A 115,343-nucleotide genomic window follows, 5' to 3' on the forward strand; every position below is an offset into this window, starting at 1 on the left:
TTTTCACAGACACGGCTTTGTCATTCCCCATGGAACTGAACACAAGCATCATGATGAAAAAGACGAAAAATACGGCACATAATAGGACAATTGCCACTATATTTGCCAATACATTTTTAAAGAAACTTCTCATAAATCAATCAATTTTCCAATATGTCGCAGCATAGGGTGGTTTTGTTACTAGGAAGTAACCTCGGAGACCAAAAAAAAAATTTAGAGCTTGCCTTAGAAAAGATCAGGGAGGGCGGAAATGAAATATCACAAACCAGCGAATTTTTGATAACAGAACCGGTAGAATTTGTCAGTTCTAATATTTTTTGTAATATTGCATCAATAATATTCACGCATCTTTCGCCTATTCAACTGCTTGATTTTGTTAAAACTATTGAAGTTGAAATGGGAAGAATTAATGATTCAAAATCTTCTGGAGGCTACAGCGATAGAATAATAGATATTGACATCATTAAATATAACAATCTGAATTTCAGATCAGAAAGACTAGAAATACCTCATCAAAAACATTTGTTTGAAAGAGATTTTTCTAAAATATTATTGAAAGATTTTATCTAAATAAAACATAAAACATATATGAAATTAGGTTTATTATTATTGGCCACACTGCCTATCGCGGCTTATGCCCAAGACAGTACTGCAGTAAACTCTTCTGGTGAGTATCCTAATACCTTCTCTTCAGGTTCCGCTAATGTACAACGCTTTGATAACAAAGCCAGACGTTTCAACGACTGGTCTATCTCCGTGGGTGGGGGTGCTGCTTTTATGGCACATTCTGACCTTAGCTCTTTTTATGACAAAAAAGTTAACTGGGGATATAATGCTTATGTAAGTATTGACAAGCAGATTACACACGTATTCGGATTAAGCCTTATCTATCAGAGAGGAGAAACGAAACAGAAAGCAATGCTGGATGGAGCTGCAGGTGCAGCAGCAGGTGTTGGAACAGCAACTACCAAATATAACCAGCTTGCCTTAATGGGAGATGTAAACTTTTCAAATTTATTGAGAAGAGTTGACAATCACTCTCCTTACAGATGGGCGTTCCACGGTTATGCAGGTATTGGATTCCAGGGTTATGATACATCTCTTCATGATGGTAATGAATTCAGATGGAGCGACAGCCCTAAAAGAGTTCCTCTATTTATCAAACAGGATTTTGATATCAACTCCCTATTCTATCAGTTCGGTGTAGGATTGAAATACAACGTTTCAAAACTTATTGATATCGAAGCTAGAACGATGTATATCGTAAGCGGTGACGATGAATTTGACGGAGGCGGATGGGCTGAGGCCAACGACTACGATCCTGCAACTGCCGGTTCAAAGTATAATATGATCTCCGATTCAAGATCTGATAATGCATGGACAGTGAACTTAGGAATTACGTTCAAACTAGGAAAAAAATTATCCCATTTAGCATGGCATGATCCACTACAGGAAGCATATTACAGAACAAGTGTACTGGAAAATGCATCTCAGGATCTAGTGGTATGCGAAAAAGGTGATGCAGATAACGATGGTGTATGCGATGACTGGGACAGACAGCTTGACACTCCTGCAGGCGCAAGAGTAGACGGTGCCGGTGTAGCTTTAGATATGGATCTTGACGGTGTTATAGATTTATACGATAAGTGTGTAACCGTTCCTGGACCAGTTGAAAACAACGGATGCCCTACCAAATAATACAATGAAAAGCAGTTGAAAGACTGCTTTCTTCAATTGAAGAAAAAAAATTTTAATACATAAATACATGATGAAATTAAATTTAGCTGTTGCAGCATTAGCACTGGCGATTCCCTTCGTTAGCTATGCACAAGACTCAACGGCAGTTTCAACAGGAGAATACCCAAATACATTCTCTTCCGGTTCTGCTAACGTTTCCCCATTTACCAATCAGTCAAAAAGATTTAATGACTGGTCTGTTTCAGCTGGTGCAGGTGTACCACTGATTCAGTCGGCTGACCTCACTTCTATCAAAAATGGTAACGGTAAAAATCTTTTCGGATACTCTGCTTATGTAAGTATTGACAAAGCGATTACCCATGCTTTTGGCCTGAAGCTACAGTACGACAGAGGTGAAACCAGACAGGGATGGTTCAATACTAAAGATGCTGCACCCGATGCAACTGCTGTAGCGGCAAGAACTCAGTATGATGCGATCTCTTTATTGGGAGACATCAACTTCTCTAATCTTTTAAGAAGAGTAGACAATCACTCTCCCTACAGATGGGCGCTTCATGGATATGCAGGTATTGGTACTATTGCATATAGATCATACCAGAAAGACATTAAGGGACAAAGAGTGGCTACAGAAGTAAAGCCATTCAAACTTGGATCAATGTTTATGCAGGCGGGAGCTGGTCTAAAGTATAAAATCAACAGAAGACTTGATCTAGAAGGCCGATTAATGTATGTCGTTACCGGTGATGATGAATTCGATGGAGGTGGCGACAAATACAGCATAATCAATAAACGTGAAGAGCAGGTATCTGACAACTTCTTCAACGCTACTCTAGGTATTTCACTGAAATTAGGAAAGCACGAATCTCACTTAATGTGGCATGACCCGCTTCAGGAAATCTATTACAAACTTGATGTTTTGGCTAATAAAAACCAGAATGTAGAAGTATGTAAAAAAGGTGATGGTGATAACGACGGAGTTTGTGACGATTGGGACAGACAGCTTGATACGCCTGCTGGGGCAAGAGTGGATGGTGCCGGTGTAGCTCTGGATATTGACCTTGACGGTGTCATCGATCTTAATGATAAGTGTGTAACTGTTCCAGGACCTGTAGAAAACAACGGATGCCCGGTTGTAAAAAAAATAGATAATAATCAGACCGCCATAGAAATAGAACAAAATCTTAAAGATATATACTTCAATTTCAACAAGGCAACCATCAGACCTGAATCTAATGACAAATTAGATCTTGCTGCTAAAATCATTAAAGATAAAGGAGGTAATTATCTGTTAACAGGACATACAGACATCAAAGGAAATGCTGTATACAACCTTAAATTATCAAGAGAAAGAGCCGCTGCCGTGGTAGCCGCTTTGGAAAACAGAGGGGTGAGTCAGAATGTCCTGAAATCTAAAGGAGTAGGTTCAGCTGATGCTACATTTCCTGCAACAGCATCTGATGCCGAAAGATTGGCAGATAGAAAAGTTACGGTTCGTTTTATAGAAAGCACTGATTGGGATTCTATTAAGAAGAAAGATTATGAAGATGCTCCCGTAAAAAAAACTATCAGAAAAAAGAAAAAATAATCCTTACAAATTAACCGAAAAGAACAATTCTTTTCGGTTAATTTTTTTACTACGAAATTTTTTACCTACCTTTATATTATTTTTCAGACATTTCGGTATGTAGTGAATTATGCATATCAGAACTATTGAGAAGAGATCATAAGAATAAATTACTTAAGAAATAAAATCATTTAAATTAACTTAAAAAAATAACACTATGAAATTAAGTTTAGCAATTGTTGCATTAGCCATGGCAATTCCTGCCACCAGTTATGCGCAAGACTCAACGGCAGTTTCAAATGGAGAATATCCGAATACTTTTTCTTCCGGTTCTGCCAATGTTTCCCCGTTTACCAATCAGTCAAAAAGATTTAACGACTGGTCTATTTCAGCCGGTGCAGGTGTACCACTTATGCAGTCTGCTGATATGACATCTATCAAGAATGGTAATGGTAAAAACCTTTTCGGTTACTCTGCTTATGTAAGTATTGACAAAGCGATCACTCACGCTTTTGGTTTAAAACTTCAGTATGACAGAGGTGAAACAAGACAGGGATTTTTCAATACTAAAGATGCTGCTCCCGATGCAACTTCTATAGCTGGAAGAACTCAGTATGACGCGATCTCTTTATTAGGAGACATCAACTTTTCCAATCTTTTAAGAAGAGTTGACAATCATTCTCCTTACAGATGGGCACTTCACGGTTACGCAGGTATTGGTACAATTGCTTACAAAGCATATCAGAAAGATATCAACGGACAGAGACTTGCTACTGAAGTTAAGCCATTCAAGTTTGGATCTCTGTTTATGCAGGCCGGTGCCGGTTTAAAGTATAAAATAAACAGAAGACTTGATCTTGAAGGAAGATTAATGTATGTAGTTACCGGTGATGATGAATTCGATGGAGGTGGTGACAAATACAGTACCATCAACAGACGTGAGGAGCAGGTATCTGACAACTTCTTCAACGCTACGCTAGGTCTTTCATTGAAATTAGGAAAGCACGAATCTCACTTAATGTGGCATGACCCGCTTCAGGAAATCTATTACAAACTTGATGTTTTGGCTAACAAAAACCAGGATATTGAAGTGTGTAAAAAAGGAGATGCTGATAACGACGGAGTTTGCGACGATTGGGACAGACAACTTGATACTCCTGCTGGGGCAAGAGTGGATGGTGCCGGTGTAGCTCTTGATACTGACCTTGACGGTGTAATTGATCTTTACGACAAGTGTGTAACTGTTCCGGGACCTGTGGAAAACAACGGATGTCCTACAACTCCTACAGGACCTGTAGTAGAAACAGAAACGAAACTTGAAGGAATTGAGTTTGATTTAAATTCTGACAGGATTTTACCTTCAAACACGCCGATCTTAAATAACGCAGTTAACTATATTAACTCTTCAACAGGTTCTTACAGTGTAATCGGTGCTACTGATACAAGAGGTACTGATGCTTACAACCAGAAACTTTCTGAAAGAAGAGCCAATAACGTTAAGAATTATTTGATTAAAAACGGAGTTCAGACTGGAAAAATCAACGCAGTAGGAAAAGGTGAAAAAGACCTTAAATATCCTGAGTGTGAACCAGCTACTAAATGCCCTGAATGGAAAAACAGAGCCAACAGAAGAGTATACTTCGAAGCTAAATAATACACTTATCAGCTAATATATCAAAGCCGTGCCTTGCACGGCTTTTTTTGTTGTAATACTTTTATTACTTTTACCCTATGATTTCTCAACAGGATTTCCAAAAATTAAAATTTGATACCCTAAAATATTTTTGGGGCTATGATAGTTTCAGGGATTCCCAGGAAGAAATCATTGACGCAGTTATTAATGAAAAAGACAGTCTTGTCCTGTTGCCTACCGGCGCCGGAAAATCACTCTGCTACCAACTTCCGGCCTTACTAAAAGAAGGAACCTGTTTAGTGATCTCGCCCCTTCTTGCTTTGATGAAAGATCAGGTGAGCCAGCTGAAGCACCGCGGTATCGAAGCAGACTATTTATCTTCCGAACTGGATGAGTATGATGCGGAAGCAGTTTATGACCGTTGTAAGGACGGCCTGACCAAGCTTCTATACGTATCTCCGGAAAGATTGACCAACAGCCAGTTTCTACAGAATATTGAAGAAATTCAGCTGTCATTTATTGCTGTAGATGAAGCCCACTGTATTTCAGAATGGGGCCAGGATTTCAGACCGAGTTACCAGAATATTAAAGAATTCAGAAAAAATAATCCCAAGATTCCATGTCTGGCTTTAACAGCCACGGCAACTCCCAAAGTTTTGGAAGAAATCAAAAATAAGCTGGAACTAAAAAAGCCGTTTGTTTTTCAGAAAAGTTTCAGGAGAGAAAATATCAGGATCTTTTTAGATGAAGTTTCTGATAAATTTCAACGTGTTTTTGATATTTTAAAACACAATAATGATTCCGGGATCGTTTATGTAAGAACCAGAAAGGATGCAGAAATGCTGGCCGAATTTCTCAAAAAAAATCAGGTCAAAAATGTTGATTATTTTCATGCCGGATTGACGACGAAAGAAAAAAACGCCAGACAGTCTCAGTGGAATAATAGCGACAACCATGTTCTGATATCCACCAATGCCTTCGGGATGGGAATAGACAAGGATAATGTCCGCTTTGTCATCCACTACTCTCCGGCACCGTCACTTGAAAATTTTTATCAGGAAATAGGAAGAGCGGGAAGAGATGGTAAAGACAGTTTTGCATTTCTTTTGTGGAACAAACACGAACTGCTCAATTTTGACGAGATCTTAAAAAATCAGATTCCCAATAAAGCTGAATTTTTAAAAATCATCACTTACCTCTACTCTATTTTCCAGGTGGCAGAATATGAGCTGCCGGAAAAAGTTTTCCAGCTGAATATCCAGGGAATACAAAACTTTACAAAGCTCTCAAGAGCTAAGATCAGCAATGTTCTCAATTTCCTGCACAACCAGGAGATCATTTATCACAATGACAACAAAAGCCTGTCTTCTCTGGAACTTCTGTTCAATGCTGAAGAAATAGACCAGCTGCCACAGAAAGACGCTTATTTCATAGAGCTTTTGCTCCGCACCGTGTCAGGAATCACTACTCATAAAGTAATGTTCAGCGAGCAGCAGGTGAGCAATAAGATCGGGGTAAGTATTCCTCTGATCAAAGAACGCTTGAAAGAACTTCAGCAGAAAAATTATCTGGAATATGTGGACGGTGCTTTATCGAGCATCAAATTCCTAAAACCCCGCGATGAAAGAGCCATCAATGCAGCTTACTGGAAACTTTTTGAGCATATCCAAAAGAATAAAATCCAGAAATGGGAAGAAATCAAGTTCTTCATAGAAAATAATGATTATTGTAAAATGAAACTTATTCTCGCCTATTTTGGAGAAAAAAACACGAAGAACTGCGGCCAATGTTCAGTCTGTGAGAAGAACAAACAATCCATTTTCGGAAAAAACATTTCCCAGCAAATCATTAATTTATTAACTAAAAAACCTTCAACTATCGAAGATTTATCCGTCCAGCTCAATTATCATTCTAAAAACAACATCCTTGAAAACCTGATCTTTCTCTTAGATTCAGGAAAAGTAAAGATGTTGAATTTCAGGACCTATGCGCTGAATCATGAGTAATGGATAATAAGTGATAAGTAATGTTGAATCTGAGACAGCAGATGTCAGACATCAGATTTCAGACCAATCGTTGGAAACTAGGAATTTAGATTCATTTTAATAGTTAAAAAAAGGTTCGGGATGCCAGGTCCGGGTTTCGAGGTTAGAACCAGAAACTGTCAACCAGCAACTCAACGTCCAACTCCAAAACTCTCCCAAAAACCCTTATCTTTGTACCATGAAATCATTGAAAGTCGTTTTTTTAGGAACTCCGGAGTTTGCAAAGACTTCTTTGGAGGCTATCCATCAGTCCAATCATGAAGTGGTAGGTGTTGTAACAGTTGCTGATAAAGCCAGTGGCCGCGGTCAGAAGATCAATCAGTCTCCCGTAAAAGTATACGCCACCGAAAATAATATCCCTGTTTTCCAGCCTGAAAAATTGAGAAACCCTGAATTTTTAGAAGAACTGAGAAAGCTGGATGCTGATGTTTTCATAGTAGTTGCTTTCAGAATGATGCCAAAAGTTCTTTTTGAAATGCCGAAAATGGGAACGTTCAATCTTCATGCTTCCCTGCTTCCGGACTACAGAGGAGCCGCTCCTATTAATTACGCAGTGATTAACGGTGAAGAAAAAACCGGGGCTACCACATTCTTTATCAATGAAAAAATAGACGAAGGAAATATTCTTCTTCAACAGGAACTTGACGTTTTACAGGATGAAAATGCAGGAAGTCTTCACGACCGGTTAATGGAAATGGGTTCAAAACTTGTGGTAAAAACTCTTGATGGCTTAGCGGAAAATTCCATTATCGAAAAACCTCAGCCTCATGTTGAGCATCCTAAAAATGCTTATAAAATATTTAAAGAAGATACCAGAATCAATTGGAAAGCTCCTTCAAAAACAGTTCACCAGTTCATCCTTGGAATGTCACCATATCCGGCCGCCTTCACCACTATAAAAATCGGAGAAGAGGAAAAAGGATTGAAAATCTTCGCAGGAAAATTTGAAATCACAGATCATGGAAAGCCTTCCGGAACCTTGGATATTTCCAAAAATGAATTCAAAATTTATACGGAAGACGGCTTTTATTTCCCACAGGAACTTCAGCTTGAGGGCAAAAAAAGAATGACTGTGAAGGACTTCCTGAATGGATTTAGAAACTTTGAGGAGATAAGTTTGTAGGGAGTTTTGGAGTTGGAAAGTATTAGGGTTGGAGTGTATTAGAGTATATGAGCGGGAAGTTGAGTTGATGGTTGACAGTTGCTAGTTCCTAAACTCAATATAAAAAATCTCAAACCTATTATCCGATGTCTGACATCTGAAATCTAAAATCCACTTATCTGCAAAGCAAAAAATAAAAAAGGGTCAGAAAAATTCTAACCCTTTTTATTGATTTTATTTCTATAATGATCTGTAGCATTCATTACTACTGACCATTCAAAAGTCATTTTTAAAGCTGAACCAGCTCCGTCACCTCTACATCATATCCTCCAACCTGTGGCTTAATATTCGGGTTCTGAGTGATCACTTTAAATTTATTGATACCCAGATTTTTCAGGATCTGTGTCCCGATACCGTAATCTCTGTAGTTGTAAGCTAACGTAGGATGCTGCTCCTGGCCGTCCTGATAATTCAGGAACTGCTGAAGTTTTCTCAGTGTATTTTCAGAATTTGAAACGTTATTGATGAATATAACGGCTCCTTTTCCAGCTTCATTCACCATATTGGTTACTTTTTCCAATAAAGGTTTTTCACCATTGTTCAATCTTGTCAATACATCAAAATATGAATCTGAAGACTGAACTCTTACCAAAACAGGCTCATCAACCGTCCATGCACCTTTTGTCAATGCAAAATGGATCTGGTCATTCGAAGTTTCTCTGAAAGCAAAAAAATCAAACTCACCATAAGCTGTATTTACTTTTCTTTCTTCCAGTCTTTCGATAAGATTTCCTTTTTTAAGCTGATAATGAATCAGGTCTTCGATGGAAACGATCTTCATATCATGTTTCTGAGCAAAAGTGTGAAGCTCCGGCAAGCGGGACATCGTACCGTCATCATTCATGATTTCACAGATCACACCCCCTTCTTTTAAACCTGCCAACTGAGTCAGGTCAATGGCGGCTTCAGTATGTCCTGCTCTTTTTAAAACACCCCCTTTTCTTGCACGAAGCGGAAAAATGTGCCCCGGTCTCATGAAATCTGTCGGCTTGGATTTTTCATCCATCAAAGCTAAAATGGTTTTGGCTCTGTCTCCCGCAGAAATACCTGTAGAAGTTCCGTTTCCAAGAAGGTCAACAGATACGGTAAAAGCAGTTTCCTTAGGATCACTGCTTCTGCTTACCATCACTTCAAGACCAAGCTCGTCACATCTCTTTTCAGGAAGCGGCATGCATATAAGTCCTCTTCCGTGAAGTGCCATAAAATTGATAATTTCCGGCGTTGTCAATTCTGCAGCGCAAAGAAAATCTCCTTCGTTTTCTCTGTCTTCATCATCTACTACTATGATTATTTTACCATTTTTAAGGTCTTCAATAGCCTCTGGAATAGTATTTAATTTAATATCAGACATGTTTACTTTTTATTTGTGCAAAGATACTTATAAAAATGAGCATCTGCCAATTAATATGGAGGGTTTGTTAGGCTTTGGATAAAGAGTTTGCCGCCTCTCTGAAAATTTCATAAGATCTCAGTCTTTTCTGATGATCATAGATATGGGAATTGATAATTAATTCATCTACATTGAATTTTTCCTGAAAATCTTTCAGTTGTTCTTCAATTTCTGCCTGATCTCCGATCAACGTGTATTTCAGTTTCTGAAGCACCATTGATTTTTCCATCGGCGACCAAAGATCATCCATATCATCTACAGGCGGAGCAAACGGTTTACGGTCATTCCTGATGATATTGATAAATGCCTGGAACAATGTTGTAGACATTTTGTGTGCCTCTTCTGAAATTTCTGCCGCTACCCCATTGATACACGCCATCAGGTAAGGTTGGGCCAGTTGTTCGGAAGGCTGGAAATGTTCTCTGTAAATTTTAAAAGCCATTTCCATCTGCTCCGGAGCAAAATGTCCTGCAAAAGCATATGGAAGACCAAGCTCCGCGGCAAGCCATGCACTGTCTGTACTGGAACCCAGAATATAAAGTGGAATATCCAGACCTTCCCCTGGAATCGCACGTACCAAAGCATCGGCATTATCCTTCGAAAAATAAGTCTGCAATTCTAAGATCTGTCTTGGAAACTGTTTGTTGATGATCGCAGGATTTCGTCCCAAAGCCTGAGCAGTAAGTCCGTCTGTTCCAGGTGCTCTTCCTAGACCAAGATCTATTCTTCCCGGGAAAAGAGATTCCAGGGTTCCAAACTGTTCAGCGATGATCAGGGAACTGTGGTTCGGAAGCATAATCCCTCCGGACCCGACTCTTATTGTTTTTGTTCCATTGGCGATAAAACCGATCAGAACTGTGGTGGCTGAGCTGGCAATACTTTCCATATTATGGTGCTCAGCAAGCCAGAATCTTTTATAATGTAAATGTTCAGTATGGTTTGCTAAAGATAAACTGTCCTGAAACGTATCGTGAATACTTTTCCCCTGCTTTACGGGAGCAAGATCAAGCACCGATATTTCAAAATTTTTCATATCAGATATTTATTTTTTTTAAAAGCGCTATGGAATCACCCTCGGTGATTTCATATTCTAAATTTTAGGTTTAAAACCAAACAAATTTAAACCAATAAAATCGCATTAGTTACTTTTTGTAATTGATAGGATTGATGGTGCAGTTCAGGAAAAAACTATTGAATACTATTTAATCTTCTTTATTTTTTTTGTACTTGGATTATTGCATTATATTTGAACTCCAAAATTTAAAGTAGTGGAAGAAGCTGTAAAATTTAGCCGAAGAATACTCAAGGTAGACAATCAACCTTTTGAGTTATGGGTGAATAAAAGTATAATGCAGGATAGCGACAAGGGCCAGTTCAGCTGGTGTTGGTATGTTGAATTGCAAAAATTTGATGATACGGAAAATGATGAGGCCAATTTGCAATTATTGATGGTACAAATCCTTCAAAGAATAATGAAAGTTGCCGATATTAAAATTGCCGGGACAACGCTTTACAAAAATCTGTACGAAATCATTTTCTACGCCAAGCAGGAGGATACACAGAAAATCACAGGTGAATGTGTAGACATGGCCAATGAATTGGAAGACAGAGAAGACAGGTTTATCAAATACCATTCAAAGAGTGATAGCAACTGGGATAATTTGAAGCTTTATTTTGATGTGATCAATAACAGTTAACAGGCTTAATCAAGATCTTTTAAACAAATAAAAAAGACTGTCTTGCTTCGAGACAGTCTTATTTGTTACATTGAATCATTCTTTTCCTTTTTAAAAGTATAATGATTGATCAAAATCCTGATCTCATTGAATTCAAAATCATTAGGCAATGCATTCTTCCATTCCGTAAGGGTTTCATGTGGATTTTTGTAGAATTCTGTTTCAAATGCTTTGATCTTATCTGAAGTAATAACCCTTGAAATATCCAATAATCCCTGCTCTGCAAATTTTGCTAAATGGCCGATCACCGTTTCTTTCACGAGACCTCTTTCCATAGCTATTTCACCGATGGTTTTTCCCTGCTCAAATAATTGAAAGGTCAGAACCTGTGAAGGAACTTTTGCGATTTTTAAATTAATTTCTTTATCATTTTTTTCATCTAAAAGCTTAGTTTCCAACAGATGAACCTCTTTCAGGCTGTTCAGGTATTCTTCCGTATCTTCCAGCCATTCCCGGAATTCTTCATTGTACTGTTTTAAGCCTTTTGTTCCTTTGATTTCAGCGTAAAATTCCTTCAGCGGGTTGAATACTTTATCCCTGATTTCTGTAAAGAAAAAATTAACGGCACCTTTCGTTTTACCTTCAATTTCAGACCATTCTTCTTTATTTTCGATAAAATTATTCACCTTCTGTGAAATGACTCTTTCCAGTTTTTCAAAGATCTTTCCGAGGTTAACAATTTCATGTTTCAGCTGAAGATAAAGCTGATTGGTTTTTACATGATCAATGCTTTTCGTAGTGATGGAAAGTTTATTCCACTCTTCCACTTCGTTCAGGAACCACAGACAATTGACGGTACGGAGTACTTTTTTGATGCTGTAGTCATATTTTTCACGGTTCAGGATCGCTTCTACATTGTCATTCGCAAAGGTATTTCCCTGGAACTGCAGGATTCTGTTGTCCTTAAAAATAACCTCGGGAGTGATTTTGGATTTTAAAACGATTCCTTCCAACGTACGGCATCTTGAAAGCGCTACATACACCTGTCCGGCGGTAAAACTTTTCCCGGCATCAATGATCACATTATCAAACGTCAGTCCCTGGCTTTTGTGAATGGTAACCGCCCACGCCAGCTTGATCGGGAACTGTTCAAAGCTTCCCAAAACTTCTTCTTTGATATTTTTTTCAGTATCGAGGAAATATTTTTTCTGTTCCCAAACTTCTCTTTTCACTACAATTTCTCTTTCACTTCCATCGAGAACCACTTTGATTTCGTTGTCATCAAGTGACATGATTTCACCCAACTTTCCGTTGAAATATTTTTTTTCTCCGGTAATATCATTTCTGATGAACATGATCTGTGCTCCAACCTTTAATTCTAAAAATTGTTCATTCGGAAACTGGTTTTCCTTGAAATCTCCAAAAAGTTTGGCTTCATACGTTTTGACCGTCAGATTAATCTCCTCCAGTTTTTCCTGGTTGATTTCATCTGCCATTTTATTGTGTGAACAGAGATACACATAGGAATCGGTCCCGGCTTTAAAATCATGATCGTATCTTTCGTTAAGAATTTCAAAATTGATATTGGCAATATCACCGTCACGGATGGCGTTCAGAATATCCAGGAATTTTTCATCCGACTGTCTGTACACCTTCGTCAGTTCAATGGTCAGCAAAGGAATATCTTTCACGGCATGACTGTCGAAAAAGAATGGTGACTGATAACATATCTTTAAAATATGTTCGTCTCTTACCACTGGCGGAAGCTGGTAAAGGTCACCAATGAACAACATCTGAACTCCACCAAAACGTTGGTTATTTCTTCTGATAAATCTCAGGGAAAAATCCATCATATCGAGAACGTCAGCTCTCAACATGGAAACCTCATCAATGATAAGGACTTCCACTTCTCTTAAAAGCTTAAGTTTGTCTTTTCTGTATTTGAAATGAGGCATCAGGTCGGCAATATTATTCGCCAAGCTTCCGTCGATACGATCCGTAGTGGGTAAAAATGTTCTTAAAGGCAGCCCAAACATGGAATGGATCGTTACCCCTCCTGCATTGATCGCGGCAATGCCCGTAGGGGCTACCACAATATACTTTTTCCTCGTCTTCTTTACAAAATCATTAAGGAAGGTTGTCTTTCCGGTTCCGGCTTTTCCCGTAAGAAAAACGCTTCTGTTCGTATGCTCTATTAAGTCAAAAAAATGATTGTTCATCGCTCCAAAATTACGCAAAATGAATTTGAATTTGGTACCTTGGCATAACTTTTGAAAATTCTTTAACAGAAAAGAAATTTATAATGAAAAAATTCTTGATCAACATTCCATTACTGGCATTATGTACTACACTTACCCTTGTTTCATGTAATACAACAAAAAATACCACTACCAATCTTCCTAAAGATATTTCAGAAAGGCCAGCTGATGAAGACAGCCAGAAATATGAACAGGCTCAGCTGGATAAGTTAAAAGCATTCATTGAATCTGATGCATCTAAAGAAAAATGTACTGATGCATCAGCATGGACTTTTGCTCCAATGGGAGCCAAAGCCTGCGGAGGACCTCAGCAATACATCGCCTATCCTAAAAAAATAGAATCTACACTATCACCAAGAATCGAAGAATATACTCAGAAAATAAAGACCTTCAATGAAAAATATAATATTACGTCGGACTGTATGATGGTCATGCCACCAACATCTATCAAATGTATCGCCGGAAAAGCCCTGCTCATAACACCGGAGCAGTAGAAAAAGAAAAAAATCAAAGCAAAGGTTATATATCCGTTGAATTATCAACAAAGCTCACTCAGGAGTTTATACTAAGGATTAAAAAAAGCTCTATCGCTATGATGGAGCTTTTACTATTGGTGGTTGGCTAGATTTCAGATAACAGACATCAGATGTCAGATGTCAGATGTCAGACTATTAACGGCAATGGTTTACTATTATTGGAACTGTCAATAGTGAATTTTATACTTCGGATTCAGATGTCTGATATGAGACCTTTTCTTAAAGAATTTTAGCAAGTGATAAGTTTCGGGATTCGAGGTTCGAACCAGCAACTGTTAACCAGCAACTGACTCTCCACTCATAATTCTAAAACCCTATACTCTCCACCTCAAAACTAGCTCCCTACCTCGAGATTCTCCTTATACCAGGAAGAATATTTCACATAATTATCTGCAATTCTGTTCACTTCTCCTTCCAGCAACTGGGCAGAAATATCTTTAATCTTTTTGGCAGGAACTCCGCCCCAGACTTCTCCGGATTTGATATGCGTTCCCTGTGTCACTACGGAACCCGCCCCTACAATAGAATTTTCCTCTACCAGGCAGTCATCCATTACGATAGCTCCCATACCAATCAGTACGTTGTCATGGATGGTACATCCGTGAACGATCGCATTGTGTCCGATGGAAACGTTATTTCCGATATTTAAAGGGTATTTCTGATAGGTGCAGTGCAGCATGGCATTGTCCTGAACATTTACTTTATTGCCCATCTTGATGTAATGTACATCGCCTCTTATCACTGCGTTATACCAGATACTGCAGTTCTCTCCCATGGTAACGTCCCCGATAATGGTTGCCGTTTCTGCCAAAAATGTGCCCTCTCCTATCTGAGGCTTTTTTCCTAAAAGTTCTTTTACAATTGCCATAATTTTGATTTGAAAATTTGAAAATGAGTTAATTGAAACTGTAAATTGTGCCGGTCTTCTATAACTTCTGATTTTTTAGTTGAATAAAATAAGCTTATTTGAAAATAGTAACTGTTAAAGTGTGATATGTGGCGTCTGATATCTCATATCTCACCTCTAAATTCCAGCTTCTCATCTCTAACCTCTAATTTTAAATGAGTGTGATAGCAAAAATCTAATTTCTAATCTCCAACTTCTAATTTCTAATTGCGTATTTTTGTAACTCAAATTTAACGAAAAAATGCGTACGATCCTTATAGAACCAACTGAAAACCCGAAAGTGATGAAATTTGTCGCGGATTATAACCTGATCCCGGGCTCTTTAGAGTTGGACAGAAGTTCAGATATTTCAGAAATTCCTTTAGCTCAGGAACTTTTCAACTATCCTTTTGTGGAAAGAATTTTCATTACTGCCAATTTTGTAGCGATAGCAAAACAGGACACCATTGAATGGGAACATGTAGCCGAGAGTCTTAAAAATGTCATCGAAGATGAGTTATTAGCCAATCCGAGAATTTACCTTCAGAAAAAGAAGGAAATGTATCAGATCTATGCAGAAATGACCCCTAACCCGAATGCCATGAAATTTGTTTCTAGCAAAATGCTTATTGACGGTTTTGTAGAAGTGAAATCAAGAGAGGCTGCAGAAGGAGTTCCTTTAGCACAAGCGATTTTTAAGGAATTTGATTTCGCTAAAGAAATTTTTATTTCTGATAATTTTGTGGCTGTAACAAGAGATGATTCTGTAGAATGGCATCAGGTGATGATGGCCGTAAGAGGTCTTATCGCTGAATATCTTCAGAATGGAGGAGAAATATCCAATCTTGAACCTCAGACTCATGAAAATCCTGTTGAAAAAATCATCAACAGAGATTATACGGACGACGAACAGAAAATTTCAGATATCCTGAATGAATACGTGGCTCCTGCCGTAGAAAACGATGGTGGAAAAATCTCCCTGATGGAATACGATCAGGAAAATAAAACTGCAAAAATGCTTCTACAGGGCGCATGCTCAGGATGTCCAAGCTCTACTGCTACTTTGAAAAACGGAATTGAAAACATTTTAAAACAATTCGTTCCGGATTTAGTTGAAAGAGTGGAAGCGGTGAATGGGTAACGGTTTTCGAGATTCGGGTTTTAGAGTTTCGAGTTGGAGAGTATGAGGGTCTGAAAGTTTATGAGTATAGAGTAGTTGCTGGTTCGAACCTCGTAACCCGCACCGAAACACTTGTTAATGCAATAAAGTCCAAGATAAAAAGTCTCATGTCTGATGTCTGGCATCTGATATCTAAATCCCCCTTATCAATTGAAATTATAATTAAAAAAAGAAGTTTTGCAGAAAGAATCCCTAAAGTCAAAAAAAGGAATTTTATTAGTAAATCTGGGATCGCCAAGATCCACGGCGGTGAATGATGTAAAGGAATATCTTGACGAGTTTTTAATGGATGAAAGGGTAATTGATTACCGATGGATTTTCCGCGCACTGCTTGTTCAGGGAGTTATTCTTAAAACAAGGCCCGCAAAATCTGCAGAAGCCTATAAAACAGTGTGGACAGATGAAGGTTCCCCTTTAGTTGTCATCACTGAAAAGATTCAGAAAAAACTGCAAAAAATAGTGGATGTTCCTGTAGAAATCGGGATGAGATATGCTCAGCCCAGTATTGAAGCGGGAATTCAAAAGTTAGTTGATCAGGGTGTTTCTGAAATCGTTTTGTTCCCACTGTATCCACAGTACGCCATGAGTACTACAGAAACAGTGATTGAAAAAGCAGAGGAAGTCCGTAAAAAGAAATTTCCGAAAGTAAAGATCAATTATATACAGCCTTTCTACAACAGGGACATTTACATCAACTGTCTTGCAGAAAGTATTAAAGAAAAACTTCCTCAGAATTTTGATGCTTTACAGTTCTCGTATCACGGGGTTCCGGAAAGACATCTTTACAAAACAGATCCGTCAAAGACCTGTAAAATTGACGATGCCAACTGTATCAACAGCCAGGTGGATACTCACAATGCCTATTGCTACAGGCATCAGTGCTACAAAACTACAGAAGCTGTAATCGCTAAAATGGGTCTTCCAAAAGAAAAAACCATCGTTTCTTTCCAGTCAAGATTGGGAAAAGACAAATGGATAGAACCTTATACCGATGAAACATTAGAAACGATTCCTAAAAAAGGAATAAAAAATCTGGCTGTTGTATGTCCGGCTTTCGTTTCAGACTGTCTGGAAACTCTGGAAGAAATTTCAGTTGAAGGCAAAGAACAGTTTGAGCATGGAGGCGGAGAAAACTTCCATTACATTCCTTGTCTGAATGATGAAGACCGCTGGATCGAAGTAGTAAAGATCCTCTGCGAGGAGAAACTGAATGACTTTTATCTGGTTTAAAAATATAAGGAGCTGTTTTATACAGTTCCTTTTTTTATTGACTTTGATTTTTAATTAAATACAAATGCCACAAATGATTTTCACCAATATTCACAGTCATCTCTACATCTGCGAAATCTGTGGTTAAAAAAGAAAACAAACAATATCCAAAAATTATCCGCACAATAAAAAGAGGCACTCATAATGAATGCCTTCTAATATTTTAAAAATTTAATGTAAAATTATTTCCCGATAGGTGTCCTGAATTCACCATATCCCATCAGCCCATCGTAATTACGTCCAAAAGGTGCATAATATAAAAATGCCTGATACAGGTTTTCCGTCTGCCAGAAATTACCGTTCACCTCTCCGAAGTTTAGTGAACCGTCGCTTTCTTTGGTAGCGAGAATGTAGTTGTAAAATCCTTGTTTCAAAAATATTTTGGCTACATATTTTTTATTGGCAGCATCGTACTGCATCTGGTTTTCTTTGCTGGGCTTAAAATTATTAAAACCTCCCAGTACATAGATTTCCTTATCCACAGGATCGGAATCAAGAGAAAAATAAACCCAAGAATAATCTCCTTCTCTTTCTGCATTTCTTTCCAGCCCTAAATCATTTCTTCTGTAGAACCAAGCTCCGTTAACATCTGGCTGATATTGGTAATTGAGTGGGAAAGCCCATACCGGATGCAGATAAGTTTGGTTTACGCCGTCTTTCAATTCTGTAGCTCTTACCATATCTGCGGCCATATTCATATTCTTGTTATCGAAATAATAGAATTCGTTATTCCCCGGGAATGTCAAGTTCATCTGTTGAAAAAGCAGCTGATTTCCTAATGTAGCACTGGGTTTCAAACCATTAACAACCACATTTGTGTTGTTGTTCTGCATTACATTCAACGTCATTGAATTGACATTAGAAGAAAGGTCTCCTGTTTTCGAAGTAGCTTTTACTTCAACCCTTTGATTCACATTGGGATTTTTGGCATCTGCAATTCTGGAGATATTCAAAGCAACTGTTGCGGCATCTTCCACCAGATAAAAACGTCTTTTGAAAAGAGGCCTGTCTGCTGAATCTTTATAAACAATCAGCTCAAAATTTCCTGAAATCTTGGGCTGTATTTTATCATTCGGAAATGTAAGCTTATAATGGGTATAAGCCTGCAGCGTATTAAAAGAATACTGGAACTGATCCAAAAGTCCGTTTAAACTTCCGGTTGCCATTTCTGTAAAAAACAGGTTGTCATCATTCCAGTTTCTGTCGTAATGCTTGATCGTGTATCTGTAAATCTCGCTGGAATTGGTAAGATCGTCAAAGCTTAAAACCAGCTGTTCACCGAACCTGATAACAGGTGTTTCATCGTTCGTCTGCGGATTAAAAAGCTGGATGCTCTGGATATTCTGACCAAAAACCAGTCCGCCCAAAGAAAGTAAAAGTATTCGCAAAGTTTTCATTATGACGAAGATAACGAAAAATCGGGATTTTCTTAATAATATCGTATTTTTGAAATAAAAAAAATCAGTTATGCTTCAGATCCAGGGCTTCGTAGTCAATTTTGCCAGTGAAAACACATACATCGTTTACAACGAAAATAAAAATGCCTGGCTGATAGATCCGGGAAATATGAATGAGCAGGAAACCAAAGCGATAGAAAGCTTTATTTCTGAAAACGGACTGAAGATCGAAAAGATTCTTCTGACGCATGCTCATATCGACCACGTTTTAGGACTTCAATGGGCTTTTGACACCTTCAAAGTTCCAGTTCACATGCACCAGGAAGATCAGGATGTACTGGACATGCTTCAGGCCAGCGGAATGAGATTCGGATTCACTGTTGATCCCGTAAAAGCAGATATTACCTACATCAATGAAGGCGACGTGCTTGAACTGGATGGAGAACAATTTAAAATCTACCACGTTCCGGGACATTCTCCGGGCAGCGTTGTATACCATAATGACCACCAGAAATTCATGATCTCCGGCGATGTCCTTTTCGAAGGCAGCATCGGAAGAACCGACCTTTACAAAGGAAACTACGAACAATTAATCGACGGTATCACTAATAAATTATTTATTCTGGACGACGAAACTAAGGTGTTCTCAGGCCACGGAAATCCTACGACGATAGGGTTTGAGAAGCAGTATAATCCGTTTTTTAAATAGTTTCGAGATACGGGATACGAGGTGCGGGTTTTTCGAGTTGGAGAGTTTTAGAGTTATGGGTGCGGAGTTTGGTTGCTGGTTGACAGTTGCTAGTTCGAATAGCGAAACCTGCATCCCGCATCCCGAAACTTTATGAGTTGCTAAAATTCACCATTTACTTGCGAAGCAAAATTCACCATTGATATTTTCTAATCTCACTCTCATGTTTGACATCTTCGCCACAAAAAATCAAAACCGCCAGAAAATATTCTGACGGTTTTTTTATGAAGAAAATAAATATAAGTTTAAAAATCTAATGTGATGGATGCTCTTGCAGCAGCGCCCATAATAGGTCTTGCCATTCTGATATTCGTTCCCGGTGTAATCTGGGATCTTGGATCTCCTTCTGTAATGCCAATCGTGTTAAATATATTCGTTCCGTCTACTGCAAAACGTATTTTCCCTAACTGATAAGACATTCCTGCACCCACTTCAGTGAAAGACGGCAGAACATTATCATCTGTATTTCCTTCGTTCTGGAAACGTTTTCCATAGTAGTTCATGCTTACATAAGCTCTCCATTCTTTTGTGATATTCACTGCTGGAGAGATATTGAAATAGAACTTAGGCATTCTTCTCACGGTGTTTCCATCGTAGTCAAAGGTAGTTCCGTCTGCATTTTTCCCTACGAAATCTTTGTATTTAGGATTTTGGATGGTTCCGTTGAAAGTCACTTCAAGAATATTATTGAAAAGTCTGGTGTATCCTTCGATTTCTACCCCGAAGTTCGTTGTGTTGGCGAATTTATTTTCTGAAGTTCCGTCTGAGAATACATCAGTAAATGAAAGGTTTTTAAGCGTAGAATAGAAAGGAATGATTCCAATATCAAAAGTACGTGAATAATATTTGTATCCCACTTCCAGCTGATTGGTATCAACCGCTTTGATGGCGCTCAGATCTGACATATTATTATAGTAAGCTTCTTCATTCGGAGATCTGAAACCGTGAGAGAAACGGGCGTATACCGCATTTCCTTTATTAAGCTTATAATTCGCGGCCAATGTATAAGATACTTTATTGATATCATAGTTCCAGTAAGTGTACTTATTGCCCAGTACCGCCATATTATCATCTGCTGTAGTCGTTGTAAAACTGTGGGTTCCGTCAGTCGTTAAACCGGAATTATTCAGATTTGCTGTGGTTGTATTGACTCCATATCCTTTATAATAATCACGGCTGTAACGCATTCCTGCATTAAGGCTTAAGTCCTCTGTAACATTATAATCAAAATTCAGATAAGCATCATTAAGACTTCCCTGGATCTGTGAATCTCTGATCAGGAAAGACATATCTTTCACCCCATTGTAGGTCTGAGAATATCCTGTAGCTGAAGGACTCATAGACGGATTCACCAGGTTTAAAAGCTCCGGTTTGTCTGAAGCAGTCGCTAAAACATTGCTCCAGTTCCAGTACTGATGAGATTTCCAATTTGATTTATAGAAACCTGCCGTTACACTTCCTTTGTCAAATTTATAATTGAACTGTAAATCATTTACGAAATTATTCATCTGCTTATCAATCGCCCAGAATCCTAATTTCTGTATATACTGAGGGTTCACAATAGCTCCATTGCTCACCAGAGAATACTGATAATTGCTCATTCCCAAACCACCTTCACTGGCAGGTTTAGTGGCATAATCAGAAGCCAGTTTAGGAGCTCCTGCAGGGAACATTCCCGTATACTCCATATTGATATTGGTATATCTCGTCTTGTTCAGAACGCTGAAATTATTTCCAAGATCATATTTAAATTCTGCACCCAGCACATCTACTTTCGGGTGAATTCCGTTTTCAAGATCTCTCTTAAAGAATCCGCCGCCGGCCTGTGGAATATTAAGTTGGCTTATGCCTCTGTAGCTGTAGGTCCCGTAGTTGGCATTAAAACCTGGAAATTCCTTCAGATCGTTTCCGTCCTGCAATAAAGGAATCGGAAGGAAGAAGGTGTTCCTGTCGTCCAGTTTTTTGTAATAGACTTTAGCATACCCTTTATCAAAAACATACTTAAGATTCATTCTGATCTGTCCGCCATTATTGGCTCTGAAACCTGTTTTTCTGATTCCGTTATCTGTTCTGTAAAATCCGCCAACGTTAAAGAAAAGTTTGTCCTGAACCAAAGCCCCACCTACATTGATATCCGTACGCATCAGTCCGTAAGTACTGGTTTCAAGCTTAGCGGTTCCTTTAAAATCATTACTCCCTTCTTTGGAAATAAAGTTGATCAATCCTCCGGGAGAATTGTTCGCATAAATAGAACCTGAACCTCCTCTCAGTGCTTCCAGGCGGCTCACCGTATTATCTACACGGAAGAAATTATCCGCATTTGCAAACTGCAGTGCTCCGTCTTCAAACACAGGAAGTCCGTCTTCCTGAACCTGCACGAATTCATAAGCTCCTGCAGAAGGAATTCCTCTTGCGAAAAGGTTGTTTCCCACTTCACCACCGGAAGTTTCCACAGCAAACCCGGGAACTCTCTGTAAAAGAGCGGCTGCACTGATAGGGTTCTGCTTCTGGATCTCTTTTGCCGTAAACGTAGAGATAGCGGTACTGGATTCTATTTTCTTTTTCGGGCCGGAGTTTCCGGTAATAACGATCTGGTCTATGGATGACGTCTTGATGGAATCCTGAGGAGTTTCCTGAGCATACGCATTGTTAAAGTAAAGCGTAGCGGTGGCAGCCATTAAAAATATCGATCTTTTTTTCATAGCATGATTTTTATATAGTTAGTTTTGTTTTAATTTGAGATAGACTCCGTTTGTCCATCCGAATCCGTCCTGATTCGGATACTCTCCTCCTCCCGCAATGGTTTCAGTGTCTAACGCGTTGTATTTTTCCATTAATTTTCCGGTGTTGCTGTACACCCTTTCCACATTTTTACACCAGTTATTTTTTATTTCCTCAGCCAGTTCATCGAAACCATAATTCTTCATTGCTTTATACCCTAACCACTGATACGGTGCCCATGCATTCGGAAGATCCCACTGCTGACCGGTTTTCTCTGTAGTCGTTACAAGTCCTCCCTGATAAAGGAATTTTCCTTTAATGTGTTGAGCAACAGATTCCGCCTGTGCCTGGTCTGCCAATCCCAGAAATAATGGGTAAAGAGCAGCAATATGTTCAGACGGTGTGTTTTTGTGTTTTTTTAAGTGATAATCTTTGTAACATTCAGTGTTTTCATCCCAAAAGTAAGTGTTGATCATCTGTCTGCGTCCTGCTGCTCTTTGAGTAAAATAATTTTCTTTTTCTGCCAGGTTCAGAAGTGCTGAAGATTGGGCCAGTGTTTTCTCTAAATGCCATAAAAGGCTGTTCAGATCCACTTCTGCAATATTCAGTGTTTCTATCGTCTGTATATGTTCTCCGTCTGCAAACCATCTGCTGGAAAAATCCCAGCCGGACTCACAGGCACTTCTTATATTTCTGTAAAATTCTTCGCCTGCATTTTCATTGTCTTCAATATCGATCAGATAGCTTTCAGGCCGGGGTGCGTTTTCTGCGTCATAATAACGGTTCAGAAGATCTCCGTTCTTCGTTTTCGCTACTCTCTTTACACTGGAATCATCCTCCAGCCATTCTTCCCCATTCATCCAGAAAGCATATTCTTTTTCCAGGGTATCGTGATATCGGGTATAAATTTTTTCGTCCCCTTCGGTTTCAAACAGAAGATCAAGCATCAGCGAAAAATACGGTGGCTGTGAACGGCTCAGGAAATGAGTTCTGCTCGCATTCGGAACAAATCCTACATTCTGAATTAAATAAGAACAGTTTTCTACAATATTTTCCATCATTTCTGTTCTCCCCGAAACCTGCAGCCCAAGCATAATGAAATAACTATCCCAGTAAAAAAACTCATTGAAACGGCCTCCAGGTACGATATAAGGCTTGGGAAGTTTCAGTAAGGTTCCTTTCTCTTCATAAGCTGTGCGCGTCAGTTCATCCCAAAGTTTTTCGATATGCTGATCAATTGGCAGCTGATTTTCTCTGTGGATAGAAATTTTGGCTCCCAGGAAATCAAAATTCGACATCACAAATTCTTTCAGATCAAATCCCTGACTTCCTTTTTTCTTTTCATATTCCGCATTGATCTCCGAAACAGGAAACATCGGAACTGCATCAGTCATCATCTTCTGGTCTTCAAAGATCTCTGCTCTCTGTACATCATCAAAAAGAGTCTGGATTTCGTTTATGTAAAGCTGTTTATTCATTATTATTTCTTAGGATTTATTTTTAATTTATTCATGCAAATCGCCGAAATGATCAGCAGTAAAAGCGGGATCAGTGAAAGATAAAATGCTTGCTGTCCACTGAATTCCTGGAACACAAAACCGGTAATCATAGAACCTATCGTTCCTCCAATGGCAGAAAAAACTACGATCAGTCCGGCCATGGCGCTGTGTAAATATTTTGGAATGGATGCCAGGATCACAGAATTGATACTTGGATAAATAGGTGCTAGCAAACCTCCCATCAAAGGAAATAAATACACGACAAGCGGAGCATTGAACCAACCCGTCCCTTTATCAATCTGAATATTGTGGGTTAATGGCAGAACCAGAATAATACTCACTGCAAAACCAATCACGCAAAAGGAAACCACATAGATCCAGCTGAATTTCTTAGAGAAAAAGCCTGATAAAAATCTCCCCAGTGCAAAAGCTCCGGCTAAAACAGCTCCGGCCTGGATACTCATCGACGTCGGAAGTTTTAGAATTTCTTTATAAAAAGTAGGCGTCCATGTCTGAAAACTCTGTTCTACCAATACAAATAAGAAGGCACACAGAAGAAAAAACAATACTTTTTTATAACTGAATAAGCTGATACTGTTTCTCAGATCTCCCAGTAAATCGGTTTTCTCGCTTCTTGCTTCGCTTTCATTTAATTTTGAAATGAACAAAAACAAAAATGATAAGGTAGACACCGCACCCAACACCCAATACACATTCAGCCATTGAGTCGATTTCGGATTATGATCATCAATGAACAGACTGAAAAGTACATTTCCCGCCAGCACACCGATCATAAAAAAGCCTTCCAGAAAGCCCATAAAGCTCGAATGTTCTTTATCTGTATTTGTCACAAGGCCAATAGAGGTAAAGACTGAGATTTTTATTAATGCAAATGAAATTCCCACAATGGCAAACAGCAGTTTGAAAAACCAAAAGTCATTGGAAAACGGCATCACAAAACACATGCAGCTCACCATAAAAAGGGCAATAAGCATTGATTTTTTGATTCCTATTTTGGGAAGAAATGACGCCAGAATAAATGAACATATGGCAATCGGGAGGTCCTTAAATCCTTCCAGAACACTGGCTGAAGATTTTGAGATTCCGAAGTTTTGCTGTACCTGCAGAATAACGGTTCCCACGGAATTCAAAAGAATTGCGAAAACAAAATAGTTCAAAAACAGGACGGCTTTAATATTGAAATTTTTCATGGAGATCATTTCTTGTCGGCTAAGATAGAAGCATTTCGCTTAACATTAATTTAACACAATAAATCAATATTTGAACTATATTAATATAATTAGTATTTTTATTGAATAAATACGATTAATGAAATGAAAGTCAGTTTTGAAAGAATAATCGCGAGTGAAAAGAGTTCCTTCCGCACCCTGCACAACAATTCGCCTATCTGCGAGTTCAAGTGGGAATACCACTACCATCCCGAAATTGAGCTGGTATGTGTCATTTCCGGTAACGGAACCCGCCATGTTGGCTATCACAAAAGCAATTATACGAATGGAGATCTGGTATTGATAGGTTCCAATATTCCGCATTCTGGTTTTGGATTAAATTCTACGGATCCCCATGAAGAAATTGTCCTTCAGTTCAGGGAAGAGATTCTCCAGTTTCCTCAGCAGGAAGTGGAAGCCCGATCGATCAAAAATCTGCTGGAACTTTCCAAATATGGAATTCATTTTCATCATAAGATCAAAAAAGTGATGCTTCCCAAACTGAAGCTCATGCTGGAATCGGAAGGCTATAAAAGGTATCTATTGCTGCTTGAGATTTTATTTGAACTTTCAAAATGTAAGGATTATGATCTTTTGAACAAGGAAATCATGCCGTACACCATCATCTCAAAAAATAAAACGAGACTTGAAAATATTTTCACTTACGTAGAGCATAATTATGATAAGGAAATCAATATTGAAGATGTAGCAAAGCTAGCCAATCTTACACTGCCGGCTTTCTGTAACTTTTTCAAAAAAGCGACGCAGATCACTTTTACTGAATTTGTGAACCGCTACCGTATCAACAAAGCCTGCCTGCTGATGGCGCAAGATAAGAGTATTTCAGAATGCAGCTACAGCTGTGGATTTAACAATGTGACTTACTTTAACCGGATGTTTAAAAAGTATACGGAGAAAACACCTTCTGAGTTTATTAAGAATTATTCTCATAATAAGGTGAGTGTATAATTGCTGAAGTTCGGATCTTTCTGTAGTTGATTATTAGAGTATTCGGTAGATTTCATTGTAAGCTTTTCATATTTTATATATTTCTTCTCCGTTGACAAGCTTATGTCAAAAGAAAGGCCCGGATTATACAATCCAGGCCTTTTCTCATACAGAATGAACAAGTTATTATTTATAGATTTCTTTGACTAACGTGGTAAGATTTTTATTTGCTTCGTTCTACCCTCACCTATATAAAATAATATATACAAACCGCTTCTATCAAAAACAGAAGATTCCATCTGGAAACTGTTGGATCCTTTTTCTACTGAGATATTTTTTTCATACACCATAATCTGATTATTGTTAAATACTTGAATTTTTGCCTTTTCTACTCGATCAGAAACAACTTCCAAATTATAATTTTCTCCTTTAGAATTAGGATAAATCATTCTAACAGAAAGGTCTGAAACAGGTTCATCTCTTTTCTTTCTAAATTCCCCTTTTCTCTGATCATGTACAACCATATTTATAGTATTTGGATCAATACTTGCATCATGGGCACTAATGATATTGAATAAACTTGGTTTTGTATTTATTCTTGTACTCATACGATCAGCCTGTCCTTTAGTAAACAGCCATCTGCATGGACCATAATCCATAATATTTTCTATTTGTCTTCTTGTTCCGGGGCATGAGGGAGCGTTCTGACAAGGGTTGTTTATCCCATGTGCATTTGGGCTATCATCTGTTAAATACCAAAGAGCACCATCAGCCGGCGGCGTATCTGAAACATGATCACCACCACCCGTTTCTGCACAGCCACCTTCGAAAGGATGGTCCAGATCGAAATAATGACCAAATTCATGAGCAACGGTACTTCCAGGAGTTCCATATACTGCCGCATCATCATTGAACATCCTGTTATAAGAAAAAACAGTGTAGTCTGAATTTTGAATCGTATTATGTCCATTATTTGACATTCCCCGAATCACCCTTACATTATTTGTGTTTGCCGGATAATATCTTGACAAAGAATGTACATAAATTAACTGCATTGTTTGATCATTATTTTCATTTACCTTAGCTTCTGTCTTGTATGCATTTTCTTCTGAAGATACTTGATAATTATAATTTTCCTTAGTTCCTGTTTTTATGATCAAATCAACATCTTTAAACAAAATTCGTGGGTTCCCAACTTCTGCTGTAATTTGAGGATTTTTAATATTTCCTGTTTTTGCAGAATAGTATGTATTGGCTTCTTTTATATAGCTTCCTATTTTATCTTTATAAAAATTAGCATCTCTATGTTCGTTAGGAGATTCTAAAATAGTAACTTTTAATTTTTTTACAATTTTATACTGTTCAGGACCTTTTCCATCATCCACTAAGTTTAATACCGCATCGTTTTGTACACCTGGTATTTTAAAATCATAGAGGGTAGCATCTTTAATTGTTACCTTTAAAATAACGGGTTGTTTTCCTGATTGAATGTCAGTCACAACGCCCTGACATGGGTTAGGTGCGTTCCAAAAAATAGAATTAACTTTCCAGCCAATCCAATAAAAAAATCTTACAGGGGCCCAGTCACAATCAGAAGTCCTCCAACCATTTCTGGTATTTGCTCCTAATTGCTTTACATTATTTGAATTGGTTTCTCCCAGTTCTTTGAAAGAACCATCTGAATTTATACCAAATCCATATGGAAGCTGAATTGTTTTTTCAACGTATTCATTAACACTATTGACATCACTATAGGCACTATATACTAATTTGGGCCTGCCTGAACTCCCAAAATGTATTAATTTTTGAATTCCATCAGCCTCATTAATATCATGAGCGTAAGCTTCAACTGTAATTTTTCCTCCTGGCTTATCAATTGTTCCTTTAATCCCTCCGGTCAAATCAGGATTTAAGGTAAGTAAACTGCTATAATCAAGTGTTACCATATCAGACTGAGCAATACCAAGATCAGCTTTGGGGTTTAATGAATAAAACACTTTTTCTCCAACCACTTTAATTTTTTTACTCTTATACACTCTAGGAGCATTGGAAAATCCTGTAATCTCGTTAAATGGCGCCGATAATTTATACTTTGGAACATAGTAAAAACCAATCTTTTCTAATTCAGTTTCTAACGTTGTAACTGCAGCATCCGAACTGCTGAAGCCATAGATAATAATTTTTCCAAACCCGTCTTTGCGAATCATTCTGGCCATTTCTTCTGCTGTATTCTTTTGGATAGGTGCTCCCATTAAGGTAATGGTACTTACTTTATCATTGGCTACATACTTTGAAAGATTTAAGTCTCCAGTATAAGATTTTACCGGAATTCTATTCGGTATTTTCTTATCCCTATCAGGACCATTACTTACCCGCTGGTATTCATGGTTAATATTGTATGCACTTTTAAAACCTGAAACCAATGCATTATCAACGATTCGTCCTTCACCATAAAAATCAATTAAGTCTATGAATGACGATGGTTCCGGTATTGAATTTACATTTCCAGCAGCATATTCCTGCTGCGAATATGGATATGCTAAATCTATATTAGTTGTATAGTTTGGGTTACTACTTGTGAGCCACTGGGCTCTGGTAGCACCCTGCGAATAGACCTTCGCGATACTTATCAATATGAGAATAAATAATAAACACTTTTTCATATCTTATTATTTATTTTTTAAATCAGTTAGTTTTTCTTCCAATACTTTAATTTTTTCATTTAAAGAAATCGTATGTAAAGTCAGTTCTTCTATTTTCTGCATAAAAATCATATTCATCTGATGGGCAGTGTACCCTTTCTCTTTAATACTTTTTTCAGAAGGAACATTGGGCAAATGCTTATTTTGCTCGATGTGTGATTTCACTTCCTCTAAGCTCATTAGATCATAATCTGCATTGAAAACATCATCTTTCCATGCGGCAACATTAGCAAATGCAAAATCCTCTGAAACAATTCCATTTTCCACCCAAAGACTGTATTTATCCAGATATTCAGGTTTAAATTTTAATAGGGAACCTACTGCGGCCAGATCTGCTTTTGGACCAATATAAGTAGCTCCAGCAACTGTTAAGGCAGCATGAGTCACCTGCTTATCAGTATTTATTGAAACTTGTGCCAGATCATTCTCTTCACCATAATCGAAGATCAATTTTTTTGAATTGATAGAAACATTATCATTATTATCTCCAATAGTTATTTTATTGCCTGTTGCAGAAGATAAAAACATTCCATTTTCATCACCATTACTGGTTAAATTTGTGCTACGATCATCAGTGTGAATAATAAAATTATCCCATATGTTGTCATATCCGGAAACATAAGATTGAATCCTAAAATCACCTGCAACATGCAGTTTTGAAAGAGGTGATTGAGTTGCAATTCCCACATTCCCCTCTTTTGTAATCCTCATAAGTTCGTTTCCATATGCAGGTGAATTACCTTGATTGGTGATATCAGCACCATTCGAATTTATAAAACGAAACCCGTTTGAATATGAAAAAGTGGAAGAATTACTTGGTGCTTTAGGATTAATTGAAAAATTTAAAAAATTATCTTTACCATAAAATATAGAAGATCTGGCATCACCAGCCTGAAGAAAAATGTAGGGAAAAACACTTTCATTTGAAACAGACGATCTCTTATCATTTGCCATTAGAGAAAATACAGCATTTTCATTTGTAGTTGGTATTTCCAGGAATTTATTGTTTGAGTTTCTTCTCAACTCCATCAATAACTGTGAAAAATTATCCCCCCATTGTTCCACCACCTAAAACCACTTCCATCAGGTTTGTTATTATTGTCATCAATAGTCCATGACCAACCAGCGGAGGTAGTATAATCATCTTTTGAGTCATCTGAAACTGCACTTTGAGCTGTAACATTTGAAAATAATGACATTGAAATAGTAACTACTAAAAGCTGAAGTTTTGTTTTTTGTTGTTTCATTTTTTTGATTTTAAATATTGTTTTGAAAAAATTTGTGATCAACTCATTAAAAAGGAAATCAAATAAATCACTGATTATGTTATCGTTAATCGAAACAATCGTTGTATTAAACCTTTCATACATCTTATCGTTATTCTTCTTTGGACTCTACATTCATTTAATGATTACCTTCTTTCGCAGGACTTTTATCAATCCTATATATGGCATTCATCAATGAGTATTGAAAAAGTCATCATCTTTTTGCTTGTCATGGAAAGAGAAATCCAATACGCTGATATTCAATATTTTTTTCATTACATAATGAATTATTTGACACAGTAAAAATCTATTATATTTTTCGCATAAAGCAGTAGATATATGCTATATACAGGTATATGTTTTCCATATTTTTTTGAACTAGCATTGAAAAATTCAATAAGTAGAACAATTCACAAAAGAATATTTTTTTTAAGAAAATGCTAAGGATAGATATGGATGCAAAATAGTCACGCTGTAATCGAATAGAAAATCATTGTAAAGATATCTAATTGGTAAGCCAGGATTAACGCTAATATTAAATGGGAAATGACATAAGAAAATCGGACATCCAGTACTTGAAATCAATCAGTAAACAGGAGTGGATGAAGGTTATTGTCGAATATTTTATTTCTTCTGAATTTCACAGAATTTTACGCATAAAAAAAAGCCGCTCTTAAAAAAGAACAGCTTAATACTATATATATGACGGCTAAAAATATTCAACCATTCATCATATTATTTCCATTTGATATTGCATCCCATGCTTGGTTTCTGAATCTCTTCCTGTGGCTCACCCGACAGAAGGTTTTCAAAAGCGATGATCAGATCTTCTCCGGTTACATCTTTGTTGTTTCCGGGTCTTGAATCATCCATCTGTCCTCTGTAGATCAGATCCAGTTTATTATCAAAGAAATAGAAATCCGGTGTGCATGCTGCATCGTAAGCTTTGGCTACAGCCTGGCTTTCGTCATACAGATATGGGAAATCAAAATTTCTTTCGATCTGGAATTCTATCATTTTTTCTGGAGAATCTGCCGGATATTTTTCCACATCATTGGCATTGATTGCAATGAATTCAATCCCTTTTTCATTGTAGTCTTCATACAGTTCGTTGATCTTGTCGATCACGTGAAGAACAAACGGACAGTGGTTGCACATAAAGATTACCAGTGTTCCTTTCTCACCTTTAAGATCTTCCAGAGATTGGATCTCATTAGTTTTTGAAGGGTTCGGAAGCTCGAAAAACGGAGCCTTTGTTCCTAGAGCCAGCATATTTGAGGGAGTATTCATATCCTTTATTTTCTTTATCCGCAAAGATAAAGTTTCTTTTAATACAAGCCAATTCAGTAATTTATAAACTTGCGTTAAATGTTAATTATTAAATATTATTTGGAAGATATACTTAAAAGTTTGTAGTTTTGCTAACACTGTTAGTAAATAAAAAATCATGGGCCTACATGAACGTCGCCAAAGAGAGAAAGAATCCATACGTGCAAATATTTTGCAGGCGGCTTTTGGTTTGGCTAAAACAGAGGGCTGGGCTTCATTGTCTATGCGTAAAATCGCAGATGCCATTGAATACAGTGCTCCTGTAGTGTATGATTATTTTGAAAACAAAGAAGCTATTTTGTATGAAATTTCTATCAACGGCTTTCATTGTCTTCACATAGAGTTGTTAAAAGCTCAGCAGAAATTTGATACCCCGGAAGAGCAGCTTACTGCCATAGTAGATGCTTACTGGGATTTTGCTTTTAAAAATAAAGAATACTATCAGCTGATGTTCGGTTTAGGAATGCAGTGCAGCGGTAAGGGCCAGATGAAAGAAGAGTTTTCATCATTCCAGGACCTGATCTATGAATGTACCTTCAACATCATTAAGAAGAACGGATCCAATCCGGACAATGCCTGTCATATGTCCCACGCTTTATTTTCAGCGGTGCATGGTTTGATCTCTATTATGATGATGCGAAATACAGATATTCCTTCTACGATGAATAAAACGACTTTAGACGAAACGGTTTCTGCTTTCGTTAAGTCTTTGTAAATTTTTTTTGAACCAAAAATTAACACCGTTAGGAAATATAACATCGAATATCCGTTAATTATTCAGTTAAAAACTAAAAAAAGTAACTATGGAAACTATAATTCAAAATTTCAGGAGAGCTTTCACCATCTACTTAACACTGTTAGATAAATTAACACATACTTAATACACCTCATTATATATAAATCAACATTAAAAAAAGGCAAACAATTATGAGAATGACGATCTAAACCCTTTATTAAAAATTCTGTAATTTTTTTTGAACTTAATATTAACACTGTTAGGAAATATATCAGAATTAATTTAAAAGAACACTATTACTTAAATCTAACACTTCATTAAAAAAATTAAACCCACAATGAAAATACCTGGAAAAATAAGGTTTATCGTACTTATATCAAGTATTATCCTTTTGCAGAACTGTACACAAGCAGCAGAAGGTTCCAATGCAGCACCGCCTGCTCCGGAACTTCCGGTTTACACCGTGATCACATCTCCAGCGACAACATATCAGGAATTTCCTACCGCACTGGAAGGTAAAAACAATGTAGAGATCAGATCTCAGGTAGACGGATACCTGGACAGAATCTATGTGGAGGAAGGTTCTTACGTAAGAGCCGGACAGCCATTATTTAAAATAGATTCAAGAGCGTATGGCGAGCAGGTGAATATGGCGCAGGCCAATCTTCAGGCAGCTAATGCCAATATCGAGAAAGCTAAAGTGGAAGTTGACAGGCTTCAGCCGTTAGTAGCTGCAAAAGTAGTTTCCGACGTACAGCTTAAAACTGCAAAAGCCAATTATGCAGCTGCAGTTGCTGCTTCATCACAAGCCAAAGCTTCAGTAGGAAATGCTAGAATCAATGTAGGATTTACAACGATCGCAGCACCGGTAAGCGGATACATCGGAAGAATTCCTTATAAAAAAGGAAGTCTTATTTCAAGAACTGATGTTAATCCATTGACATTACTGTCGGATATCAGTGAAATTTATGCTTACTTCTCTTTAAGTGAACTGGATTTTATCGCGTTTCAGAAGAAATATCCGGGAGCAACTTTGGATGAAAAACTGAAGAATATGCCAATGGTAGACCTGGTGATCGCAGACAACAGTACTTATCCTCAAAAAGGAAAAATGAGCATTGTAGACGGTCAATTTGACAAAACTACGGGAGCTATCAGCGTTCGTGCCGTTTTCCCTAATGCACAGGGAGCTTTAAGAACCGGAAATACAGGAAGAGTGCGTATGCCTCAGATGCTTTCCAATGCCCTGATCATTCCGCAGGAATCTACTTTTGAAATTCAGGACAAAACCTATGTATATATTTTAGGTAAGGACAACAAAGTAACCAGCAAACCGATTAAAATCTCAGGAAAGACCGAGAACTATTACTTTATTTCTGAGGGACTTTCTTCCGGAGAAAAAATCGTCTACACCGGAATCGGAGCTTTAAAGGACGGCGCTTCTATCAAGCCTAAAGCAATCTCTGCCGACAGCTTATTGAGAGCCAGACCTTTGTAATCTATTCCGAATACAGAAGACTTAAAAAAATAAACTTCTTATGTTAAAACAATTTATAGAAAGACCGGTACTTTCAACGGTCATCTCCATAATACTCCTATTATTGGGGGCACTGTCCCTCTTTAATTTACCGATTGCCCTCTTTCCCGATATCGCTCCACCGAGTGTTCAGGTAACGGCTTTCTATCCCGGAGCCAATGCTGAGGTAGTTGCCCGTTCGGTAGCCACCCCTATTGAAGAAGCAGTGAACGGAGTGGAGAATATGACTTATATGACCTCCAACTCCAGTAATGACGGTACCATGACCCTGAGCGTTTATTTCAAGCAGGGAGCTGATGCCGATAATGCTGCGGTAAACGTACAGAACAGGGTATCAAAAGCGATGAGCCAGCTTCCTCAGGAAGTGGTACAGGCGGGGATTTCCACACAGAAAGTTCAGAACAGTATGATTATGTTTATGGGACTGAGCAGTGATGACCCGAAACAATATGATGAACTTTTCTTACAGAATTACCTTAAAATCAACGTCATTCCACAGATACAGCGTATTCCGGGAGTTGCACAGGCTCAGGTTTTCGGAACGAGAGATTATTCCATGAGACTCTGGCTGAAGCCGGACAGACTGGCAGCCAACAATCTTTCTCCACAGGAAGTACTTGCAGCAGTTAAAGATCACAACCTTGAAGCTGCTCCGGGACGTTTGGGCCAGGGAAGTAAGGAAACCTACGAGTATATCCTTAAATACAAAGGAAAGCTGAGCAAGAATGAAGATTACGAAAATATCGCCATTAAAGCGAATAATGACGGATCATTCTTAAGGTTAAAAGATGTAGCGAGAGTAGAATTCGGTTCTTATACGTATACAGCGACCAACAGAGTAGACGGAAAACCGGTTGCCGGATTTGCGATTCTTCAGACTGCGGGTTCCAACGCGAATGAAATCTTAACTGAAATTGAAAAACAGGTTGATCAGATGAAAACTACCCTTCCAAAAGGAGTTGAGCCGATCATCATGTACAATTCCAAGGATTTCCTGGATGCGTCTATCCATCAGGTTGTTGAAACTTTGGTGATTGCATTTATCCTGGTATTTATTGTAGTATATATTTTCCTTCAGGATTTCAGATCTACATTGATTCCGGCTATTGCGGTACCGGTTGCGATTATCGGAACGTTCTTCTTCCTTCAGCTGTTTGGTTTCAGTATCAACATGCTTACCCTGTTTGCATTGGTGCTCGCCATCGGTATTGTGGTGGATGATGCCATCGTTGTGGTGGAAGCCGTCCATTCCAAAATGGAACACACAGGAATGCCGGTAGATCAGGCAACAACGAACTCTATGAGTGAAATTTCCGGGGCTATTATTTCCATTACTTTGGTGATGTGTGCCGTATTTATTCCGGTAGGTTTCATGCAGGGTCCTGCAGGGGTGTTCTACAGACAGTTTGCTTTTACTCTGGTCATTGCCATCCTGATTTCTGCGGTGAACGCCTTAACATTAAGCCCGGCTTTATGTGCAATGTTCTTAAATGATCCTCAGGGAGAACATGGAGAACACGGTCATAAAAAAGGGTTTGGAGCAAGATTCTTCAACGCCTTCAATGTGGCCTTTAATAATATGACCCGAAAATATATCTATAGCCTTAAATTTTTGATTAAAAATAAATGGGTTGCGATAGGAGGTCTGGTAGTGATTACCGCTGCAAGTGTTTTCTTAATTAAAAAAGCACCGTCAGGATTTATTCCTACTGAAGACCAGGGATTCGTTCTTTACGCAGTCAACACGCCTCCGGGAAGTTCACTGGAAAGAACACACAGAGCTACCGCACAGATCGATAAGATCATCAACGGTGAAAAAGCCACCAATCACCTTTGGGTAGCAGATGGAATGAACTTTATAAGTAATGCCAACGCTTCTCCTTATTCTGCAGGTTTCATTAAACTTAAAGATTACGATAAGCGTGGCGATATGAAAGATCCGGACCAGATTGCAGCTGCTCTGACAGGAAAAGTAATCCAGGTGAAAGATGCGAATGCGTTCTTCTTCAACTTCCCAACCGTACAGGGATTTGGTAACGTTTCCGGTTTTGAATTTATGCTTCAGGATAAAACGAACAGTTCTTTTGAACAGTTAGGAACAACAACACAGGCTTTCATCGGGGAACTGATGAAACGTCCGGAGATTGCCTTTGCTTTCACAACGTATGCCGCAGGAAACCCTCAGTATACGATTGATGTAGATGCTGACAAAGCGAATCAACTGGGAGTGTCTATCACAGAACTGATGCAGACGATGCAGATCTATTACGGAAGTAGTTTCGTTTCAGATTTTAACAGATTCGGAAAATACTACAGAGTAATGGCTCAGGCTGATATTCCTTACCGTACCGATATCAATTCTCTGGAAGGGATTTATGTAAAAAATAAATCAGGAGAAATGGTTCCGGCGAAAACACTGGTAACCTTAAAAAGAACCTTCGGACCTGAGACCGTGACAAGAAACAATCTGTTCAACGCGGTAACGATCAACGGAACTCCAAAACCTGGATACAGTACCGGAGATGCCATCAAAGCAGTAGAAGAAGTTGCAAAACAGTCACTTCCTAGAGGCTATGGCTACGAATGGACTGGAATCACTCGTGAAGAGATCAAAACGGGCGGCCAAACGGTATTTGTCTTTCTTTTAAGTATCCTGTTTGTGTACTTCCTGTTAGCAGCACAGTATGAAAGTTATATCCTTCCGTTTGCGATTATTCTTACCATTCCTACAGGAATATTCGGAGTATTTGCTTTCACGGGGCTAGCCGGAATTGATAACAATATTTACGTTCAGGTGGGATTAATAATGCTCGTCGGGCTATTGGCTAAAAATGCCATCCTGATTGTAGAATTTGCCGTTCAGAGAAGAAAAGCAGGTAAAAGTCTGATCGAATCTGCACTGCAGGCTTCAAGATTACGTTTGAGACCGATCCTGATGACCTCTTTCGCCTTTATTGTGGGAATGCTTCCATTGGTATGGACGCAGGGAGCTTCAGCCAAAGGTAACCACTCTATCGGGTACAGTACCGTAGGAGGAATGCTTACAGGAGTGATATTCGGGATTTTCATCATCCCGGTTATGTACGTGATTTTCCAGTATCTGCATGAAAAAATGCCGAGCAGAAAAAATAAAAGACTTCAAAGACAGAAATTGGAAGAAGAACTTCTAACCACAGCTCATTAATATATATTGAAATACAAAACTTTGAGACCCATAGAGAAGCAACTATTCAAACTAATATCATAAAAAAAGCAGAGTACTCTCCTACTAAAGACCTCTTTGCTTTACAAAAACCGCTCAAAGTTTTGTATTCAACTAAAAGTCTATTTAAAACTATGAAAAGAATTAAGAATTTTATCTTAACCCTTATATTGGCTTTAGGCGCGGTTTCGTGTGTGTCCAAACTGGCATATACCGAGCCTGACCTACAGCTTCCGGAAAAGTTCCAGTATACGGCTACTGCTGATACAGCGAGTATTGCCAACCTGGAATGGAAACAGTTCTTCAGCGATCCTATTTTACAGGATTTGATTGAAAAGGGAATTAAAAATAACTATGATCTTCAGATTGCTTTAAAACAAGTAGCTTCTTCACAGGAGAAACTGAAACAGGCAAAATATCTTCAGTATCCTGATGTAGGTTTTGCCGTTTCGGCACAAATTTCAAAGCCTTCAGAAAACAGCATGAATGGGAAAAGTTTGAATTCATTTTTAGGCCAAAACCATGTTGAAGATTATAATGCAGCATTCAACCTTTCATGGGAAGCTGACATCTGGGGAAAAATCAAAAATCAACAGGAAGTTTCAAGAATGCAGTATCTGCAGACTTACGAAGCAACAAAAGCAGTACAGACACAGGTTGTGGCAGCTATTGCCCAGGGATATTACAATTTATTGATGCTTGACAAACAGATTCAGATTGCAAAATCAAATCTGGAATTAAGCACCAATACCCTTTCCATCACTGAAAAAATGTGGCAAAGTGGAGATACCACTTCTTTAGGGGTTCAGCAGGCAACAGCTCAGAAACAATCTACAGAACTTCTGATTACTCAGTTGGAGCAAAATATTGCGATCCAGGAAAATGCTTTAAGTATTCTTGTTGGTGAAAATCCAAACAAAGTGAACAGAACGATTGAAATGTCTGATACTTCTCTTCCACAGACTATTTCAACAGGTCTTCCTGCAGCGATGGTTAGCCGTCGTCCTGATGTCCGTCAGCAGGAACTGGTTCTGCTGGAATCTAATTCAATGGTGGGTATTGCTCAGGCGAATATGTATCCTGCCTTGAAAATTACAGCCAACGGCGGTGTGAATTCATTTAAAATTGACAACTGGTTCCAGATTCCGGCTTCATTGTTCGGATCTGTATTGGGAGGAATTACTCAGCCTATTTTCCAGAAGAGACAATTGAAAACAGATCTGAATGTAGCTAAAATCCAAAGGGAGAAAAACGTACTGGCATTCCGTCAGTCCGTTTTAAATGCAGTGGGTGAAGTTTCCGACGCTTTGGTTTCCAATGAGAGTTTAAAAGTTCAGGAACAGAAAGCTACAGATCAGGTAACGACGTTGAAAAACGGAATAAAAAGTGCCGAAATGCTTTACAAAGGCGGTATGGCCAATTACTTAGAAGTGATTACTGCTCAGGGAAATTCTCTGCAGGCTGAACTGAATCTCGCGTCCGTAAAAAGACAGAGACTGAGCAGCATTGTCGATCTTTACAGAGCTCTTGGTGGTGGTTGGAAGTAGTAAATTTAATTATATTGTTTTTAGTGCGGTCTCTGGTGAAGGGGCCGCATTTTTTATAGAGTTAAGGTTTTATGGTGTACTTTGTCCAAACTTTTTTTGAACCGCAAACACCGATCCTCCTGCAGCGTTTTTCGTAATAAATATATGATCAAACTGCGTCTCACTGATAGTCACATTCAACGTATTATTACTCAACACTTTTACCATTTGAGGAACTGTATTGGAATGGCCGACAATAACAACAACTTTTCCTTGATTTTGTGCAAGAATGTTGTTAATGAATAATTGAGTTGCCGCAATAGTAGCAGCCGGCGCATATTCTTTAATAACAATTCCTTTACTCTCTGCCAGTGGAAGGGCTGTTTGGCGTGTACGGTTGTATGCGGTAGTATAAATATTATCTATATGAACATTTCCTAGCAAACGTTTCAATTCATCCGCTCTCAGCTTACCGGCACTGGTAAGATCAGGATCTGTTCCCACGTTTTCTTTTTCTGCATGACGCAACAGAATGCATACCGTTTCTGTACTGCTGATTTCTGAAGGTAGAGGAATGCCTAATGGGTTTTCCGTACTCTGAACATTATTTTCAATATTCTCCTTTTTGATTTCCTGACTGAAAGCTCTTTCACAGCTTGTGAAGATCATCATAGATATTAAACCCGATATAATTAGTTTTTTCATAATTCAATGGATTTAAATTGTGTTTGGAAATTGTCAATATTTTTAGCACAATTTAATTTAAAAAAAAAGACAAAACCTTTTATAAATAAAAATTACCTTTAAAAATATAATTAAGCTCCTATTTATTGAAGATAGAAATAAATTCAATTAAATTGTCAAAATCTTCCTGAGAATATCCTAGTTGCAGATAATGAATATCATCCGCTTTTCTGTACCATGTCAGCTGACGTTTTGCATATCTGCGGCTGTTTTTTTTAATCTCGGAAATAGCAAAATCAAGTTCCCATTCCCCATCAAAATACTTGAACAGTTCGGAATACCCCACCGTTTTCAATGCAGTAAGATCTTTAAATGCTTCCAAACTTTCCGCCTCAGCCAGAAGTCCTTTCTCCATCATAATATCTACCCTTCTGTTGATCCTGTCATACAATTCTTCTCTCGGAGCTTCAATTCCGATGCGGATCACACTGAAATCTCTGGAATCCTGCGAAACCGCGATCTGTTCGGAATATTTTTTATCCGTCTGCCAGATCACGTCAATAGCACGTAAAAGTCTTCTGTGATTGTGAAAATCTACCACTTCAAAATACTCGGGATCGAGCTCTTTTAAAATGTTTTGAAGTCTTTCGATTCCTTCCGTATCCAGTATTTCCTGAAGTTTTTTCTGATTATTTTCATCTGCTTCTGGAAGATCATTCAATCCCTCAATAACTGCTTTTTCATACATCATACTTCCACCTACCAGAATGACGGTATCATGATTCACAAAAAGTTCATTGAGTTTTTTTAAAGCATCTTCCTCATACTGCCCGATAGAATAATATTCCTGAACCGAAAGATTTCCTATAAAATGATGCGGAGCCTGCGCCAACTCTTCTTCCGAAGGTGATGCCGTCCCTATTTTCATTTCTTTAAAAAACTGACGGGAATCACAGGATACAATTTCCGTATTGAAATGGTTGGCCAGATCAATGGCCAGTCTCGTTTTACCTATTCCGGTGGGCCCTACAACAGAAATCAATTTTTTCACAGTGCTAATTTAAATGTTTATCTTTGTACAACAATAAAAAACTATGATTTTATCAATGACCGGATTCGGCAGAGCCGAAGGTGTTTTTGAAGGGAAAAAGATCTCAATAGATATTAAATCCTTGAACAGCAAAAGCTTTGATTTAAATATTAAAGTTCCTTTACGTTATAAAGAAAAGGAATTCGAGATCAGAAAAATCCTTAACGACAGAATTATCCGTGGAAAGGTAGACTGCTACATCAATCTGGAGAACCTGGAAGAGACAAATGATGTGAAAATCAACAGGAGCTTAATTGACTCTTATATGAATGAGCTTCGTAATATCGCTTCAGACGGACCGGACTTTGAGTACCTGAAAATGGCGGTAAGACTTCCGGATGCAATCACTTCAAGACCTGACGAACTTACGGAAGGTGAATGGGAAGCTCTGGCAAAAATCGTTCACGCAGCGGTAGACCGTTTCATGGAATTCAGAAAGACGGAAGGAGGTATCCTGCACGAAGAATTGGAAAGAAATATCCAGAATATTGATAAATACCTTTCAGAAGTTATTCCTTTTGAAGAAGAGAGAATCATTGCTGTAAAAGAACGTTATCAGAAATCTTTAAAAGAGTTTGAAAATGTAGACGAAACCCGTTTCTACCAGGAAATGGCGTATTTCACAGAAAAACTTGATATTGCAGAGGAAAAAGTAAGACTTACCCAGCATTTGAAATACTACAAAGAAGTAATGGACAATGAAGATTTCAACGGAAAAAAACTTGGTTTTATTTCTCAGGAGATCGGAAGAGAGATCAATACTTTAGGGTCAAAAGCCAATCATGCAGAAATCCAGAAACTGGTAGTCATGATGAAGGATGATTTGGAAAAAATTAAAGAACAGACGTTAAACGTTTTGTAAAAAGTTATAAGTTATTAATGATGAGTTATGAGTTGTTTTTAGCGTGATTCCAATAATTCATCATTTATACTCATAATTCATAAATAAAAATATGGATAAAGTAATCATATTTTCAGCACCGTCTGGAAGCGGAAAAACTACCTTAGTAAGACATTCTCTGGAAACATTTCCTGAACTGGCATTTTCTATCTCATGTACCACAAGACAGCCGAGAGGAAGTGAAGCTCATGCCGTGGACTATCATTTTTTAAGTCCGGATGAATTCAGACAAAAAATAGCGGAAGATGCTTTTGTAGAATATGAAGAAGTGTATACTGACAAATATTACGGTACTTTAAAGTCTGAAGTGGAAAAGATCTGGAATCAGGGAAAAGTGGTGATCTTTGATGTGGATGTGAAAGGAGGAATTTCTTTAAAAAAATATTTTGGAGAAAAGGCCCTGTCCATTTTCATTGAACCGCCTTCCATAGAAGAATTGGAACGAAGATTGATCTTCAGAAACACAGATGATGCAGAAACCATCAAAACCCGAGTAGAAAAGGCCGGAGAAGAAATGACCTATGCGAAAAAGTTTGACAGGATCGTGATCAATACCGATCTTGATGAAGCCAAAAAAGAAATAGAAAGTTTAATAAAAAAATTTATAGAAAGAAACTAGAAGCTAGAAATTAGAAGTTAGCTGTGCCGTTCTACCCTTTTAAGTCACATCGAAACTCTAACTTCTAATTTCTAAACTCTAACTTCTATAATCAAAAAATTGAGGTTGATATGAGTACCGAAACATTAGAAAAAGCTAAATCTGCGATTCCCGTAAGAGGATTTCTGGATATAAAAGATATAGCGATTCCTCAAGGAGAAGAATTAGTGAAAGCTATTCTGAAGCTTAAAGAAGAAAAAAATGCGGTGATCCTTGCCCATTATTACCAGCCGGGAGAAATTCAGGATATCGCTGATTTCCTTGGAGATTCTTTACAGCTGGCCAGACAGGCCAAAGATACCAATGCAGACATGATCGTATTCTGCGGCGTACATTTCATGGCTGAAGCCGCTAAGATTCTGAACCCGACTAAAAAAGTAGTTCTTCCGGATACGATGGCAGGATGCTCTCTGGCAGACGGATGTTCAGGAGAAGGCCTTAGGAAAATGCGTGAGCAGCACCCGAATGCCCTGATTGCTACGTACATTAACTGTAACGCTGAAACAAAAGCAGAAAGTGATATCATCGTGACCAGCTCAAATGCGGAAACCGTGATTGAAGCTTTACCAAAGGACAGACCTATCATCTTTGCACCGGATAAAAATTTAGGAAGATATTTATCTAAAAAGACCGGTCGTGATATGATTCTTTGGGATGGAAGCTGTATCGTACACGAAGCGTTTTCTATGGAGAGAATTGCTCAGCAGCTGGCTGATAATCCGGATGCTAAAATGATCGCACACCCGGAAAGTGAAGAAGCGGTTCTGAAACTGGCTCACTTTATCGGCTCCACTTCTGCCCTGTTGAATTTTGTTGAAAAAGACGACTGTCAGAAATTTATCATTGCTACTGAGGAAGGAATTCTTCATGAAATGAGAAAACGTGCGCCGCACAAAGAACTGATTCCTGCTCTGGTTTTTGATGAAAGCTGTAACTGTTCAGAATGCTTTTACATGAAACGAAATACGATGGAGAAATTATATTTGTGTATGAAATACGAACTTCCGGAAATCCTTATTGACGAAGAGCTTCGTTTAAGAGCTCTGAAACCTATTGAAGCGATGCTGGATCTTTCGAAAAGCATAAAATAATTAAAAACTAAATTATAAAAGAGGTACTGTTTTCTAAATATCGCAAAACAGTACCTCTTTTTTTATTGTTCAGGATGTACACACTCCATACTTACAAGAACACACATTTTACAGTGATCCGGAAGTCCCTGATAGGCTGAACATGGATACTTAAATCCAGGGCCATCTCCAAAAGTAGCATCTTGAGGACATCCCGAACATCTCGATGGACCCGCTGCTCCGTTTACTTTCTCCAACTCTTTTCTGTTTAATTTTTTTAAATTTTTCATGATAATTTTAATTTTTTTGAGTTTTAAATATAATCATTTTATCCCATTCAGGTGATATACCTGTATGAAAAAATAAAATACTTAGAATAAAGACATTGGAATAATACTTTAAAAGAAAAAAAGCACTATTATCAAACAGTGCTTTCTTATTCTTATAATGGTCCGGAACATAGATAATCTACTTTTACCCGTAATTTACAGCATTCAGGTAAAGCATTAAAATCATCGCATGATTTTGGGTAATCCGGTCCTGGTCCATATGGTCCCGGAGGACAGTTTTCATAGCAGACATTTCCACCGTTAACCGATTTCAAATTGGGCCTGTTTAATTTTTTCAGGTTTTTCATATTAATTTGTTTTGGTTGATAAATATATGATTTTAAACCTAATCCATGAAAAATATAGTTAAAAGCAGAGCCTTTTAATTACAGCATTGGTGCATAACAGATACCGCCTGGTTTTCTCCAGCATCCCCAGGCACCGCCTCCACGGAAACATACATAGGCTGCACCTCCACAGGTTTCAATCTGAAAGTCGGTAATTCCACCACTGATCTTACTTTTTTGTTCTCTTGAAAGTTTTTTCAAATTTTTCATATTCATTTTATTTTGGTTTATAAATATAGTATTTTAAACCTATTCAATGAATACATATATCTCATTAAAAGGAAATATAATGAAAGAACTGAGGTGGAAGATATAAAAGCCTGGAAAATAATTAACCTCAGCTTTATTACTTCTTTTTAAATCCCCTTTAAATAATAGTAGAAGAAAATATCTTCCATCTCTGCTCTTTCAGTCCGGATTAATTAACAATCGGACCTACACAACCCATATGCACAAGATACTGCCCTTTACAGCAATCGCTCAATGCATTATACTGTTGACAGCTGCGGGTCGCACCGGATCCCGGAGGGCCAAAAGTAGTTCCTGCAGGGTAAGGACATCCACCGGGACAAGCGGCACCGTTGATGTTTTTCAATTGTTCTTTTGATAATTTTTTCATAATAATTTTTTTTTGAGATTGATATAGTGATGTCAGGAAGCCTGAAGTTGGAAGAAGGAAGTTAAAAAGTACGACCACAACGTAATTATATTAATTTTTCAAACCATTTTATGCAATTTTACAGCAACTCTTAAAAATGAAGGTCTGATAGTAAATTCCAGCCTCCATCTTCTATCTTCAAATTCCTTTAATCTTAATTTTCTTAAGTTAAGGCCAGCAGTTACACCATTGGAGGATAACAGGTTCCACCGGGTGTTCTCCAACATCCCCATGCACCGCCTCCACGGAAACATACATAAACAGCGCCACCACACGTTTCGATCTGAAATTCGGTAAACCCGCCGCTGATCTTACTTTTCTCTTCTCTTGAAAGTTTTTTCAGGTTTTTCATATTGAATGTAATTTAATGTGTTTTTTAAGATCTTACCATCCTCCGCCTTCTCCTGGAACCACAAAATCATCGCAGTTCGCTGCGGCAGAGATGCATGTCTTGCCTTTTTCACACCATTTACGGCCTTTTACGCAATAGACGTAAACAGGACCATCGATTCCAGCTGCCCCCTTCACGGTTTTCAGCTCTTCTCTTGAAAGTTTCTTTATATTTTTCATAATGATCTTTTGAATTATATTTCACGTCAATTAAGCACCGATTTCTACCGGAATTTTTCCACAATAAATACCTTTGGGAATACATTTTTTTGCATACTCACACCAATAATGGGTGTAAATACAAACACATGGAAAAGGACCGCAATCTATACCGGCACCTGCCACCGTTTTTAATTCTTCTCTGGTTAGTTTTTTAAATTTTTTCATAATATTCTAAGTTTAAATTACTGTTCTTATTATTTATCACACCCTGTTGATATGTTAAACAAATATGAATGGTCTAGATTTCAAAACAAAACCAGAATTAACAGGTGTAGCCGAATATTAAGCAAGTGATCCGTTTTGGGTGATTACCGTTATTCTAAATAAAAAAGACTGCCTTTTCAGACAGTCTCTTGAATTTCTTTTATCTTCCGATTATTGAAAACACGCCGAGCTAACAATAACGCAGGTACTGCAACGTGCGGTAACAAGTTCATAGTAATCCTCGCATGAATAAGTATAGCCTGCTGCAGAACCACCAGGACCAAATCCGCCTTTAGGGCAGCTATTACAATTGGCAGCAGCTCCATTAATCATTCCCAAATGTTTTCGGGTCATCTTCTTTAAATTTTTCATGTTTATTTTGTTTTATTTTAACGCTTAAATATAGCAGTTTTACTGGGAAAATAAAACTTTTCACTAAAATATATCTCTAACAAATGATTTAAATAGCATCAAAATATCCCTTCAAATAATTTTGTGTCCCGAAATAATTTGTACATTTGTCCAGTAAAGAATGAACTTTCTAAGAAACATATCAGCTATTTCTACACCGGAATTACTTATTTCGGGGCTATTTTCTGTTTCTACATCAACGACTACATCTACAACAACTACCCCGTAGCGGGGTACATTTTCACATATCATTTCCTGCACCCGTCTCTTTTTTTTAAAAGAGCAAATATTCGCTTTTCTCCAACCTCAAATACATCATAGATGAAAGTCTTAAAATTCGGCGGTACATCCGTCGCCAATGCCCGGAATATTCTTCTGGCAGAACATATGATCAAAAAGGAATCTTCACAGAACAGGATTATCGTTGTAGTTTCAGCACTTCACGGGGTTACAGATAGTCTTATAAAAGCAGCAGAATATGCTGCCGTGAAAGACGAAAATTATATCCCGATTATTAAAGATCTTGAAGAAAAACATCTTGATCTTGTCAAAGAACTGATCCCGGTTTTAGAACAAAGTTCTTGGCTGAGCTTCGTTAAAAAACACTGTAACGATATGGAAGATATCTACAACGGAATCTTTATATTGGGTGAATTCACAGATAAAATCAGGGACAGGATCACATCATACGGTGAATTTCTGTCTTCAAACATTATAGCAGCCAGGCTTCAGTACGAAGGTCTGGACAGTCTCTGGATGAATTCAGCTGAACTGATAAGAACGGACAGTAACTTTACCCATGCTAAGGTAAATTTTGATACTACAGACGAAAATGTAAAAAACTACATCGCTGCTCATCAAAACCAGATCATTGTTGCACCCGGATTTATAGCTAAGGACCGTAATGGCAACGCCACCACATTAGGACGCGGAGGTTCCGATTATACTGCAGCAATTATCGCAGCGGCTGTTTCTGCTGAGGAACTCCAGATCTGGACCGATGTAAGTGGTATGATGACTGCAGATCCAAGACTGGCATCTAACGCCAAACCTATTCCTGAGATTTCTTATCATGAAGCCATGGAACTGTCACATTTTGGGGCTAAGGTTCTTTATCCACCGTCTATACAGCCTGTCATGGCAAAAAATATTGATTTAAAAATCAAAAATACTTTTGATCCGGATGCCTATGGAACTTTAGTTTCTCACAATTTGAATAAGCCTGAAAATGAACAACAGCCTGCAGCAGGAGTCTCGAATATGAGCTACATTGCTCTTCTCACTCTGGAAGGGAGCGGAATGGTAGGAATTCCCGGTATTTCTGCAAAACTTTTCCAGTGTCTGAGTTTTGAAAAAATAAATGTGATTCTCATTACCCAGGGATCTTCGGAACATTCCATTACCATAGCTGTGAATGAAAAAGAAGTATTTCATGCCGAAAATGTGGTGAATGCAGCTTTTGAAGATGATATACAGTTACAGCGAATGGCTCCTGTAAAGATAGAAACCGGGCTCTCAATTGTCGCACTCGTTGGGGAAAATATGAAGAACAGAAGCGGTATCAGTGCCAAGATGTTCGGATGTCTCGGAAACAATGGAATCAATATCAGAGCTATTGCCCAGGGATCTTCTGAAAGGAATATCAGCATTGTTATTTCGGAAAAAGACATCAGAAAGGCCGTCAACATTTTACACGAAGCGTTTTTTGAATCGGAAATAAAACAGGTTCACCTTTATATCTGCGGAACCGGAAATGTGGGTTCAAAACTCGTACAGCAGATTTATGAACAGAACAGTTATCTACAGGAAAATCATTTGATAAATTTAAGAATTGCCGGAATTTCAAACAGCCGGAAGATGTTCTTTTCCGATCATGGAATTTCTGAAAATGAATCCAGCAGCTGGAATGAAAAAGCCATTGAAGCCTCCATCCATGGATTTGCCGACGAAATCATTTCACGGAATCTCAGGAACTCAGTATTTATTGATGTGACTGCCAGCTCATCCGTCCCGGAAGTATATGAAGATTTATTAAAAAGGAGTGTGAACATTGTCGCCTGCAACAAAATAGCAGCTTCTTCAGATTTTGAACAGTATAAAACGTTAAAACGTACTGCCCGAAACCATAACTGTAAATTTCACTTTGAAACCAATGTCGGTGCCGGACTTCCCGTGATTGGAACCATTAATGATCTCATGAAAAGTGGGGATAAAATCACATCTATTCAGGCGGTTCTAAGCGGAACTTTAAATTTTGTTTTCAATAATTATGACGGAAGCAGAACCTTCTCTGAAGTAGTTGCACAGGCTCAGAAAGAAGGTTATACAGAACCGGATCCGCGTCTGGATCTTACAGGAACTGATGTGGCACGTAAAATTTTAATTCTGGCCAGAGAAGCCGGATATGCGCTTCAGTTTGATGAAATTGAAAACGAAAGCTTCCTACCGGAGGAATGTCTTCAGGGAAGTGTGGAAGATTTCTATCTGAAGCTTACCGAATACGAAGATCATTTCAAAAGTTTACTGAATGATGCTCAAAAAGATGGCAAAATCTTAAAATATACCGCTGATTTTAAGGACGGCAAAGCCAAAGTAGGACTGCAGCACGCCGCTCCGGACAGCGATTTATATCATCTTTACGGTAAGGATAATATCGTCATCTTTAAAACTTTAAGATATTCCGAGCAGCCTCTTGTGGTGAAAGGTGCCGGTGCTGGTGCTGAAGTAACGGCCAGTGGTGTTTTTGCCGATATTATAAGATCCGTTTAAAATAAATAGTATGAAAAAGATAAAAATAAAAGTTCCGGCTACCGTTGCCAATCTCGTTTGCGGATTTGATATTCTGGGAATGGCCATCCATGAACCTTATGATGAAATGGAACTGAAATTACTGGACCGCCCGGAGATCATTATCAGACACGAAGATCATTTCGGACTTCCTGAAGAACCTTCTCAAAATGTAGCGGGTGTAGTTTTGCAGCATATCCAGCAACATCTTCAGCTGACGAAAGGTTTTGAAGTAACGATCCGCAAACATATTAAACCGGGCAGCGGGCTCGGCTCCAGTGCGGCAAGTGCCGCAGGAGCCGCTTTTGGGGCCAACGCTTTGTTAGGAAATATTCTGTCTGATGAGGAACTGGTTCACTTCGCCATGTTTGGGGAAGAATTGGCTTCAGGAGTCCGTCATGCCGATAATATTGCACCGTGCATTTATGGCGGCATTACATTGGTAAAATCCTCCTCTCCTATTGATATTATTCCGTTGAGCACTCCCAATTTGTTTGTGGCAGCTGTACATCCTCAGGTTGAAGTGAAGACCTCTGATGCACGACAAATTTTAAAGAAAAACATCCTCTTAAAAGATGCGGTAGAACAATGGGGAAATATCGCAGGATTAGTCGCGGGAATTCTAAAAAATGACATTCCACTGATCGGACGAAGCCTGAATGATGTACTGATAGAGCCTGTCCGCAGTATTTTAATTCCAAAATTTGATGAAATTAAAATGAAAAGTTTAGAAGCAGGAGCTCTAGGCGGTGGAATTTCAGGTTCCGGGCCGTCCATTTTTATGCTGGCAGAGAAAAAAGAAACAGCAGAAAGAATTGCTCAGCTGATGAAATCGATTTATGACGAAATTGAAATCGAGAGCTTTGTATATGTTTCAAAAATAAATCCTGCGGGAATCGAGATCGTTGAAGAAATTAATGATGAAAACCAACAATAAAGACAATGAAATATTATAATTTAAAAGACCACCAGGAAACCGTTGATTTTAAAACAGCGACAATAAAAAGCCAGGGCAGCCAAAAAGGATTATTTTTTCCGGAAAGTATTCCTCAGTTTGATCAGGAATTCATCTCCAATCTGCACCTTTATTCTGATGAGGAAATTGCGTTCAGATGTATGAAAGATCTTATCGGGGATGAAATTCCAACAGAAGAATTAAAGAAGATTGCTGCAGAAACGGTCAGTTTTGATATTCCATTGAAAAAAATCAATGAGCAGATATCGGTACTGGAACTTTTTCACGGACCGACTTTAGCCTTTAAGGATGTAGGTGCGCGGTTTATGAGCCGTTGCCTTTCTTATTTTCTGAAAAATCAGGATAAAAAAGTAACCGTACTGGTTGCCACTTCCGGTGATACCGGCGGAGCTGTTGCTCATGGATTTCATCATGTTGCGGGAATCAATGTGGTTATTCTTTATCCTAAAAACAGGGTAAGTCCGGTTCAGGAAAAGCAGCTAACCGCACTGGGCGGAAATATTTTCGCATTGGAAGTGAACGGAAATTTTGATGACTGCCAGAACCTTGTGAAACAGGCTTTTTCAGATGAAAACATTAATTACGAATTGTTTTTAACTTCAGCCAATTCCATTAATATTGCGAGATGGCTTCCTCAGCAGATTTATTATGTATTAGCCTTAAAACAATGGCAGCAGCAGGAGAATATTAATCCTGTCATCTGTGTTCCAAGCGGAAATTTCGGGAATATCTGTGCGGGACTTCTCGCTTATTTCCGGGGACTTCCTGCCGAACATTTTATTGCAGCCTGTAATGAAAATGATGTCGTTCCGGATTATCTAAGATCGAACGAATATCATCCTAAAAAAGCAGTAGCCACTTTATCTAATGCCATGGATGTGGGAGATCCAAGCAATTTCACCAGAATCCTTGAGCTTTTTGGTCATCAGTTTGAAGATCTGAAAAATATGATCTCCGGCTATTCTATAGATGATGAATCTACATTGAAAACTATTGCGGAAGTTTATGAAAAATATGGATATATTCTTGACCCACACAGTGCCGTTGCCTTTACATCTCTTGAACAGTATCTGAATGAAAAGCCGGGTAAAAAAGGGTTTATTCTGGGAACCGCTCATCCAGTGAAATTCCCTGAGGCAGTGGAAAAAGCAGCGCATATCAGAATTGACAATCCTGAAGCATTGAGTGATCTGATGAAAAAGGAGAAAAAAACTGTAGAAATTCATGCAGATTTTGAAGAATTAAAACGATTTTTGCTGAATAAAAATCACGAACAATGAGCAAGATCTTTCTTGAAGATGTAAAAATATATGCGTACCACGGGGTTCTTCCCGAAGAAAACATCATCGGCACCTATTATATTTTAAATGCGGAACTGCACACGGATCTTTGGAAGGCCGCTGAAACGGATGACCTGAATGATACAATAAGCTATGCCGATATCAACGGGATCATTCATCAGGAAATGACTATTAAATCCAAATTACTGGAGCATGTGGCAGGAAGAATTACGATGAAGATTCATGAAAGTTTTCCTCAGATTTCTTACATCAAATTGAAAATCACAAAAACTTCCCCACCGATGCAGGGCGAAATGAAAGGTGCAAGCATAGAACTGGAAAGAAGTTTCAAACCCGGTGACCAATAATTTTTATTTTCACTAAAAAAACATAGAGAATTGAAATCCATCAAATTATTATTTTTATTAAGTTTTGCTGTTGTTTTCGGCCAGACTGCCACTGATGTACCAGCCTATAATTTTCCTAAAATCAGATCCAGCATCACCATGCCGGTAACCATTCCGCTTTCTGAGATCAGTAATATGATCAATGCTTCGGTAAAAGAACTGGTATTTCAGGATGATTCCTATACGGATAACAATAACGATCAGTTTAAAGTCAAAGTATGGAAAACCCGCCCTATCCGTTTGGTAGGCGGAACCAGCCAAAATATACTGATTGAAGTTCCCCTGAAGATCTGGGCGGAAAAAGGGATCGGTACTTTGGGCGTGTATTCATACCAGAACACCACTTTTGAAACGGTGATGTCCTTTAACACGACCATTAATTTTAACAATAACTGGACGATCTCTACCAATACGCAGGCTAACGGTTTCAGATGGGTGACCAAACCTGTCCTGAATTATGGCAAAATACAAATCCCGATCACTTCACTGGTAGAAAAAAGCCTGAAAGAACAGCAGGGAAAATTTGCTAAAACGATTGATCAGCAGATGAATGCCCAGCTTAATTTCCAACAATATGCGGTAATGGCCTGGAATGTTTTTTCACAGCCTTTTAATATTTCGGAGGAATATAATACATGGCTGAAAATAAGTCCGGTAGGGGTCAATATCACTCCATTGAAGTTCTACGGAAATGAGATCACTACGAATATCGGAATGGATATTTATTCGGAAACTTTTACAGGAAGTAAACCGGCTGCCTCACCCAATGTAAGATCCGCAGGTAATTTTACTCTTGTTCCTGTTTTAGCCGATAAATTCCTTCTCCAGACTACCGCCAATGTTCCGTTTTCGGAAGCAACGAATATTGCGAGAAATATGTTCATGAACAAAGAATATGATGTGAGAGGTTCCAAGGTGAAGATCAAAGACATCAGGGTTTATGGCTTAGACGGAAGAGTGATCATTGAGGCTGAAACGGAAGGATATGTGAATGGTAAAGCGCTGATCTCCGGAATTCCGGTTTACGACGAAACGAAAAAGAAAATTGTGCTTTCCAATACGAAATTCAATCTGAGAACGGCTAATATCCTGCAAAAAACCGCTACACTGCTCTTTAAAGGAAAGATCGTGAAAATGATCGAAGATGAGTACGGAATCCCGACCCAGGATCTGGAACTTGCCTCAAAGAAAAGTATTGAAGAAGCCTTTAACAAAGAATATTACAAAGGTTTAAAAATGAATGGCAGAGTTTACAATCTAAAGCCCGGCAGCATTCTTTTAAACGAATCCGGGATCACTGCAGTCATTGAAACCAACGCTACTTTAAAATTAATCATCAACGGAATTTAAATTTATAAAAACTAATAATCAATCATGAGAAAATATCTGGCAGTTGTCGACAGGCACAAGGCTACATCCGGTATGCGCTTTATCAACTTTTTTTTAGACCGACTTTTTATACAAATCATCTATTATGGTTTATTCTTTATATTTGGATTAGGATACGCCATCGTGTATGGAGAGGGATTTTCGGCTGAAAATGGAGAGCAAAGTATTACTTTTACAATCATCAGTCTTTCTATTTATCTGGCTATGTCTTTTTCTTATTTCTTTTTTATGGAATATTACCTCGGCAAAACTATCGCTAAGTATATCACAGGAACGGAGGTGATCAGTATAGACGGAAATAAACCCACGCAGCAGCAGATTATTGCCCGTACATTTTCCCGTGCAGTGCCTTTTGACTCGCTTTCTTTTTTAGGAAATAACGGATGGCATGACAGCTGGAGTGATACCAGAGTGATTCATGTGAAAAACTATCTCGCTGAAAGACAATCAAAAGAAGAAATAAACAGCATTGGAGCGAAAGAAATGAGTTAAAAATTTTTGTTCATTAAGAATTTTTGCTATATTTGCACACCTCAAAAATGGTAAAAATGGTACTTTGGCCGAGCGGCTAGGCAGTGGTCTGCAACACCATCTACAGCGGTTCGAATCCGCTAGGTACCTCTTTAAAACCTCTAATTATTTTAATTAGGGGTTTTTTGTTTTTTACATATTTCTTTTGTCTCCAATATCCCATTTTTATAAATCTAAATTCGGGGATACATTCTATTTTATTTTCAATAAAAAAGCCTCCTGGGGTACGAGAGGCAACATAAATAAAAAGTCGACTTGAAAATATTATACTATAATTGTAAGTTGTAAATTATCATAGCTGAATACTCTCCAGCACTTGTGGTGTACTTAATATTCACAACATCCCAATCATTTTGTTTTAAAAGAGTAACTCTAAAAAAAAGGCACTACTATCTATAAAAACTTTAATTCTCATATAATAAATATTATCAGTTAAGTTGTAAAGATAACAAAACATCCCCACCTAATAAGTGGGGATGTTTTTAGTAACAGCTACTACAGTACTTTTTATCTACATATTCTTTATTCCCTGAAGAATTCAAATAATAACATCCTCCTTTTTCTCCGACATATAAAGTATTACCATTGTAAGAACACCCTTCGGAATCAGATCCACCACCACTACAAGATATTGATAAAGCGAAAATGCAACCAAGTAAAATAATTTTTTTCATAGTACATTAATTTAATTGAAGCAAAAGTATACCATGTACTCACGGATAAAATACGGGTTTCCGTAATACAGATTTTATTTAATAATTAAGCCTAATTGATTCTTTTAATGAATCCTTGTCTTTTGAGTGACTTGCCTTTAAATCAAATATCTCTAAATTCTTCTCATTCTCTTTAAAGGTTCTGCCAACTTGATAAGAAGAACTTCCGAATCCTATCAAAGCAAGAACGGCCGTGCATATAGTGATAGTCTTACTAACAAAGAAATCAAACCAGGAAAACTGATTTCCCTGTAGCTGATTTTCTGTGTTATTACCTTGTTATTCTGCTGCCATATTGTAATGTCAGTAAAAATACATTTTTTATAATGCAAAAATAAGGTTCCCCATATTGCTATTTCAAACACTTATTATAAGCAACTTGCATTTTCGCTTTGTATTCGGAGCCGTTGTAGCTCTAGACAAATGCCGCTCAATTTTTTATTCCAAAATCACCTAAAGAACAATTTCCCCGGCAATCACAATTAACATAATAAGTTTCTCTAAAAAATTAATTCTCCATTAAAGGAATATTATTATATTTGAAGCCTAACGAATTAAATACTTAACTATGAAAAATTTAAAGAAAATCTCAAGAGAAGAATTAAAGCAATTGAAAGGTGGAGGTCCTAATGTTCCGGCATGTCCTCCGGGAGCTCTTTGGAGATGCGAAGCTCTTGGAATATGTGATGAAAACATAGATCAATGGGATTGCCTGTGTGGATGCTATCCTGTGAACACCCTTCCTTTTCCAAGATAAATCAAAGCCCTCTTTTTAGAGGGTTTTTCATTCTACTCCATTAAAGTTAGACTTATCAAAAAGATAAACCTTTACAATAAAAAAGCCTCCCGGGGCACGGGAGGCAAAACTGTAATTTTTTTTGAGAAAGATATACTATTAGTGATGCGGTTTTTTATATCCAAGGTTTATGCCGTTCACTACTGTAAATCCATAAATCGTGACTTTTGTGGTATCTTTTTTTGAATATACCTTGAAATAATTATAAAATCTATTGATTATAATTTGCAAATACATTTAAAAACAATTAACTAAAAATTAAATTTTAATAAATTGTTTTCATAGTTAATCTAATTTAACATAATAAAATTCATTAAAAAAGTTAATTCCCTGTTGATGGAATATTATTATATTTGACATCTAAACGAATTAAATACTCAACTATGAAAAATTTCAAAAAGCTAACTAGAGAAGATTTAAAAAATGTTGCAGGTGGAGGATCAGTTCCAAATTGCCCGGTAGGATACATTTATATGTGTCAGGCAGTAGGTGCATGCTTTCCTGAGCAAGACATCTGGGATTGTGCATGTGGTTGCGTGCCTAGAATTAGACCTTAATAATTTAGACCCTTCTTTTTAGAGGGGTTTTTCAATGGAGTGCTTTTAATAATTTAGTATCCCATTTTCCCTTTACTTTTAAAAATTATTCATAAAAAAATCCCGCCTGGAGCGGGATTTACTGTTATCATTCAAAAAAATTATTTTATAAACGGAAAACTGTAAAAGTATATGTTCTGGCTATATTTCCGTTATTGGTAATGGTATACGTATTCGCACCCGTTTTAACCAAGGTATAATCAAATTGGGTACCTCCTCCACCGTCAGCACAACCGGTTACATTCGCAAACTGAAGTCCCCAGGTTACCGATGTTCCGGCTCCGCCTGAAGTGCTTGATACAGTTCCTACTTTGTCCCTCGCAACAGCACTTAAATATCCTAGTGCTATATCAGAGTACATATAAGTGGAAATCATTGTTCTTCCACAAGCGTTTCCAGATCTCACGATCAGCATTCCTGACGGAATATTAACTGCGGCAGGTATTGTAACGGTGCCACTTGCCCCCGGCAATATGCTTGTGCTGTTTATAGAATAACTGTATTTTGCTGTGGTTACATCTCCGGTAGCTCCTCCCCTTATCAATAGGTCATGATCTGCAGGAACCTGGCGAAGCAGATTCTGAATACGCAGACTCTGATTATTGGCATCAACATCTAATTTTCTTTGCGGAGATACGTTTCCAATTCCTATATTTCCGGATGATGTAATGATAAAATCATTGGCTTCCTGACCTGCTGTAGGAACTCCAGAAACAGCATTGTCCTTCGCGGCGTCTATATGGAATAATCCCTGAGTATTGCTTGTATTAATACCAAATTGCGCATAACTCAGAAAAGACGTGAGTATATAAAGTATGATATATAATTTCTTCATAATTTCATTTTTTTGTAAAAATCAAAAACATGTAATGTTTGAATTCCCGCAAGACTTCAGTCAAGACATAATATTAACTGAAAAACATTTTTATCAGACTATTTCTTGAAGAAATAAATCTGTGAAAGTCTGCTCTTTTGGGATCAAAAGACTACAAACGGAAAATAGTTACCACATAGGTTCTTGCTACATTCCCGTTGTTTACAATCAAATAGCTGCTTGCTGTAGGTTTTGAAACCGTAAAATCAAACTGGGTCGCATTTCCCGTGGCACAAGTTGCAGTTCCTGGAAACTTAACAGACCATACACCGGAACCTCCACCACTGCCTGGTATTGGGGCAATTGTTGGAGTACCCACTTTATCACCTGCAATAGATGTTGCATACCCAAGAGAAATATCCGAATAAATAAAATTCGTAATCATGTTTGCTCCGCATGTGTTACTTGTTTTAACCACCAGCATTCCGTTTGGAATACTTATACCGGCCGGAATAGTAACGGTGCCGTTTGCCGCCGCTGCCACAGTAATGCTTGCTGTATAAACATATCGTGTGGCTACTACGTCTCCATTGGCTGTATTGATCGTAAGAAAATCATGATCATCAGGAAGTTGCTGGGGTAGATTTCTAATCCTGAGACTTGCACTGCCGGCATCAATATCCAGCTTTTTCTGTGGAGCGATCAAACCTATTCCAACATTCCCGGCAGCAGTAACTACAACATCATTAACCTGTTGTGCCGCTGCGGGCGCTCCTGTTGTAGGATTGTCCTTTCCTCCGTCCACATGAAATACAGTTTGTGGATTCGAAGTGTTAATACCAACCTGCGCAAAACTTAGCACAGCGGTACAGATGTAAAAAATCGAAAAAATTTTCTTCATAGATTGATTTTTTTAGTGAAGTTTTTATTGTTTTTAATTTGTGTCTTAATACGATAAACATTGACCTCAGACCTTTAAAGGTATTCTGATTCACTTGTCATCAAGCAGTTCATTGTGTGTTTTTATTATCATAAATAAAAATAGATTATTTTAAAGAAATAATCTCAAATATTTGAATTATTTTTTATCAAAATTAATCATACCTTAATTAATCTATTCTTGAGTCATGTAGATAATCCTTTGAGTCCTCAAATCTAATATTAAAAAAAGACAAACTTCATTAATTATTAGTCAACGACCTATTTCTTCGGCAAACAATTATCACATTAATAAAAACTTTATGCTTCTTCTTATAATCTTACATTGGGAAATTGCAAACAAAAAAAACTTCCCATTGCGGGAAGAATTGTAAGTACTAAATGACTGGGAATGAATGATAATAAACAATGCTAAATTAATCCATAGCAGATCTCCATCCTATGACGCAGATCATAAAGAATCTGTTTGTATTATAGTTTTCAATTTTGGGTTTGAATCTCTTTTAAAACTTTCTTCCCGTTTTCGTTATCAGGATTTAAGTCGAGAGATTTTTTATACATTTCAATACCTCTATTTTTATCTCCCGTTTTCAAGAGTACTTCCCCATAACTATCATACGCATTCCAACTATCAGGATATAAATCAACATTGAGTTTAAAAACAGCCAATGCCTCTTTTTTCTGATTCGTAGTGAGCAGACGATATCCCCAATTATTAAGTTCAACTTCCTGTGGTTGAAAATCCGGATTCTTCTTTTTCTCAGCCTTTACAAAATCTATGGCATTTTCATATCCTGTCTTTTGAAGATTTTTCCGAAGATAGGTTAAAGGATCAGCATTAATGATATCCTGAATATAGCATCCTGCAATCTCTTCAATAAAATCTTCAGGAGCACTTCCTCCTAAATTAGTCAATATGATAACCGCTAAATGATCATCCGGATAAATAAGCAAAGCAGATCTGTTTCCACCGGACATTCCAAATGCTTTGTGATTTTTTCTAAGTTTTGCAATTCCCCAGCCCCTTACCCATTCTGTGGGTTTTCCGTTATTGAACTTCCCGGAAGACCACATCAGATCTAACGTTGAAGACTTCTGTAAGATTTTGCCGTTTTGAAGGGCAATAATCCAGTTGGCAAGGTCTTCAGAAGTACTGTTAAGACCGGCACTTGTGCGGGTGAAATCCGGGAATTCGTAATAATTATTAACCAATTTATCCTCTTTTATTCTTTTTCCATTGAAAAAATTTCTATAACTGTAGCTGGGTGCATAGTGAGGAATTACATCTCTGGAATCTCCAAAAACGGTATTTTTTAAATGAGCCGTTTTAAACTGGTTTTCTTCAAAAAAGTCTGCAAATGATTGATGGGTAAGCTTCTCAATAATTTTTCCCAGTATATAATAATTAGTCTGATTATAGCTGAACTGCTCCCCTGTTTTGAATTCCATAGGACTGATTTTAAGCTTTTCAAAAATCGCTTCTTCAGTTCTTAACGGACCTACATTCCCTGTTACGGGGTCAAAAAGCTTCAGCATATCAGGTAATCCTGAAATATGAGTTAACAGTTGATCAATCGTTATTTTGTGCCATTCTGCAGGTAAGCCATCTAAATAGGTATTGACAGGCGCTTCCAGTTTTATCTTTCCCTGCTCAACCAACTGCATGACAGCCACTCCTGTAAAAATTTTTGTATTTGAATTAAGAGGAAAAATAGTATTGTTGGTGACTGCAATCTGATCCTGCACGTTAGCAATTCCATACGATTTACTTAAAACAATCTTCCCGTTTTGAACAACTGCAATTTGTGCTCCCGGAATTCGTCTCGTTTTCATCTCCCGATGAATGATTTCATCGACCTGAGCACTTATATTTTGAGCAAAAGAGGACAAAGAAATGAATAATGATACAATAAAAAGATAAATTTTCATGGATTATTTTTATATATAAAACAACTGAAAACCAAATCTATTACAGTATTTCAATAATTTAACATGATTATTTTTACGTCTTAACAGATTTCGCTCAAAATCTACTAAAACATCAGAAATTTCACGCTAATAATAGGCAAAAAAAAATCCCCAGATTGCTCTGGGGATAAAAACTAATAACCATGAAAACTCAAATTAAACATGAGTTGCTTCATATATTGAAAAATCGTGCCAAAGTTGGTTTCAGAGAAAATACTTTTCTATATTTTTTTGATGTCATTATTTTTGAATAGATTTTATTTAGAATTATAATCGGGAATAAAAACAAGAAAACCCATAGCATAACAGACAGTTTAAATATAGTACTGAAAAGGTAAAAGGAACATAACTTACAGATTTTCAATAAAATTTAGAACGAAATCAAATTCCTTTTTTATGATCCGGATCATAAGCACATCATCATCTTTCTTTTATATTTACATCAAACTTATTCCATTTTCCCCTTATTTTTTTTCAAATATTAAGGGTGAATTTTTTTTTACTTATAATTTTTTTAGTCAATACTTTTTTTTTAACTCTCCTTTTAACGGAGAGTTTTTGTTTTAATAATTAAAATAAAACATGCTTACCAGGAATGAGCAAAAAACAAAAAGCCCCCAAAAAAAGGAGGCCTCAAAAAACACAAATGATGAAAAAATTTTTATAATGTATAAATAATTATCTATCGTTTAATCTTATAGTCAAAAGTACAATATTTTAGTTTTTCCATTTTATGAGTACAGTCATAAAGTTAGTTTTTAGCCACCATACTTTCTATTGCATATATTTTAAAGTTTAAAAACCTGACAAATAATCTCGCTATTAGAGAAGTAAACCCATTTAAATTATTCAAATCAATAAACGGTTATTAACAAACATCTTACATCATAATTCTAAAAAATACAAAAAAAATATCAGATATTCCATGATCGAGGTTATGTTTTTCAATTATTTTATTTCATATTTTTACACTAGTATTTAATTCAATATAACGTGATAAAATTCTCTATTCTTATAGCCAATTACAACAATGGTAAATACTTTAGAGACTGTTATAACTCGTTGATCAGCCAGACGTACGGAAACTGGGAAGTTATAATTGTCGATGACGCATCTACTGATGATTCTGTGGAGCGAATTGAAGGCATTATACAAAATGACTCCCGTTTCAGAATGTACAGAAATGCCAGTAATCAAGGCTGTGGCTATACCAAAAGAGAATGTATGAAATACGCAGAAGGAGAACTATGCGCCTATCTGGATCCGGATGATGCACTTTATCCCGACGCTTTAGAAAAGACATCTGACGAATTTGCAAAAAATGATATTACAGCCACCTATTCACAGATGATGCTGTGCGATGAAAATCTAAATCAGGATAAAATATTTGGAAGTACCAAACAGATCTACAACAGCCGGTATTTTTTCAACTGTCCTACGCAGTTTGCTCACTTCTTTACCTTTAAAAAAGAAACTTACCTGAAAACTTCCGGCATCAATCCCCTTTTAAAAAGTGCTGTAGACCAGGATCTCTATCTGAAAATTCTGGAACATGGCAGTGTAAAATACATCAAAGAGCCACTCTATCTGTACAGGCTACACTCTAATGGGATTTCTCAACAGAGTTCTAAACAAGGAGCAAAAGAATCTTTTGCCAAAGTGATTCACGATACAATGAAAAGACGGGGTATCAGCAAGATCAATAATAAAATTGTTCCGGATATCTATACCAATGCACAGGAAATCTACGAGCTCCTCGACTATCAGACCCAAAAACTTCATCGGCTGATTAATAAAGTAAAAGTGACTTTCAACATATAATTTGATTAGGGCTTCTCAGAAATGGGAAGCTTTTTTATTTTGAACCAAGGAATGAAATAAAAACGGCCCCCAATCAAGGAGGCCTAAAAACACAAATGATGAAAAAAATCTATTTAGAAAAATCCAAACAGAATTCGTAGACAGATCATGTCCTAATATCTTTTTTTACTGTACTTCTTCCAGTAATCGAAATCATAACTGTAGCACCAAAAGTCAGATTTATGGTTGATTTTTTTGAGAATCAAATAACATCCTAAAATAACAAGCATTGATAAGACAAACAAAATAATAAGTTTCAGAATAAATGAATGGTCATAGATATCCATAATGAATAGTTTTTCAGTTTTTTATAATGTTAAATTAAATATAAATTTCCACAATCCGTGAATAAAAACTATTTATACCTATGAATTCATTAAAAAAATCCTCTGGTGAGGATCTTCAAAATGGATGTAAATATTTTTATCACAAATTATTCCGCCCAGGTCACCGGAATATATACGGTAATATATCCGTCAGCATCTACCTGCGCATCAGAAACAGTTCCAGCTACTGATCCATAGCCTGTCCATCCTCCTTGTCCCTGCATCGCAGAAAACGTATAAGTTCCTGCGGGAATTCCGTCATAATATACAGGAAGCGTCTGAAAGCCTCCGCTATAATAGGTGTCAAATACCTCCCCTGTCACTGTATTCTCAGCCAAAAAGCTTCCTACATCGTGATTCCCTGAAAGTGTCTTGGTTCCGTCCAAAGAAATAAGACCAAACCTCACTTTGTAGGTATTCGTTTTTGAAGCTTCCTTAGAGACTTCAGAATTGGCCTGAGGCTTAACTTCCTGCACCATATCATCATTGGAAGAACACGATACAACTGCAACCGACAAAGCCACAAAAGCCATTGTTTTAAAAATTGCTATTTTCATATTAAAGTAATTTGGTATTTCAAAAGTAGCCAATTCATATGAACTGAATAAAAACCTTTAATTAACTTAAAATTACATTCCCAGCCCCATTCTCAGGGTAAAGCTGTAGGAAGGGATTAAGAAGGAAAATGAAGTTTTACGTAAAAATTCAATATTTTAACATTCCTTAACTAAATTTTGGCTTCATAATTGAAAATACAAAGGAAGTTGTTGCCGTTTTGGCTCAAACTACTTATTAAAATTTGAATTATGAGAAAGATAGTATTAGCAGGTCTTTTATCAGTTTTTTTACTGACAGCCTGTAAAAAAGACGACAGGACAGCTGAAAAATCTCTTGAAGAGCAGAAACTTGAATTTCAGGCCAGACAGCTTGATATAGAAAAACAAAAACTGGCCATCGAGAAAGAAAAATTAGTGTATGAGGCACAGAAAAAGGTAGACAGCATATCTGAAAGTAAAAAATCTCAGGCAGCTGCTGCAGCCAATTCAAAACCTCAGATCATAAGAGAAACGAAGACAGTATATAGAGACAGAGGATCCAACTCAAATTCCAATTCGGGAGGTGGCACTTATGCAGATAACGGAAACAGTTCTTCACAGGGAACTACACAAAAGAAAAAAGGATGGAGTAAAGCCGCTAAAGGAACCGCTATTGGTGCTGTAGGTGGTGCCGCTTTAGGAGCCATTGTTGCTAAGAAAAACAGAGGTCTTGGAGCCGTGATTGGTGGTGTAGTTGGTGGTGCAACCGGTTACACGATCGGTAGGGCTGGAGACAGAAAGGACGGAAGAGTTCAACCGCGTAATTAATATTTTCACGATAACATTTAAAGATTGCTTATTTTTAAGCAATCTTTTTTTATGGTGTTACTTTTACTTTCTACGGTACTCATTCTCCCGGTCCTCGCAGGCTGGGGGAAAATCATGGAAAGATTTACGGGTTCTTTATTTAACGGGATTTCGGGAAATATTTTAACAGGAATAGTAGGACTTAGTTTAATCTGGACTGTGTTTGCATTCTTCATTCCTATTAATATATATGTAGAAATTCCTTTTATACTGGCAGGCATTTTATTTTTCTTCGTCAAGAAACTTTATTTGGAATTTTATAAATTCTCAGGAAAGGATGTTTTTCTGATTGGTGGTATTTCGCTGGTCATTGTATACGCAGGCTCTTTTTATCCTTATATATTGGATCACTTCGGATATTATGTTCCTACCATCAAATGGCTCACAGAATATGGACTGATCAAAGGCATTTCCAATCTGGATCTTACCTTGGGACAAATGTCTGTATGGCATATTTTCCAGGCAGGATTTTCCGGCTTTTCAGATCCTTTTCTAAGGCTTAATGCTATTCTGCTGATCGCTTACACACTTTATATTTTTGAAAGAAAAAGTTGGATACAGCTAAGTTTTATTCCGGTGTTACTGCTTTTTTCACAGTCTCCCAGCCCGGATCTTCCGGTGATCACTTTATCGTTAATTATTTTAAATGAGATCATAAAAGGAAATAAAAACATCAGTCTTTTATTCGCCTACTCTGTTTTCATCTTTTCTATAAAGCCTACCATGATCTGGCTTCCCATTTTCGTTTTTCTCTGTTCAATATTTATTTTTAAACCCAGTTATAAACATTTCCTCTTCGGAATTCTCATTCTTCTTCTATTCTTTGTTAAAAACATATGGACATTCGGATATCCGGTATTCCCTGTTGCTGTAGGTGATTTGGGATTCAGCTGGAAACCTAATCCTGAAATTTTAAAAATATCCTCCCAATATGCGATTCAGAAAACATATGATATGCAGTACACATATGAAGAAATTCAGAAATTTTCTTCTTATGATGCGGTCAGAAACTGGTTTTCGCTGGAAGGAATTAAAGCAAAGATCCATATTATTTTCATCCTTAGCTTAACCCTTTTCTCTGTTTTTGCTATCATTAAAAAGAAAAAGATCATCACGCTGATCTGTATTTCTCTATTGATAAAAAGTCTACTGGTCTTGGCTTTTTCAGCACAGTATCGCTTTTTCATCGATGTGTTTTTTGTCATATTCTTTATCCTGTTCCTTCAGTTGAGCAAAAGAAATTCACTTGTTTTTTGCTTTGCATTAAGTTTTCTGGTAATCGGAGTTTTAACTTTTCCCAACTTTATCCGCCAGTACATTCCAAGTTTTAAGCCTGGAAATTTCATGGCCGAATTCAAAAAAGAACAGCTTTATAAACCTTCAACTTACCACTATAATAAATTTGAAACGTTCCGGACAGGAAATTTAAAGTTCAATATATCAAAAGATTATCCTTTTAATTTTGACACTCCGCTTCCTGCTATTTCCTCCGGATATGTACTTGATGATGCACAGTCCGGAATTTTCCCTCAATACATCGACGAAAAAAACATCAAAAAAGGATTGATCTGGAAAAAACTCACCCCACAGGAAAAAAAGGAGCTGGAGAAGGTTATCAATAATATCAAAAACACTGATAAATAGAACAAATCCAGAAACTTTATTATCTGAAGAAAAATAGGTAATTTTGTATCATGTTCAACACATTAGGTAATCTTCTCAGTCTTACAACATTTGGAGAAAGTCACGGCGTGGCTTACGGCGGTATCATCAATAATTTTCCGGCAGGATTAACGGTAGATTTCGATAAAATTCAATATGAATTGGATCGTAGAAAACCGGGCCAGTCTGCGATAGTCACTCAAAGGAAAGAAAGCGACACAGTAAAGTTCCTTTCCGGAATCTTTGACGGAAAAACTACGGGTACCCCAATCGGTTTTATTATAGAAAATGAAAATCAGAAGTCTAAGGACTACGATCATATAGCAGATTCGTATCGTCCGAGCCATGCAGATTTCACGTATGACCAGAAATTTGGGATAAGAGATTATCGCGGAGGCGGAAAATCTTCAGCAAGGGAAACCATCAACTGGGTCGTTGCCGGAGCTCTGGCCAAACAGCTTTTATCAGGTATTGAGATCAATGCCTATGTTTCTTCCGTAGGCGATATTTTCTGTGAAAAACCATACCAGGCACTCGACTTTTCCAAAACGGAAAGCAATGACGTACGTTGTCCTGATGCTGAAACGGCAGAAAGAATGATCGAAAGGATCAAGGAAATTAAAAAGGAAGGTAACACCATTGGCGGGACGGTTACCTGCGTGATCAAAAACGTTCCTGTAGGTATTGGAGAGCCTATTTTCTCTAAACTTCAGGCAGAATTAGGCAAAGCAATGCTGAATATCAATGCCTGCAAAGGATTTGAATACGGAAGTGGATTCTGCGGGGCAAAAATGACAGGAAAGGAGCATAACGATGCTTTCAATACAGATTTTACGACGAAATCTAATCTTTCAGGAGGAATCCAGGGAGGAATTTCCAACGGAATGGATATTTATTTCCGTGCGGCATTCAAACCTGTGGCTACTATTTTAAGACCTCAGGACAGTGTAGACAGATATGGAAATCCAGTGATCGTAGAAGGAAAAGGACGTCATGATCCGTGTGTAGTGCCAAGAGCGGTTCCTGTAGTGGAAAGCTTAGCTGCATTTGTGCTGGCTGACCTGTTTTTGATTAACAAGACAAGAAACATTAATAATTTTTAATAAAATACTTTAGTAATGAAAAATTACTGGGATCAGGGTATTTCTTTTGAAGAATATATCCGTATCGGAAGAGAAAGACTGGAAAATCCTTCCAGCCAACAGGAAACCGAATACAAACAATATTACGAACTGGGACTTCAGAGAATGGACCGAACCCTTAAAAAGTATGTTCCAGATGAAGAACAGTTAAAGGAATTGGCCGCTAAAAATTTTGACGGAAAAATTCTCATCATTTCAGAAGCGTGGTGCGGCGATGCCAGTGCTACCGTTCCCGCTCTTGTAACCTTTTTTGAGGGACACAATGATGTCAAAATTTTCCTGAGAGACAGTGACAAAAGTCTGATCGGTCAGTTTATGACCAACGGAACTGAATCTATCCCAAAAGTGATCATTCTGGACAAAGATTTTAATGTGAAAAATTCATGGGGACCCCGTCCAAAATACGGATACGAACTTTTAATGAAGCACAAGGCCGATCCTGAAGCTTATCCGAAAGATAATTTTTACAACGATCTTCAATTGTATTATGCCAAAAACAGAGGTAAGGATGCAGTTCAGGAGATTTTAGAATTATTATAATGACAGACTGAATTCCATACGGCTTAAAATAACAGTAAAGATCAACGCATGAAAAAGAATATCATTTATATTGTCCTTATCATCATTATTGGTGTGGTCGCTTTTGTACCGGGATTGAAAGAATACCTCAGAGACCAGTTTTTTCCAATCGCTACGATTGAAAATGCCGTACATGTAAGTGAAGAGGATTATGATATTGAGCTGAAAGGAATCAATGTGCCAAGTACGAATCTTAAGACTTTTAAGAACAAACCTGTTTTCCTTAATTTCTGGGGAACCTGGTGTCCGCCGTGCAGAAAAGAATGGCCTACCATTCAGAAATTATATGATTCAAGAAAAGGAAATGTAGATTTTGTCCTTATTGCGATGAATGACAAGGAAGAGGCAGTAGTCAAGTTTTTAAAGGAAAATAATTATAACGTCCCTGTGTATATTGCCCAAAGCCCAATTTCAGAAAAAATACTTCCGAAAGTATTTCCTACCACATTTCTTATCGATCAGCATGGAAGAATCATCATTAAGGAGGATGCCTACAGAGATTGGAACACAGAGACTGTGCATCAGTTCATTGATAATATCATCAAGTAATTTATTTAACTAAATTTTATAGTTTATTGGTATAAAATTTGCGAAATTTACTGTGTTGAAAAATTTATTAAAACTAAACACAAAATGAAATATTCAAAATTGAATCTTGCAAAAGAGGCCATCAGCCATAAAGGTTTCGTAAAAAAAATCCCTGACATCTTCAGAATGGTAAAACTATGGAGAAAAGGAGAATATCCGATGAGATCCATTGATATCATCCTTCCGCTTCTGGGACTTTTATATGTGATCTCCCCTATAGACCTTCTTCCTGAATTCGCGGTCCCTGTATTGGGTGTCATGGATGACTTAGCTGTATTATCGCTTACGATTCCGAAGCTGATCAAAGAAGTGGATAAATTCTTACTGTGGGAAGCTGAACAGAGGCTGAACGGAACAAAAGTTATCGACGCAGAAATTGTAAAATAATAATTTACAGAAATATTCTTCAACCATCCTGACACATTTCGGGATGGTTTTTTATTGACAAATGACGGATAAATTTTTAAGCCTTATTTCAAATCATTAAATTTGCAGTATCTAATAAAAAATAATGGAAAGTAAAAAAGAATTTTTCTTAGAGTGCTACAAGCTGGGCATCATCAAATTCGGAAGGTTTACCTTGAAAAGCGGCATCGAAAGTCCGTTCTATGTAGACCTGAGACCTTTGGCTTCAGACCCGAAAATCTTAAAAAATCTGGCTAATTATCTGTTGGAAATGCTTCCATTGGATAATTTTGATTTAATCTGCGGGGTGCCTTATGCAGCGCTTCCGATGGCTACTGCTATGTCTTTGGAAAGTTATATTCCATTAATTATTAAAAGAAAGGAAGCCAAAAACTACGGAACGAAAAAGCTGATCGAAGGAATTTATCAGAAAGGACAGAACTGTCTTTTAGTAGAAGACGTGATCACTTCCGGAAAATCTCTTGTGGAAACCATCGCAGAGGTAGAACAGGAAGATCTGAAAGTAGCTGATATCGTTGTGGTTTTGGACAGAGAACAGGGCGGAAAACAATTGCTGGAAAGCAAAGGATACAGAGTTCATACCCTTTTCAATATTTCGGAAGTTTGTACGATTCTACAGGAAACCGGAGAACTGTCTGATGAAGAAGTAAAAAGAATTCAGGATTTTCTTCAGGGAAATCATATTCAGTTTGAAGAAAAAACAAGAAGTTCTTACGAGCAGAAACTTGCACACGCACAACATTCTGTTTCCAAAAAATTACTTGAAACGGCTTTAGCTAAACAATCAAACCTGATTGCATCAGCAGATGTTACCACGACACAGGAATTACTTGCGCTTGCTGAAAAAGTAGGCCCTCACGTGATTGCTTTGAAAACGCATATTGATATCATTTCAGATTTTGACTACGAAAAAACCATTCTTCCGTTAAAAGCATTGGCTGAAAAACACCAGTTCTTACTGATGGAAGACAGAAAGTTTGCAGATATCGGGAACACGCAGGAGCTTCAGTTTACCAGCGGTGTATTTAAAATTACAGACTGGGCAGATTTCGTGACCTCACAGGTGATCGGAGGATTTGAATCTTTAGACTGCTTTAAAAATGTAGGAGTTGTGGCCATCGTAGGAATGTCTTCCAAAGGAGCACTCACTACAGCAAGTTACCGTGAAGAGGCTCTTAAGGTAGCTTTATCACATCCAAACGTAATTGGTGGAGTATCCCAGAATCAGATTCCTGAAGAGCTTTTACTTTTCACTCCGGGTGTTAATCTTGCAGATTCAGGGGACGGAAAAGGGCAGCAGTACAATACGCCTGAACATGTCTTCAAAATGCTTCACTCTGATTTCATCATTGTTGGAAGAGGAATTTATAAATCTGATGATCCTGAAACTGCTGCTATTATGTATAAAAACGAGGGCTGGAACGCATATGTTAATTCTTTGCAAAAAAATACCATCCAGGGCTAAAACGCTGTTGAATATATTCAAAATAAGTTTATATTTGGGCTTTATCACAGGATATTGAAAAAGATCACCACATGCCTTGTTTTGTTTTGGGGAATTGTACAGGTTTCTGGGCAAAAAGACAGCATATACATTGAAGCGAAATTATCTGCCGACAGAAAAACGCTGGAGGTCAGTCAGGAAATTGTTTATTACAATCATTCAGACAAAGACCTGCATTCGGTGAAACTCCTCAATTGGGTTTCTGCATATAACAAAAAAGGAACCTCCCTGGTTTATAGAAAACTGGAAGACCGCAGCAGTGACCTTCATTTTGCAAAACCTGAGCAGCTTGGTAAGCTTCTGGATTTAGATATTAAAAATTCAGCACAGCAGCCGGTTCCGGTGAACTCCAAAACGGATGAAAATCTTTTTCTTCCTCTGACAGAGGCCTTAAAGCCTGGCGAAAGCATTACATTACAGCTTCATTACAGCATGTCCCTTCCTGACAAGAAATTTACAGGCTACGGTACATCTGATAAAATGACAGCATTAAAATATTTCTTTATTGTTCCGGATCATTTTGATCCGGACAATATTTCCAAAAGAAATTATCATGATATTGAAGAGTCCGTAAGTTTCAACACTTTCTGGACCGTTAATTTTGATCTTCCTCCCAACAGTTTTATTGAAGGTAATCTCCCGCAGGTTCAGATGAATTCATTCAAGGGGTATCTTGACTCCGACCCTGAATTTGTGATTGCACAAAACGGACTTCCTTCCATAAAAGTTAGTGTGGATGGATCAGAGACCGAAATCAAGTTCGGATATACTCTGAAACCGGAAGAAAAGCAGAATCTTGAGTTTTACCTTCCTTTACATTTAAAATTTATTAAAGAGAAGATCGGTTTCCTTCCGACCAATCTTTTTATCTCGGATAAATTCAGGTCGTCACAGGATTTCTTCGGGAATAATGATATTGCTTTCTGGAAATTCAGATTTCAGCTGTTTACGGATGCTGAAAAAACGGATCTCGATTATTTCGGAATCATTACCAAAAAGATCCTTGACGAAAGTATCATTGCGGATAAGCAGGAACATCACTGGTTTAAAAACGGTTTAAAATCATATCTGGAAATCCAGTACCTTCAAAAGTTTTACAAAGACACCAAATTATTGGGTAATCTTCCGGAAACAAAAATTTTCGGGGTAAAACCTCTGAAATTATTCCATGCCTCCCAGGTAAAATTGATCGACCGTTACGGATTATCGTATCAATACATCATGTCCCAGAACCTGGATCAGAAGATCAGTGAAAAGTTTACGGTTTTGAGCAACTTTAATGATATGGCAGTCAGCAGTTTTGAAACGGGAAGTCTTTTCAATTATACGGCAGAAAAAATGGGTTACGATCATTTCAACAGTATTTTGAAAGATTATATCGCTAAAAATACGGACAGAAAAATCAATCCTGAAGAATTCCTGAAGGATTTAGCTGAGAAAGACAAAACATCGGCTTATCTCTCGGATTTTTTAAAACAAAAGAACAGGGTTAACTTCAGACTAAAAAATGTCCGAAAAGAAGATGATTCTCTCCACATTAAAATCGCAAAAAATACAGATTCTCCGATTCCTGTAAAACTGGAAACCCAGACCAGTGAAGGTGAGAAAAAATCTTACTGGATAGAAACAGAGCAAAATGACGGGATTACGAATTTCGCTCTTCCTGCTTCTGAAGATATCCACAAAGTAACGCTTAACAGTGGTTATATTTTCCCTGAATCAAAATACAGAGACAACTTCTTGTATGCAAAAGGTCTGTTTTCGAATGCAAAAAAAATAAAATTCAAACTGATTAAGGATATTCCCAATCCTGAATACAACGAAATATACATCAGCCCAAGGGTTCGTTTTAACAATACGTACGATAAATTCCTTTTGGGAGTGAATTTAAAAAACCAGTCGTTCTTCGATCAGAAGTTCCTCTATTCATTTACTCCTACCTACAGTACCGGAACCGGAAAACTGACAGGATCAGGAGCTGTCTCCTACTCTTTTCTTCCTGCTGAAAGCATTTTCAGAAGTATTACTTTTGGAGTGTCGGGATCTTATTTCCACTATGATTACGGATTGGCTTACAGAAAAGGTTCCATATTTTCCAATTTCAGCTTTAGGAAAAATCCACGAAGTACGGTGAGCAGAAGCATTGGCTTTTCCTACAATTATCTGGAAAGAGATCTAAGTCCAAAAATGGTTGCCAATAAAGATTACGGCAAGTACAACCTGTGGACTGCCGGATATGGGTATAGTGACAGCCAGATGATTCATGAAAAAAGCTTAAGTTTAAGCACTCAGGGGATGGAAGACTTTAATAAGATAACCGCTGAAGGATTTTACAGATGGGAATTTGCTCCTAAACAGAAATTGAGCGTCAGGTTATTTGCCGGTTATTTCATCAGGAATGAGACCAGAAATAATATGTTCAACTATGGAATCTCAAGGGTTTCAAACTATTCTTTCTCCTACAATCTTTTGGGCGAAAGTGCCAACAGTGGTTTGCTTGCTCAGCAGTTTATCCTGGCTGACGGAGGATTTAAATCTTTTCTTCCCGGATCTGTCAATCAATGGATCACTTCTCTGAATGTAGACTCAAGTGTCTGGAAGATATTTCATGTGTATGCGGATGTTGGAATGTATAAAAACAAAAACCGCCCGACAGAATTCATCTGGGACACCGGCATTAAAGTACGCGTGATTCCTGATTTCCTGGAAGTTTATTTCCCGATACAGTCGTCCTTAGGTTTTGAACCTTCTTTTAAAGATTATGCTAAACGAATCAGATATACTTTAGTACTTAATCTTGGAGCAGTGATCAATGCTGCAAGAAGAGGTTGGTATTAAGGGAACGGAAGAAGGAAGATGGAGGCTGGAAGTTGAGTATTCATTTTGATAGTTCCCATGAAATTGGTTTACATAAAAAAGCAACTGTTAGATACAGCTGCTTCTTTTAACATTTTATATTGAAAACTAACTTTTAAATGCTTTTCAACAGACTTATTTCATCCGTTCAGATGGAAAGTCATTGACTTTTATTTGTATATGGAATATATCAAAAACAATACCACAAAAATAAGGATTATTAAAGGATAGTTTAAAAAAGAAAGATATTGCAATCTACATGAAGCATCGACCGATACATTTCAAATAAAAAATGTATTATAAAGAATAATTCTATAAAAAAAGCTCGGGCCATTTCTTCGAAATGGCCCGAGCGTATATTCTTTAAAAGAAACTAAAAAATTAGTCTTTTAAGATCTTCTGAGATACAGGCTCGTTGTTTACAGTTCCTGTTATGATATAGTTTCCTTTTGCCAACTCAGAAACGTTTACCGTTCCGTTTTGTTTTACAGAAGCAGACTTTACCACTTGTCCGAACATATTGTAAACTTTCACATCTTTCACATCAGCACCGAAAGTGATTTCGTCGCTTTTTACAAAAGTATTTTTTACGAAGTTTCCGGCTTTAGCATTTTTCACGTCAGAAACAGCTAATGAACCTGAAGTTGTATTTTGTGGAGTTGGAGCTGTCTTGGTAAAATCAGCTACATTATTATTTGTATCAGCACCATTTCTGGTAACAGAAGTTGTAGCATCCGGAGCTGGAGCAGCAGCTGTTCCTTCAAACATAGTAGCTGTACCATACCCAACAAAATCAACAACATGTGCATTTGTTGGTGCAGCAACCTGAACAGCACCTGTCGCTAGTGCAATCTTACCACTACCTGCTGCCATGTTGAATCCTCCATTAAATACGTTTCCGTTTGCAAAGCTTGTATTATTTAAAATCCTAAAGTCTGCAGTTGGAAGAGGTTGTCCCACAGTATTAGCCGTACTTGGAACCATTTCAATCAAATACTTTTGTCCTGGCGCTAAAGTTATTGCTGCAGGTAAGCTTGCGTATGTATTAAAAGTTCCAGTTGCAGATGCATACTGTAATGTAGCATTTGATAAAGTGGCTGTAGAGCTACCTAAGTTTATAAGTTCTACATAATCATTAATGTATACAGCAGTACCTCCACCGCCTCCACCATACACCTCATTAATCACAATCTGAGCATTCATAAATGCCGTAGCGGAAATTAATCCTAAAACAGTAAAGATTTTTTTCATTACAAAAAGTTTTAAATTTATGGGATAAAAGTACAAAAAAACCGTCATTATATTAAAATGACGGCATATAATTAACAATTAATTAAAATTATCTTTTAATTATTTTCTCAGAAACCGCTTTACCATTGATATTTCCGGCTACAATATAAATCCCCTTCTGAAGATCTATTACGTTTAAAGTTCCGTTTTCATTAACAGACGCAGTTTTAACAAGCTGTCCACTAACATTGAAAATTTTAATGTCTGCTTTTGAACCGAAATGAATTTCTTGATCAACTGAAGTATTCTTAATGAATGCTTTGTCAGCTATTTTATTATCAATAGTTCCTAGCACAGTTCCCTGTGGAGTAATAGAAAAATCATCAATAGCAAGACCATCATCTGTTGCTGCAATATTCACATCAACGAATCTGATCCAGAATGTTTGGCCTGCTGCAATATTTAATCCGGAAATTGCTGCACTAAGAGCTGTTCTGTAGCTGGCATTATTACCATCTCTCAGCCCGGCAGCTCCTGTAACATCAGTAGAATTATAAGTTAAAGCTGATACGGCAGTCCATGTTCCCGTAGTCAGTGATGTTGCGTTAGTACTGTATTCAAAGGTAATCTGATCATTGGTTCCTCTGCTAGCCTGCCCCATTCTCCATTCTTCTCCGGTATATGCAACGGAAAGCTGAGTAATCTGGCTTCCTGTATTATTAACAAACTGTGCCCCCCATCTTGATAATAAATTACCACTTGCAATAGATCCTAATGCTCTGTCTGTACTTCCTGTTGAACCATAACTATACGTATCTCCTGCATTTAAACTGCCAGTATCTGCAGTGTAGGTACCATTAGCATTAGATCCTGATTCAGAAATGCTCCAACCGGCAAGCGTACCAGATAATGTAGAAGAACCTGTTCCGGTATTTGCAAGGCCATCAAAATTTTGGGTGTAAGCTGTGTTAAGTGATGCTAAGCTAATTTGACCAAATGCGAAACCGGTCAAAGCTAGTAAAGCTAACGAATAAAGTTTTTTCATGATTTAAAATTTTAATAATTAATAATTTCCGAGGCTAAATTACTTGATTTTTTTCACTCCATACAATAATTAGGTTAATTTTTTGTTAATAATGCTAAAACCCTAACTATTAACATTTTTTAGTTATTTTTACGAATTATTTTAAACGGCTTGCGCAATTTTTTTCTTCTGATCGGTTTATTTTTCATGGGCATATTTTCGGCTCATGCACAAATATTTTCGTGGAAAAATCCGAACGTTCCGCAGGACAGTATCAAGAAAGACAGTATTCTTGCTGTAAAATTTGAACAGGATATTTTTGCAAAGGATACCCTTGATTTCGTAAGAACCAACAACAAAATAATTGTAGACGAAGCCGTACTCGCCAAAAATGATAAGAAAAGATTTCTCGGCGAACTGAATTCAAAAGGTTCCATTATCCGTGGAATCACTTTCGGTAACAATCAGGGGCAGTCTGTACAAAGTTCTATGGACCTGCAGATCTCCGGTCGCCTTTCGAAGGATGTCACTATTTTAGCCAGTATCTCAGATCACAACCTGCCTATTCAGGCTGATGGCTATACACAAACCCTGGAAGAGTTTGACAAGATTTACATGCAGCTTAATATTAAGGATAAATCCATCCTCAGAGCCGGACATCTTGATCTTGTGGAAGCCAAAAATTATTTTGCAAAATTCCAGAGACGAAGTATGGGGCTTGAGTTTCAGACGGAGTTTGGAGATGAAAATAAAACGTTTGTAGATATTTCTATGGGTGTGGCCCGAAGTGAGTTTCACAGGATCCGATTTCAGGGGGTGGAAGGTAACCAGGGGCCTTACCGACTGACCGGTAAAAACGGTGAACAGTTCATCACTCTCATTTCCGGGTCTGAGCAGGTATTTATTGACGGTATTTTAATGAAACGTGGGGAAAACCAGGATTATATCATCAACTATAACACGGGAGAGGTAACATTTACCAGTTTCCGACCTATTTTCCAGCAGAATTTCATCACGATCTCTTATAACTATACGAACAGAAATTATTCAAGATATTTATTTACCGGAAAAGTTGAGCATCAAAGGGAAAAATTTAAAGTAGGACTGAATTGGTTCATGGAAAATGACAACAAAAATGCTCCTCTTGCCCTCAATCTTTCTAAGGAAGACGAACAGATTCTCGCAGATGCCGGAAATAACCCAGACTTAATGTATGCTCCATCAGGGGTGGTTACAGCGTACGATGTGAATAAAATCCTTTACAAACTGAATTCTGCAGGAAATTTCTATGAATTTTCCACGGATCAGAATGAAACACTTTATCAGGTATCCTTTACTTATTTCGGGGTCAACAAAGGGGATTATAAAATTACACAGACTACCAATAACGGACGTGTTTTTGAGTATGTAGGAAATAATATGGGAGATTACAAAGCTGTTAGAAAACTTCCTTCGCCTCAGAAATCACAGGTATATTCTGTGAATTCCGAATACCTTTTAAAAGAAGGAAAAATAGGCGCCGATTTCTCCCTGAGTAATTATGACCTGAACCTTTTCTCTTCAAAAGATGCTGCCCAGAATATGGGGTATGCATGGCGAGTTTTCGGAAATAAAACGTTTACAAAAAGCAAATGGAAAGGAACTCCAAGTTTTGAATACCAGTACATCGATAAGCAGTTTCATATTTTAGACCGTATCAATGATGTGGAATTCTCAAGAGACTTTAACTTAGTTCAGGAATTCAGCCAGCGAACTCAGAACAGATTTACGTTCAGCTTTTTAAATAAATGGAATAATAAATCCACACTGAACTACAGAATCAATTATCTGGATGAGCAGGATACCTACAAAGGGATAAAAAATGATCTGGATTTTGGCTGGCTAACCGGAAAGTTCTTCACCAAAGGAAATTTATCTTACCTGAATACGAATGCTACTCTTCAGGACACCAAGTTCATCAGAGGTGGGGCTTCCACTGAATTTACGGGTAAGAAAGGAAGCTGGGCTTTCGGAGGAAGCATGGAACATAATGAGAAAAAGTATAATGATACACAACTCATGGATGTTACCAGTTTCAGCTGGAAAGAGCTTTTTGTACAGAAAAAAATCGGTGACAGTACCCGTACAAAATTACTGGCCAAAGTGTATATGAGGGACAATGACTCTGTGCGAAACAACAGGCTTGAAAACATGAATAACATTTTGGGGATCATGGCGGAAAGTCAGCTGATTAAAACAGAGAAAACCACTTTAAATGCTTTAGTGCACTACCGAAAATTTTTCTATCAAAGCAATGAAGGTGATGTGAGCCGAAATAATGACTTCGTTGTTGGAAATATATTGTATAACCAGCAGTTATTCAGAAACGGAATGCGTCTGCAGGCTTTTTATGAACTAGGAAACGGGCAGGAAGCCCAGCGGGAATTCCAATACCTAAAGGTAACGGACGGACAGGGTGTTTATAAATGGACCGATTACAACGGAGATGGCATCCAGCAACTCGATGAATTCGAAATTGCGGAATATTCCGACTTAGCACAGTACATCAGGATTTACACCAATTCGGTACGCTATATTCCTTCCAATAAAAATAAAATCCAGCTGGCATTATTTGTCAATCCGGCGATTGTTTTCAATTCTGAAAATGGATTTTTAAAACGTTGGAATTTTAATGTTTCATTAAATTCACAAAACTCATTCTATAAAAAAGACAAGGTTCTGGTATTGAATCCTTTTGAAAAAAACAGCGACCAAATCCTCAAAAACCAGAATATTCTAGCTTCGGTACAATTCAATCCAACTGAAAAATCAGGATGGAACGGAAATTACCGTTTCATTACCAACGATAACCTAATCAATGCCAATTTCAGTAATGAGGAACGTCAGCAAACATCTCACTTCGTGAATGTGGGTTATTGGTTTAATAAGGAATTCAGGGTGGATTGGGAAAATTCTGTCCATGATCTCAAAAACTCATCCCAGCTTTTTGCCACAAGGGATTACCGTCTGAATAACATGGAAACAAAACCGAAAGCCACCTATAAATTTACAGATGCCATTCAGGCTGAGCTTTCTTCTGCGTACCGTCAGAAAAAGAGAATAGATGGCGAAGAACTATTAAAGGCTTTTGATATCACCGGGGCCATTCAGTGGGAGCGCAAGAAAACTTCGATCAGGGGTAATTTTTCTTTCATCAACAATAATTTCACAGGAAACAATTTCAGTATTGTAGGAAATCAGATGCTAGATGGTCTTAAGCCCGGGAAAAACCAGGTTTGGAGTGTATTTATCCAACAGGCGATCAACTCTTTCCTTCAGCTTAATTTAAACTACGAAGGAAGGAATTCCGGAGAGCGAACCATCCATATCGGAAGTATGCAGGTGAAAGCGAGTTTCTAATTGAGTCGGAGCGTTTTAGGGTATGAGTGTCTGAGAGTGGGAGTTAGTTACTGGTTGCTAGTCCATTTTTTTCTAAATTACTATAAAAGTCTGATGTCTGCTATCTAAAGTCTAAAATTCACCTTTCACTTGCGAAGCAAAATTCACAATTCACAGTCTTAATAACATTTGAACCAAAGCTCAATCGTCTGAAATCTGATATCTCCCCCCTATCTTCACCATAGAAATTATCATATTCCCGGATGTTTATAATTTCGTAAATTTGCCGCATGGTAAAAATAGGCAATATAGAACTGCCGGAATTTCCGCTTTTGCTGGCTCCGATGGAAGATGTAAGTGATCCTCCGTTCAGACGCCTGTGCAAGATGCATGGGGCAGATCTGATGTATTCAGAATTTATTTCTTCTGAAGGCTTGATTCGTGATGCGATGAAGAGCCGTAAGAAGCTTGATATTTTCGATTACGAAAGACCGGTCGGAATCCAGATTTTCGGTGGCGATGAGGAAGCAATGGCGATGTCTGCAAGAATTGTAGAGACGGTAAACCCGGATCTGGTAGACATTAATTTCGGATGTCCTGTAAAAAAAGTAGTATGCAAAGGCGCAGGCGCAGGAGTTCTTAAGGATATTGATCTTATGGTTCGTCTTACCAAAGCCGTTGTAACTTCGACTCACCTGCCCGTAACGGTTAAGACCCGTTTGGGATGGGACAGCACGAGCATCAATATCGATGAAGTGGCAGAACGTTTACAGGAAACCGGTATCAAAGCATTAACGATACATGCCAGAACCCGTGCACAGATGTACAAGGGTGAAGCAGACTGGGAACACATTTCAAGAATTAAGCAAAACCCTAATATTGAGATTCCTATTTTCGGAAACGGTGATATTGATTCTCCTGAAAAAGCTCTTGAATACAAACAGAAATATGCATGCGACGGAATTATGATCGGCCGTGCAGCGATTGGTTATCCATGGATTTTTAACGAAATCAAACATTTCTTTGAAACGGGTGAACATCTTCCGGAACCGGTTATTGCAGACCGTCTTTTGGCTGTTCGCCAACATGCAGAATGGAGTGCAGAATGGAAAGGGGAAAAGCTGGGGCTTATCGAAATGAGACAGCATTACAGCAATTATTTCCGTGGAGTCCCTCATTTCAAAGAATTCAGAAAAAAATTCCTTGAGGTATATACTTTGGAAGAAATGGATGTTTTAATCAAAGAAACACAGCAATTCTACGAAGAATATCAAGCACAGGTATAAATAAAAAAACCATCAAAATCTTGATGGTTTTTTTATGTTTTTAATAACTTCCTGATGAGGATTCGTTTTTAATCAATGCCAGCGCTGAGGAAGTTCCGATTCTCTTCACTCCCATGCTGATCATTTTTTCAGCATCTTCAGGGGTTCGTACGCCTCCGGCAGCTTTTACAGGTAGTTTTCCCGCATTATCCAGCATGATTTTAATGCCTTCAAATGTTGCTCCGTTAGGTTTTCCACCTTCAGTCTGGTAAAAGCCTGTAGAAGATTTTACAAAAATATTCGGGAGCTCATTTTCAGAGAAATTCTCTGCTGCCCAGGTTGAAATATTTTTGGTGATATCTGCGATCTGCTCATCGGTAAGTGCTGCAATTTCAATGATCCATTTAACCACTTTTTTATGCTGCAATCCGAGCTGAGTACATTGTACAAACTCTTTTTTTACCAGGTCCGAATCTCCTTTGAGATAGGCACTGTAATTAATCACAAAATCCAGTTCATCGGCTCCGTCCTCAATTGCTTTTGAAGCTTCCGCAAGCTTTTCGTCAATAGAATAGGTTCCTTCATGAAAACCTATTACGGTACCTACCGCAACATTTGAATTTCTTTCCTGAATATACTTTTTGATATCCTCTACATAATCCGGACGGATCATCACGGCAAAAATACCGTTGTCTATCGCTTCCTGCGCAAGTTCCTTATCTAATTGTAATGTTTCTTCGTTTGAGATTCCTGACTGTGCAGGTGTTTTCAAATAAGTTGAATCCAAATATTGGGCAATGTTCATAATCTTTATACTTTCAGTTGTCTGTAAATACCTTGTTCCAAAGATATGAAAGTTTCTGTTCTTGTCACCCCTTTAAACTTCTGAAGTTTGTTAAGAATCTGCATCAGATGGTCATTGTCTTTGCAAAGAACTTTTAAGAATATGGTATAGTTCCCGGTGGTATAATGGGCTTCTACTACCTCATTGACATCATGCAGAGACTTTACAACCTCCTGATAATGGCTGGGCTGATCTAAAAATACGCCGATATACGAAATTACTTTGTATCCTATTTTTTTAGGATTGAGGAAAGAAATGGAGTTTTCAATAACTCCTGCATGCTCCAGTTTTTTGATTCTCTGATGCACTGCCGTAGTGGAAATTCCAACATTCTTAGAGATGTGGGCTAACGATGTTTTAGCGTTATCCATCAGCATGTAAATGATCTCCTTGTCAATTGAATCTAAATGATAACTTGTGTTGCTTGAATTTTTCATTTTCTACTTTTTTATTATTTATGTTTTTGTTTCTTCAAATTGCACAAAAACCGGAAAGTGATCGCTGTATCCGCCCAAATACCGTGTACCGGCATAGGTTCGGAAGGGTCGTCCTTCAAAATTTCTTGTCCGGCTGCTTATTTTTTCAGAATTAAAAATTTGAGCATTCTGAAAGTTCAAAACATCATTGTCAATGAAAGATTTTGACATGATAATCTGATCATAAAGCAGACCTGACTTATAATGAAAAGTAGAATAATTTCTTGTAGAGAACAACTCTAGAAAAGGATTTACCAATACCTTCTCATGATCGTTGTCGTAGAGAATTTTTACTAAATTTTCATCATCCGGGTTTTCGTTAAAATCACCACACAATATCACATGTTCCTTTTCTTCAAGTACAATCCTCAAGATCCGTGAACGGATCTCATTAAGAATAAAGTCTCTTTTTGGCTTGTTAACGTCTTTTTCTCGCTTGGAGGGAAGATGGGCGATAAAAACATTAACAACAGTTCCTTTATATTTAATTTTAGAAAATAGTACGTCTCTTGTTGTGTCGTAATTTTCTGTGTTTTTTTTATTTATAATTTCAAAGAAGAAAGTAATAGTTTCTGAATCTATAATTTCCACTTTATTTTTATCATACAGCAGGGCTACATCCACCTTTCTCTCATCCATAGAATTGTAGTGTACAATCCCGTATTCTGAGTTAAAAGGTTCCATCTCCACCAGATCTTCCAAAACTTTCCTTCCGGAAACTTCTGACAACCCGATTAAAAATGGGAGGACACCATTTTCCTCCTTCATCAATTGGAAAACGTATGAAATTTTAAAAAGCTTGTTCCTATATCTTTGTTCGTCCCAATTTTTCAAGCCCGATCTCGTAGGATCTAATCTGTGGGCTGGTTTGGGATCAGGTAAAAATAAATTTTCGACATTGTAAAAAGAGAACATCTCCATCTGCACAAATTGCTATCTTAAAATTATCACTTTCTTTTCCGTTGTAAATTTATTATTTTTTTTCAAATTCCGTTAATTTATTTATAATATTTTTACATTAATGTTATACAATAAATGTACTTATTGAATAAAAAACATCAACAAGAAAGCTTTTATATGGCTAAATTATTAAGCATTTAAAATTATTAGAACAAAAATTAAAATTAAAACAATACATATTTCCCCATTAAATAAGAAAAATAATAACAAATTTTGAAATTAAAATTAATAATTTTCGCTTGTTTTGATTTTTACATCAATTCTTATTCCGTTTATTTTTAGCTTTTTAAATAAGTGAAAAAAATACTGATTTCAATTATTTCACTTATCATTTTTAAAGTAAATCCGGACGTTTTTCCTGGGTAATTCTTACTGCTTCTTCATGACGCCATTCTTCAATTTTGGCAAAATTGCCGCTTAACAGTATTTTTGGCACCTCTAAACCTTTATAAACTTCAGGTCTTGTATAGATAGGAGGTGAAAGAAGATCATCCTGAAAACTGTCCGTAAGCGCACTCTGCTCATCATTCAAAACTCCGGGAACCAGTCTTATAATGGAATCCGCAAGAACACATGCCGCCAGTTCTCCTCCGGTAAGCACATAATCCCCGATTGAAATTTCTTTGGTAATGTGAAGATCCCGAACTCTCTGATCAATACCTTTGTAATGACCACACAAGAAAATCAGGTTATTTTTTATAGAAAGGGAATTGGCAATTTTCTGGTTCAGGGTAACTCCGTCCGGTGTAAGATAAATCACTTCGTCGTACGTTCTCTGGGATTTAAGCTCAGAAATGCATTTATCTATAGGTTCTATCATCATCACCATTCCCGCTCCGCCTCCGTAAGGCTCATCGTCTACCTGTCTTTTCTTATTGATGGCCCAGTCTCTCAGCTGATGAAAGTGAACTTCTACCAAACCTTTATCCACTGCTCTTCTTAAAATAGAAGTATGAAACGGACTTTCCATCAATTCAGGAAGTACGCTTATTATGTCAATTCTCATTGTAATGTTCCGTTTTTCTTATTCGGTGAAATAATTAATCTTAAAGAAGAATCTTTGTTGAAGTAGCTCCACATCCAGTTGAAAAAGACGGCGAGTTTATTTCTCACACTCAGAATCAGCATCAGGTGAAGGAACATCCAGAAATACCACGCCAGGAATCCCTGGAATTTGATAAACGGAAGATCTACCACTGCTCTGTGCTTCCCAATGGTTGCCAGTGAGCCCTGATCCTTATATTCGTACTCCGTCCATTCACTTTCATTCTTCTTCAGGAAATTTTTCCCTAAATTTTTTGCTTGATTAATGGCTACGTTCGCTACCTGCGGATGTCCCTGCGGATACTTCGGGGTTTCCATATAGGCAATATCCCCGACTGCATAAATATTGTCGTAACCTTTTATTTTATTAAATCGATCTACTATGTATCTGTTTCTTACTAATTTTTCGTCCGGAAATCCGACTACCACATTTCCCGTAACCCCTGCTGCCCAGATCACATTATTGGACGGGATATCTTTTCCGCTCTTCATGTACACTTTATTACCATCATAATCCGTAACGATCTCGCCACTTAAGAATGTAACGCCAAGATCCTTAAGATATTTTTCAGACTTTTCCTGAGCCTCGCTGCTCATTACAGCGAGTGGTTTTTCGGTAGAACTTACCAGAATGATTTTAAGCTGGTCAAAATTCATGTAGGGATAGTCTCTGGGAAGAATTTCTTTTTTCATTTCCGCAAAAGCTCCCGCCAGCTCCACACCGGTGGGCCCGCTTCCTACAATAACGATATTCCAGTTACCGTCATCGCTTCTGCTTTTTTCGAGAATCAGCTTTTCGAAGGTCATCAGTATATGATTTCTGATCCCTATCGCCTCCTGGGTATTTTTCATCCCGAAAGCTCTAGATTCCATGTCTTTATTACCGAAGAAATTCGTTTTACAGCCGGTGGCTATGATGAGTTTATCATAGGTAAATTCCGCCTCATCCGTGATCACTCTGTTGTGGGCAGGATCGATCTCTTTTACTTCGGTAAGACGAAACTGTGTATTTCTGGATTGCTGAAAAATCTTTCTGAAAGGGAAGGAAATATTGGAAGGTTCTATCCTTCCGCATGCAACCTGATAAAAAAGCGGCTGAAACATATGATGATTCACCCGGTCCAGAACGATTACTTTTTTGTTCTTGTTATTTAACGTTTTTGCAAGCTGCAGCCCCGCAAATCCTCCTCCTATAATGATGATTTTTTCGCGTGTTTCCATAATACACAAATTTACTGATTTTATTTAGCATTTAGTAGTGAAAAAAGTTAGTTTTGCAAAACTTTATGACACCCAGAAAGTACACCAAAAAAACTGCCAAAAAGGTACATGAGAACCGTCGGAAGAATTATTTTTTCCGGAGAAAAGTAATATTAGCCGTTTTAATTATTGCTTTAATAGGGACCGGATTGTATTTGAAGCAGTCTATCAGCTATTATTACGCTTTATACTTTAATAAATTCAGTCATAAAAAACTTCACAACAGCGAAATAGAAACTTTAAGGATTCAGAAAATCCTGAGCTCCAATCTGGATAAAACTTATGGTTTTGACGTTTCCCATTATCAGAACAGAGAAGATATAAAATGGGACAGTTTAAGCATCGGAAACAAAACCATTCCGCTTGAATTTGTCGTCATGCGTGCCACCATGGGAAACAGGAATGCAGATAAACATTTTGATGAATTCTGGGTTAAAGCTCAAAAGCATAATCTCATCCGTGGAGCCTATCATTTTTACAGGGCAGATGAGGATCCTGTCATCCAGGCCAATAATTTTCTGGCGAATGTCAAGCTGGAAAGCGGCGACCTTCCACCGATTCTGGATATCGAAAAGATTCCGAAAAGAAAAACTAATAAAAAACTGATTGAGGATCTGAAAATATGGTGCAAGATTGTAGAGGAAACCTACGGTGAGAAACCGATCATCTACACCTACTATCACTATTACAAAGATTTCCTGAAGGGCGAATTCGAGGGCTATCCGCTCTGGCTGGCCAACTACAACGATGTCCCGTCTCCTACTCCCAATGATCACTGGGATTTCTGGCAGTTTACGGAAAACGGAATCGTTCATGGCATCAATACCAAAGTAGATCTTGATATTTACAACGGAAGTACATGGTCTTTGAAAAGACTGACGCTGGATTAGAAGGAAGAAAGAGGGAAGCTGGATGATGGAAATTTTTGAAGCCCGAACGACTACTCTCCCCTAACTTATTTATTTTTAAATCCATTTGATAATTTCATGAAACGTTTAACAGAAGTTAATCGTCTATAATATCTCCCAACCTCCATCTTCCCTCTCCCATCTTAAAATTATTTCCCCAGAAACTTCAAAATATCTGCATTCAATTCATCTGCTTTTTCAAGAGGAATCATATGGGTGGCATCTTTGTAGATCTTAAGTTCAGCATGTGGAATTTCTTTGGCCATCATTTCCGTATGATCCTGTTTGATCACATCTTTATCCCCTGCAATCACCAAAACCGGGTTTTGTATTTTTGAAAGATCTTTTTTGCTGATGTGTGGCTCTTTCAGCATAATCGTTACCAATCTGCGTTCGTCGAATTTCTCCGGTTTGTTTTCAATATTCAGGACCAAAAGCTGGTTTTTCAAGTGGTTAACCAGTCTTTCATCAACGCCTTCAGGAAAAGTATTCGCTCCGATGGCTATTAATTTATTAAGATATTCAGGATATTTTAAAGCAAACTCAAGTCCTGTGATTCCACCATCGCTCCAGCCGGCAATATTAATTTTCTTTAATCCCAGTTTATCTGCAAGTGCTTTTACATCATCTGCAAATTGGATATAGGTAAATTGTCTGTGAGAAGTATCAGTACTCTTACCCTGACCTCTGGTATCTACCACAATCACTTTGAATTGTTTCGAAAGAACCGGAATCTGCTGATAGAAATCTTTTATGCTCCCTGAATTTCCATGCAGAAGAAAAAGAGGCTCTCCTTCGCCGTAGGTTTCGTAATAAAGTTTTGTGTCTTTTAATTCAATATAATTACCTGCCGATTCATTTTTTCCATAACCGGAATTTTCAGATACTGCTTGATATTGGGACACATCAGAAACCAGCCCTTCAAGGTCATCCCCTAAAGCAGCTGCTTCATCTTTGGTATTTTTTGCACTTTTATCCACTTTTACATCTATATTGATCGCTGGTGCCGCCAGTGTCATTTTGTGCCAATCTCCATAAAACTTCCTCATAAATCCTGTCCGGAACAACGCTGCACTGATATTAATCCTTCCATCAAATTCTTTCAAAAACTGAATTCCGACAAAGAATTTCCCCTGCACCCAAATATTATGCTCGTTGACATCCAGTGTATAGGTTCCGTCTTTGATCATATCCTGCGTAAGTTCCACTGTAATTTGTTCATCCAGAATATTTTCAGCGGGAAATCCGTTTTTCTCACTGTAAATACTATACCGCATCAACACCGGTTTATCGGAAGTGTAGCTGGCAATATTCAGATTGATATTCTTGATCTTGGATCGTTTGCTGGCATTAAATTCCAAAGCCGTTTCACCAAGAAAATCTTCTTTTCTGAATTTAGGATTCACGGAATACAGGACACTTTTCGTCTTGGTATTGACGCCCCAGTTTTTATCAACCAGTTTCTTAACTTTAATGTTGACTTCTTTTATATTCTTAACCTTTTCTTTTAAAAATATCTGCCTGCGATCCTGCTTTCTGAAATTTTGTACGGTTTCAGCATATGGTTCATAGCCGGGAACTTCTATTCTTAGTTTTCTGGAAGCATCCAGTCCGGAAAGATCAATGGAAAAATTCCCCTTGTCATCGGAAACTGTTCCAGCACTTTCTTTTTCTATGCCAATTTTAACGTAAGGAACAGGTTGGTTTTCATTTTTAGAAATTATCGTTCCGGAAATCACCTGCGCATGGAAAGAATAAGCTGCTAAAACAAAGAATAAAGCATTGAGTTTTTTCATGGTATAATTTTGATGCAAAATTCTTTATTTCCGGCATTCAACACTCATAACAGCTTATTAAATTTAATAAGTCTTTAGTTAAACTTTCTCTAAAATATCACTGATTTGTGATCCGAATTCTAAAAAATGTATAAACTTTCCTTTTTTACAGGATATTCATGATATCTTCCCATGAATGTACCCTTTTGTAATTTTCATTTTCAATCAGCTCGTTGTGTGGCTGGGTAAAAATTAATTTTTCGCCGGAAAAATGATCCAGGTTTTTAGGATAATCATCGATCATTACATCTCCGTGGACTACTCTTTTACTTCCGCATAAAACAATTTGCTCCCAGCTGATAAACGGAAAATGCTCTGCCAGCCAGTCAAATTTTTCTCTTAAACTATTAGGAAACTCCATTCCGGCTGAAACAATATAGAGTTCATATTTGCTATTGATATATTCCAAAGCTTCACGGCTTCCTTCCATTACCGGAAGTGTTCTGAAAAAACCTACTTCATTAACGTGTTTCTTTCCATTCGGGAATGCTTCAATTTCAGGCAGTCCTGCGAGACCACTGATCTCAATTTCCTTTCCGGAGTCTCTTTTTTCAAACGTCACCAGCTGATGGTACACATCCGCCATTACCCCATCCATGTCGACAATTACTTTTTTCATTATTTAAAATCAGATTTAGCATTATTTGGCATCAAAAATCAAGCCTTAGCTCATTCAAAATTAGGGAATGTGTTTGGGGAAATTTACTTTATGGGATTAAATAAATCTTAATTTTAAGGGATGGAGATGGATGAGGGAAGATGGGAGTTATTGAAACCGAAAGCATGACTAGATCACAGTCCTATTAGTTTTTCAAAAATACTTCATCAGATTTTATGTTAACTATTAAAATTATTGTCCAATAGTAACGTCCAGCCTCCCTCTTCCATCTTCCCTCTTTCATAAATTTGAACACATGAACATGATTAGGTCAAACTTTTCTAGTTACATTTTCGTACTTTTGCCGCTCAATACAAAATCAATATCAAACCATTACATTCCAATGAATTACGTTTCTGTCGAAAATCTCACTAAATCTTATGGCGTCAAAGTCCTGTTCGAAAATATTTCCTTCCATGTCAATGAAGGGGACAAAATAGCCATTGTTGCCAAAAACGGAAGCGGAAAATCTACCCTTCTTAAAATATTAATGGGGAAAGAAATTGCAGATAGCGGAACCGTAAATATTAATAAAGACATCCAGGTGGTTTTATTCGACCAGGAAATCGAGTTTGATTCTGATCTTACCATTGATGAGTTTATGATGACGCTGGATTCTGCGCCTATTCAGGCTCTGAAAAATTATCATAAATCACTGCTTTCCACAGATTATGATTTCATTGAAAAAGCTTTGGCTGAAATGGAAATTCACAAAGCGTGGGATCTGGAGAATGATATGAAACAAATTCTTTCCCAGCTGAAAATCACGGATCTGGAGGCTAAAATGGGAACGCTTTCCGGAGGGCAGATCAAACGTGTGGCTTTGGCGAAATTACTGACTGAAACCAGAGCGGAACACCGTCATACCCTTCTGATCATGGATGAGCCTACCAACCACCTTGATGTAGAGATGGTAGAATGGCTGGAAAGTTATCTGAGTAAAGCAAAAATTACATTAATCCTGGTCACTCACGACAGGTATTTCCTGGATGCTGTTTGTGGAATTATCTGGGAAATGGAGGATAAAAACCTGTATTTCCATAACGGTTCCTATGCGACTTATCTTGAAAACAAAATGATCCGTGAGGATAATATGAATTCCACCATCGACAAAGCCAATAATCTTTACAGAAAAGAACTGGAGTGGATGAGAAGACAGCCCAAAGCGAGAACGACAAAATCGAAATCCAGACAGGATGACTTTTATGAAACTGAAAAAATAGCGAAAACCGATACCAGAAAAGAATCTCTGGAACTCGATTTCGAAATGAAGAGGCTTGGAAACAAAATTCTTGAGCTTAGAGATATTTCCAAAAGCTATGGTGATAAATTATTATTAAAAGATTTCAGCTATCAGTTTCAAAGAGGCGAAAAAGTAGGAATTGTAGGGAAAAACGGTGCCGGAAAATCTACTTTACTGAACATTATTCAGGGACTTGAGCCAAAAGATTCCGGAGAAATTGAAACCGGAGAAACCATCAAGTTCGGCTATTTTTCACAGAAAGGACTGAAATATAAAGAGGACGAAAGAGTCATTGATTTCATTAAAGAAATTTCTGAGAACTTTCCTTTGGCTAATGGGAAAACGATCTCTGCATCGCAATTCCTTAGATTATTCTTATTTGATGATCAGACGCAGTATTCGCCGATTTCAAAACTTTCGGGTGGTGAAAAAAGAAGACTGCACCTGATGTATATCCTGTACCAGAATCCTAACTTTTTAATATTTGATGAGCCTACCAACGACCTTGATCTTCCGACGCTGACTGTACTGGAAAACTTTCTATTGAATTTCCAGGGAAGTTTGATTATTGTTTCTCACGACAGGTATTTCATGGACAGAATTATTGACCATGTTCTGGCTTTTGAAGGAGAAGGAAAAATCAGAGATTTTATAGGAACTTTCTCCGAATACAGAGAAGCGAAAAACCGTGAGGATGCACAGGGAAAAAATGCAGCCCCTAAGCCGGAACCTGTAAAAGAAATTGTGGCAGCAACACCGGAAGTTTCTCAACCTGCTTCCCCAAAAAGAAAAATGTCTTTCAAGGAACAGCGAGAACTGGAAACGATAGAAAGAGAAATGCCTGAGCTTGAAGAAAAAAGAACCAAGATCATGGATCAGCTTAATAATGAAACGGAATACGAAAAGGTAGCCAAGCTTTCTGCAGAATTGGAAACCATTTCTGAAAAGCTGGAGGAATATGAGATGAGATGGCTAGAGCTTCAGGAAATTTAAAAAAGTTAGAGGGTTTTAGAGTAAGAGTGTATTAGGGTTTAGACCCAACGCTTTTACTCTAAAACCCTCCCACTCTCAAACTCTCCTACAAATAAACCACTTTCTCCCCTTTCGAACTCTCCAGAGAAGCATCAATGATCTTCATATTCTGCACCACTTCTATTCCCTGAGACGGCAGCGCATATCCAAAGACAATATATTCATAGATCTGCTGATAATAATCCATATAATTTCCGGGATCGCTGGACGTGAGTATTCTTTCTGTTTCTGAATTTTCATTTACATAATTTAAAATTCCGTCTGTTCCCTGTAATGGCTTCGTCCATTCATTCCCGTAAGCAGGTATAGATCCAGCCACCAATTCATTTTCCTGATTATCGGTTCTTTCCTGCAGGAAACTTCCTTTTTCTCCGTGAATAGTATAAGCGTAGTGCGCTTCTTTCGTAAAGACCGATGATTTCAATCTTACCCTTAAATTATCCTTATAATATAATAAGATCTCAAAATAGTCATTGGCATATTCCTCACCCTTCATAGAAAACACATCTGCGAAAAGCTTTTCCGGATATCCGAAATACTGTACCGCCTGATCTACAAGATGGGCACCCAAATCGTGAAGTGATCCCGAACCGGTTTGCTGCGGATCTTCCTTATGCTGTTTTCCGCTTGGTGCCGTACGGAATCTGTCGAAGCGGATTTCAGCTTCCTTGATCTCACCTAGTTTTCCTTCATTCAATATTTTATGAACCTGTAAAAAATCACGGTCAAATCTTCTGTTTTGATAGACGCTTACAAATAATCCTTTTTCTTCCGCCAGATTTACCAGCTGTTCTGCTTCGGAAACAGTGACTGTAAAGGGCTTTTCAACGATTATATTTTTCCCGGCCTCGAGCGCCATTTTTGCATATTCAAAATGCGTCTGTACCGGTGTATTGATGATTACAAGCTCAATATCTGCCTTCTGAAGCATTTCCTCCACCGATCGGTAAATGGTAGCTTCCGGATATTTTTCCTTAGATTCTTCTTTGCTTCTCTCTACGACAGCAGCCATAAAAAATCCGGGATGTTCTTTCAAAAACGGAGCATGAAATACTTTTCCGCTCATTCCAAAGGCACAAAGTCCTGCTTTTACCAATTGCATATGTATATTTTTTTAACAAATATATTTAATAATCCTCAGTTTAGCAGCTTCTGACGACAACAGCTATTTTTATCACATCTTCAAAATATGATAAAAATCATTTTATTATTTTTATTAATTCTAAATTAATGCTTTCCGAATTCTTATTTTTGCCGCTATTTAAAACTGTTCTACATAAAAATAAGAAATGAAAAAACAACTAGCTTCTTTAGGATTTTTATTGGCGGCCGTATCTTTAAGTGCCCAGATGAAAAACCTTGAAACCGATACCATCAGGTCTCAAACCATTGAAGACATTAATCTTCACAAAACAGGAAATCCCAACCAGGCAAAAACATCATCTACGAAGTCTGCCCTTACGGTTATGGAAAATCCTCAGGCCATCTCCATCGTAACACACGAAATCATCGAGCAGCAGCAGGCAAAACAACTGAGCGATGTTATTCAGAATATCAACGGGATGTACGTGACTTCATCCAGAGGAAATTCTCAGGACAGTTTTGGAGGCCGTGGTTTTATTTTAGGTAACGATAACGTCTTTAAAAACGGAACGAGAGTTAACAGCGGAGTATTTCCTGAAGTAAGCGGTTTGGAAAGAGTTGAGGTATTGAAAGGAGCTAATGCTATGCTTTACGGAAATACGGCTGCAGGGGGAATCATCAATATGATCACCAAAAAACCTAAATTCAATTTCGGAGGAAGCATAGGACTAAACGGAGGAAGCTGGAATTCTTATAAGCCAACGGTTGATATTTATGGTCCGTTATCTAAAAATATTGCATTCAGAATAAACGGAGCTTATGAATATGCTGAAAGTTTCAGAGATGTGGTACAATCTGAGAAATATTATTTTAACCCTTCATTCTTATTTAATTTAAGTCCGAAATCTCAGTTAATTGTAGAGGCCGATTATCTTAAGAATAATTTCACTCCGGATTTCGGGATTGGTTCTATTACCAACAAAGATCTGAGCTATTCTATGAACAATTATGTGGACAGGAATACATTTTTCGGTAATGACTGGCAATATCAAAATGTAGAACAGGCGTCTACCAATGTGACATTCAACCATGAAATAAATGCTAACTGGACCTTAAATGCAGTTGCTTCTTACCAAAACTATGTAAAAGACTATTTCTCATCCGAGCGTGTGCAGTGGACCTATGAGAAAAAAATATCCGAGACCCGTCTATCGTGGGCAAGACCTTTTAATAAAACCAATAACAGAAGTAAATATGGTTCTGCACAGGTGAATATTAACGGTGAATTTAACACGGGAAAAATAAATCATAAATTGTTAATCGGAGCAGATGCTGACTACAATCAGGCAGATGCTTACGCTTTCAATGTTATTGCTCCTGTTAATGTTCTGTTCCTTGATGATCCTTCAACATGGGGGAATATGGCAATGCCGGACAGCGGTGAAAATGCACTGACAAGAATTAATACAAGAAGAGCCGGTGTTTATGTACAGGATTATATCAGCCTGACCAAACAGTTTAAAGTAATCGCAGGTGTCCGCTGGTCTTATGTGGAAAATATGCCTTCTATAAAGACTACTTATGCAACGGCAACAAAGCCATTGGATAAAAGCTTTGTACAAAACTCTGCAACTTCTGATCAGGCATTCTCTCCAAAGTTAGGGGTGGTTTATATGCCTAATGATAATCTTTCTGTATTTGCCACTTATACCAATTCATTTATTTCCAATGCAGGATATATGTCTGATGAAATCGGTTCTTTAGATACTTCAGGTACGCTTGCGCAGGTGAGAGACAGAGTGAATACCCTTCAGAAACAAGGTATCAGCCCGACTACTATTGATCAATATGAAATCGGAGCAAAGAAAAACCTTTGGAATAGTGCCCTTGCTATTAATCTTACGGTCTATCAGATTTTACAAAATAATAACTATCAGAACTTCTTTTACGTAGATAATACGGGAACTGTACAAACCCCTGATACTAATCTTAAGGAATTTGCGGGTAAAATGAGAAGCCGTGGTGTTGAGGTGGATATTACAGGAAATCCTACAGAAAACCTTTCTATTATCGGTGGTTTCTCCTACAATAATTCAGTTTATATCGATACCCCTGAAAAAGGATATGTAGAAAAACAAAGACTGGTAAGAACTCCAGCTACTACAGCCAATGCATCTGTGTTTTATAAATTCACCAATTATGCAAAAGGATTAAAAGTAGGAGCCGGTATTTATTATATCGGAGACAGAATAGCCGGTTGGAATGATTCAAAATCTACGAATGTCACCAGAAAGGATGTAACAAGAATGTTCGAATTAAAAGATTACACCACAGTAACTGTTTCTGTAGGTTACGAGTGGAAAAAATTCTCTATTCAGGGGAAAGTGGGGAACCTATTCGATGTAGTGAACTATAACGTACACGAAAATTATTCTGTAAACCCTATTACTCCGAGAAATTATTATTTCACATTGACATATAAACTTTAGAATTAAAGACCGGAATAATTTCATCAATCAAAGGGGAAATTGCATTTTTGCAGTTTCCTTTTTTAAATTAAACAAAACAATACGATATGGATAAGATCAAGGACACGAGAACTTTTATGAGAATTACGCACCGTTATCTGGGGTATTTTCTGGCAGGAATAATGGCAATATATGCATTAAGCGGGGTTCTCCTCGTTTACAGAGATACCGATTTTCTAAAAAAAGAAAAGAAATATGATAAAACAGTTGCCGTCAATCTTTCAGAAAAAGAACTGGGAAAAGAACTGAAAATCAAAAACCTTGAGGTAGAAAAGACTGAAGGAAATATCCTGTACTTTAAACAGGGAACGTACGATGCAGCATCCGGAAAGGCAAAATATACCAAAAAGGAACTTCCTTTTGTTCTGGACAAGATGGTGAAACTTCATAAATCCCAGTCAAAGGAAACATTGTCACCTCTGAATACATTTTTCGGGATCTCTTTATTTTTCTTTGTGATCTCCAGTTTCTGGATGTTCAATCCAAAGACAAAAGCCTTTAAACGAGGAATCAAATTTACGATTGCAGGCCTTATCATTTCAGTGATTCTTCTGTGTATATAAATTGTGGTATCATCAAAAAAATGACCAAATAATTCACATTCCGATTCCTTCAAAATTAACACTTATTCTGAGTTTTTATCTAAAATTAAGAAGCTTGGCACATTTCTTGTTTTTTATTTAATCTACAAATGATAACATTTAATTATTAAAATAATAAATTATGAAAAAACTAATTTTTGCAGGAATATTAGCAGCAACAGGTTTGGCTGCAACAGCTAATGCTCAGATTCAAAAAGGTAACTGGCTTGTAGGAAGTAAATTGATATCCAGTAATTTTGGATTAAACACCGGAGGAGGTTATAATATTGCTATACAGCCACAAGGTGCTTACTTTATACAGGATAATGTTGCTGTAGGTGGATATGTAGACTTAGGAATAAATAAAGTTACCAACGGTAGCCCTACTGAATTCACTTATGGTGTAGGAGGTTTGGGACGTTATTATCTATCACCGGGAGAAAAAGGTGTGGATAACTTGCTTCACCACGGAAGATGGTTCCTTGAAGGTAACGTAGGTATCGGAGGAAGATCAGTAGAAAATGCAGATTCTACAACCGGTTTAGATTTTGGTGCAGGTCCGGGTTATTCTTATTTCATTACTCCAAATATCGGTTTGGAAGGTTTAGTGAAATATAAAGGAAGAGCTGGATTTGGTAGCGAAGGATTAAATTCCAACATTACTTTTAACTTAGGATTCAGTATTTACTTACCTACTTCAAAAGCTAAGGAAGTAGCGAATGATGTAAGAAATTAATCATTTCAACTTACCGAATAAAAAAATGAAATCGCCCCGAAATATTTTTCGGGGCGATTTTCGTACAAATTAAAACTAAACTATAAAAAATCAAATAAATCATGTATTGGGTTGGGGCGTATATCTCAGATACGGCTTTACTTCTGTCACTCCTTTCGGAAATATCTTTCTGGCATCTTCTGTAGAAATCGCCGGTGGTACGATAACGTCTTCACCGTTTTCCCAGTTGACAGGAGTTGCTACTTTATGTGAATCAACCAGCTGAAGAGAATCAAGCACTCTCAGGATTTCATTAAAATTCCGTCCCGTAGAAGCTGGATAAGTAATGATCAGTCTTACTTTTTTATCCGGATCAATGATCAGCAGAGAACGTACAGTAGCAGTCACTGAAGCATTCGGGTGAATAAAATCATAAAGCTCTGAAATTTTTCTGTCCTTGTCTGCAATAATAGGAAACTGTACATCCGTATTCTGGGTTTCGTTGATATCTTTGATCCAGCTCTGATGATCTTCTACTCCATCTACACTCAGGGCAATCACTTTCGTTCCTCTCTTCTCAAATTCTGATTTAAGCTTTGAAGTGTACCCAAGTTCCGTAGTGCATACCGGCGTATAATCTGCAGGATGAGAAAACAGAATCCCCCAGGAATTCCCTAAAAATTCGTGAAATTTAATATCCCCTGAAGAAGTCTCTGCCTGAAAATCCGGTGCTGTATCTCCTAGTTTAATTGACATAATATTCTGCTTTGTTAGTCTACAAATTTAGTAGACTTTTTGGAACTGGCAAAATTTTTGTTGAAAATTTATATCTTTAATTAAAATTTTATTCATGCAGAACATTGAACACAGCTACATAGACGTTATTTACAGGGTTTTGGAAAGCTGGTATATGAGGTTTGCCGAGCTTACACCGAAACTTATCGTCGGAATTGTAGTCTTCCTATTTTTTCTTATTACCAGTAAATACCTAAGTTTAGGAGCGGTAAAACTATTTCACAAATTTTTCCCGAAAAGTAAGAAAGAAGGCTCTCTGGTCACTTTAATAGGCGTTTTCAGATTTCTGATTATGATGATGGGGAGTTTTATTGCCCTCGAAATTATGGGCTTTAGCGGTTTTCTCTGGAAGTTTATCGGAAGTTTAGGGGTAGCCGGGGTTATTGCCGGGGTGGCCTTGAAAGATCTGGTATCGAGTATTTTTTCAGGAATGCTGATCGGAATCGATAAAGCCTTTAAAGTGGGAGATTATATTACCATCGGGAATCATTCGGGTACAGTTCAGGAAATCGGTTTTTTAACGACCAAACTCATTACAGATGACGGGAAAAAAGCGTATATCCCGAACCAGGTCATTTTTAATGCACCTTTTTACAATATTACAGCATCGCCGCAGCGTCGAATTATTCTGAATTTTGAAATTCCTGCAGATGAAGATATCACCAAGGCACAGAAAGGAATGCTGGATGTTATTAAGAACCTTGACAGTGTAGACAGACTGGATACTTCAGAAGTTATTTTCACAGACCTGAAACAGGGCAATTTTAACCTCCAGGCCAAATTCTGGATGAAGGTAGGCGCCAACATGGTTCAGCTGAAAAGTGAGGCTTATCTGAAGATCAAGCAACGTCTGGATTCTGACAACATTCAGCTGGTAACACCTACGAGCATCAGCATCACGAATGGGGAATCTCCTCCTGCCGAAAATCAGGACAAATAAATATCGACCGCTTTTTTAAGCGGTTTTTTTATACCTCAAATTATTTATGATGTTTGAATTGAAGGCTATCTTTCTGATGCATTTTAACCACGGAATCATTTGGGGCTAAGGGAGCACCCAATACATAATTTTCATTTTTAGGAATAGAATCTTCTTCAATTTTAGTCTCCCCAATGGTAGCACAAGCTTCCTCTTTTGGTTTTGAGCAGCCTGTCAAAAATAGGATCATAGAAAAGACAGCCAATGTTATTCTGCTGTTTTGAAAATTTTCAGGAATGTATTTCAAAAACCGGCTTTTTAACATCTCCGATTTTTCAACCTCTACCTCCAATTGATGATTGAAAAATCTTCCACAAATATCTGTGCCCTGGTTCTGTTTGAAAATAGATTCAATTTCTTCAGATTTCTTTTGTGTAAAATCAATCACGCATTTACTGCAAACGGAGCAGAATTTTCCATGCTGGTGAGAAGGCATTGTTTCCCAGCTTTCGGAACAAGGATTGGGAATGTATATTTTTTTCATCATACTATGTAAGAATAAATTGAACTACAATTTTTTTTAATGTTAAACACTTTAGAACACTTTAGTTTTAAAAGTTTTACCATCCTGAAAGTGATAAGATCACATAAGCAAAAAATCAAAAATTTTCGTAAGAACTGAAGTGTTCTTTCCATGCGTAATCTATTTAACTTTAAAATAAATTAAGTGTCCAATAAAACCTTTTGACTTATATCTTCTTATTTCTCAAAGATTTCCCTGATGGGACAGATTCTCATCTTACGCTTTTTAAAACATTAAGATCAATCAAGGATTTTGTGGTTAAAAAGAAAAAACCGTTCCAAAATGGAACGGTTTCTCAATTTATCTAAAAGTTCAGCTTATGCTAAAACTTCTTTTACTTTGTTTGCTGCTTCTTCCAAAGTAATTGCAGAGTGTACAGGAAGACCTGACTCGTCAATTAATTTTTTAGCTTCTACAGCGTTAGTTCCCTGTAATCTTACGATCAATGGAACCGGAAGGCTACCCATCGCTCTGTAAGCGTCTACAACTCCCTGAGCTACTCTGTCACATCTTACGATACCTCCGAAGATGTTGATAAGGATTGCTTTTACGTTTGGATCTCTAAGGATGATTCCGAAAGCAGTCTGAACTCTCTGAGCATCAGCAGTACCTCCTACGTCAAGGAAGTTCGCAGGGCTACCACCAGATAATTTGATGATATCCATAGTTGCCATGGCAAGACCAGCTCCGTTTACCATACAAGCAACGTTACCGTCTAGCTTTACGAAGTTAAGACCAGCTTCACCAGCTTCTACATCCATTGGATCTTCTTCTCTTGTATCTCTTAAAGCTTCAAGATCTTTGTGACGGAACAATGCGTTGCCATCTAAAGTTACTTTAGCATCTACAGCGATAATTTTGTTATCAGAAGTTTTCAAAACCGGGTTGATTTCGAAAAGAGATGCATCAATTCCTGTATAAGCATTATAAAGAGATGCAATGAATTTTGTGAATTCTTTGAAAGCATTTCCTTCAAGACCTAGGTTGAAAGCAATTTTTCTAGCCTGGAATCCCTGAAGACCTAAAGCAGGATCAATGATTTCTTTGTGGATCAAATGAGGAGTTACCTCAGCTACATGCTCGATATCCATACCACCTTCAGTAGAATATACGATGGTGTTTTTACCTTCAGCTCTGTCTAAGAGAATAGAAACATAAAATTCTTTAGTTTCAGATTCTCCAGGATAATAAACATCTTCTGCAACCAAAACAGAGTGTACTTTTTTACCTTCAGCAGAAGTTTGTGGAGTTACCAACTGCATTCCGATAATGTTTTGAGCGTTTTCTTTAAGTTTATCCATGTTTGGAGAGAACTTTACACCGCCACCTTTACCACGTCCACCTGCGTGAATTTGTGCTTTTACTACCCAAGCCTGAGCTCCGGTTTCAGCAGTCAATTTTTCAGCAGCTGCTACAGCTTCTTCTACATTGTTCGCTACGAAACCACGTTGGATAGCAACTCCGTACTTTGATAAAATCTCTTTTGATTGATACTCGTGAAGATTCATATTATTTTTATTATTTTATTTTAAAATTTAAAGGTTGACAAATTTACTAAAAAGACATGGAAGTTCAAGTTTATTGACTTAAAAATTAAGGCACAGGAAACTTGATTTTTAACATATCCTCCGAATTTGCTTTATTCTTCGGATAATTTTTCAGACTGTGAGCCGATGAACGGAATTTTCGGAGCCAGAAAATAGCCTGTTAAGCTTGCAAAAAGTATCGGAACGAAATAAGTAAAGCCGGTTAAGGTTCCCAGAATAATTGTCGTACTCATAGGTGTTCTGGTTACGCAGGCATTAATGGCAGCCATACAGCTTACAATTGCTAAAGTGGTATCAACAGCCGGAAATAGCTGGTGAATGATCAGTCCTAAAGTGGTTCCCACAAAAAATAACGGAATAATGAAACCGCCTCTCCATCCTGAAGTTACGGTCACGGCAATCGCTATAATTTTAAAAACAAGGATCACTATTAAAAAGTTCAGTGCGAAATTTCCATTGATCAGCTCATTAATTTCATGATGACCGAAGTATCTTGTAATCGGGAAATTGTAGGCAATGACTCCTAAAATAATTCCTCCCACTAAGGTTTTTATATAAATGGGAAGCTGTCTGTATTCGAAAACCTTTTTGAAAAATTTAACCACAAAAATGAAGATCCATCCGAAAATAGTGGCCACTACACCAAATAAAAAGGCATAGATGAAATCGTATACTCCCGAATAGTGATAAGCCTTCAGATCCCATGTTGCGCCTATTCCCAAATGAATAATCAGAGCAAACATCACATAGCTGAAACAGCTGGCCACCAAAGCAGGAATAATAGCTCTGTAATACTCCACCGCATGTTTGTGATGCAGAATTTCAAGCGAGAAGAGACTTCCTCCAAGCGGCGCCCCAAACAAAGCCGTAAAACCTGAAGCCATTCCCGCAATACTCAGGGAACGCAGCTCCTCTCCTTTCAGTCTGAAAATTTTACCAAGCCAGGTTCCAGTAGATCCGGTGACCTGAACCAAAGGTGCTTCGGGACCGAGACTTCCTCCTGATGCCACACAAAACAGGGACGAAAGGATCATGGAAGGATTGTTTTTAGGATCCAGCTTTCCTTTATTAAATCTAATATTATTAACGATCAAATGAATTTCTCCGGGATCTCCTATAAAGTGAATAACAAGTCCCGCCAACAAACCACAGATAGCCATGGTAGGAATCACCATCCATCCCTGAAACTGTACTAAAAACTCTGTAAAATGCTCCAGTACGATCCAGTAACCGCCGGCAATCGCGCCACCAACAAGACCAGTAAAAGCCCACATGAAAAAAGTTCTGCTGAATACAAACGGATTGAACCTTATAGGCTGATCCAGAAGATTGAATGTTTTTATTAGCCGTCTCCTTCTATTGATTTTCATTTAATTTATTTTAAATATTAAAGGAACCTCATCATTTGTTTTTACTGTTTTTGAATATCTCCCTATCCACGATAACTTCTCAAAGTACGTGTTACGATCTATTCAAATCTTACTACGATCGGTTGGGAAAACTGTTGGATAATTGGCTTTTTGTTATACATCAACGGTTCCTCCAAAGATCCGATGGCATACAGAAACAGTGCACTGATGATATTGAATTCTGTACCGGATGAACCGCTGTATTTTACTTTTTTGAATTTTCCATCCACATCAATGATGAAATTCAATTTACATTGGTACACGCCTTCACTGCTATCTTCTATTAAATAAACCGGAAAATCAGCAGTCAAACGTTTTTTTAAGTCTGTAAGCTGTTGATAATTTTCAATTTGAGTAATATCAACAATTTTAGTTTTTGTTTCATTTTGAGGAGGAGCTTCTCCGGGCGACACGGTGTTTGTTGGTACCTCGCCCGTTGCTTTAAATGAAATACCGGTATCAGACTTCCCGGTAATTACATCCTTGTCATAGATACTCTGGTACAGGTTTTTCAGATTCTGTATTTTTTCAATGTAAAAAACTCTGTATTTTTCACTGTATACAACAGAATTCTTTTTGTAATCATAATGGCTGATGCTATCCGAAAAACGCTTTTGAATATTTTTCACTTCTACTAAAATATGTCCATTCAGTAATTTTCCCTTCGCCTGGGCTTCCAGCTTCTGAACACTTAGTAAAAAGAAAAGGAACATCATCAAAAAGCTTGTAAGACGGGTATTCATTTTTAAATTTTTCGGTGAACCACTCTTATAAAGTGAGTATATTTTATTCTGCAGACTGAACTGCAATAATTATATTTTTGTCTTGGCGAAATACCAAATCAGCATTCCCCAACTTAGAATCATAAACAAGCCTCCAAGTGGAGTAATGGGACCTAAAAACTTCAGGTTAGCGCCCAGATAGTCCTGTAAGCTCAGGAAATAAATACTGAAAGAGAACAATATCGTTCCTGCAATCATGAAAATAGAAATCCATTTTTGTGATGAAGTATCAAATTTCAAAATGTATCCTACAATCAATAAAAAGAAGGCAGCATACATCTGATACCTCACTCCCGTTTCAAAACTCTCCAGTCTTTCCACAGATAATATTTTTTTTAAAGCGTGTGCCCCGAAAGCTCCGAGAATAACCGATAGCATTCCATAGGCAGCACCGAAAATTAAAGTAATTGTTTTCATTTTATAATTCTTCTAATTCTAGATTTAAATATTTTTTTGTTTTGTAATCCTGCCACGTTCCTGTGATCGTGTTCCCTTTCATCTCAGCTTCTATTAAGCCTGTCACCATCCATTGTCTGGCTTCTTCGCTGTAATATTCACTTTCTGTGATGGACATATGATTTCCTTTCATCTTACCGTTCCATTCGAGCAATCTTTTATTTTTATCATACCAGTACGAAGCGTTAAAACTTGCCTCGCCACCTTTTTCATCATACAAACGTTTAATAAGAACTGTAATGGGGTATTTTCCATCAATTTTTCCTTTATACAGTTTATTTCTGAAACTTGTTTTATCTACCTTTTCAGAGCCGGACACTAAATCTTTAGCATAAGAACTCCAATATTTCTCCAGAACTTTATACGAAAATTCAACGACAGGATGATCCAGTTCATCCAATGCTCTCGTGGCATGATTGGAACATCTGGGCGCAATAAACTTCAGCTTATCTTTTGCGAAATAATATTCTATATCGTCTAAACCATATTCAGTAAAGCAGCCTTCATAAAGACCTATCTGCGCCAGAACCTCATCAGAAGGATTTTTTTCTGCTTTTAACACGCCAATAAAATCAGTAATCTGTTTTTTTATTTCTTTCCGAATCAGGCCTTCTATTGTTTTTGCAGCTTCCGGCCGGAAAAGATCCTGAACATTGATATAATTTCCTGTTCTCAGGTCAAAATTCTTGGCGATAAAAAAAATCTCCGGATAAGCTCCCGAAGCTTCACCCTCCATTGTAATACTCAGAATATGGTCAGGGGATTCCATTTTTTCCCAACTGTAATAATCTACATAATTGGAGTAAGAATTGGTAGCCGTGGAAGCCCGTTTAAAAGGATTTCCACCGGAATTCGGAACATATTCCAATTCACTTACCTGCAGAAAAGTATTGATCTTATTCTCAAGCAAAGGCTTTCCGCTGTAAGAAATTAATGGAAAATAATGATTTTCAGAGGCAGGCGGCAGGTTATTGATCTTCACATTTTTTTGCTGTGAAAAACTTAAACCTGAAATCAAAAGGAAGAATAGAAGATTCCGTTTCACTATTTCGATTTTATATAGATTAAAATAAGTTTCGCTACCAACGTTGATATCCCTAATATAATAAAGACATTGGAAAGCTTTTTAGAATTTCTAAAGCCCGGCGATGTCGTTTTCTTTAAAAAGATCCCGAAGATGATGAATACAATGGGTAAGATGATCTGCAGCATTATTGAGCTCTTAATCTGTTAAACTCATGAATAACCTCATGATGGCTTACTGTTTTATCTTTAAAATAAGTCACAAAATGCTGTTTTTCCGCTTCTGTAGCGCCCATCTGGTTGAGAATATTCAGCAAGTGCATTTTCATATGTCCCTTTTGGATCCCTGTAGTGACCAGAGAGCGGAGCGCTCCGAAATTTTGGGCAAGACCGGAAACGGCCAGAATACTCATCAGCTCCTGTGCAGAAGGTTTTCCAAGCAGTGCCAGTGAGAATTTCACCAATGGGTGTAGGTTTGTAAGTCCTCCCACTACGCCAACAGAAATCGGAAGATCGATCCAGAATCTGAAAATACCGTTATCTATCGTACAGTGTGTTAAAGATCTGTATTGCCCGTCTCTCGCAGCATAGGCATGAGCACAGGCTTCTGTGGCTCTGAAATCATTTCCTGTAGCAATCACTACGGCGTCTACTCCATTCATCACTCCTTTGTTGTGGGTTGTAGCACGGAAAGGCTCTATTTCAGCGATGGTAACCGCCTGTTTGAATTTTCTTGCAAATTCCTCATTGGAAATTCCGCTATCGTCTTTTAAGTCTTCAATCTTACATGAAACCTCAGCTCTTACGATACAGTCAGGTGTAAAATTAGAAAGAATATTCATCACAATTTGAAGTGAGTTTTTTTCTTCTTGTGTGAAGTCTTCACTCGTTGCAATCTCCTGCTTCATGGTTTTTCCAAACTGCTCAAGACATGAATTGATAAAATTCGCGCCCATGGAATCTACCGTATCAAAGCTTGCTTTAAGCTGATAGTAATCCTGCATTTCAGAAGTTTTATCGATCAATTTAATATCCAGAATCCCTCCGCCACGATTTCTCATGTTGGCTGTAATAGCTTCGGTAGCTTCATACAATTTCTTCTTCAGTTTAAAATTAAAGAAATGCTGAAGTTTGTGAGACTCTACATTAAATATAAAATGGGTATGTCCTAATTTTTCATTGTTGATAATAGTCGTCTTGAAACCGCCTTTATCGATCCAGAATTTCGCAGCTTTGGAAGCGGCGGCTACTACAGAACTTTCTTCTACCGCCATTGGAAGAGCGAATAATTTTCCGTCAATTAAGAAATTGGGAGCAATTCCGTAAGGCATATAGAAATTGGAGATCGTATTTTCAGAGAACTCCTCATGAAGTTTCTGAAGATCAGTATTTTCGTTCCAGTATTGTTTTAGTATATTTTGATATTCTTCGTTTCCTTCAAGGTATTCGCCGACAAGCCAATCGATTTTTGCCTGCTTGGTCAATTTAGAGAAACCTTCTACCGGTTTATGATTCATAGCATAAATTTAATAAGTGTAAAGATAGTAATTTTGAAAGTCTCCATTGTTGATAACTTCCAGAGAAAAAGATTGGTAATTATACATTTTGGAACTACTTTTGAATAAACTTTAGATACAAATTGTAACATCCAGTTGAAAATATGAATTTTGAACGCCTGAAAGAAAAGCTTGAAATCCTTGCCGATGCAGCGAAATATGATGTTTCCTGCTCATCCAGTGGAGGAACGAGAAAGAATAAGAAAGGTGCTTTAGGAGATAGTTCCGTAAGCGGAATCTGTCATACCTACACGGAAGACGGGCGATGCGTGTCCCTGCTTAAAATTCTATTGACCAATCATTGTATCTATGATTGTGCTTACTGTGTATCCCGAAGTTCCAATGATATTAAAAGAGCTGGGTTTACTGTAGAAGAGGTCGTAGATCTGACGATTAATTTTTACCGTAGAAATTATATTGAAGGTCTGTTCCTGAGTTCCGGTATTTTTAAAAATGCAGATACGACGATGGAACGTCTGGTAAGAGTAGCCAAAAAATTACGGACTGAAGAAAATTTTAACGGCTATATTCATTTAAAATCAATTCCGGGAGCCAGTGATGAGCTGATGCAGGAAGCTGCTTTGTACGCAGACAGGCTCTCCGTGAATCTCGAAATCCCTACGGAAAGCGGACTGAAATTACTCGCTCCTGAAAAAAACCGTCAGGATATGATCAACCCGATGCGTTATATCCAGAAAGGTATCGATCAATATAAAGATGAAAAGAAAATTTTCAGAAAAGTCCCGAAATTTGCACCTGCCGGACAATCTACACAAATGATCGTGGGAGCCACCAATGAAAATGATTTACAGATCATCAAAGTAGCTGACCATTTTTATAAAAACTTCAATCTGAAAAGGGTTTATTATTCAGGATATGTTCCTGTTTTGGAAGACAAAAGACTCCCTTCTTTGACTACGGAAGTTCCTATGCTTCGTGAAAACCGACTGTATCAGTCGGATTGGCTGATGCGATTTTACGGATTTAAAGCGGAGGAAATCCTCGATCCTCATATGCCTTTCTTAGATCTGGAAGTTGATCCTAAACTGAGCTGGGCTTTGAGACACCTGCATCAGTTTCCGGTTAATCTTCAGACCGCCGATTATCAGATGATTTTAAGAATTCCCGGTATCGGAGTAAAAACGGCACAGAAGATCGTTCAGGCGCGCCGTTTTCAGGTTTTAAATATGGATCATCTGAAAAAATTGGGAGCAGCCGTCAACCGGGCTAGATATTTCATCGATTTTAATGCAGGGAATGCTTATCTAAAATATTTAACCGATACGAATCTCAGAAAACTGCTTGTAGGCGGAAGCTCTTCTAAGTTTCACAATCAGTTTTCACAGCAGCTGAGTTTGTTTTAAGTTAATTCAAAGATTGAAGGATTTAAAAATTTAAGTATTAAGAGATTGAGGAATTAAGAGATTTAGATATAAGGACTAGAAGTCATCCGCTTAACAGTTACCTCATCATCATATTCCCGCATCATCAAATCATCACATCAACCAATGACTACACTCCTCTACGACGGAAGTTTCGACGGTCTTTTAACCGCAGTATTTGAAGTTTTCGAATACCGGTATAAGGACGTTGACATTGTGAATAAGGAAAAATTTCATCAGGAAAATATCTTTGCAGACATTCATGAGACCATTACGCAAAATGATAAATCCGAAAGGGTATTCAAGAAACTGGAACAGAATATCGGGAGATCAGGAGTTCATCAGCTGTTGAAAGTTTTCCTGTCGGAGGGGCCGGAACTGGAGCATCTTATTTTATCCGCGGTCAGACAATCGATCAAACATCCTGAAGAAAATATCCTTCAAAATTATGCGGACAACGATATGCTTACCATATCAAAGATCTGTAAATCTGTAGACCGGGAAAGACACAGAATGACCGCTTTCGTGCGCTTTGAAAAAATGCTGGACGGTGTTTTCTTTGCAAAAATAGATCCCGATTTCGATGTTCTTCCACTCATCCGGAAACATTTTAAAGACCGCTACCAGGACCAGAAATGGATGATCTACGATCTGAGAAGAAATTACGGAGTTCTATACGATCTGGAAGATTGTGAATTCTTTTATCCGGAAGAAAAATTAAACCTTCACCAATACCAGCAGAAGTTTCACGACGAAGAACAAAACTACCAAACTCTGTGGCAGCGATATTTTACGAAAACCAATATTGTTGAACGAAAGAATTTAAAACTGCATGTTCAGCATGTTCCGAAAAGATACTGGAAATATCTGACCGAAAAATGGTAAACAGACCTTTAAAAATTGAAATAGCTCATCTCTGGAAAGAAGTTCTAAAACTGAATAATAATTCCATATTGTGGATAACTTTTTATTTCAGTGAAAAAAGACCTGATTTCAAGTCCGTTTTTGATCCATATTATTTAAATCATTCATTTAGTGAGATATATAATTCACATTAATCAAAAACTCATATTGTGGATAACTTTTTTAAATTAACATACAGTTAATATTGAAGCTTTTTCAATCTTATTTTTCCTGTCAAATCGAGCAAATTATTGCCTATCCAACGAGAATAAAGGGTTTGAAAATATCATCTAAAGACTTGGAAATATGTGATATATGAAATAAAAATTACATCATCATTATTTTTTTGTGGATAACTCTTACTTTTCAAGGGTTCGCAAAGCTTTTTTTACGATGTATTGCGTTTCTTTTGTCGGACTTTCCCGAAGCCATTCATCGCAGATTTCTACTACAAACCCGGGTTGTGATTTGCTGGCATCATTTAACCAGTTCCCCACACTGTCCTGCACATATCTTGAAGAATCTGACCGTAAAGGTTCGAGAATTTTCAGTCCAAGTCCGGGATTTTGTTTTAAAGCATTGATATGCTCGCACCAAACTCCTCTAGGTCTTGTAGATTCACTCGCAAAACGTCTCACGTTCTCATTGTCATGCCGCGTCCATTCGGATAAAACAGATAAGCTTTCATCAAGATTTTTGGAGATATCCGGACGCACTGCCATCCAGCAGATTTCCCTCACTCCAAAATGAGAATCAGAAGCAAATGACTGAATCCTGCCTAATTTTTCTTTAATTTTTAAATTATTGTTTCGTCCAATGGTATAGGAAGCCCAGCAACGTACGAGATCTGCCGGATGGGCTGAAAGTTTAAGAAGAAACGCATCGTTATTATTTTGAGCAGCCAGATTAAGTAAACCCATTCCGATCGTTTCATTAATGGTATTAACAGTTTGTTTTTTCAGCTGGTCTACATTTTCTACAATAGGTTTCAAATATTCTGTACGGTGATTCTGCTGAAGCAAATTTTCCAGCAACAGCCTTTGATCTACCGCCAGCCATTCTGTAAGGTTTACACTTTCGATATCACCCCGGTTCAACTGCTCGAGTATATCTTTCGGAATATCTTTTATAGAGCGGGCACCTTTTCGTTTTTCGGTCATGATTCTATTAATGATTAACTTTACAAAAGTCCGAAAGTGAATCAAGATGAGCAACAGCGCATATTTTTCACCCATAGGGATAAAAAAGTCAATTTTATGAAAACAAAGGAGAAAGCCGAAGAAAATAAAATCTGTCCGTTGGAGATTGCCGTTAATACCATCAGTGGAAAATGGAAAATTCCGATCGTGTGGCAGATCAATGAAGGAAAAAAACGTCCGAGTGAATTTCTCCGGGGAATTGCTAAGGTAGACCGCAGAGTTTTGAATCAGCAGCTTAATGAGATGGTGAAAGATGGCATTTTGGTTAAACACTCGTTTAATGAATTACCTCCCCGCGTTGAATACACATTAACCGAGCTTGGCGGAAAACTGGTAGAAATCCTTTGGCAGCTGAACGATTGGGGGAAACTTTTAATCCCTGAGAATGATAATGTTTAATATTTTTCACTCACGCAAATTGAACAGAGAACGCAGATAGACGCAAACATCTGTGTAAATTCCTGCCATCTGTGGTTAAAAAAACGATTTCATCTCCAAAAATCCATGATATTTGTAATTGAAGAAAAAACCACATGAAAAAAACTATTTCCATTCTGGCTGTTGCAATGATGACAGCAGCATGCAGCAATGACAAAGCCATATCCGGCAGCAAAACCAATATGGCAGGAATTATCGCTCCGGAAAACTCAGTTCACATTCATAAAGATAAAAACACCATCAGAGAAAGGTTTCCTGCTCCTGAAGGTTATACCTGGATTGAAGAACAGCCCGATTCTTTCGGATATTTTATTGAAAACTTTAAGCTGAAACCTTATGGCAGCCAGATCATGAAATATGATGAAACTCCCATCACAACACAGGATCTTCATGAAGCTGTTTTCGATATTGACACAGGAAATAAGGACCTTCAACAATGTGCTGATGCCGCCATTCGCCTTAGAGCGGAATATTTATACAAAGCCAAAAAGTTTGACGAGATCAAATTTCATTTTACAAGCGGAGATCTGGTTTCCTGGAATGATTATAAAAATGGTATCCGGGCCTTTGTCAGTGGGAATAATGTCAGTTTCAGAAAAACAGCAGGCTTTGATGATTTCTATCCTAATTTCAGAAAATACCTGGATCTGATTTTCAATTATGCAGGAACGATATCTTTAAATAAGGAAACAAAACATGTTGCCAAAACTTCAGATCTGAAAACCGGTGATATCCTGATCACACCTGGAAGTCCGGGACATATTGTTTTTATTTCCGGAGTATGTCAGAATAAGGAAGGGAATAAGTTATTTTTATTAAGCCAGGGGTTCACTCCGGCCCAATCTATTCACACCCTTTCCAATCCTTTTGAGAAAAATATTTCGCCATGGTACAGCCTTGATGTAAATGCTGCAGAAACGAAAACGGCGAGGTATTTTTTTAAACCTACAAATTTTAGAAGCTTTTAATTATTTATATTCAAAACTCTTCTCAACTTACTGCCATTATCTGAACTTGTTTTTGTAAATTTGTGTTCGAAATTTTTTACTAGATGAAAGAGAGTGCTGTAAAAAAAATTGCAGTTCTTACCTCAGGAGGTGACGCTCCGGGTATGAATGCGGCATTAAGAGCGGTAGTAAGGACCGCAAACTATTATAATATTGAATGCTACGGAGTAAGGGAAGGCTACAACGGCCTTATCCACGATGATTTCCTGAAAATGGGTCCCCGTTCCGTAAAAAATATAATCAACCAGGGCGGAACAATTCTGAAATCCGCCAGATCCGTGGAATTCAGAACTCCGGAAGGCCGTCAGAAAGCCTATGACAACTGTGTGAAACATGGTGTGGATGCATTGGTATGTATCGGAGGAGACGGAACTTTTACCGGTGCCAAGATCTTTAATGAAGAGTTTGGAATCAGAGTAATCGGTGTACCGGGAACAATCGACAATGATATTTTCGGAACGGATAATACCATCGGCTACGATACGGCTTTAAATACCGCTATGGAAGCCATTGATAAAATTCGTGACACTGCAACTTCCCACAACAGAGTTTTCTTTGTAGAGGTAATGGGCCGTGATGCGGGCTTTATCGCTTTGAACAGCGGATTGGCAACTGGTGCTCTGGATATTCTTATTCCTGAGAAAAAAGACAGCAGAGATGAGCTTTTCGCTAATTTCAGAAAGGCTGAAAAGACTGGAAAGGCATCAAGCATCGTTGTTGTAGCGGAAGGCGAAAAGCAGGGAAGCATCTATGATCTTGCCGACTTAACTAAAGAAGAATTCCCTGATTATGATATCCGTGTAACCATTTTGGGACACATCCAAAGAGGTGGTTCTCCAAGCTGTGCAGACAGAGTTTTGGCCAGCAGACTGGGTTACGGTGCCGTAGTGGGATTAATGGAAGGAAAAACAAATGTAATGGCGGGAATGCGTTCCAACGATATGGTGTACACACCGATCGAAGATGCCATTAAAAAACATAATGAAATCAATAAAGATCTTTTACTGATTTCCGAAATTTTAGCAATCTAATTATTTTTTATAAATCTAAAACAAACTATTATGTCAACAATCAAAGTAGGTATCAACGGTTTTGGTAGAATTGGACGTCTTGTTTTCAGAGCAATGACTGAAAGAGATAACATTGAAGTAGTAGGAATCAATGACCTAATCAACGCAGAATACATGGCTTACATGTTAAAATATGATTCTGTACACGGTGTTTTCCCGGGAGAAGTTTCTGTAGAAGGAAATGATCTTGTGGTCAACGGAAAAAGAATCAGAGTAACTGCTGAGAAAGATCCTAACAACTTAAAGTGGAATGAAGTAGGTGCAGACTATATCGTAGAATCTACAGGTCTTTTCTTATCTAAAGACTCTGCTCAGGCTCACATCAACGCCGGAGCTAAAAAAGTAATCCTTTCTGCTCCATCTAAAGATGACACTCCAATGTTCGTAATGGGTGTGAACCACCTGGAACTTACTGACGATATCAAAATCTTATCCAACGCTTCTTGTACTACCAACTGTTTAGCGCCTTTAGCTAAAGTAATCCACGATAACTTCGGAATCGTAGAAGGTCTAATGACTACGGTACACGCTACAACAGCAACTCAAAAAACAGTTGACGGTCCTTCAATGAAAGACTGGAGAGGAGGTAGAGCTGCTCTGAACAACATTATCCCTTCTTCTACTGGTGCTGCTAAAGCGGTAGGAAAAGTAATCCCTTCACTAAACGGAAAACTAACAGGTATGTCTTTCAGAGTACCAACTGTTGATGTTTCTGTAGTAGACCTTACCGTAAGATTAGAAAAAGCTACTTCTTACGATGAGATCTGTGCTGCTATCAAAGCTGCTTCAGAAGGTGAATTGAAAGGAATCTTAGGCTACACTGAAGATGCAGTAGTTTCTCAGGATTTCGTAGGAGATAAGAGAACTTCTATCTTCGACAAAGATGCCGGTATCATGCTTTCTCCAAACTTTGTAAAACTTGTTTCTTGGTATGACAATGAAATGGGTTATTCAAACAAATTGGTAGATATGCTGATTCATTCTGCTTCTTTATAATCAGTAATAAGCAATTAGCAATACATAAAAAAACCTTCCCGATGGGAAGGTTTTTTTATGATTAATATATTGGTGATAAAGTTCTTAAACTTATAATTTACGGTTTCGCTCCGAAAGGATTTTTATCAAATCTAAATGATAGTCCCACGAATGGATTCACCCTGTACTGTGATTTATTCAGATTATCGGAGGTAACGGAACTATCGATAGTCTGTCCTACTGTGTAATCTGTGTTAGGACGGTTCTGCTTATGAACCGCAACGCCTGCTGATAAAACAATATTCTGTCCGATTCCCAGAGCGCCACCAGCAAAGACAGACAATTCTTCGAAATTAAATCCTAAACCACCTGTAAATCCGGGAGAAAAGTTCCGCTGGTTATTCATAAATGTAAACATAATACTTGGCATCAGGTCCATCATTTTACCATCTCTGTTTTGTGCTACTACATTATCTACGGACGTAAATCTTGAACGGCTTGTGAGAAAAACGGCATTGGCTCCGAAGGAAGTTGTCCATTTCCAGTCAGATTCACTTTTCAGAATATACTTTCTTATTTTCTCTTCACCAATTACGCCGATGTACAGAATATATTGAGTATTGTTTCTAAAAACCAATTCCGCAACCATCTCGTTTTCAGCACCAACTTCAGCTTTCTCTTTCTCTTTTTCTTTCTCCATTTTTAACGGTTCATATTCAATAGCTTTCTTTTTTATCACCAGACTTTTTAGCTGCAAGGATGGTATATATAATTTATAAATTCCTTTTTCAACGGGCATTTCAATACTATCTATTTTAACAGACAGATCAATAGTAATATTTCTGCCTATTATTTTTTTCCCATCATCTCCTGTTATCGTTTCAACTTTTATCTGTGTAAAAAAAATGGAAGGGATAAAAATTACGAAAGCAAGAATCTTTAATAATAAATGTGTTTTCATGGCTATTAGTTTTGTACAAAGTTTGGAAATCCATGAATACAAGTAAAGTACCCATTCGGGTGATTTTGAAAATGTCAGATCGGAAAGAAAGCAGATGGCAAAAAAAAGAAAAAGCCTCTCCAGCAACGAGAGGCCATTAGTTTATCATTTTCAAACAACTAAAAAGAAAAGAGTAAACTGATTGTATAACATTCATTATCGTTTCAAATAAAGCCGCCCTGAAGAACGGTCCGTTCAACTTGTTTCGATCAATATTTCTCCAATTACTATAAATTATAGAAAAAAATAAATCATTAAACAAAACGGAAGGAATAAATTGAGTCGCCATGGTTATTAGCTTGTACAAAGTTTACGATTTTATCGTCGTAAAAAAATCCCCCTTTTGTGGTATTTTGCAAGTTTTTTAGTTATTTTAGCGTAAAACTATTTATTCATGGAGAATTCAGAAAAAAAACACCCTCTCATTGAAGTCTGGAATACGTATCCCGGCGTCAGAAAAGACAGAGAGATCCTGAATAAACCTCCCGTGGAACGAATCATTGGCGAGATGTTTGCCATCGGCGAGTTTTATTATTATGCCCTGAATCTCACCAACAGTACGCTTTCGCACCATCATGAAAATATTCTCAAACTTCATGGCCTGAAGGAATATCCTGAAAATTTAAAAGAGGTCATCGATCTTACCCATCCTGATGACATTGAATTTGTCATGAAAGCCGAGCAGACCCTCATTGATAAAATGACGGAGATCGGCCTGGAGCACCAGCTTTACATCAAGTGCAGCTACTGCTTCAGAATGAAAACGGCAGAAGGAAATTATGAACTCTTCCATCATCAGTCAGTTATCACCATGGAGGATGAGACCGGCATTCCGGTACAGGCTATAAATATTCATACCAACATTCATCACATCACCAAAGAAAATCCTTATACCGTTCTGATTTCCGGGATAGGTCCAAGAAATGATTTTCACCAGGTAAAACTGGACTCTTTTTCTAAGCCGGAGCAGTTTTCAGAACATTTAACGAAAAGGGAAATGGAGATTCTTGGCCTGATCACCAAAGGATATTCCGGACCTGAAATAGCTCAGGCATTAATTCTGTCTGAACACACCGTACGTACACACAGAAAAAATATTTTAAGAAAAACAGATTCCAGAAACTGCAAGGAACTCGTGAAAAAGGCCTTTGAGAGAGGGCTTATCTGACATTTTCACCTTTCCATATCGTAGCGGCTGAAAGACTGATAAATCTCACCAAGGTATTTCGGTGCAAAACTTGTATTTTTATATACAATGGAAAGAATGACTCCCAAGCCCCGTTTTAAAGATGCTCCCCACTTCAAAGATTTTTGGGGAAAAGGCAATGGAAAACAACTTATTGATTTTTCCGGAGCGGAAGTAAGTTTTAAGAACTTCGACAGATTTGCCGCCCATTTTTACCACGTGGATGAAATCGGTGATGAGGTGGTAAAGGAAGTCTATTTTACTAAAAAATTCCACGAAGCATCCAGAGAAATTGAAAGTTATATACGAAACGGTGTTTCCGACACAGACGATGTTCCCGAAAGCGTAAAAAAGCTTTTTACCCAGACTCAACATATTCCGGAATGGCTCGATTACAGCCTATTAAAAAGCGGCGCAGAGCTTTGCATGCGTGGCAACATCGACTCGCTAATTTCGTTAAGGGATTACTGTCTGATGGGAGGTTATGATTATGCGTACCTCAACAAACCCCTTACCGCAACGGAAGCCTTGAAAAAAGGAGCAGTAAAACGTCTTTCGGAAACCCTGGATTTCTGGGTCAATGCCACCCGGTATGATGCCCTTAAACTTCATAAAAAAGGCTATGAATTTGCCATAAAAACCCGTCTCATTCATTCTTACGCCAGACTTTCCATCAAGAAGCATTACCAGCAATGGGATGCTGAAAATTGGGGCGAACCCATCAATTCATGGGATATGATGGCAACATATATAGGTTTCAGTCTGGTTTTTCTCCACAGTCTTCAAAAATTGGGAAATACTTTTACTGAAGAAGAGGAGAAAGGAATTTTTCATCTTTGGAAATACGTGGGATACTTACTGGGAATTCCTGAAGAGCTTCTTCCCGACGGTAAAAAGCAGGCAACGGAATATTTTTACATGTGGACTTCTGTGCAGCCACCATCGGACAAGGATTCTATTTTGCTGGCACATTCTTTACTGAATGAATCATTGGAAAATCCTATTTTAAAGTTTAAATTTCAAAGAAGGAATTTAAGATACCTTCACATCTGCTGCACGTGGTTTCTTCTGGATGATGAGGTATGTAAAAGGCTTCAGATTCCGGATGTTCCGAACAGAAACCTGTTTCCAAAAACCAAAATTATGATCAACAAAATTTATGATAAGCTGATAAGCCGTGAAGTCAGGATAAAAAAAGGAAATAAAGATCAGATGAAAGTGCTGGAAGACTATCTGAGCATTACCAAAAACTCAAATTTCCACTAAAAAAGCTCTGAACAGCTGATACATTAAAAGACAAAAATATTTTTTTATGTTTTGAATCATAAAACGCTGCATCCCGTTCGTAATGAATGATATCAGTCTCTCAATTTTATTATTTTTTAACTCTAAAAACAAATTTCTGCACTAAATAATATTAGTTTTTGATGTTTAAATTATGTACTTTTGAAAAATTATTTTAACAACAGATGAGCAACATAGACGATAAGAAAAAAGCACTTGCATTAGTGCTTGACAAGCTAGATAAAACATACGGAAAAGGAACTGTAATGACATTAGGTGACAGTACTATTGATACAACCATCGAAGTGATTCCTTCCGGATCTTTAGGATTAGACATCGCTCTTGGAGTAGGTGGATATCCGAGAGGAAGAATTATCGAAATCTACGGACCGGAATCTTCCGGTAAAACAACTTTAACACTTCACGCTATTGCAGAAGCTCAAAAAGCAGGTGGAATTGCAGCATTCATTGATGCAGAGCACGCTTTCGACAGAGGTTATGCAGGAAAACTGGGGATCGATCTTGAAAACTTAATCATTTCTCAACCGGACAACGGGGAGCAGGCATTGGAAATTGCTGACAACCTGATCCGTTCAGGAGCGATTGATATCGTAGTTATTGACTCGGTAGCAGCGCTTACTCCAAAAGCAGAAATTGAAGGCGAAATGGGAGATTCCAAAATGGGTCTTCATGCAAGATTAATGTCTCAGGCATTAAGAAAACTGACCGCTACGATTTCAAGAACAAAATGTACCGTAATTTTCATCAACCAGTTGAGAGAGAAAATTGGTGTTATGTTCGGAAACCCTGAAACGACTACCGGTGGTAACGCCCTGAAATTCTATGCTTCTGTAAGAGTAGATATCAGAAAAGCAAGTGCACCGATTAAAAACGGAGATGAAGCAGTAGGAAGCCGTGTGAAAGTGAAAATTGTGAAAAACAAAGTAGCTCCACCTTTCAAACAGGCTGAATTCGACATTATGTACGGTGAAGGAGTTTCTAAAACAGGAGAAATCCTAGATCAGGCTGTAGAGCAGGGAATTGTAAAGAAAAGCGGTTCTTGGTTCAGCTATGAAGAGACTAAACTAGGTCAGGGACGTGACGCAGTAAAAGATGTATTGAAAGACAACCCTGAGCTTGCTGAGGAATTGGAAAATAAAATCAAGGAAGAACTGAAAAATAACAAATAGGTTCTATCTACGGATTACAATATGAAAGACAGCTCAAAAAGCTGTCTTTTTTTGTAATGCTTTATTTAGGTTTTGGCTAAAGCCAATATAGCTTTGTCCATATTTTGTAAGCGCGTTAAAGCCCGCTTTTATTGAATTTTAATACGTTTGAATTAAATCCGGTGGGTGTACTTTATTTTTCGGATAAGTGGGCTGAATCCCAATATTGAATTTTAGCAAAGTGCTTTCAATCTTTCAAATTCTTAAATCTTTAAATCACCCCCCAATTTCTGTCATTCTGTCACTTTCTTCAAATCGGTATTTTTTTTGAACATTAATAGAAAATTAAAACAAAAATTATTATGACTAAAGGAAATATTAATGTATCTGTGGAAAACATTTTCCCGCTTATTAAAAAATTTCTTTACAGTGACCACGAAATATTCCTGAGAGAACTGATCTCCAATGCCACTGATGCTACTTTGAAATTAAAGCATTTAACGAGCATTGGTGAGGCTAAAGTGGAATACGGAAACCCGAAGATTGAAGTTAAAATCGACAAAGAGCAGAAAACGCTACGTATTATCGATCAGGGAATCGGGATGACGGCTGAAGAGGTTGAGAAATACATCAATCAGGTTGCATTTTCTGGGGCTGAAGAATTCCTTGAAAAATATAAAGATTCTGCAAAAGACTCCGGAATCATCGGCCATTTCGGCCTTGGTTTCTATTCTGCATTTATGGTGGCAGAGAAAGTTGAAATCCTTACAAAATCTTACAAAGACGGATCTGCCGTAAGATGGATCTGCGACGGAAGCCCTGAATTTACCCTTGAAGAAACAACTGATAAAACCGACAGAGGAACGGAAATCATTCTTCACATCGCTGAAGATTCTACAGAATTTTTAGAAGAAGCAAAAATTCGTGAACTGCTTTCAAAATATAACAAATTCATGCCTGTTCCTATTAAATTCGGAACAAAAACACATACGCTTCCATTACCGGAAGACGCTCCGGAAGATGCTGTAGCAGAAACTGAAGAGGTTGACAACATCATCAACAACCCGGCACCAGCCTGGACCATCGCACCAAGCGAACTGACCAACGAAGATTATATGAAGTTCTACCACGAATTGTATCCCATGCAGTTTGAGGAACCTTTATTTAATATTCACCTGAATGTTGACTATCCGTTCAATCTTACCGGAATTTTATTTTTCCCGAAACTGAGCAACAATTTAAATATTGATAAGGATAAAATTCAATTGTATCAGAACCAGGTATTTGTTACGGACGAAGTGAAAGGTATCGTTCCTGATTTCTTAATGCTTCTGAGAGGGGTAATCGATTCTCCGGATATTCCGTTGAACGTTTCCCGTTCTTACCTTCAGGCAGATGGTGCAGTAAAGAAAATTTCTTCTTACATCACTAAGAAAGTGGCGGATAAAATGGCTTCTCTGATCAATGAGAACCGTGAAGATTATGAGCAAAAATGGAACGACATTAAAATCGTCATCGAATACGGGATTATCACTGAAGAAAAATTCGCAGAAAAGGCAGATAAATTTACCCTGTATCCTACCACTGACGGAAAATATTTCCTTTGGAATGAACTGATTGAAAAAATTCAGCCGGCTCATACGGATAAAGACGGTAACACGGTCATTCTGTATGCAACCAATGCAGATGAGCAGCACAGCTATATTCAGGCAGCGAATGATAAAGGTTATGATGTTCTGTTGCTGGACTCTCCTGTCATCTCTCACGTGATCCAGAAACTGGAAACTTCAAAAGAGAAAATCTCATTTGCAAGAGTGGATGCAGATCATATCAACAATCTGATCAAGAAGGATGAGCCTGTCATTTCTAAATTAAATGAAACTGAAAAAGAATCATTAAAGAAGAATGTTGAAGATGCGGTAAAAGATGCAAAATTCACGGTACAGCTTGAAGA

100 protein-coding genes and 1 tRNA gene (2 of these 101 cut by a window edge) are annotated in these 115,343 nt (G+C 37.7%); 54 read left to right on the forward strand and 47 right to left on the reverse strand.

Going from position 1 to position 115,343, the window contains the following annotated elements:
- Positions 1-133, reverse strand: partial view of a signal peptide peptidase SppA gene (sppA, locus tag LC419_RS05015; protein ID WP_223606324.1) — the 5' portion only. It extends 1,622 nt beyond the left edge of the window; the window shows 133 of its 1,755 coding nt (coding positions 1-133); it begins with the start codon at positions 131-133; its stop codon lies beyond the left edge, outside the window.
- Positions 134-153: 20 nt separating this feature from the next.
- Between sppA and folK the strand changes: the two genes are divergently transcribed.
- From folK to fmt, 6 genes are all read left to right on the forward strand, one after another.
- A complete protein-coding gene (gene folK / locus LC419_RS05020; RefSeq protein ID WP_223606325.1) occupies positions 154-570 on the forward strand; it encodes a 2-amino-4-hydroxy-6-hydroxymethyldihydropteridine diphosphokinase in 417 nt (138 codons plus the stop codon).
- Positions 571-588: 18 nt separating this feature from the next.
- The gene (locus tag LC419_RS05025) at positions 589-1,698 is read left to right on the forward strand and encodes an OmpA family protein (RefSeq protein WP_223606326.1); all 1,110 of its coding nucleotides are present in this window, start codon (positions 589-591) and stop codon (positions 1,696-1,698) included.
- A 70-nt stretch (positions 1,699-1,768) separates the two neighbouring features.
- The gene (locus tag LC419_RS05030) at positions 1,769-3,283 is read left to right on the forward strand and encodes an OmpA family protein (protein WP_223606734.1); all 1,515 of its coding nucleotides are present in this window, start codon (positions 1,769-1,771) and stop codon (positions 3,281-3,283) included.
- A 196-nt stretch (positions 3,284-3,479) separates the two neighbouring features.
- Positions 3,480-4,916 carry an OmpA family protein gene (locus LC419_RS05035; protein ID WP_223606327.1) on the forward strand — a complete coding sequence of 479 codons (1,437 nt, stop codon included), beginning with the start codon at positions 3,480-3,482 and terminating at the stop codon, positions 4,914-4,916.
- 77 nt (positions 4,917-4,993) lie between these two features.
- A complete protein-coding gene (locus LC419_RS05040; protein ID WP_223606328.1) occupies positions 4,994-6,901 on the forward strand; it encodes an ATP-dependent DNA helicase RecQ in 1,908 nt (635 codons plus the stop codon).
- Between the two features lie 217 nt (positions 6,902-7,118).
- Positions 7,119-8,063, forward strand: a complete 945-nt coding sequence (gene fmt, locus LC419_RS05045) for a methionyl-tRNA formyltransferase (protein ID WP_223606329.1) — start codon at positions 7,119-7,121, stop codon at positions 8,061-8,063.
- Between the two features lie 268 nt (positions 8,064-8,331).
- Here the strand turns inward: fmt and ribB are convergent, their stop codons facing one another.
- Complete coding sequence (ribB, locus tag LC419_RS05050) at positions 8,332-9,453, reverse strand: 3,4-dihydroxy-2-butanone-4-phosphate synthase (RefSeq protein ID WP_223606330.1); 1,122 nt, start codon at positions 9,451-9,453, stop codon at positions 8,332-8,334.
- A 67-nt stretch (positions 9,454-9,520) separates the two neighbouring features.
- Entirely contained in the window at positions 9,521-10,525 is a 1,005-nt protein-coding gene (locus tag LC419_RS05055) for an LLM class flavin-dependent oxidoreductase (protein WP_223606331.1), read from the reverse strand.
- A gap of 316 nt (positions 10,526-10,841) precedes the next feature.
- Between LC419_RS05055 and LC419_RS05060 the strand changes: the two genes are divergently transcribed.
- On the forward strand, positions 10,842-11,189 hold the full coding sequence (locus tag LC419_RS05060; protein ID WP_223606332.1) for a hypothetical protein: 348 nt from the start codon (positions 10,842-10,844) through the stop codon (positions 11,187-11,189).
- A 65-nt stretch (positions 11,190-11,254) separates the two neighbouring features.
- Here LC419_RS05060 and LC419_RS05065 read toward each other — a convergent pair whose 3' ends face one another.
- Positions 11,255-13,387, reverse strand: a complete 2,133-nt coding sequence (locus tag LC419_RS05065) for a helix-turn-helix domain-containing protein (protein ID WP_223606333.1) — start codon at positions 13,385-13,387, stop codon at positions 11,255-11,257.
- 83 nt (positions 13,388-13,470) lie between these two features.
- Between LC419_RS05065 and LC419_RS05070 the strand changes: the two genes are divergently transcribed.
- Complete coding sequence (locus LC419_RS05070) at positions 13,471-13,920, forward strand: hypothetical protein (RefSeq protein WP_223606334.1); 450 nt, start codon at positions 13,471-13,473, stop codon at positions 13,918-13,920.
- 376 nt (positions 13,921-14,296) lie between these two features.
- On the opposite strand, the gene LC419_RS05075 is transcribed toward LC419_RS05070, so the two are convergent.
- Positions 14,297-14,830 carry a gamma carbonic anhydrase family protein gene (locus LC419_RS05075; RefSeq protein WP_223606335.1) on the reverse strand — a complete coding sequence of 178 codons (534 nt, stop codon included), beginning with the start codon at positions 14,828-14,830 and terminating at the stop codon, positions 14,297-14,299.
- Positions 14,831-15,110: 280 nt separating this feature from the next.
- Between LC419_RS05075 and LC419_RS05080 the strand changes: the two genes are divergently transcribed.
- On the forward strand, positions 15,111-15,989 hold the full coding sequence (locus tag LC419_RS05080; RefSeq protein ID WP_223606336.1) for a NifU family protein: 879 nt from the start codon (positions 15,111-15,113) through the stop codon (positions 15,987-15,989).
- Between the two features lie 216 nt (positions 15,990-16,205).
- Positions 16,206-17,258: a ferrochelatase gene (hemH, locus tag LC419_RS05085; protein WP_223606337.1), complete on the forward strand. Its 1,053-nt coding sequence runs from the start codon at positions 16,206-16,208 to the stop codon at positions 17,256-17,258.
- A gap of 221 nt (positions 17,259-17,479) precedes the next feature.
- On the opposite strand, the gene LC419_RS05090 is transcribed toward hemH, so the two are convergent.
- Positions 17,480-18,694, reverse strand: a complete 1,215-nt coding sequence (locus tag LC419_RS05090; protein WP_223606338.1) for a type IX secretion system plug protein domain-containing protein — start codon at positions 18,692-18,694, stop codon at positions 17,480-17,482.
- 70 nt (positions 18,695-18,764) lie between these two features.
- Between LC419_RS05090 and LC419_RS05095 the strand changes: the two genes are divergently transcribed.
- Positions 18,765-19,403 carry an MBL fold metallo-hydrolase gene (locus tag LC419_RS05095; RefSeq protein WP_223606339.1) on the forward strand — a complete coding sequence of 213 codons (639 nt, stop codon included), beginning with the start codon at positions 18,765-18,767 and terminating at the stop codon, positions 19,401-19,403.
- 284 nt (positions 19,404-19,687) lie between these two features.
- On the opposite strand, the gene LC419_RS05100 is transcribed toward LC419_RS05095, so the two are convergent.
- Genes LC419_RS05100 through LC419_RS05110 form a run of 3 tightly spaced genes read right to left on the reverse strand, consistent with a single transcriptional unit; the run spans position 19,688 to position 24,873 of the window.
- Positions 19,688-22,144, reverse strand: coding sequence for a TonB-dependent receptor (locus LC419_RS05100; RefSeq protein ID WP_223606340.1), 2,457 nt, complete (start codon positions 22,142-22,144; stop codon positions 19,688-19,690).
- 18 nt (positions 22,145-22,162) lie between these two features.
- On the reverse strand, positions 22,163-23,641 hold the full coding sequence (locus LC419_RS05105; protein ID WP_223606341.1) for a trehalase family glycosidase: 1,479 nt from the start codon (positions 23,639-23,641) through the stop codon (positions 22,163-22,165).
- Positions 23,642-23,643: 2 nt separating this feature from the next.
- Positions 23,644-24,873 (reverse strand): sugar MFS transporter, encoded by a 1,230-nt coding sequence (locus tag LC419_RS05110; protein WP_223606342.1) that lies wholly within the window; start codon positions 24,871-24,873, stop codon positions 23,644-23,646.
- Between the two features lie 123 nt (positions 24,874-24,996).
- Here LC419_RS05110 and LC419_RS05115 point away from each other — a divergent pair, with 123 nt between their 5' ends.
- Positions 24,997-25,860 (forward strand): AraC family transcriptional regulator, encoded by an 864-nt coding sequence (locus LC419_RS05115; RefSeq protein WP_223606343.1) that lies wholly within the window; start codon positions 24,997-24,999, stop codon positions 25,858-25,860.
- 185 nt (positions 25,861-26,045) lie between these two features.
- Here the strand turns inward: LC419_RS05115 and LC419_RS05120 are convergent, their stop codons facing one another.
- The 4 genes from LC419_RS05120 to LC419_RS05135 form a co-directional block, all read right to left on the reverse strand.
- Complete coding sequence (locus LC419_RS05120) at positions 26,046-28,502, reverse strand: M43 family zinc metalloprotease (RefSeq protein ID WP_223606344.1); 2,457 nt, start codon at positions 28,500-28,502, stop codon at positions 26,046-26,048.
- A gap of 6 nt (positions 28,503-28,508) precedes the next feature.
- Positions 28,509-29,570, reverse strand: a complete 1,062-nt coding sequence (locus tag LC419_RS05125) for a hypothetical protein (RefSeq protein WP_223606345.1) — start codon at positions 29,568-29,570, stop codon at positions 28,509-28,511.
- Positions 29,570-29,788 (reverse strand): hypothetical protein, encoded by a 219-nt coding sequence (locus LC419_RS05130; protein WP_223606346.1) that lies wholly within the window; start codon positions 29,786-29,788, stop codon positions 29,570-29,572. Before LC419_RS05130 ends, LC419_RS05125 begins: the two co-directional genes overlap by 1 nt.
- Before the next feature lie 753 nt (positions 29,789-30,541).
- Positions 30,542-31,096, reverse strand: coding sequence for a thioredoxin family protein (locus tag LC419_RS05135; protein WP_223606347.1), 555 nt, complete (start codon positions 31,094-31,096; stop codon positions 30,542-30,544).
- 157 nt (positions 31,097-31,253) lie between these two features.
- Here LC419_RS05135 and LC419_RS05140 point away from each other — a divergent pair, with 157 nt between their 5' ends.
- The 4 genes from LC419_RS05140 to LC419_RS05155 all read left to right on the forward strand — a co-directional run bounded on the left by LC419_RS05140 (position 31,254) and on the right by LC419_RS05155 (position 38,157).
- Entirely contained in the window at positions 31,254-31,850 is a 597-nt protein-coding gene (locus tag LC419_RS05140; protein WP_223606348.1) for a TetR/AcrR family transcriptional regulator, read from the forward strand.
- 358 nt (positions 31,851-32,208) lie between these two features.
- On the forward strand, positions 32,209-33,369 hold the full coding sequence (locus LC419_RS05145; RefSeq protein WP_223606349.1) for an efflux RND transporter periplasmic adaptor subunit: 1,161 nt from the start codon (positions 32,209-32,211) through the stop codon (positions 33,367-33,369).
- 40 nt (positions 33,370-33,409) lie between these two features.
- Complete coding sequence (locus LC419_RS05150) at positions 33,410-36,592, forward strand: efflux RND transporter permease subunit (protein ID WP_223606350.1); 3,183 nt, start codon at positions 33,410-33,412, stop codon at positions 36,590-36,592.
- A gap of 152 nt (positions 36,593-36,744) precedes the next feature.
- A complete protein-coding gene (locus LC419_RS05155) occupies positions 36,745-38,157 on the forward strand; it encodes an efflux transporter outer membrane subunit (RefSeq protein ID WP_223606351.1) in 1,413 nt (470 codons plus the stop codon).
- Positions 38,158-38,226: 69 nt separating this feature from the next.
- Here LC419_RS05155 and LC419_RS05160 read toward each other — a convergent pair whose 3' ends face one another.
- Positions 38,227-38,841, reverse strand: coding sequence for a histidine phosphatase family protein (locus LC419_RS05160; protein WP_223606352.1), 615 nt, complete (start codon positions 38,839-38,841; stop codon positions 38,227-38,229).
- 118 nt (positions 38,842-38,959) lie between these two features.
- On the reverse strand, positions 38,960-39,871 hold the full coding sequence (miaA, locus tag LC419_RS05165) for a tRNA (adenosine(37)-N6)-dimethylallyltransferase MiaA (RefSeq protein WP_223606353.1): 912 nt from the start codon (positions 39,869-39,871) through the stop codon (positions 38,960-38,962).
- A gap of 55 nt (positions 39,872-39,926) precedes the next feature.
- Here miaA and LC419_RS05170 point away from each other — a divergent pair, with 55 nt between their 5' ends.
- From LC419_RS05170 to nadA, 3 genes are all read left to right on the forward strand, one after another.
- Complete coding sequence (locus LC419_RS05170) at positions 39,927-40,772, forward strand: YicC family protein (RefSeq protein WP_262901691.1); 846 nt, start codon at positions 39,927-39,929, stop codon at positions 40,770-40,772.
- A 91-nt stretch (positions 40,773-40,863) separates the two neighbouring features.
- The gene (gmk, locus tag LC419_RS05175; RefSeq protein WP_223606355.1) at positions 40,864-41,430 is read left to right on the forward strand and encodes a guanylate kinase; all 567 of its coding nucleotides are present in this window, start codon (positions 40,864-40,866) and stop codon (positions 41,428-41,430) included.
- 110 nt (positions 41,431-41,540) lie between these two features.
- Entirely contained in the window at positions 41,541-42,560 is a 1,020-nt protein-coding gene (gene nadA / locus LC419_RS05180; RefSeq protein WP_047452126.1) for a quinolinate synthase NadA, read from the forward strand.
- 62 nt (positions 42,561-42,622) lie between these two features.
- Here the strand turns inward: nadA and LC419_RS05185 are convergent, their stop codons facing one another.
- From LC419_RS05185 to LC419_RS05220, 8 genes are all read right to left on the reverse strand, one after another.
- Positions 42,623-42,829, reverse strand: coding sequence for a hypothetical protein (locus LC419_RS05185; RefSeq protein ID WP_223606356.1), 207 nt, complete (start codon positions 42,827-42,829; stop codon positions 42,623-42,625).
- Between the two features lie 152 nt (positions 42,830-42,981).
- The gene (locus tag LC419_RS05190) at positions 42,982-43,176 is read right to left on the reverse strand and encodes a hypothetical protein (RefSeq protein ID WP_223606357.1); all 195 of its coding nucleotides are present in this window, start codon (positions 43,174-43,176) and stop codon (positions 42,982-42,984) included.
- A gap of 78 nt (positions 43,177-43,254) precedes the next feature.
- Positions 43,255-43,425 carry a hypothetical protein gene (locus tag LC419_RS05195; protein ID WP_175550425.1) on the reverse strand — a complete coding sequence of 57 codons (171 nt, stop codon included), beginning with the start codon at positions 43,423-43,425 and terminating at the stop codon, positions 43,255-43,257.
- A gap of 208 nt (positions 43,426-43,633) precedes the next feature.
- On the reverse strand, positions 43,634-43,834 hold the full coding sequence (locus LC419_RS05200) for a hypothetical protein (protein ID WP_223606358.1): 201 nt from the start codon (positions 43,832-43,834) through the stop codon (positions 43,634-43,636).
- A 220-nt stretch (positions 43,835-44,054) separates the two neighbouring features.
- Positions 44,055-44,225, reverse strand: a complete 171-nt coding sequence (locus LC419_RS05205; protein ID WP_223606359.1) for a hypothetical protein — start codon at positions 44,223-44,225, stop codon at positions 44,055-44,057.
- 32 nt (positions 44,226-44,257) lie between these two features.
- The gene (locus LC419_RS05210; RefSeq protein ID WP_223606360.1) at positions 44,258-44,443 is read right to left on the reverse strand and encodes a hypothetical protein; all 186 of its coding nucleotides are present in this window, start codon (positions 44,441-44,443) and stop codon (positions 44,258-44,260) included.
- A 30-nt stretch (positions 44,444-44,473) separates the two neighbouring features.
- The gene (locus LC419_RS05215) at positions 44,474-44,650 is read right to left on the reverse strand and encodes a hypothetical protein (protein WP_223606361.1); all 177 of its coding nucleotides are present in this window, start codon (positions 44,648-44,650) and stop codon (positions 44,474-44,476) included.
- Between the two features lie 210 nt (positions 44,651-44,860).
- On the reverse strand, positions 44,861-45,043 hold the full coding sequence (locus LC419_RS05220; protein ID WP_223606362.1) for a hypothetical protein: 183 nt from the start codon (positions 45,041-45,043) through the stop codon (positions 44,861-44,863).
- Between the two features lie 378 nt (positions 45,044-45,421).
- Between LC419_RS05220 and thrA the strand changes: the two genes are divergently transcribed.
- From thrA to LC419_RS05260, 8 genes are all read left to right on the forward strand, one after another.
- A complete protein-coding gene (thrA, locus tag LC419_RS05225; protein WP_223606363.1) occupies positions 45,422-47,869 on the forward strand; it encodes a bifunctional aspartate kinase/homoserine dehydrogenase I in 2,448 nt (815 codons plus the stop codon).
- A 10-nt stretch (positions 47,870-47,879) separates the two neighbouring features.
- Positions 47,880-48,824, forward strand: a complete 945-nt coding sequence (locus tag LC419_RS05230) for a homoserine kinase (RefSeq protein ID WP_223606364.1) — start codon at positions 47,880-47,882, stop codon at positions 48,822-48,824.
- Positions 48,825-48,829: 5 nt separating this feature from the next.
- Positions 48,830-50,143 carry a threonine synthase gene (thrC, locus tag LC419_RS05235; protein WP_223606365.1) on the forward strand — a complete coding sequence of 438 codons (1,314 nt, stop codon included), beginning with the start codon at positions 48,830-48,832 and terminating at the stop codon, positions 50,141-50,143.
- Complete coding sequence (gene folB / locus LC419_RS05240) at positions 50,140-50,511, forward strand: dihydroneopterin aldolase (RefSeq protein WP_223606366.1); 372 nt, start codon at positions 50,140-50,142, stop codon at positions 50,509-50,511. The genes thrC and folB overlap by 4 nt, the downstream gene beginning before the upstream one ends.
- A 30-nt stretch (positions 50,512-50,541) precedes the next feature.
- Positions 50,542-51,900: a DUF4403 family protein gene (locus tag LC419_RS05245; RefSeq protein WP_223606367.1), complete on the forward strand. Its 1,359-nt coding sequence runs from the start codon at positions 50,542-50,544 to the stop codon at positions 51,898-51,900.
- A 24-nt stretch (positions 51,901-51,924) separates the two neighbouring features.
- Positions 51,925-52,431, forward strand: a complete 507-nt coding sequence (locus LC419_RS05250; protein ID WP_223606368.1) for an RDD family protein — start codon at positions 51,925-51,927, stop codon at positions 52,429-52,431.
- Between the two features lie 58 nt (positions 52,432-52,489).
- A tRNA-Cys gene (locus LC419_RS05255) sits at positions 52,490-52,560 on the forward strand.
- A gap of 1,191 nt (positions 52,561-53,751) precedes the next feature.
- Positions 53,752-53,940 (forward strand): hypothetical protein, encoded by a 189-nt coding sequence (locus LC419_RS05260; protein WP_223606369.1) that lies wholly within the window; start codon positions 53,752-53,754, stop codon positions 53,938-53,940.
- A 741-nt stretch (positions 53,941-54,681) separates the two neighbouring features.
- Here LC419_RS05260 and LC419_RS05265 read toward each other — a convergent pair.
- The 3 genes from LC419_RS05265 to LC419_RS05275 all read right to left on the reverse strand — a co-directional run bounded on the left by LC419_RS05265 (position 54,682) and on the right by LC419_RS05275 (position 58,257).
- On the reverse strand, positions 54,682-55,410 hold the full coding sequence (locus tag LC419_RS05265) for a hypothetical protein (protein ID WP_223606370.1): 729 nt from the start codon (positions 55,408-55,410) through the stop codon (positions 54,682-54,684).
- Positions 55,411-55,561: 151 nt separating this feature from the next.
- Positions 55,562-56,290 carry a hypothetical protein gene (locus LC419_RS05270; RefSeq protein ID WP_223606371.1) on the reverse strand — a complete coding sequence of 243 codons (729 nt, stop codon included), beginning with the start codon at positions 56,288-56,290 and terminating at the stop codon, positions 55,562-55,564.
- Between the two features lie 518 nt (positions 56,291-56,808).
- Positions 56,809-58,257 (reverse strand): serine hydrolase domain-containing protein, encoded by a 1,449-nt coding sequence (locus tag LC419_RS05275; RefSeq protein ID WP_223606372.1) that lies wholly within the window; start codon positions 58,255-58,257, stop codon positions 56,809-56,811.
- Positions 58,258-59,289: 1,032 nt separating this feature from the next.
- Between LC419_RS05275 and LC419_RS05280 the strand changes: the two genes are divergently transcribed.
- Positions 59,290-60,117 (forward strand): glycosyltransferase family A protein, encoded by an 828-nt coding sequence (locus LC419_RS05280; RefSeq protein ID WP_223606373.1) that lies wholly within the window; start codon positions 59,290-59,292, stop codon positions 60,115-60,117.
- Positions 60,118-60,589: 472 nt separating this feature from the next.
- On the opposite strand, the gene LC419_RS05285 is transcribed toward LC419_RS05280, so the two are convergent.
- The gene (locus tag LC419_RS05285; RefSeq protein ID WP_223606374.1) at positions 60,590-61,039 is read right to left on the reverse strand and encodes a hypothetical protein; all 450 of its coding nucleotides are present in this window, start codon (positions 61,037-61,039) and stop codon (positions 60,590-60,592) included.
- 249 nt (positions 61,040-61,288) lie between these two features.
- Between LC419_RS05285 and LC419_RS05290 the strand changes: the two genes are divergently transcribed.
- The 8 genes from LC419_RS05290 to LC419_RS05325 all read left to right on the forward strand — a co-directional run bounded on the left by LC419_RS05290 (position 61,289) and on the right by LC419_RS05325 (position 70,624).
- Positions 61,289-61,846 (forward strand): glycine zipper domain-containing protein, encoded by a 558-nt coding sequence (locus LC419_RS05290; protein ID WP_223606375.1) that lies wholly within the window; start codon positions 61,289-61,291, stop codon positions 61,844-61,846.
- A 51-nt stretch (positions 61,847-61,897) separates the two neighbouring features.
- Positions 61,898-63,529 carry a hypothetical protein gene (locus LC419_RS05295; protein WP_223606376.1) on the forward strand — a complete coding sequence of 544 codons (1,632 nt, stop codon included), beginning with the start codon at positions 61,898-61,900 and terminating at the stop codon, positions 63,527-63,529.
- Between the two features lie 50 nt (positions 63,530-63,579).
- Positions 63,580-64,650: a chorismate synthase gene (aroC, locus tag LC419_RS05300; RefSeq protein WP_223606377.1), complete on the forward strand. Its 1,071-nt coding sequence runs from the start codon at positions 63,580-63,582 to the stop codon at positions 64,648-64,650.
- Positions 64,651-64,665: 15 nt separating this feature from the next.
- Positions 64,666-65,229 carry a thioredoxin family protein gene (locus LC419_RS05305; protein ID WP_223606378.1) on the forward strand — a complete coding sequence of 188 codons (564 nt, stop codon included), beginning with the start codon at positions 64,666-64,668 and terminating at the stop codon, positions 65,227-65,229.
- 48 nt (positions 65,230-65,277) lie between these two features.
- Positions 65,278-65,817, forward strand: a complete 540-nt coding sequence (locus LC419_RS05310) for a TlpA disulfide reductase family protein (RefSeq protein WP_223606379.1) — start codon at positions 65,278-65,280, stop codon at positions 65,815-65,817.
- A gap of 84 nt (positions 65,818-65,901) precedes the next feature.
- Positions 65,902-66,243, forward strand: a complete 342-nt coding sequence (locus tag LC419_RS05315; RefSeq protein ID WP_034723657.1) for a YkvA family protein — start codon at positions 65,902-65,904, stop codon at positions 66,241-66,243.
- Between the two features lie 124 nt (positions 66,244-66,367).
- A complete protein-coding gene (gene pyrF / locus LC419_RS05320; RefSeq protein ID WP_223606380.1) occupies positions 66,368-67,747 on the forward strand; it encodes an orotidine-5'-phosphate decarboxylase in 1,380 nt (459 codons plus the stop codon).
- Between the two features lie 54 nt (positions 67,748-67,801).
- Positions 67,802-70,624 carry an aminopeptidase gene (locus LC419_RS05325; protein WP_223606381.1) on the forward strand — a complete coding sequence of 941 codons (2,823 nt, stop codon included), beginning with the start codon at positions 67,802-67,804 and terminating at the stop codon, positions 70,622-70,624.
- Between the two features lie 399 nt (positions 70,625-71,023).
- On the opposite strand, the gene LC419_RS05330 is transcribed toward LC419_RS05325, so the two are convergent.
- Positions 71,024-71,893, reverse strand: a complete 870-nt coding sequence (locus LC419_RS05330) for a lamin tail domain-containing protein (protein WP_223606382.1) — start codon at positions 71,891-71,893, stop codon at positions 71,024-71,026.
- Between the two features lie 88 nt (positions 71,894-71,981).
- The gene (locus LC419_RS05335) at positions 71,982-72,917 is read right to left on the reverse strand and encodes a T9SS type A sorting domain-containing protein (protein WP_223606383.1); all 936 of its coding nucleotides are present in this window, start codon (positions 72,915-72,917) and stop codon (positions 71,982-71,984) included.
- A gap of 186 nt (positions 72,918-73,103) precedes the next feature.
- On the opposite strand from LC419_RS05335, the gene LC419_RS05340 reads away from it, so the two are divergent.
- Both LC419_RS05340 and dusB read left to right on the forward strand, forming a co-directional pair.
- Entirely contained in the window at positions 73,104-76,295 is a 3,192-nt protein-coding gene (locus LC419_RS05340) for a hypothetical protein (protein WP_223606384.1), read from the forward strand.
- A gap of 269 nt (positions 76,296-76,564) precedes the next feature.
- On the forward strand, positions 76,565-77,560 hold the full coding sequence (gene dusB / locus LC419_RS05345) for a tRNA dihydrouridine synthase DusB (protein ID WP_223606385.1): 996 nt from the start codon (positions 76,565-76,567) through the stop codon (positions 77,558-77,560).
- A 40-nt stretch (positions 77,561-77,600) separates the two neighbouring features.
- Here dusB and deoC read toward each other — a convergent pair whose 3' ends face one another.
- The 5 genes from deoC to LC419_RS05370 all read right to left on the reverse strand — a co-directional run bounded on the left by deoC (position 77,601) and on the right by LC419_RS05370 (position 82,084).
- Positions 77,601-78,347 (reverse strand): deoxyribose-phosphate aldolase, encoded by a 747-nt coding sequence (gene deoC, locus LC419_RS05350; RefSeq protein ID WP_223606735.1) that lies wholly within the window; start codon positions 78,345-78,347, stop codon positions 77,601-77,603.
- Between the two features lie 2 nt (positions 78,348-78,349).
- Complete coding sequence (locus tag LC419_RS05355) at positions 78,350-78,820, reverse strand: Lrp/AsnC ligand binding domain-containing protein (protein WP_047452322.1); 471 nt, start codon at positions 78,818-78,820, stop codon at positions 78,350-78,352.
- A gap of 18 nt (positions 78,821-78,838) precedes the next feature.
- Complete coding sequence (locus tag LC419_RS05360; RefSeq protein ID WP_223606386.1) at positions 78,839-79,780, reverse strand: endonuclease/exonuclease/phosphatase family protein; 942 nt, start codon at positions 79,778-79,780, stop codon at positions 78,839-78,841.
- 373 nt (positions 79,781-80,153) lie between these two features.
- Positions 80,154-80,825: a tRNA (guanosine(37)-N1)-methyltransferase TrmD gene (gene trmD, locus LC419_RS05365; RefSeq protein WP_223606387.1), complete on the reverse strand. Its 672-nt coding sequence runs from the start codon at positions 80,823-80,825 to the stop codon at positions 80,154-80,156.
- Positions 80,822-82,084 carry an NAD(P)/FAD-dependent oxidoreductase gene (locus LC419_RS05370; protein WP_223606388.1) on the reverse strand — a complete coding sequence of 421 codons (1,263 nt, stop codon included), beginning with the start codon at positions 82,082-82,084 and terminating at the stop codon, positions 80,822-80,824. The genes trmD and LC419_RS05370 overlap by 4 nt, the downstream gene beginning before the upstream one ends.
- Before the next feature lie 65 nt (positions 82,085-82,149).
- On the opposite strand from LC419_RS05370, the gene LC419_RS05375 reads away from it, so the two are divergent.
- Positions 82,150-83,013 carry a glycoside hydrolase family 25 protein gene (locus tag LC419_RS05375; RefSeq protein ID WP_223606389.1) on the forward strand — a complete coding sequence of 288 codons (864 nt, stop codon included), beginning with the start codon at positions 82,150-82,152 and terminating at the stop codon, positions 83,011-83,013.
- 167 nt (positions 83,014-83,180) lie between these two features.
- On the opposite strand, the gene LC419_RS05380 is transcribed toward LC419_RS05375, so the two are convergent.
- Positions 83,181-84,827, reverse strand: coding sequence for an alpha/beta fold hydrolase (locus tag LC419_RS05380; RefSeq protein WP_223606390.1), 1,647 nt, complete (start codon positions 84,825-84,827; stop codon positions 83,181-83,183).
- A gap of 145 nt (positions 84,828-84,972) precedes the next feature.
- Positions 84,973-85,485 carry a 5'(3')-deoxyribonucleotidase gene (locus LC419_RS05385; RefSeq protein WP_223606391.1) on the reverse strand — a complete coding sequence of 171 codons (513 nt, stop codon included), beginning with the start codon at positions 85,483-85,485 and terminating at the stop codon, positions 84,973-84,975.
- 382 nt (positions 85,486-85,867) lie between these two features.
- Here LC419_RS05385 and LC419_RS05390 point away from each other — a divergent pair, with 382 nt between their 5' ends.
- Positions 85,868-87,760, forward strand: a complete 1,893-nt coding sequence (locus LC419_RS05390) for an ABC-F family ATP-binding cassette domain-containing protein (protein WP_223606392.1) — start codon at positions 85,868-85,870, stop codon at positions 87,758-87,760.
- A gap of 85 nt (positions 87,761-87,845) precedes the next feature.
- On the opposite strand, the gene LC419_RS05395 is transcribed toward LC419_RS05390, so the two are convergent.
- The gene (locus LC419_RS05395; RefSeq protein ID WP_223606393.1) at positions 87,846-88,901 is read right to left on the reverse strand and encodes a Gfo/Idh/MocA family oxidoreductase; all 1,056 of its coding nucleotides are present in this window, start codon (positions 88,899-88,901) and stop codon (positions 87,846-87,848) included.
- A gap of 187 nt (positions 88,902-89,088) precedes the next feature.
- Between LC419_RS05395 and LC419_RS05400 the strand changes: the two genes are divergently transcribed.
- The 3 genes from LC419_RS05400 (at position 89,089) to LC419_RS05410 (ending at position 92,727) form a co-directional block, all read left to right on the forward strand.
- On the forward strand, positions 89,089-91,371 hold the full coding sequence (locus LC419_RS05400) for a TonB-dependent siderophore receptor (protein WP_223606394.1): 2,283 nt from the start codon (positions 89,089-89,091) through the stop codon (positions 91,369-91,371).
- A gap of 86 nt (positions 91,372-91,457) precedes the next feature.
- Entirely contained in the window at positions 91,458-91,973 is a 516-nt protein-coding gene (locus LC419_RS05405; protein ID WP_223606395.1) for a hypothetical protein, read from the forward strand.
- Between the two features lie 160 nt (positions 91,974-92,133).
- Positions 92,134-92,727 (forward strand): hypothetical protein, encoded by a 594-nt coding sequence (locus LC419_RS05410; protein ID WP_223606396.1) that lies wholly within the window; start codon positions 92,134-92,136, stop codon positions 92,725-92,727.
- A gap of 99 nt (positions 92,728-92,826) precedes the next feature.
- Here LC419_RS05410 and LC419_RS05415 read toward each other — a convergent pair whose 3' ends face one another.
- Positions 92,827-93,462 (reverse strand): peroxiredoxin, encoded by a 636-nt coding sequence (locus LC419_RS05415; RefSeq protein ID WP_223606397.1) that lies wholly within the window; start codon positions 93,460-93,462, stop codon positions 92,827-92,829.
- A 94-nt stretch (positions 93,463-93,556) separates the two neighbouring features.
- On the opposite strand from LC419_RS05415, the gene LC419_RS05420 reads away from it, so the two are divergent.
- Positions 93,557-94,441 carry a mechanosensitive ion channel family protein gene (locus LC419_RS05420; protein WP_223606398.1) on the forward strand — a complete coding sequence of 295 codons (885 nt, stop codon included), beginning with the start codon at positions 93,557-93,559 and terminating at the stop codon, positions 94,439-94,441.
- Between the two features lie 40 nt (positions 94,442-94,481).
- Here LC419_RS05420 and LC419_RS05425 read toward each other — a convergent pair whose 3' ends face one another.
- The 7 genes from LC419_RS05425 to LC419_RS05455 form a co-directional block, all read right to left on the reverse strand.
- The gene (locus LC419_RS05425; protein WP_223606399.1) at positions 94,482-94,964 is read right to left on the reverse strand and encodes a hypothetical protein; all 483 of its coding nucleotides are present in this window, start codon (positions 94,962-94,964) and stop codon (positions 94,482-94,484) included.
- 356 nt (positions 94,965-95,320) lie between these two features.
- On the reverse strand, positions 95,321-96,511 hold the full coding sequence (gene sucC, locus LC419_RS05430) for an ADP-forming succinate--CoA ligase subunit beta (protein WP_034723629.1): 1,191 nt from the start codon (positions 96,509-96,511) through the stop codon (positions 95,321-95,323).
- A gap of 131 nt (positions 96,512-96,642) precedes the next feature.
- Positions 96,643-97,920 (reverse strand): chloride channel protein, encoded by a 1,278-nt coding sequence (locus tag LC419_RS05435; protein WP_223606400.1) that lies wholly within the window; start codon positions 97,918-97,920, stop codon positions 96,643-96,645.
- A gap of 98 nt (positions 97,921-98,018) precedes the next feature.
- The gene (locus tag LC419_RS05440; RefSeq protein WP_223606401.1) at positions 98,019-98,702 is read right to left on the reverse strand and encodes a hypothetical protein; all 684 of its coding nucleotides are present in this window, start codon (positions 98,700-98,702) and stop codon (positions 98,019-98,021) included.
- Between the two features lie 69 nt (positions 98,703-98,771).
- Complete coding sequence (locus LC419_RS05445) at positions 98,772-99,158, reverse strand: DUF423 domain-containing protein (RefSeq protein WP_223606402.1); 387 nt, start codon at positions 99,156-99,158, stop codon at positions 98,772-98,774.
- Between the two features lies 1 nt (position 99,159).
- Positions 99,160-100,242: a hypothetical protein gene (locus LC419_RS05450; protein WP_223606403.1), complete on the reverse strand. Its 1,083-nt coding sequence runs from the start codon at positions 100,240-100,242 to the stop codon at positions 99,160-99,162.
- A gap of 166 nt (positions 100,243-100,408) precedes the next feature.
- On the reverse strand, positions 100,409-101,737 hold the full coding sequence (locus LC419_RS05455) for a hydroxymethylglutaryl-CoA reductase, degradative (RefSeq protein ID WP_223606404.1): 1,329 nt from the start codon (positions 101,735-101,737) through the stop codon (positions 100,409-100,411).
- Positions 101,738-101,880: 143 nt separating this feature from the next.
- Between LC419_RS05455 and LC419_RS05460 the strand changes: the two genes are divergently transcribed.
- Together LC419_RS05460 and LC419_RS05465 are read left to right on the forward strand one after the other, a co-directional pair.
- Positions 101,881-103,140 (forward strand): putative DNA modification/repair radical SAM protein, encoded by a 1,260-nt coding sequence (locus LC419_RS05460; protein WP_223606405.1) that lies wholly within the window; start codon positions 101,881-101,883, stop codon positions 103,138-103,140.
- A 144-nt stretch (positions 103,141-103,284) separates the two neighbouring features.
- Positions 103,285-104,043 (forward strand): TIGR03915 family putative DNA repair protein, encoded by a 759-nt coding sequence (locus tag LC419_RS05465; protein WP_223606406.1) that lies wholly within the window; start codon positions 103,285-103,287, stop codon positions 104,041-104,043.
- A gap of 377 nt (positions 104,044-104,420) precedes the next feature.
- Here the strand turns inward: LC419_RS05465 and LC419_RS05470 are convergent, their stop codons facing one another.
- Positions 104,421-105,221: a DNA alkylation repair protein gene (locus LC419_RS05470; protein ID WP_223606407.1), complete on the reverse strand. Its 801-nt coding sequence runs from the start codon at positions 105,219-105,221 to the stop codon at positions 104,421-104,423.
- 96 nt (positions 105,222-105,317) lie between these two features.
- Here LC419_RS05470 and LC419_RS05475 point away from each other — a divergent pair, with 96 nt between their 5' ends.
- The 4 genes from LC419_RS05475 to gap all read left to right on the forward strand — a co-directional run bounded on the left by LC419_RS05475 (position 105,318) and on the right by gap (position 108,771).
- Positions 105,318-105,659 carry a helix-turn-helix domain-containing protein gene (locus LC419_RS05475; protein WP_223606408.1) on the forward strand — a complete coding sequence of 114 codons (342 nt, stop codon included), beginning with the start codon at positions 105,318-105,320 and terminating at the stop codon, positions 105,657-105,659.
- A 134-nt stretch (positions 105,660-105,793) separates the two neighbouring features.
- Complete coding sequence (locus tag LC419_RS05480) at positions 105,794-106,666, forward strand: DUF4846 domain-containing protein (RefSeq protein WP_223606409.1); 873 nt, start codon at positions 105,794-105,796, stop codon at positions 106,664-106,666.
- A gap of 83 nt (positions 106,667-106,749) precedes the next feature.
- A complete protein-coding gene (gene pfkA, locus LC419_RS05485; protein ID WP_223606410.1) occupies positions 106,750-107,736 on the forward strand; it encodes a 6-phosphofructokinase in 987 nt (328 codons plus the stop codon).
- A gap of 30 nt (positions 107,737-107,766) precedes the next feature.
- A complete protein-coding gene (gene gap, locus LC419_RS05490; protein ID WP_223606411.1) occupies positions 107,767-108,771 on the forward strand; it encodes a type I glyceraldehyde-3-phosphate dehydrogenase in 1,005 nt (334 codons plus the stop codon).
- A gap of 97 nt (positions 108,772-108,868) precedes the next feature.
- On the opposite strand, the gene LC419_RS05495 is transcribed toward gap, so the two are convergent.
- Entirely contained in the window at positions 108,869-109,711 is an 843-nt protein-coding gene (locus tag LC419_RS05495; protein WP_223606412.1) for a hypothetical protein, read from the reverse strand.
- A gap of 433 nt (positions 109,712-110,144) precedes the next feature.
- Between LC419_RS05495 and LC419_RS05500 the strand changes: the two genes are divergently transcribed.
- The 4 genes from LC419_RS05500 to htpG form a co-directional block, all read left to right on the forward strand.
- Positions 110,145-110,918, forward strand: coding sequence for a LuxR C-terminal-related transcriptional regulator (locus LC419_RS05500; protein ID WP_223606413.1), 774 nt, complete (start codon positions 110,145-110,147; stop codon positions 110,916-110,918).
- Between the two features lie 96 nt (positions 110,919-111,014).
- Positions 111,015-112,202, forward strand: a complete 1,188-nt coding sequence (locus LC419_RS05505) for an oxygenase MpaB family protein (protein WP_223606414.1) — start codon at positions 111,015-111,017, stop codon at positions 112,200-112,202.
- Between the two features lie 203 nt (positions 112,203-112,405).
- Entirely contained in the window at positions 112,406-113,410 is a 1,005-nt protein-coding gene (gene recA / locus LC419_RS05510) for a recombinase RecA (RefSeq protein ID WP_090027668.1), read from the forward strand.
- Positions 113,411-113,751: 341 nt separating this feature from the next.
- On the forward strand, positions 113,752-115,343 hold the 5' portion of the coding sequence (htpG, locus tag LC419_RS05515; protein ID WP_223606415.1) for a molecular chaperone HtpG. Its footprint extends 301 nt past the window's final position; the window shows 1,592 of its 1,893 coding nt (coding positions 1-1,592); the start codon lies at positions 113,752-113,754; its stop codon lies beyond the right edge, outside the window.

This window comes from Chryseobacterium sp. OSA05B, from assembly GCF_019970065.1.
Taxonomy (GTDB): domain Bacteria; phylum Bacteroidota; class Bacteroidia; order Flavobacteriales; family Weeksellaceae; genus Chryseobacterium.

Excerpts from the sequence above, each read along its gene's own strand:
- recA (WP_090027668.1), top strand. The coding sequence starts at position 112,406 with ATGAGCAACATAGACGATAAGAAAAAAGCACTTGCATTAGTGCTTGAC.
- LC419_RS05120 (WP_223606344.1), bottom strand. The coding sequence starts at position 28,502 with ATGAAAAAGTGTTTATTATTTATTCTCATATTGATAAGTATCGCGAAG.
- LC419_RS05080 (WP_223606336.1), top strand. The coding sequence starts at position 15,111 with ATGCGTACGATCCTTATAGAACCAACTGAAAACCCGAAAGTGATGAAA.
- LC419_RS05185 (WP_223606356.1), bottom strand. The coding sequence starts at position 42,829 with ATGAAAAATTTAAAAAAATTAAACAGAAAAGAGTTGGAGAAAGTAAAC.
- LC419_RS05075 (WP_223606335.1), bottom strand. The coding sequence starts at position 14,830 with ATGGCAATTGTAAAAGAACTTTTAGGAAAAAAGCCTCAGATAGGAGAG.
- LC419_RS05435 (WP_223606400.1), bottom strand. The coding sequence starts at position 97,920 with ATGAAAATCAATAGAAGGAGACGGCTAATAAAAACATTCAATCTTCTG.
- LC419_RS05210 (WP_223606360.1), bottom strand. The coding sequence starts at position 44,443 with ATGAAAAATATAAAGAAACTTTCAAGAGAAGAGCTGAAAACCGTGAAG.
- LC419_RS05110 (WP_223606342.1), bottom strand. The coding sequence starts at position 24,873 with ATGAAAAATTTCAATATTAAAGCCGTCCTGTTTTTGAACTATTTTGTT.
- LC419_RS05335 (WP_223606383.1), bottom strand. The coding sequence starts at position 72,917 with ATGAAAAAACTTTATTCGTTAGCTTTACTAGCTTTGACCGGTTTCGCA.
- LC419_RS05390 (WP_223606392.1), top strand. The coding sequence starts at position 85,868 with ATGAATTACGTTTCTGTCGAAAATCTCACTAAATCTTATGGCGTCAAA.
- sucC (WP_034723629.1), bottom strand. The coding sequence starts at position 96,511 with ATGAATCTTCACGAGTATCAATCAAAAGAGATTTTATCAAAGTACGGA.
- LC419_RS05445 (WP_223606402.1), bottom strand. The coding sequence starts at position 99,158 with ATGAAAACAATTACTTTAATTTTCGGTGCTGCCTATGGAATGCTATCG.
- LC419_RS05125 (WP_223606345.1), bottom strand. The coding sequence starts at position 29,570 with ATGGAGTTGAGAAGAAACTCAAACAATAAATTCCTGGAAATACCAACT.
- LC419_RS05200 (WP_223606358.1), bottom strand. The coding sequence starts at position 43,834 with ATGAAAAAATTATCAAAAGAACAATTGAAAAACATCAACGGTGCCGCT.
- LC419_RS05355 (WP_047452322.1), bottom strand. The coding sequence starts at position 78,820 with ATGAAAAATTCAAGCAACACAAGTTATCATTTAGATTCAATTGACAAG.
- LC419_RS05220 (WP_223606362.1), bottom strand. The coding sequence starts at position 45,043 with ATGACCCGAAAACATTTGGGAATGATTAATGGAGCTGCTGCCAATTGT.
- nadA (WP_047452126.1), top strand. The coding sequence starts at position 41,541 with ATGAGTACCGAAACATTAGAAAAAGCTAAATCTGCGATTCCCGTAAGA.
- LC419_RS05290 (WP_223606375.1), top strand. The coding sequence starts at position 61,289 with ATGAGAAAGATAGTATTAGCAGGTCTTTTATCAGTTTTTTTACTGACA.
- LC419_RS05340 (WP_223606384.1), top strand. The coding sequence starts at position 73,104 with ATGGGCATATTTTCGGCTCATGCACAAATATTTTCGTGGAAAAATCCG.
- trmD (WP_223606387.1), bottom strand. The coding sequence starts at position 80,825 with ATGAGAATTGACATAATAAGCGTACTTCCTGAATTGATGGAAAGTCCG.
- LC419_RS05415 (WP_223606397.1), bottom strand. The coding sequence starts at position 93,462 with ATGTCAATTAAACTAGGAGATACAGCACCGGATTTTCAGGCAGAGACT.
- LC419_RS05380 (WP_223606390.1), bottom strand. The coding sequence starts at position 84,827 with ATGAAAAAACTCAATGCTTTATTCTTTGTTTTAGCAGCTTATTCTTTC.
- folB (WP_223606366.1), top strand. The coding sequence starts at position 50,140 with ATGAGCAAGATCTTTCTTGAAGATGTAAAAATATATGCGTACCACGGG.
- folK (WP_223606325.1), top strand. The coding sequence starts at position 154 with ATGTCGCAGCATAGGGTGGTTTTGTTACTAGGAAGTAACCTCGGAGAC.
- pfkA (WP_223606410.1), top strand. The coding sequence starts at position 106,750 with ATGAAAGAGAGTGCTGTAAAAAAAATTGCAGTTCTTACCTCAGGAGGT.
- LC419_RS05480 (WP_223606409.1), top strand. The coding sequence starts at position 105,794 with ATGAAAAAAACTATTTCCATTCTGGCTGTTGCAATGATGACAGCAGCA.
- LC419_RS05135 (WP_223606347.1), bottom strand. The coding sequence starts at position 31,096 with ATGAATACTCCCTCAAATATGCTGGCTCTAGGAACAAAGGCTCCGTTT.
- LC419_RS05055 (WP_223606331.1), bottom strand. The coding sequence starts at position 10,525 with ATGAAAAATTTTGAAATATCGGTGCTTGATCTTGCTCCCGTAAAGCAG.
- LC419_RS05410 (WP_223606396.1), top strand. The coding sequence starts at position 92,134 with ATGAAAAAACTAATTTTTGCAGGAATATTAGCAGCAACAGGTTTGGCT.
- LC419_RS05195 (WP_175550425.1), bottom strand. The coding sequence starts at position 43,425 with ATGAAAAATTTGAAAAAACTTTCAAGAGAACAAAAAAGTAAGATCAGT.
- LC419_RS05500 (WP_223606413.1), top strand. The coding sequence starts at position 110,145 with ATGGAGAATTCAGAAAAAAAACACCCTCTCATTGAAGTCTGGAATACG.
- thrC (WP_223606365.1), top strand. The coding sequence starts at position 48,830 with ATGAAATATTATAATTTAAAAGACCACCAGGAAACCGTTGATTTTAAA.
- LC419_RS05505 (WP_223606414.1), top strand. The coding sequence starts at position 111,015 with ATGACTCCCAAGCCCCGTTTTAAAGATGCTCCCCACTTCAAAGATTTT.
- LC419_RS05170 (WP_262901691.1), top strand. The coding sequence starts at position 39,927 with ATGACCGGATTCGGCAGAGCCGAAGGTGTTTTTGAAGGGAAAAAGATC.
- LC419_RS05495 (WP_223606412.1), bottom strand. The coding sequence starts at position 109,711 with ATGAAAACACATTTATTATTAAAGATTCTTGCTTTCGTAATTTTTATC.
- LC419_RS05215 (WP_223606361.1), bottom strand. The coding sequence starts at position 44,650 with ATGAAAAAATTTAAAAAACTAACCAGAGAAGAATTAAAAACGGTGGCA.
- LC419_RS05155 (WP_223606351.1), top strand. The coding sequence starts at position 36,745 with ATGAAAAGAATTAAGAATTTTATCTTAACCCTTATATTGGCTTTAGGC.
- dusB (WP_223606385.1), top strand. The coding sequence starts at position 76,565 with ATGGTAAAAATAGGCAATATAGAACTGCCGGAATTTCCGCTTTTGCTG.
- LC419_RS05465 (WP_223606406.1), top strand. The coding sequence starts at position 103,285 with ATGACTACACTCCTCTACGACGGAAGTTTCGACGGTCTTTTAACCGCA.
- LC419_RS05420 (WP_223606398.1), top strand. The coding sequence starts at position 93,557 with ATGCAGAACATTGAACACAGCTACATAGACGTTATTTACAGGGTTTTG.
- LC419_RS05035 (WP_223606327.1), top strand. The coding sequence starts at position 3,480 with ATGAAATTAAGTTTAGCAATTGTTGCATTAGCCATGGCAATTCCTGCC.
- LC419_RS05100 (WP_223606340.1), bottom strand. The coding sequence starts at position 22,144 with ATGAAAAAAAGATCGATATTTTTAATGGCTGCCACCGCTACGCTTTAC.
- LC419_RS05425 (WP_223606399.1), bottom strand. The coding sequence starts at position 94,964 with ATGAAAAAAATATACATTCCCAATCCTTGTTCCGAAAGCTGGGAAACA.
- LC419_RS05295 (WP_223606376.1), top strand. The coding sequence starts at position 61,898 with ATGGTGTTACTTTTACTTTCTACGGTACTCATTCTCCCGGTCCTCGCA.
- LC419_RS05060 (WP_223606332.1), top strand. The coding sequence starts at position 10,842 with ATGCAGGATAGCGACAAGGGCCAGTTCAGCTGGTGTTGGTATGTTGAA.
- LC419_RS05145 (WP_223606349.1), top strand. The coding sequence starts at position 32,209 with ATGAAAATACCTGGAAAAATAAGGTTTATCGTACTTATATCAAGTATT.
- LC419_RS05070 (WP_223606334.1), top strand. The coding sequence starts at position 13,471 with ATGAAAAAATTCTTGATCAACATTCCATTACTGGCATTATGTACTACA.
- gmk (WP_223606355.1), top strand. The coding sequence starts at position 40,864 with ATGGATAAAGTAATCATATTTTCAGCACCGTCTGGAAGCGGAAAAACT.
- LC419_RS05030 (WP_223606734.1), top strand. The coding sequence starts at position 1,769 with ATGAAATTAAATTTAGCTGTTGCAGCATTAGCACTGGCGATTCCCTTC.
- LC419_RS05105 (WP_223606341.1), bottom strand. The coding sequence starts at position 23,641 with ATGAATAAACAGCTTTACATAAACGAAATCCAGACTCTTTTTGATGAT.
- LC419_RS05190 (WP_223606357.1), bottom strand. The coding sequence starts at position 43,176 with ATGAAAAACCTGAAAAAATTAAACAGGCCCAATTTGAAATCGGTTAAC.
- LC419_RS05375 (WP_223606389.1), top strand. The coding sequence starts at position 82,150 with ATGACACCCAGAAAGTACACCAAAAAAACTGCCAAAAAGGTACATGAG.
- LC419_RS05150 (WP_223606350.1), top strand. The coding sequence starts at position 33,410 with ATGTTAAAACAATTTATAGAAAGACCGGTACTTTCAACGGTCATCTCC.
- LC419_RS05475 (WP_223606408.1), top strand. The coding sequence starts at position 105,318 with ATGAAAACAAAGGAGAAAGCCGAAGAAAATAAAATCTGTCCGTTGGAG.
- LC419_RS05460 (WP_223606405.1), top strand. The coding sequence starts at position 101,881 with ATGAATTTTGAACGCCTGAAAGAAAAGCTTGAAATCCTTGCCGATGCA.
- LC419_RS05330 (WP_223606382.1), bottom strand. The coding sequence starts at position 71,893 with ATGAAAAAAATCTTTACTGTTTTAGGATTAATTTCCGCTACGGCATTT.
- LC419_RS05305 (WP_223606378.1), top strand. The coding sequence starts at position 64,666 with ATGAAAAATTACTGGGATCAGGGTATTTCTTTTGAAGAATATATCCGT.
- LC419_RS05095 (WP_223606339.1), top strand. The coding sequence starts at position 18,765 with ATGCTTCAGATCCAGGGCTTCGTAGTCAATTTTGCCAGTGAAAACACA.
- LC419_RS05310 (WP_223606379.1), top strand. The coding sequence starts at position 65,278 with ATGAAAAAGAATATCATTTATATTGTCCTTATCATCATTATTGGTGTG.
- ribB (WP_223606330.1), bottom strand. The coding sequence starts at position 9,453 with ATGTCTGATATTAAATTAAATACTATTCCAGAGGCTATTGAAGACCTT.
- thrA (WP_223606363.1), top strand. The coding sequence starts at position 45,422 with ATGAAAGTCTTAAAATTCGGCGGTACATCCGTCGCCAATGCCCGGAAT.
- LC419_RS05400 (WP_223606394.1), top strand. The coding sequence starts at position 89,089 with ATGAAAAAACAACTAGCTTCTTTAGGATTTTTATTGGCGGCCGTATCT.
- LC419_RS05265 (WP_223606370.1), bottom strand. The coding sequence starts at position 55,410 with ATGAAGAAATTATATATCATACTTTATATACTCACGTCTTTTCTGAGT.
- LC419_RS05205 (WP_223606359.1), bottom strand. The coding sequence starts at position 44,225 with ATGAAAAACCTGAAAAAACTTTCAAGAGAAGAGAAAAGTAAGATCAGC.
- LC419_RS05285 (WP_223606374.1), bottom strand. The coding sequence starts at position 61,039 with ATGAAAATAGCAATTTTTAAAACAATGGCTTTTGTGGCTTTGTCGGTT.
- LC419_RS05455 (WP_223606404.1), bottom strand. The coding sequence starts at position 101,737 with ATGAATCATAAACCGGTAGAAGGTTTCTCTAAATTGACCAAGCAGGCA.
- LC419_RS05025 (WP_223606326.1), top strand. The coding sequence starts at position 589 with ATGAAATTAGGTTTATTATTATTGGCCACACTGCCTATCGCGGCTTAT.
- LC419_RS05160 (WP_223606352.1), bottom strand. The coding sequence starts at position 38,841 with ATGAAAAAACTAATTATATCGGGTTTAATATCTATGATGATCTTCACA.
- aroC (WP_223606377.1), top strand. The coding sequence starts at position 63,580 with ATGTTCAACACATTAGGTAATCTTCTCAGTCTTACAACATTTGGAGAA.
- LC419_RS05405 (WP_223606395.1), top strand. The coding sequence starts at position 91,458 with ATGGATAAGATCAAGGACACGAGAACTTTTATGAGAATTACGCACCGT.
- LC419_RS05470 (WP_223606407.1), bottom strand. The coding sequence starts at position 105,221 with ATGACCGAAAAACGAAAAGGTGCCCGCTCTATAAAAGATATTCCGAAA.
- LC419_RS05315 (WP_034723657.1), top strand. The coding sequence starts at position 65,902 with ATGAAATATTCAAAATTGAATCTTGCAAAAGAGGCCATCAGCCATAAA.
- pyrF (WP_223606380.1), top strand. The coding sequence starts at position 66,368 with ATGGAAAGTAAAAAAGAATTTTTCTTAGAGTGCTACAAGCTGGGCATC.
- LC419_RS05090 (WP_223606338.1), bottom strand. The coding sequence starts at position 18,694 with ATGAAAACTTTGCGAATACTTTTACTTTCTTTGGGCGGACTGGTTTTT.
- LC419_RS05275 (WP_223606372.1), bottom strand. The coding sequence starts at position 58,257 with ATGAAAATTTATCTTTTTATTGTATCATTATTCATTTCTTTGTCCTCT.
- LC419_RS05385 (WP_223606391.1), bottom strand. The coding sequence starts at position 85,485 with ATGAAAAAAGTAATTGTCGACATGGATGGGGTAATGGCGGATGTGTAC.
- LC419_RS05370 (WP_223606388.1), bottom strand. The coding sequence starts at position 82,084 with ATGGAAACACGCGAAAAAATCATCATTATAGGAGGAGGATTTGCGGGG.
- LC419_RS05140 (WP_223606348.1), top strand. The coding sequence starts at position 31,254 with ATGGGCCTACATGAACGTCGCCAAAGAGAGAAAGAATCCATACGTGCA.
- LC419_RS05130 (WP_223606346.1), bottom strand. The coding sequence starts at position 29,788 with ATGAAACAACAAAAAACAAAACTTCAGCTTTTAGTAGTTACTATTTCA.
- LC419_RS05115 (WP_223606343.1), top strand. The coding sequence starts at position 24,997 with ATGAAAGTCAGTTTTGAAAGAATAATCGCGAGTGAAAAGAGTTCCTTC.
- gap (WP_223606411.1), top strand. The coding sequence starts at position 107,767 with ATGTCAACAATCAAAGTAGGTATCAACGGTTTTGGTAGAATTGGACGT.
- LC419_RS05440 (WP_223606401.1), bottom strand. The coding sequence starts at position 98,702 with ATGAATACCCGTCTTACAAGCTTTTTGATGATGTTCCTTTTCTTTTTA.
- LC419_RS05270 (WP_223606371.1), bottom strand. The coding sequence starts at position 56,290 with ATGAAGAAAATTTTTTCGATTTTTTACATCTGTACCGCTGTGCTAAGT.
- LC419_RS05250 (WP_223606368.1), top strand. The coding sequence starts at position 51,925 with ATGAGAAAATATCTGGCAGTTGTCGACAGGCACAAGGCTACATCCGGT.
- LC419_RS05360 (WP_223606386.1), bottom strand. The coding sequence starts at position 79,780 with ATGGAGATGTTCTCTTTTTACAATGTCGAAAATTTATTTTTACCTGAT.
- fmt (WP_223606329.1), top strand. The coding sequence starts at position 7,119 with ATGAAATCATTGAAAGTCGTTTTTTTAGGAACTCCGGAGTTTGCAAAG.
- LC419_RS05040 (WP_223606328.1), top strand. The coding sequence starts at position 4,994 with ATGATTTCTCAACAGGATTTCCAAAAATTAAAATTTGATACCCTAAAA.
- LC419_RS05065 (WP_223606333.1), bottom strand. The coding sequence starts at position 13,387 with ATGAACAATCATTTTTTTGACTTAATAGAGCATACGAACAGAAGCGTT.
- LC419_RS05260 (WP_223606369.1), top strand. The coding sequence starts at position 53,752 with ATGAAAAATTTAAAGAAAATCTCAAGAGAAGAATTAAAGCAATTGAAA.
- LC419_RS05395 (WP_223606393.1), bottom strand. The coding sequence starts at position 88,901 with ATGCAATTGGTAAAAGCAGGACTTTGTGCCTTTGGAATGAGCGGAAAA.
- LC419_RS05230 (WP_223606364.1), top strand. The coding sequence starts at position 47,880 with ATGAAAAAGATAAAAATAAAAGTTCCGGCTACCGTTGCCAATCTCGTT.